Source organism: Paludibaculum fermentans (genome assembly GCF_015277775.1).
Taxonomy (GTDB): Bacteria; Acidobacteriota; Terriglobia; order Bryobacterales; family Bryobacteraceae; genus Paludibaculum; species Paludibaculum fermentans.
The window spans coordinates 5,210,286-5,325,628 of sequence record NZ_CP063849.1; the positions used below are offsets into that span (position 1 = coordinate 5,210,286).

Annotated in this window: 86 protein-coding genes (2 of these 86 cut by a window edge); 39 read left to right on the forward strand and 47 right to left on the reverse strand. The window is 63.0% G+C overall.

What is annotated here, in order from left to right:
* The 14 genes from nusG to IRI77_RS20500 form a co-directional block, all read left to right on the forward strand.
* Positions 1–159 carry the 3' portion of a transcription termination/antitermination protein NusG gene (gene nusG, locus IRI77_RS20435; RefSeq protein WP_194446876.1) on the forward strand. 360 nt of this gene lie to the left of the window's left edge, so only the last 159 of its 519 coding nucleotides appear in the window; its start codon lies beyond the left edge, outside the window; the stop codon is at positions 157–159.
* Positions 152–2,410 (forward strand): GumC family protein, encoded by a 2,259-nt coding sequence (locus tag IRI77_RS20440; protein ID WP_194446877.1) that lies wholly within the window; start codon positions 152–154, stop codon positions 2,408–2,410. The genes nusG and IRI77_RS20440 overlap by 8 nt, the downstream gene beginning before the upstream one ends.
* 182 nt (positions 2,411–2,592) lie before the next feature.
* Positions 2,593–3,885, forward strand: coding sequence for an oligosaccharide flippase family protein (locus IRI77_RS20445; protein WP_194446878.1), 1,293 nt, complete (start codon positions 2,593–2,595; stop codon positions 3,883–3,885).
* The gene (glf, locus tag IRI77_RS20450) at positions 3,882–5,015 is read left to right on the forward strand and encodes a UDP-galactopyranose mutase (protein WP_194446879.1); all 1,134 of its coding nucleotides are present in this window, start codon (positions 3,882–3,884) and stop codon (positions 5,013–5,015) included. The genes IRI77_RS20445 and glf overlap by 4 nt, the downstream gene beginning before the upstream one ends.
* On the forward strand, positions 5,008–6,054 hold the full coding sequence (locus IRI77_RS20455) for a glycosyltransferase family 2 protein (protein WP_194446880.1): 1,047 nt from the start codon (positions 5,008–5,010) through the stop codon (positions 6,052–6,054). Before glf ends, IRI77_RS20455 begins: the two co-directional genes overlap by 8 nt.
* A complete protein-coding gene (locus tag IRI77_RS20460; protein WP_194446881.1) occupies positions 5,997–7,451 on the forward strand; it encodes an O-antigen ligase family protein in 1,455 nt (484 codons plus the stop codon). The genes IRI77_RS20455 and IRI77_RS20460 overlap by 58 nt, the downstream gene beginning before the upstream one ends.
* 7 nt (positions 7,452–7,458) lie before the next feature.
* Positions 7,459–8,646, forward strand: a complete 1,188-nt coding sequence (locus IRI77_RS20465; RefSeq protein ID WP_194446882.1) for a glycosyltransferase — start codon at positions 7,459–7,461, stop codon at positions 8,644–8,646.
* A 286-nt stretch (positions 8,647–8,932) separates the two neighbouring features.
* Positions 8,933–9,838, forward strand: a complete 906-nt coding sequence (locus tag IRI77_RS20470; protein WP_194446883.1) for a glycosyltransferase family 4 protein — start codon at positions 8,933–8,935, stop codon at positions 9,836–9,838.
* On the forward strand, positions 9,835–10,872 hold the full coding sequence (locus IRI77_RS20475; protein ID WP_194446884.1) for an STELLO glycosyltransferase family protein: 1,038 nt from the start codon (positions 9,835–9,837) through the stop codon (positions 10,870–10,872). The genes IRI77_RS20470 and IRI77_RS20475 overlap by 4 nt, the downstream gene beginning before the upstream one ends.
* A 13-nt stretch (positions 10,873–10,885) precedes the next feature.
* The gene (locus IRI77_RS20480) at positions 10,886–12,148 is read left to right on the forward strand and encodes an acyltransferase family protein (protein WP_194446885.1); all 1,263 of its coding nucleotides are present in this window, start codon (positions 10,886–10,888) and stop codon (positions 12,146–12,148) included.
* A gap of 191 nt (positions 12,149–12,339) precedes the next feature.
* Complete coding sequence (locus tag IRI77_RS20485; RefSeq protein WP_194446886.1) at positions 12,340–13,623, forward strand: GDSL-type esterase/lipase family protein; 1,284 nt, start codon at positions 12,340–12,342, stop codon at positions 13,621–13,623.
* A gap of 62 nt (positions 13,624–13,685) precedes the next feature.
* Entirely contained in the window at positions 13,686–14,477 is a 792-nt protein-coding gene (locus IRI77_RS20490) for a WecB/TagA/CpsF family glycosyltransferase (RefSeq protein ID WP_194446887.1), read from the forward strand.
* Positions 14,478–14,509: 32 nt separating this feature from the next.
* Positions 14,510–16,036, forward strand: a complete 1,527-nt coding sequence (locus tag IRI77_RS20495; RefSeq protein WP_194453941.1) for an exopolysaccharide biosynthesis polyprenyl glycosylphosphotransferase — start codon at positions 14,510–14,512, stop codon at positions 16,034–16,036.
* Between the two features lie 613 nt (positions 16,037–16,649).
* A complete protein-coding gene (locus tag IRI77_RS20500; protein ID WP_194446888.1) occupies positions 16,650–17,015 on the forward strand; it encodes a VanZ family protein in 366 nt (121 codons plus the stop codon).
* 300 nt (positions 17,016–17,315) lie between these two features.
* Here IRI77_RS20500 and IRI77_RS20505 read toward each other — a convergent pair whose 3' ends face one another.
* Positions 17,316–18,497 (reverse strand): IS481 family transposase, encoded by a 1,182-nt coding sequence (locus IRI77_RS20505; RefSeq protein ID WP_228486229.1) that lies wholly within the window; start codon positions 18,495–18,497, stop codon positions 17,316–17,318.
* Between the two features lie 1,532 nt (positions 18,498–20,029).
* Here IRI77_RS20505 and IRI77_RS20510 point away from each other — a divergent pair.
* Together IRI77_RS20510 and IRI77_RS20515 are read left to right on the forward strand one after the other, a co-directional pair.
* Positions 20,030–20,824 (forward strand): TIGR03067 domain-containing protein, encoded by a 795-nt coding sequence (locus IRI77_RS20510; protein ID WP_194446890.1) that lies wholly within the window; start codon positions 20,030–20,032, stop codon positions 20,822–20,824.
* 560 nt (positions 20,825–21,384) lie between these two features.
* Positions 21,385–21,744: a VOC family protein gene (locus tag IRI77_RS20515; protein WP_228486230.1), complete on the forward strand. Its 360-nt coding sequence runs from the start codon at positions 21,385–21,387 to the stop codon at positions 21,742–21,744.
* Between the two features lie 870 nt (positions 21,745–22,614).
* Here IRI77_RS20515 and IRI77_RS20520 read toward each other — a convergent pair.
* From IRI77_RS20520 to IRI77_RS20530, 3 genes are all read right to left on the reverse strand, one after another.
* Complete coding sequence (locus IRI77_RS20520) at positions 22,615–23,559, reverse strand: polysaccharide biosynthesis/export family protein (protein ID WP_194446892.1); 945 nt, start codon at positions 23,557–23,559, stop codon at positions 22,615–22,617.
* A 460-nt stretch (positions 23,560–24,019) separates the two neighbouring features.
* Positions 24,020–25,213 carry an O-antigen ligase family protein gene (locus IRI77_RS20525; protein WP_194446893.1) on the reverse strand — a complete coding sequence of 398 codons (1,194 nt, stop codon included), beginning with the start codon at positions 25,211–25,213 and terminating at the stop codon, positions 24,020–24,022.
* Positions 25,210–26,319 carry a hypothetical protein gene (locus tag IRI77_RS20530; RefSeq protein ID WP_194446894.1) on the reverse strand — a complete coding sequence of 370 codons (1,110 nt, stop codon included), beginning with the start codon at positions 26,317–26,319 and terminating at the stop codon, positions 25,210–25,212. The genes IRI77_RS20525 and IRI77_RS20530 overlap by 4 nt, the downstream gene beginning before the upstream one ends.
* 306 nt (positions 26,320–26,625) lie before the next feature.
* On the opposite strand from IRI77_RS20530, the gene IRI77_RS20535 reads away from it, so the two are divergent.
* On the forward strand, positions 26,626–27,528 hold the full coding sequence (locus tag IRI77_RS20535; protein ID WP_194446895.1) for a FecR family protein: 903 nt from the start codon (positions 26,626–26,628) through the stop codon (positions 27,526–27,528).
* A gap of 99 nt (positions 27,529–27,627) precedes the next feature.
* Here the strand turns inward: IRI77_RS20535 and IRI77_RS20540 are convergent, their stop codons facing one another.
* A complete protein-coding gene (locus IRI77_RS20540; protein ID WP_194446896.1) occupies positions 27,628–29,034 on the reverse strand; it encodes a glutamate synthase subunit beta in 1,407 nt (468 codons plus the stop codon).
* 41 nt (positions 29,035–29,075) lie between these two features.
* Entirely contained in the window at positions 29,076–33,671 is a 4,596-nt protein-coding gene (gene gltB / locus IRI77_RS20545) for a glutamate synthase large subunit (protein WP_194446897.1), read from the reverse strand.
* A 118-nt stretch (positions 33,672–33,789) separates the two neighbouring features.
* Between gltB and IRI77_RS20550 the strand changes: the two genes are divergently transcribed.
* Positions 33,790–34,671: a LysR family transcriptional regulator gene (locus IRI77_RS20550; RefSeq protein WP_228486231.1), complete on the forward strand. Its 882-nt coding sequence runs from the start codon at positions 33,790–33,792 to the stop codon at positions 34,669–34,671.
* A gap of 76 nt (positions 34,672–34,747) precedes the next feature.
* Complete coding sequence (locus tag IRI77_RS20555; RefSeq protein ID WP_194446899.1) at positions 34,748–35,641, forward strand: VOC family protein; 894 nt, start codon at positions 34,748–34,750, stop codon at positions 35,639–35,641.
* Here the strand turns inward: IRI77_RS20555 and IRI77_RS20560 are convergent.
* The gene (locus IRI77_RS20560) at positions 35,626–36,207 is read right to left on the reverse strand and encodes a hypothetical protein (RefSeq protein WP_194446900.1); all 582 of its coding nucleotides are present in this window, start codon (positions 36,205–36,207) and stop codon (positions 35,626–35,628) included. The two genes, IRI77_RS20555 and IRI77_RS20560, sit on opposite strands and share 16 nt — an antisense overlap.
* A 7-nt stretch (positions 36,208–36,214) precedes the next feature.
* Positions 36,215–36,376 (reverse strand): hypothetical protein, encoded by a 162-nt coding sequence (locus IRI77_RS20565; RefSeq protein ID WP_194446901.1) that lies wholly within the window; start codon positions 36,374–36,376, stop codon positions 36,215–36,217.
* A 176-nt stretch (positions 36,377–36,552) separates the two neighbouring features.
* On the opposite strand from IRI77_RS20565, the gene IRI77_RS20570 reads away from it, so the two are divergent.
* A complete protein-coding gene (locus IRI77_RS20570) occupies positions 36,553–38,409 on the forward strand; it encodes a sulfatase family protein (RefSeq protein WP_194446902.1) in 1,857 nt (618 codons plus the stop codon).
* Between the two features lie 100 nt (positions 38,410–38,509).
* Here the strand turns inward: IRI77_RS20570 and IRI77_RS20575 are convergent, their stop codons facing one another.
* The 3 genes from IRI77_RS20575 to IRI77_RS20585 all read right to left on the reverse strand — a co-directional run bounded on the left by IRI77_RS20575 (position 38,510) and on the right by IRI77_RS20585 (position 42,083).
* The gene (locus IRI77_RS20575) at positions 38,510–40,768 is read right to left on the reverse strand and encodes a beta-galactosidase (RefSeq protein ID WP_194446903.1); all 2,259 of its coding nucleotides are present in this window, start codon (positions 40,766–40,768) and stop codon (positions 38,510–38,512) included.
* Positions 40,769–40,836: 68 nt separating this feature from the next.
* Complete coding sequence (locus tag IRI77_RS20580) at positions 40,837–41,676, reverse strand: tetratricopeptide repeat protein (protein ID WP_194446904.1); 840 nt, start codon at positions 41,674–41,676, stop codon at positions 40,837–40,839.
* A gap of 2 nt (positions 41,677–41,678) precedes the next feature.
* Entirely contained in the window at positions 41,679–42,083 is a 405-nt protein-coding gene (locus IRI77_RS20585) for a globin family protein (RefSeq protein WP_194446905.1), read from the reverse strand.
* Positions 42,084–42,302: 219 nt separating this feature from the next.
* Here IRI77_RS20585 and IRI77_RS20590 point away from each other — a divergent pair, with 219 nt between their 5' ends.
* The 4 genes from IRI77_RS20590 (at position 42,303) to IRI77_RS20605 (ending at position 48,041) form a co-directional block, all read left to right on the forward strand.
* Positions 42,303–42,890, forward strand: coding sequence for a sigma-70 family RNA polymerase sigma factor (locus IRI77_RS20590; RefSeq protein ID WP_194446906.1), 588 nt, complete (start codon positions 42,303–42,305; stop codon positions 42,888–42,890).
* Positions 42,891–42,904: 14 nt separating this feature from the next.
* Complete coding sequence (locus IRI77_RS20595; protein WP_194446907.1) at positions 42,905–45,628, forward strand: serine/threonine-protein kinase; 2,724 nt, start codon at positions 42,905–42,907, stop codon at positions 45,626–45,628.
* On the forward strand, positions 45,628–46,035 hold the full coding sequence (locus tag IRI77_RS20600; protein WP_194446908.1) for a globin domain-containing protein: 408 nt from the start codon (positions 45,628–45,630) through the stop codon (positions 46,033–46,035). Before IRI77_RS20595 ends, IRI77_RS20600 begins: the two co-directional genes overlap by 1 nt.
* 80 nt (positions 46,036–46,115) lie before the next feature.
* Positions 46,116–48,041 carry a DUF2961 domain-containing protein gene (locus IRI77_RS20605; RefSeq protein ID WP_194446909.1) on the forward strand — a complete coding sequence of 642 codons (1,926 nt, stop codon included), beginning with the start codon at positions 46,116–46,118 and terminating at the stop codon, positions 48,039–48,041.
* Positions 48,042–48,174: 133 nt separating this feature from the next.
* Here the strand turns inward: IRI77_RS20605 and gcvPB are convergent, their stop codons facing one another.
* The 7 genes from gcvPB to IRI77_RS20640 form a co-directional block, all read right to left on the reverse strand.
* Positions 48,175–49,659, reverse strand: a complete 1,485-nt coding sequence (gene gcvPB, locus IRI77_RS20610; RefSeq protein ID WP_194446910.1) for an aminomethyl-transferring glycine dehydrogenase subunit GcvPB — start codon at positions 49,657–49,659, stop codon at positions 48,175–48,177.
* Positions 49,659–50,972 (reverse strand): aminomethyl-transferring glycine dehydrogenase subunit GcvPA, encoded by a 1,314-nt coding sequence (gcvPA, locus tag IRI77_RS20615; protein ID WP_194446911.1) that lies wholly within the window; start codon positions 50,970–50,972, stop codon positions 49,659–49,661. Before gcvPA ends, gcvPB begins: the two co-directional genes overlap by 1 nt.
* A 139-nt stretch (positions 50,973–51,111) precedes the next feature.
* On the reverse strand, positions 51,112–51,492 hold the full coding sequence (gene gcvH / locus IRI77_RS20620) for a glycine cleavage system protein GcvH (RefSeq protein WP_194446912.1): 381 nt from the start codon (positions 51,490–51,492) through the stop codon (positions 51,112–51,114).
* A complete protein-coding gene (gcvT, locus tag IRI77_RS20625; RefSeq protein WP_194446913.1) occupies positions 51,489–52,595 on the reverse strand; it encodes a glycine cleavage system aminomethyltransferase GcvT in 1,107 nt (368 codons plus the stop codon). Before gcvT ends, gcvH begins: the two co-directional genes overlap by 4 nt.
* 73 nt (positions 52,596–52,668) lie before the next feature.
* Entirely contained in the window at positions 52,669–53,967 is a 1,299-nt protein-coding gene (locus IRI77_RS20630) for a glycerate kinase type-2 family protein (protein ID WP_194446914.1), read from the reverse strand.
* A gap of 6 nt (positions 53,968–53,973) precedes the next feature.
* On the reverse strand, positions 53,974–54,501 hold the full coding sequence (locus IRI77_RS20635; RefSeq protein WP_194446915.1) for a shikimate kinase: 528 nt from the start codon (positions 54,499–54,501) through the stop codon (positions 53,974–53,976).
* Complete coding sequence (locus IRI77_RS20640) at positions 54,498–55,283, reverse strand: SDR family NAD(P)-dependent oxidoreductase (protein ID WP_194446916.1); 786 nt, start codon at positions 55,281–55,283, stop codon at positions 54,498–54,500. The genes IRI77_RS20635 and IRI77_RS20640 overlap by 4 nt, the downstream gene beginning before the upstream one ends.
* 41 nt (positions 55,284–55,324) lie before the next feature.
* Between IRI77_RS20640 and IRI77_RS20645 the strand changes: the two genes are divergently transcribed.
* The 3 genes from IRI77_RS20645 (at position 55,325) to IRI77_RS20655 (ending at position 59,183) form a co-directional block, all read left to right on the forward strand.
* Entirely contained in the window at positions 55,325–55,981 is a 657-nt protein-coding gene (locus IRI77_RS20645) for an LON peptidase substrate-binding domain-containing protein (protein WP_194446917.1), read from the forward strand.
* Between the two features lie 10 nt (positions 55,982–55,991).
* On the forward strand, positions 55,992–56,678 hold the full coding sequence (locus IRI77_RS20650) for an HAD family hydrolase (protein ID WP_194446918.1): 687 nt from the start codon (positions 55,992–55,994) through the stop codon (positions 56,676–56,678).
* A gap of 111 nt (positions 56,679–56,789) precedes the next feature.
* The gene (locus IRI77_RS20655; RefSeq protein ID WP_194446919.1) at positions 56,790–59,183 is read left to right on the forward strand and encodes an ABC transporter permease; all 2,394 of its coding nucleotides are present in this window, start codon (positions 56,790–56,792) and stop codon (positions 59,181–59,183) included.
* A 6-nt stretch (positions 59,184–59,189) separates the two neighbouring features.
* On the opposite strand, the gene IRI77_RS20660 is transcribed toward IRI77_RS20655, so the two are convergent.
* From IRI77_RS20660 to IRI77_RS20740, 17 genes are all read right to left on the reverse strand, one after another.
* Positions 59,190–60,920, reverse strand: a complete 1,731-nt coding sequence (locus tag IRI77_RS20660; RefSeq protein ID WP_194446920.1) for a DUF885 domain-containing protein — start codon at positions 60,918–60,920, stop codon at positions 59,190–59,192.
* A 91-nt stretch (positions 60,921–61,011) separates the two neighbouring features.
* Positions 61,012–62,796: an SBBP repeat-containing protein gene (locus IRI77_RS20665; RefSeq protein ID WP_194446921.1), complete on the reverse strand. Its 1,785-nt coding sequence runs from the start codon at positions 62,794–62,796 to the stop codon at positions 61,012–61,014.
* Positions 62,797–62,894: 98 nt separating this feature from the next.
* Complete coding sequence (gene treY, locus IRI77_RS20670) at positions 62,895–65,750, reverse strand: malto-oligosyltrehalose synthase (RefSeq protein WP_194446922.1); 2,856 nt, start codon at positions 65,748–65,750, stop codon at positions 62,895–62,897.
* 1 nt (position 65,751) lies between these two features.
* The gene (gene treZ, locus IRI77_RS20675) at positions 65,752–67,587 is read right to left on the reverse strand and encodes a malto-oligosyltrehalose trehalohydrolase (protein WP_194446923.1); all 1,836 of its coding nucleotides are present in this window, start codon (positions 67,585–67,587) and stop codon (positions 65,752–65,754) included.
* Positions 67,584–69,437, reverse strand: a complete 1,854-nt coding sequence (locus IRI77_RS20680) for a glycoside hydrolase family 15 protein (RefSeq protein ID WP_194453736.1) — start codon at positions 69,435–69,437, stop codon at positions 67,584–67,586. The genes treZ and IRI77_RS20680 overlap by 4 nt, the downstream gene beginning before the upstream one ends.
* 172 nt (positions 69,438–69,609) lie before the next feature.
* The gene (locus IRI77_RS20685; protein WP_228486233.1) at positions 69,610–71,079 is read right to left on the reverse strand and encodes an NADH-quinone oxidoreductase subunit N; all 1,470 of its coding nucleotides are present in this window, start codon (positions 71,077–71,079) and stop codon (positions 69,610–69,612) included.
* Positions 71,069–72,583 carry a complex I subunit 4 family protein gene (locus IRI77_RS20690; RefSeq protein ID WP_194446925.1) on the reverse strand — a complete coding sequence of 505 codons (1,515 nt, stop codon included), beginning with the start codon at positions 72,581–72,583 and terminating at the stop codon, positions 71,069–71,071. Before IRI77_RS20690 ends, IRI77_RS20685 begins: the two co-directional genes overlap by 11 nt.
* On the reverse strand, positions 72,580–74,433 hold the full coding sequence (nuoL, locus tag IRI77_RS20695; RefSeq protein ID WP_194446926.1) for an NADH-quinone oxidoreductase subunit L: 1,854 nt from the start codon (positions 74,431–74,433) through the stop codon (positions 72,580–72,582). Before nuoL ends, IRI77_RS20690 begins: the two co-directional genes overlap by 4 nt.
* Before the next feature lie 4 nt (positions 74,434–74,437).
* Complete coding sequence (nuoK, locus tag IRI77_RS20700) at positions 74,438–74,770, reverse strand: NADH-quinone oxidoreductase subunit NuoK (RefSeq protein ID WP_194446927.1); 333 nt, start codon at positions 74,768–74,770, stop codon at positions 74,438–74,440.
* A 9-nt stretch (positions 74,771–74,779) separates the two neighbouring features.
* Positions 74,780–75,274 carry an NADH-quinone oxidoreductase subunit J family protein gene (locus IRI77_RS20705; protein ID WP_194446928.1) on the reverse strand — a complete coding sequence of 165 codons (495 nt, stop codon included), beginning with the start codon at positions 75,272–75,274 and terminating at the stop codon, positions 74,780–74,782.
* Between the two features lie 16 nt (positions 75,275–75,290).
* A complete protein-coding gene (locus IRI77_RS20710) occupies positions 75,291–76,487 on the reverse strand; it encodes a complex I subunit 1/NuoH family protein (protein WP_194446929.1) in 1,197 nt (398 codons plus the stop codon).
* A gap of 4 nt (positions 76,488–76,491) precedes the next feature.
* Positions 76,492–78,573 (reverse strand): NADH-quinone oxidoreductase subunit NuoG, encoded by a 2,082-nt coding sequence (gene nuoG, locus IRI77_RS20715; RefSeq protein ID WP_194446930.1) that lies wholly within the window; start codon positions 78,571–78,573, stop codon positions 76,492–76,494.
* 9 nt (positions 78,574–78,582) lie between these two features.
* Complete coding sequence (gene nuoF / locus IRI77_RS20720) at positions 78,583–79,905, reverse strand: NADH-quinone oxidoreductase subunit NuoF (RefSeq protein WP_194446931.1); 1,323 nt, start codon at positions 79,903–79,905, stop codon at positions 78,583–78,585.
* 24 nt (positions 79,906–79,929) lie between these two features.
* Entirely contained in the window at positions 79,930–80,412 is a 483-nt protein-coding gene (locus tag IRI77_RS20725; protein ID WP_194446932.1) for an NADH-quinone oxidoreductase subunit NuoE family protein, read from the reverse strand.
* Positions 80,413–80,429: 17 nt separating this feature from the next.
* Positions 80,430–81,665, reverse strand: coding sequence for an NADH dehydrogenase (quinone) subunit D (gene nuoD, locus IRI77_RS20730; RefSeq protein WP_194446933.1), 1,236 nt, complete (start codon positions 81,663–81,665; stop codon positions 80,430–80,432).
* Between the two features lie 40 nt (positions 81,666–81,705).
* A complete protein-coding gene (locus IRI77_RS20735) occupies positions 81,706–82,194 on the reverse strand; it encodes an NADH-quinone oxidoreductase subunit C (protein ID WP_194446934.1) in 489 nt (162 codons plus the stop codon).
* A 13-nt stretch (positions 82,195–82,207) separates the two neighbouring features.
* Positions 82,208–82,606: an NADH-quinone oxidoreductase subunit A gene (locus IRI77_RS20740; RefSeq protein WP_194446935.1), complete on the reverse strand. Its 399-nt coding sequence runs from the start codon at positions 82,604–82,606 to the stop codon at positions 82,208–82,210.
* A gap of 60 nt (positions 82,607–82,666) precedes the next feature.
* Between IRI77_RS20740 and thiS the strand changes: the two genes are divergently transcribed.
* From thiS to IRI77_RS38100, 5 genes are all read left to right on the forward strand, one after another.
* Entirely contained in the window at positions 82,667–82,900 is a 234-nt protein-coding gene (thiS, locus tag IRI77_RS20745; protein WP_228486234.1) for a sulfur carrier protein ThiS, read from the forward strand.
* A gap of 120 nt (positions 82,901–83,020) precedes the next feature.
* A complete protein-coding gene (locus IRI77_RS20750; RefSeq protein ID WP_194446936.1) occupies positions 83,021–83,521 on the forward strand; it encodes a MerR family transcriptional regulator in 501 nt (166 codons plus the stop codon).
* Positions 83,522–83,642: 121 nt separating this feature from the next.
* Positions 83,643–85,259: a S41 family peptidase gene (locus tag IRI77_RS20755; RefSeq protein ID WP_194446937.1), complete on the forward strand. Its 1,617-nt coding sequence runs from the start codon at positions 83,643–83,645 to the stop codon at positions 85,257–85,259.
* Positions 85,256–86,302, forward strand: coding sequence for a glutamine-hydrolyzing GMP synthase (guaA, locus tag IRI77_RS38095; RefSeq protein ID WP_228486235.1), 1,047 nt, complete (start codon positions 85,256–85,258; stop codon positions 86,300–86,302). The genes IRI77_RS20755 and guaA overlap by 4 nt, the downstream gene beginning before the upstream one ends.
* A complete protein-coding gene (locus IRI77_RS38100; RefSeq protein ID WP_228486236.1) occupies positions 86,233–87,039 on the forward strand; it encodes a GMP synthase (glutamine-hydrolyzing) in 807 nt (268 codons plus the stop codon). Before guaA ends, IRI77_RS38100 begins: the two co-directional genes overlap by 70 nt.
* Positions 87,040–87,042: 3 nt before the next feature.
* Here IRI77_RS38100 and IRI77_RS20765 read toward each other — a convergent pair whose 3' ends face one another.
* From IRI77_RS20765 to IRI77_RS20800, 8 genes are all read right to left on the reverse strand, one after another.
* The gene (locus IRI77_RS20765) at positions 87,043–87,867 is read right to left on the reverse strand and encodes an isocitrate lyase/PEP mutase family protein (protein ID WP_194446938.1); all 825 of its coding nucleotides are present in this window, start codon (positions 87,865–87,867) and stop codon (positions 87,043–87,045) included.
* The gene (locus IRI77_RS20770) at positions 87,864–88,427 is read right to left on the reverse strand and encodes a cysteine hydrolase family protein (protein ID WP_194446939.1); all 564 of its coding nucleotides are present in this window, start codon (positions 88,425–88,427) and stop codon (positions 87,864–87,866) included. Before IRI77_RS20770 ends, IRI77_RS20765 begins: the two co-directional genes overlap by 4 nt.
* A gap of 8 nt (positions 88,428–88,435) precedes the next feature.
* Entirely contained in the window at positions 88,436–90,370 is a 1,935-nt protein-coding gene (gene mutL / locus IRI77_RS20775) for a DNA mismatch repair endonuclease MutL (protein ID WP_194446940.1), read from the reverse strand.
* A 55-nt stretch (positions 90,371–90,425) separates the two neighbouring features.
* A complete protein-coding gene (locus IRI77_RS20780; protein WP_194446941.1) occupies positions 90,426–92,018 on the reverse strand; it encodes a TolC family protein in 1,593 nt (530 codons plus the stop codon).
* 169 nt (positions 92,019–92,187) lie between these two features.
* Positions 92,188–93,447, reverse strand: a complete 1,260-nt coding sequence (locus IRI77_RS20785; protein ID WP_194446942.1) for an ABC transporter permease — start codon at positions 93,445–93,447, stop codon at positions 92,188–92,190.
* 3 nt (positions 93,448–93,450) lie between these two features.
* Positions 93,451–95,517 (reverse strand): HlyD family efflux transporter periplasmic adaptor subunit, encoded by a 2,067-nt coding sequence (locus IRI77_RS20790; RefSeq protein ID WP_194446943.1) that lies wholly within the window; start codon positions 95,515–95,517, stop codon positions 93,451–93,453.
* A 51-nt stretch (positions 95,518–95,568) separates the two neighbouring features.
* Complete coding sequence (locus tag IRI77_RS20795; protein WP_194446944.1) at positions 95,569–96,876, reverse strand: efflux RND transporter periplasmic adaptor subunit; 1,308 nt, start codon at positions 96,874–96,876, stop codon at positions 95,569–95,571.
* Between the two features lie 33 nt (positions 96,877–96,909).
* Complete coding sequence (locus IRI77_RS20800) at positions 96,910–98,508, reverse strand: efflux RND transporter periplasmic adaptor subunit (RefSeq protein ID WP_194446945.1); 1,599 nt, start codon at positions 98,506–98,508, stop codon at positions 96,910–96,912.
* Positions 98,509–99,101: 593 nt separating this feature from the next.
* Between IRI77_RS20800 and recG the strand changes: the two genes are divergently transcribed.
* Together recG and rsmD are read left to right on the forward strand one after the other, a co-directional pair.
* A complete protein-coding gene (recG, locus tag IRI77_RS20805) occupies positions 99,102–101,207 on the forward strand; it encodes an ATP-dependent DNA helicase RecG (protein ID WP_228486237.1) in 2,106 nt (701 codons plus the stop codon).
* A gap of 18 nt (positions 101,208–101,225) precedes the next feature.
* Positions 101,226–101,759: a 16S rRNA (guanine(966)-N(2))-methyltransferase RsmD gene (gene rsmD, locus IRI77_RS20810; protein ID WP_194446946.1), complete on the forward strand. Its 534-nt coding sequence runs from the start codon at positions 101,226–101,228 to the stop codon at positions 101,757–101,759.
* A gap of 70 nt (positions 101,760–101,829) precedes the next feature.
* Here rsmD and IRI77_RS20815 read toward each other — a convergent pair whose 3' ends face one another.
* Both IRI77_RS20815 and IRI77_RS20820 read right to left on the reverse strand, forming a co-directional pair.
* Positions 101,830–105,792 carry an Ig domain-containing protein gene (locus IRI77_RS20815; protein ID WP_194446947.1) on the reverse strand — a complete coding sequence of 1,321 codons (3,963 nt, stop codon included), beginning with the start codon at positions 105,790–105,792 and terminating at the stop codon, positions 101,830–101,832.
* 23 nt (positions 105,793–105,815) lie between these two features.
* Positions 105,816–106,397, reverse strand: a complete 582-nt coding sequence (locus IRI77_RS20820; protein WP_194446948.1) for a hypothetical protein — start codon at positions 106,395–106,397, stop codon at positions 105,816–105,818.
* Between the two features lie 170 nt (positions 106,398–106,567).
* Here IRI77_RS20820 and IRI77_RS20825 point away from each other — a divergent pair, with 170 nt between their 5' ends.
* The 5 genes from IRI77_RS20825 to IRI77_RS20845 are packed head-to-tail and all read left to right on the forward strand — an operon-like array spanning position 106,568 to position 112,752.
* Positions 106,568–107,506 carry a DUF4384 domain-containing protein gene (locus IRI77_RS20825; RefSeq protein WP_194446949.1) on the forward strand — a complete coding sequence of 313 codons (939 nt, stop codon included), beginning with the start codon at positions 106,568–106,570 and terminating at the stop codon, positions 107,504–107,506.
* 31 nt (positions 107,507–107,537) lie between these two features.
* On the forward strand, positions 107,538–108,218 hold the full coding sequence (locus IRI77_RS20830; protein ID WP_194446950.1) for a DUF4384 domain-containing protein: 681 nt from the start codon (positions 107,538–107,540) through the stop codon (positions 108,216–108,218).
* On the forward strand, positions 108,215–110,296 hold the full coding sequence (locus tag IRI77_RS20835; RefSeq protein WP_194446951.1) for a tetratricopeptide repeat protein: 2,082 nt from the start codon (positions 108,215–108,217) through the stop codon (positions 110,294–110,296). Before IRI77_RS20830 ends, IRI77_RS20835 begins: the two co-directional genes overlap by 4 nt.
* Positions 110,297–110,326: 30 nt before the next feature.
* A complete protein-coding gene (locus IRI77_RS20840) occupies positions 110,327–111,403 on the forward strand; it encodes a Gfo/Idh/MocA family protein (RefSeq protein WP_194446952.1) in 1,077 nt (358 codons plus the stop codon).
* Positions 111,400–112,752: a glycoside hydrolase family 88 protein gene (locus tag IRI77_RS20845; protein ID WP_194446953.1), complete on the forward strand. Its 1,353-nt coding sequence runs from the start codon at positions 111,400–111,402 to the stop codon at positions 112,750–112,752. Before IRI77_RS20840 ends, IRI77_RS20845 begins: the two co-directional genes overlap by 4 nt.
* Before the next feature lie 67 nt (positions 112,753–112,819).
* Here the strand turns inward: IRI77_RS20845 and IRI77_RS38365 are convergent, their stop codons facing one another.
* Both IRI77_RS38365 and IRI77_RS20855 read right to left on the reverse strand, forming a co-directional pair.
* Positions 112,820–114,502 (reverse strand): bifunctional serine/threonine-protein kinase/formylglycine-generating enzyme family protein, encoded by a 1,683-nt coding sequence (locus IRI77_RS38365; protein WP_194446954.1) that lies wholly within the window; start codon positions 114,500–114,502, stop codon positions 112,820–112,822.
* 86 nt (positions 114,503–114,588) lie between these two features.
* Positions 114,589–115,343, reverse strand: the 3' portion of a protein-coding gene (locus IRI77_RS20855) for a TolB-like translocation protein (RefSeq protein ID WP_194446955.1). 259 nt of this gene lie beyond the right edge of the window; 755 of the gene's 1,014 nt are visible here — the last part of the coding sequence; the start codon falls outside the window, past its right edge; it ends in the stop codon at positions 114,589–114,591.

The following is a 115,343-nucleotide window of genomic DNA, read 5'->3' on the forward strand; positions in this document are numbered from 1 at the left end:
GAAGGCCAGCGCGTGGAAGTGCGCGACGGCCCGCTCGCCGGCCTCCAGGGCGTTCTCGCCCGCATTAAGAACGAGAATCATTTGGTCGTACACCTCCACCTGCTGCAACGCTCGGTAGCGGTGGAATTGGAAGGGGATGCGGTAATTCCTTATGCCTGAAGATAAATTCGACGCGCTGGATCTCACCGGACCCGTGCGGCGCATGACGCCCGCCATGGCCTACCAGCAGTCGCCGCTGGCGCCCGCCACCGTCATCTTGTCGGAAAGCGATGCGGATCAGGTCTCCCTGCCCCTCTCGCACTACCTCTGGATCCTCCGCCGCCACGTCTGGAAGATCGTGGCGTTCGTCGCCGTCATGCTCATTGCCACGGCCGTCGTCAGCCTCCGCCTCACCCCCGTCTACGAATCCACCTCCACCCTCTACGTCGACCGCCAGGAAGCCAAGGGCATCGTCGGCCAGGAATCCCAAAGCCAGGCCTACTCCACCCTCGACGCCGAGTCCTTCCTCGCCTCCCAGATCCGCCTCATCCAGAGCGACTCCGTCGTCCGCCCCGTCGCCCAGCGCTACAGCCTCCTCGAACGCGAAAAGCAGATCAAGCAGGAGTCCGACACCGCCCGCGCCAAGGACGCCCCCATCCTCCTCAAGCAGCTCAAGGTCACCCGCCCCCCCAACACCTACCTGCTCCAGATCAGCTACCGCTCCACTGACCCCCAACTCGCCGCCGACGTCGCCAACCAGATCGCCCAAAGCTACATCGAGCACACCTACAACATCCGCATCCGCAGCTCCGTCTCCCTCTCCAAATTCATGGAGCGCCAGATCGAGGAACTCCGCGCCAAAATGGAATCCTCCTCCGGCCGCCTCGCCCAGATGGAGCGCGAACTCAACGTCATCAACCCCGAGGAGAAGACCAACATCCTCTCCTCCCGCCTGCTCCAGCTCAACACCGAATACACCAAGGCCCAGTCCGACCGCGTCGCCATCGAAGCCGCCTTCAACTCCACCCGCGCCGGCTCCCTCGAGTCCGCCCAGGTCTCCACCCAGGGCGAGGCCATCCGCCGCCTCATGGAGCGCCTGAACGAGTCCTCAGAACGCTTCGCCGAGGTCAAGTCCCACTTCGGACCCAATCACCCCGAGTACCGTAAATCCCAGGCCCAGGTGAAGGAGATCCAGGAGCAGGTCGACGCCACCCGCCAGAACGCCATCAAGCGCGTCGAGGTCCAGTACAACGAGGCCAAGGCTCGTGAGCAGATGCTCCAGAAGAGCGTCGCCGAAACCAAGAGCGAGTACGACACCCTCAACCTCCGCAGCTTCGAATACCAGCGCGCCAAACGCGAGGCCGACGCCGACAAGAACCTCTACGACGAGCTCGTCCGCAAAATCCGCGAGGCAGGCATCAACGCCGGCTTCCAGAACAACATGGTGCGCATCGCCGATCTCGCCCGCCCAGCCTGGAAACCCGTCTTCCCCAAGCTCAGCCTGAACCTCCTGCTCGCCCTGCTCTTCTCCACCCTGCTCGCCATCGGCGTCGCCATCCTCACCGACACGATGGATAACACCATCCGCGACCCCGAGCAGGTCACCCGCACCCTCAAGACCCACATCATCGGCACCCTGCCCGCCGTCAAGAACACCAAGGAGCTCATCCTGCCCGCCGTCGTCGACGGAGCCGGAGTCCTCCAGGCCGACGGAGCCCTGGTCAAAGTCCCGGGCAAGGTCATGGACCGCCAGTTCTCCACCTACGAAGAGGCGATCCGCACCATCCGCAGCTCCGTCCTCCTCACCGACTTCGACCGCCGCCTCCGCACCCTGCTCTTCACCTCGGCTACCGCCAGCGAAGGCAAATCCACCACCGCCGGCCACCTCGCCTACGCCCACGCCGAGCAGCAGAAGAAGACCCTGCTCATCGATTGCGACCTGCGCCGCCCCTCGCAGCACAAGCTCTTCGGCATCCAGCTCCACACCGGCCTGTCCAACGTCCTGAACGGCGAAACCAGTTGGCGCGACGTCATCGTCCACCCGGCCAACAACCCCTACCTCGACATCATCTCCGCCGGTCCGCCCAGCCGCCGCGCCGCCGACATGATCGGCACTTTACTGGGACCCATGATGGAAGAGATGGCCCGCGACTACGACCTGGTGATCCTGGACGCCCCGCCCCTGCTCGGCTTCGCGGAGAGCCTGCAAATGGCCAGTTCCGCCGACGGCGTCATCGTCGTGACCCGCGCCGGGGAAACCAGTCGCAAAGCGGTAGCCGCCGCCCTCTCCACGCTCCAGCACCTGCGAGCCAACGTGATCGGCCTGGTCCTGAATCAGGTCAAGAAGCACCACTCGGATCACTATTACTACTACGGCTACTACGGCAAATACTACAAGAAGTACCAGGCCGCCTCCGAATCCGCGACCTAAGGCGAGCGGGGACGTTCATCCTCGCTGGGGACGTTCATCCCCTGTCCCGAAACGTAGTCGACTCCAATCAGAGGCGACAATCGCAGGTGGACAGGGCGTGAACGTCCCCCTCCGCCGCACCCTCGAACCAGCCTCCAGCCGCCACGAACCAACCCGGCAAAGCCCGTCCACCCTGTAAGCCCGTGCCCACCCCGTCCCCCAGCCCGTCCACCCCGTCCTCCCTCCTGGGCGACCTCCTGGCCCTCTACGGCGTCCAGGCCATGAACTTCGCCGTCCCGCTCCTCACCCTCCCCTATCTCACCCGCACGTTAGGCCCGGCCGCCTGGGGCGCCCTCGTCTTCGCCGAAGCCTTCGCCCGCTACACCGCCATGCTCGTCGAATACGGCTTCCAGCTCTCCGCCACCCGCGACATCGCCCGCAACCGCCACGACCCCGCCCAACGCGCCGCCCACATCGGCGGAGTCCTCGGCGGCCAACTCCTCCTCGCCGCCGCCGCCCTCTGCGCCATCCCCCCGCTCCTCCTCTGGGGCTCCCCCTTCCAGGGCCGCGGCCCCCTCCTCTGGACCGCCCTCGCCTGGGGCCTCGCCCTCGCCGCCAGCCCCCTCTGGTACTTCCAGGGCATGGGCCGCATGAAGGTCATGGCCGGCCTCGACATCACCGCCAAAATCATCGCCGCCGCCGGACTCTTCCTCCTCGTCCACCACCCCGGCGACGAAGGCCGCGCCGTCGCCCTCCAGGCCGGCATGGCGATCCTCTCCACCCTCTCCGGCTTCCTCCTCGTCGCCCGCGAAACCTCTCTCCCCCGCCCCTCCGCTGCCGCCGGCTGGGCCGCCCTCCGCGCCGGCTTCAGCATGTTCCTCTTCCGCAGCGCCGTCAGCCTCTACACCACCGCCAACGTCCTCATCCTCGGACTCTTCGCCGCCCCCGCCGCCGTCGGCATCTTCGGCGCCGCCGAACGCCTCATCCGCGCCGCCATGGCCACCTTCGCCCCCCTCAATCAGACCTTCTTCCCCCGCATCTCTTACCTCATGCAACACGACCCCGCCGCCGCCCGCCGCACCACCCGCGCCTCGGCCCTCCTCATGCTCGCCCTCGGCCTCTCCCTCGGCATCTTCCTCGCCGCCGCCGCCCCCTGGATCGTCGCCATCCTCCTCGGACCCCGCTACGAGGCCGCCATCCCCATCCTCCGCATCCTCGCCCTCCTCGCCCCCCTCGTCGCCGTCAGCAACGTCCTCGGCATTCAGTGGATGCTCCCCCTCGGCCTCGAACGCGACTTCAACGTCATCCTCCTCGCTGCCGGCCTCCTCAACATCGTCTGCGCCTGCGCCCTCGCCCCCCGCTTCGGCGGACTCGGCATGGCCTGCTCCGTCGTCGCCGCCGAAGCCGCCGTCACCCTCGGCATCCTCATCTGCCTCCGCCGCCGCGGACTCAACCCCCTCGCGCCTCCGCGCACCTGGGAGCAGGCCGCCGCATGACCTTCGACTGGCTCATCGTCGGCGCCGGATACGCCGGCTCCGTCATGGCGGAGCGCATCGCCTCCGTCCGCAATCAGTCCGTCCTCCTCATCGATCGCCGCGATCACATCGCCGGCAACGCCTTCGACACCCTCGACCCCCACGGTGTCCTCATCCACCGCTACGGCCCCCACGTCTTTCACACCAACTCCGTCCGCGTCTGGGACTACCTCTCCCAGTTCACCGAATGGCGCCCCTACCAGCACCGCGCCCTCGGCCTCGTCGACGGCCAACTCATCCCCGTCCCCTTCAACCTCCAGTCCCTCCGCCAGCTCTGGCCGCCGGACGCCGCCGCCGCCCTCCAGGCCCGCCTCATCGCCGAATACGGCATGGACGTCAAGGTGCCCATCCTGCGCATGCTCGAGCACCCAGACCCCGAGATCCAGCACCTCGCCCGCTTCATCTACGACAACGTCTTCGCCGGCTACACCCGCAAACAATGGGACCTCGAGCCCCGCCAGCTCGACCCCTCCGTCATGGCCCGCGTCCCCGTCCACGTCAGTGAGGATGACCGCTACTTCCAGGACCGCTTCCAGGCCCTGCCCCGCGACGGCTACACCGCCATGTTCCAGCGCATGCTCAGCCACCCCAACATCCAGCTGCGCCTCAACACGGACTACCGCGCCCTGCCCCCCGGACTCGAGTGGCGCCGCATGGTCTACACCGGACCCGTCGACGAGTTCTTCGAACACCGCCACGGCCGCCTGCCCTACCGCAGCCTCCGCTTCGAGTTCCCTCACGTCCCCGCCGCCCAACACCAGCCCTGCGGCCAGGTGAACTACCCCAATACCGAGCTCTTCACCCGCGTCTCCGAGTTCAAACACATGACCGGCCAGGAAATTGCCGGGACCACGCTGGCCGTCGAGTATCCGCAGCCCCACGAACCGGGCTGCAACGAGCCTTACTACCCCGTACCGCGCCCCGAAAGCGCCGTCATCCATGAGAAATATCAGGCCGAGGTAGCCGCCCTCTCCGGGACCACCATCTTCATCGGCCGCCTCGCCGACTACCGCTACTACAACATGGACCAGGTAGTCGCCCGGGCCCTGAAAGTCTTCGAGGATTCCGTGGAGCCGCTCGACCGTGACTAACTCCTCCGTCCAGCCCGATCTCCGGCCCCTCCCCCTGCCGCCGCTCGCCCGGGATCCGCTGGTGTCCATACTCGTCGCGAACTACAACTACGCGCGATACCTGCCCGACTGCCTCAACAGCGTATTGCAGCAATCGTACGGAAACTTTGAAGTCCTCATTTGTGACGACGGCTCCACGGACGACTCGCTTCGTGTTCTCGCGGAGTTTGCGGCGAGCGACCATCGAATCCGGTTCATTGCCCAGCCAAACGGGGGAATGGCCTCCGCCCTCAATCGCGCCTATGAGCAGGCCAAAGGCCAGCTGATCGCGCTGATTGATGCGGACGATACCTGGCATGACTCGAAACTCGATCGCATCGTGCAGGCCTTCCAGCAGAATCCCGCAGCGGGCATGGTGACGCACCAACTTCGCGCGGAAGACACCGATGGCCGAATCGTTCGCCGGATCCTTCCACCGAGGCTCGACAGTGGTTGGCTAGCACCCCGCTGCGTCAACGGCGAATGCCTGCGTCTCCCCCCTTGCTCCGCGCTCTCGGTGCGATCGGAGGTCGCAAAGTCGATCTTCCCGATCCCGCCTATCTTCCGGAGCTCGGCCGACAGGATCGTGCAGGAGCGGGCTCTCCTCTATTCAGAGGTCGCGGCAGTGCCCGAAGTCCTTGCAATGTACCGCGTGCACGGCAACAACCTCACGGGCCTTGCCGGCCCCCTGGATTCCCTGTCCATTCAGAAGACGGTCGCATTCCTCGAGAATGTCTGGAAGGCTAGAGCGGAGTTTGTTTGCGAGATCCACGGCATCTCGCTACAGCCGGATCGTTGGCGAGTAGCGGAAGGATCCGAGTACCAATTGGCGCTCTCCCTTCTCGCCAAGGACGGGAAGGCGCGCCCGGACGTCAGTCTCATCTCCGATCGGAAGCGCCGGATTGCCTGGTCGATCCTCACCAGGCTGCCTGACGCCATCGCCATCCAGGGACTCAGGTTCTGGTGGAGACCGAATCCGGTAAAGCGGTTCACCGACTCCCTCAGTCGCCTTTTCTCCTAGCTATCCACGCGGCTCCTGCTTTCGGCCCTAGCGGGCAGAAGATCTCATCACCGGGCACGCAGCAACCCTTACCTCACATGCAGGTGACATTCCTACCCACGGGCGAAACCGTTATCAAGCTTTCGGGAGCATCGGCGCGCCACGCACCTGCCGACCCCAAGCCCCTGCCGCGCTACCTTTCGATTGCGGCCATCGCACTCCAGACGATTGCGCTGTTTAAACTGACGACGAGAGACCCACTCGCTACGGACCTGGGTCTTCAGGCGACATTCGAAGTAGCATGCACTGGGCTTTCCTTGTTCCTCGCTGTCTGGGCACAGCTCCTCTCGAAGCGCCGAATTCCGATCAAGCCGCCGTACACCCTCCTGGCCCTCGTCTATTTGATCTGCCTGGCCGCCAGCATCAACTCCTTCTATCCCGTCTTGAGCGCGGCAAAGGCGGGGTTGTACCTCGCAAACCTCTGCACCATCGTTCTTGCAAGCAGGCAACTCGGAGCAGACAGGACTCTGAACGTTATCTATTGGACGTTGCTCTCCGCTGTCGCCGTGGGCCTCTGCGTTGGGTTGTACCTGCCGGACATGTACCCGCTCTTCATCGGTGAGTACGGCAATTGGCGAAGCCGTCTGGCCGTCCTGGCTCTTCATCCGGGCCTGTTGGCCGAAATGGCGGGCATTGCGCTCCTGGTGGGCGCCTCGCCGCGAACTTCGAAACACTGGGCTACTCAGCTGTTTTTTGCGACCGTGCTCGTCCTGACTGTCGCAAGGACGAGCATCGTCGTAGCCCTCATTATTTTTGGAATTGCGATCGTCAAGAATCACACAGCCGTGGCACGCCGGGCCATTGTCGGGCTTAGCTACTGCTTCCTGTTCGCGCTGGTAGCGGCCATTCTCATCGCACTCCAGGGAGATCTCATCCAGCCAATTCTTGGCTATATGGACTCCGTCTATCTTCGGACTATCAATGACAGCACTCTGAGCGGCCGGAGCTTCCTGTGGGCTCCGGCTATGGACATCCTCCTCAACTCATGGGCTTTTGGCTACGGCATTGGGGGTGCCCGGGGACAACTACTGGCCACGGTTGCGTGGGCCGGAGAGGCTCACAACAGCTATCTGGATATCGGCTTGGCATGCGGGTTTGTAGGCGCCTCACTCTTCCTGCTCTCCTGGTTCATCGTAGTGAGGCAAGGGCTGCGGGATTTTGGCCGGAACTACTTCTATCGCCTCCTGATCCATTTGTTCCTGTTCGCCGTCTCATGGGTCGGCGCGCTCATGTCTCTTGGTGGGACGATCGGGATCCTAACTCTCATCGTCCTCGCATCTGAAGAACCAGAGACGAATTACGCTCAAATCATCAGGCGGGCCGAGAGCGCGCTCCGAGCCGCTGGCATCAAGTCGTAGTTACTCCATGCGCATTCTCCTTGCTCACTCGTTCTACCGGGCACGCGGAGGCGAGGATGTCGTCTTCGAGGCGGAGACCCACCTCTTGCAGCATCACGGTCATCAGGTATTCTGCCTCGCCACCCAGAACAAGGACTTCGAGATTCTGGGCACGGCCGGACGGCTGTCGTCGATGATCTGGAATCGAGGCATCTATCAGCAGACGAGGCAATTGGTGGAGGCCAACCGCATCGAGGTGGTTCACGTTCACAACACCTTCCCTGCGATGTCTCCATCCATCATCCGGGCCGCAAAATCCAAGGGGGCCGCGGTAGTTCAGACCCTTCACAACTACCGGATCTTCTGCCCGGCCGCTACGTTTCTTCGAAACGGAATCAAGTGCGAAGAATGTCTCGACTCTCCGATGATGTGGCCCGCTATCCGTCACCGTTGCTACCAGCAAAGCACAGCCGCAACAGCGGCAATCGCGGCCGTGTATGCCTTGCACCGGGCCGCTGGCACATGGCAAAAGCAAGTCGACCGCTTCATTGCCCTTTCTGACTGGATGAAGACCAGAGTGGTGGCGGCAGGGCTGCCGGCGGCGAAGGTTGCCGTCAAACGCCACTTCGTTGAGAACGCAAGCCCGAATCTTGACCGACAGAGAGCCGGTGCCTTGTTCGTCGGGCGCTTGACTGAGGAGAAGGGTCTCCGCATCCTTCTGGATGCCTGGGACCGGCTACCATCGCCTCCGCCGCTCACAATTGTGGGCGAAGGGCCTATCGCCGCTGAACTGCAGTCCACATATTCAGGCCGGGCGGAGATCCGATGGACCGGCCAGCTCGGTCGTCATGAAATCCTTCGCCTTATGGAGGAGGCCGAGTGCCTCGTCGTCCCTTCTATCCTCGACGAACCATTTGGGCTGGTAGTGATCGAGGCATACTCGGCAGGACTTCCCGTCATCGCCTCTCGCGTAGGCACCTTGCCCGAACTCGTCCTGGAAAACCAGACCGGCTTTCTATGCTCACCGGGAGATCCGGTTCAGCTGGCTGCCTCCATCACTCGAATGTTCTCTGATTCGACACCTCGCAAGGATTTCCAGCAGAGCGCGCGCGCCGCGTACGAAGGCAGATATCAACCCGAAACGAATCACCAGTTGCTCATGGACATCTATCACGACGCTTTGGAGGGGCAGCGATCACGTCGCGTGGCAATCTAGCAGCGGCGTCCGCTATTACTTTCCATGAAGGCTCCGGTGACCTGAAATGATCTGCGTTTCCCATCCCCAAGGCGAACCAAGAAACCCACGCTGCTGGTCCGGAACACCCAGCAACATCGTCCGCGCCCTGGAATCGCTGGGACTTCCAGTGCAAACGGCCAACCTCGCCTCAACTAACCTCTGGAAAGGCCTCCACTTTGCCGCCGCGACACTCCAGGGCCTTGGACGGGACTTCCACCGCGCTCGGCTCTCCCGGTCTGCCGCCTTTCGCAAACTGGAAAGATCCATGGCCGGCACGGGGTGCAGCCGCGCCCTGCATATGACGACACTTTCGATGCCCGGCAGCAGCAGCAATTCCAGCTTCCAGCACTACGTCTACATCGACTCCACCTATGCGCTCCAGCGGGCCCAACGCCCCGCCGCCGACCCGCCGCACGCGCAAGACCTGTTTGACGCACTCGAAAGAGAAACATTCCAGCAGGCCCGGCACATCTTCACGGTAGGCGAGTACGTCCGCGACAACGTCATCGCTCACTACGGGATCGATCCGGCACGAGTCACCGCCGCGGGCACCGGTCGAGGCAAGATCGCCCCCTTCCATGGACCGAAGAACTTCGACCAGGCCCCAATCCTGTTTGTCGCCAAGGAACGCTTCGTGGAAAAGGGCGGGCTTCTACTCCTTGAGGCCTTCCGGACGGCTCACGCCAGGAACCCGCGCCTCCGCTTGGTCATGGTCGCCCCACCTGAGTTTCGCGGCCCCATCGAGGGCACGCCCGGAGTCCAGTTCCGTACCGCCTTGCCCTGGTCCGAACTGGAGTCCTTGTTTCAGCAGGCGGCCCTGTTCGCCATGCCCGCGCTCTACGAACCATGGGGCCTCGTCTACCTCGAAGCACTCGCGTGCCGCTGCCCCGTACTGGGGATGCGCCGCAATGCCATGCCGGAACTCACCGGAAATGGGAAATTCGGATTTTTGATCCAGGAACCCACCGCCCAGGCTGTCTCTGAGGGCTTAGTGGATGCCTTCAGCAACGCCGATCGGCTGCGGCGCATGGGAGAGGCGGGCCAGACGGAATGTCTTCGCCGTTACACCTGGGAGAGAACAGCGGAGCGGATTGCACGCGTCATGGGTCTGCCTGGGGCCCCCGCCCAGCCCGCGTTCACGAATCATCGATCGAAGGAATTTACTGCATGAATAACGCCCGGTGGATTGTCGTGACCACCATCAATCCGCCCACCGAAACGGTGCGGCGTCTCGCGGAGCTGTGCCCTGAATGGCAGATCCTCGTAGTCGGCGACCGGAAGACGCCGCCCGATTGGCACTACCCTGGTGTTCGTTTCCTCAGCGTCGACGAGCAAAAGACCTTGCCCTTCGCCCTGGCCGAGCGCTCACCCTTCAATCACTACGCCCGCAAAAATCTGGGGTACCTCTACGCCATCGCGCACGGGGCGGAAGTTCTGCTCGAAACGGACGACGACAATATCCCCTACGACTGGTATCCGGGCGCTGTCAGCCCGGCAATCGTCGCCCGGAGTGTCGAGTCGGCCGGCTGGCAGAACGTCTATCGTCACTTCTCTTCGGCGCGAATTTGGCCTCGTGGATTTCCGCTGGAGTTCGTCAACGAGAGCCTTCGCACGGACTGCGCGCTCTCTCCCCCTTTTGAACAGACCTGCGCGATCCAACAGTTCCTCGCCGACGAGAACCCCGACGTGGACGCAGTCTACCGGCTCACAACCGAAGGCGACATCTTCTTCCGCGGCGAAGACGTAGTGCTCGGCTCCGGCTCCTGGTGCCCCTTCAACTCGCAGAACACACTCTGGTGGCCGCAGGCATTCACCTACCTCTATCTACCCTGCAGCGCCACATTCCGCATGACCGACATCTGGCGCTCGTTTGTCGCCCAGGCCTGCCTCTTCGCGTCCGGAGGGCGGCTGGCCTTCCGCGGCGCCAATATGTTCCAGCGCCGCAACGATCACAGCCTCATCCGGGACTTTGCGGATGAAGTAAGTGGCTACCTGAACAACGTTGCGATTATGGATAAGCTCAGCCGCCTGCCCCTCGCCGGCATCGACCCGGCAGCTCAGCTCGACGCCTGCTATGAGCAGATGACGGCCTCCGGCTACCTCCGCCCCGAAGAACTGGACCTGGCCCGGCTTTGGCTCGCCGATTTGCAGTCCGCGCGGATCCAGGCGCAGTCTGCCAAACCGTCATTACCTCTCATCGCATGACTGTTTGTCTCCAATGAACACCGAACCGACACGCTATTCGCAGGCGCTCAATGCCCTGCGATTCTTCGCCGCAATGTGGATTGTCTTTGCACATTTCGGCATTCGGCCGCTCGGCGCACTCGGCCTGCCCGCCGCGTTCCTGGACCTCCTGCAAACGAGGTCGATTGCGACATCTTTCTTTTTCCTTCTCTCCGGCTTCCTGCTGACACAGTCCCTCTACGGGAAAAGGGTCCGCATCCGCTCCTTCCTGACCCGGCGCATCACGAAGCTCTACCCCGTACATGCGCTCTGTTTCCTGGCCATGGTCCCCACCGCCTTCATCGGGCTGGATAGGATTCGCGGGGAGGACGTCGCGGTGCACAGCCTCCTGTGGCTCACAATGGTCCATGGCTTCTTCCCGAAGGTCCAGCTCCTCTACAACTCTCCCGCTTGGGCGGTCACGAGCTTTGCTTTGGGCTACGGCGCAATCCTGTGGACGCGCCGCTGGACCCGCTGGAGCACCGCCGCCCTGCTCGCTGCAATGGGGCTCTTCTGGATCATCGACCTGGCTCCGAATCTGTGGCTGGTGACGCACTTCAGGCAATCGTTCCAATACTCTTTTCCCGGTGACCCGGCGGTCCATGTCGCCCCCGAGCTCGACCAGGCGACTTCGTTCATTCACGCGTTCCCGCCCCTTCGAATCCTGGAGGTGATGTTCGGCTCAGTTTTGGCTCTTCTCGCGAATCGAGTGCAGCCGGCGGACAAGCCACACTGGTGGGCTGGCGACTCGTTTCTGGCTGCGTCGGGACTGGCGACAGCGATCTTTCTCTCTGTCATGGGCAGCAGTTTCACCACACGGTTTCTGGCCGGCCATGCCCTGTTCCTGCCACTGTTGGCCGTGCTCGTTCTCGGCGTCTGGTTCAACCGCGGCAACCTGGAACGCCTGCTTTCGAACCCCCTGCTGCAGTTGGGCGGCAGCAGTTCCATGTTGATCTACTTCGGCCATTGGCCCGCATGTTGGGGCATCATCTGGTTCGCACAGAAGTTCGGAGGGCTGTCCGCCAGGCAGACCATGGAGAGCCCAATGGTCTTCCTCATCATGCTGGCCGGCTCCATCCTGCCTGCATTGCTTCTCCAGCGCCCCTATGATAAGTTCTGCGGCGATATTGCCAGACGGCTGGGCGCCTACTGGATCCCGGCCTCGATGGTGACCCCGCTGCCGGCGGAATCGTCCGCGGCCCGGCGCTCGACCTCGGAATCGGCGTCCGCGGCAAGACTGACAGGAGAGATCGTCTAGGAGGAGTGCAGGCATTGTCCCGTGAGAGCTTCGCCGCTGTATATCGGCAGCTAAGGCTGTTCTGTCTGGTCCTGTCGGCCGCCGGCCTTGCCCGGGGAACCTCACCTGTTCCCGTTTCCGCGGAACCCGCCCAGCAGCCCTCGTGTTCACTCTCTTCCTTCGCCTCAAACTGGATCGCCCAGGCCCCACCAGTGGCTGGCACCCGGAAAGTAGTCGTACTCGGCTCTTCGAGTGCGGCCGGAGTCGGCGCCACCCGCTACGAGCTCTCCTGGGTGGGCTTGCTCACCTCGGAACTTCGCAACCGCGGCTTCGAGGTCGTCAACAGTTCCATCAGCGGCAGCGGCACCAGCACCTCGCTGGCTCGCTTCGACTCCGACGTGACGCCCCAGCAACCAGACTTCGTGGTCCTCGCCACCTCCATCTTCAACGAAGGGTTCGTGAATGCACCGCAAGCCGCCTGGTCCCGCTACATCGCCAACACCCGGGAACTCATCCGCAGGACGCGGGAACTCGGCGCCATCCCCATCGTCGTTGGCATGTACCCGAGCGATTTCTATACCGCAACCAACATCGCCTTGATCTCTCAGCTATACCGGACGGAGGAAACTCTGGGCGTCCCCATGTGGGATTTCTGGAGTATCGTTTCGGACCCCACGGGCAATTGGCTGCCCGGCCTGACTCGGGATGGCCTGCATCCCACCGATGCCGGACACAGCTACTTCTTCAACTCGATCCCTCTTTCCTTGTTCGATATCGCCTACCGCCCATCCCAGGAAGACATGGAAAGCACCCCCGGCTCCTGGCAGACGCCAACCGCGGGTGAGGGCTTGGAGTTGGGGCGAATCGACATCGCGCTCGACCGCGCCAGCGACTCCTGGACCTCGGCCGCCTGGATCCAGGACGCGGGAGAGAACGAATGGCGTGTCTATCTGCGCTTCGGTTCTGACCAGGGCGAACGCTATCGGCTCGAACGCCACGCCACGAACCTGGTTCTGAGGGAAGGCGAATCGGAAACGCTCCTGGTGCCCGTCACGGTTGGACCAGGCCGGACTTGGCGCCATGTCGCCGTCTCTTACCAGTTCGCGACTCGGAGCCTGCGTGTCTACCTGGATGGTCTCCTCGTTGGGCAGTACCAAACGGCCCAGCCCGAACCGATGTCCCGTTTCGAATTCGGCAGCGGTTGCCTGAATTGCTCCTTCAGCGATCTGGCCGTGTACAGATCGAACCTCGACTCGGATCAGCTCGCGCAAATCATGACGGGTCTGATCCCCCGGCGATCGCTTGAGTTCTGGGCGCCGCTTCGGGAACTCAACCTGCTGCCCCGCAATTTGGCCCGTACGAATCCCTCTTTGAGCGTGTCAGGCGCCTGGCAATATCAATCGGGCGAGGCCCCGGCTCTCTGCGGGCGCGACAATACACAGCAGCAGTCGCCAGCTCGGGGTTCGGAACCGTCTGGCGCGGGATTCAACCGCTAACTTATTTTTGGCCATACCGTGGCGCTCTCCTTCGACAGAGCAAAAGTTTGAACGCAACAGCCATGCGCAACGTCGCTCCAATCACCGTAGGCCCGGCGAGCCGGCTCATCCTGGGCATGCGCGTCGACGCTACCTCCTATGCCAGCGCCGCCGGCCAGGTGGTCGCCTGGGCGAACGCAGCCGAGTCCAGGTACGTCGTCTTCTCCACCGTCAATAACGTGATGGAGGCATTCGACTGCCCCGATTATCGTGCCATCGTAAATGGCGCGGACCTCGTTACGCCCGACGGCATGCCGCTGGTCTGGGGCCTCAAATGGCTAGGCCTTCGCGCGGCGACCCGAGTCTATGGACCCGACTTCACGGCTCTGGCCCTCGGCCTGGCCGCTGGTGGGAAAATCCCCGTTGGATTCTATGGAGCAAGCCAACAGGTCCTGGATGCTCTGCTTCGCTCCGTCCGGAGCCGGCACCCTGACCTCGACATCGCCTACTCCTACGCTCCGCCGTTCCGCCCGCTCACTCCGCAGGAAGACGAGGCCGTCGTTCAGGCAATTTCCACCTCCGGTTGCCGGATCCTATTCGTGGGACTCAGCTCGCCCAAGCAGGACGTCTGGATGGCCCAGCACCGCGGCCGTATCCCCGCTGTCATGCTCGGCGTCGGCGCCGCCTTCGACTTCCTCTCCGGCACGAAACCCCAGGCCCCCCGCTGGATGATGCGCCTCGGGCTCGAATGGCTCTTCCGCCTCGCCTCCGAACCGCGCCGCCTCTGGAAACGCTATCTGAAGTACAATCCGCGCTTCGTCGCCCTTTTCGCTTTACAATTGCTTGGTTGGCAGCGGGGCGAACAAAGCAGCTGAGATTCCTGGCTGCGCTCCGACACAAACTTGTTGTGCATACAGCCCGCCCCAGTCATGCCGGCCTCCCCGCCGGTCCGCCCGCGGACTCCGATCTGCCCCTCGGAGGCGCCCTGCCACGGCTCGACGCGGATTCCTCGTCCTCTCGCCCCCAGGTCCGCGCCTCCGGCCGCGTGCGCGCCACCTGGGCCATCCTCCTCGCCGACCTCGCGGCCCTCGAGCTCTCCCTCTTCCTCGGCTACTCCCTCCGCATCTTCCTCCTCCCCTGGTTCCCCCAGGAGTTCCAGCCCCAGCACTACAAAGGCCTCGCCCTCGGCGTCCTCGTCATCCCCCTGGTCTACTTCCTCCTCGATCTCTACCCCGGCTATGGCATGAATCCGGCCGAGCGCCTCCGCAAACGCGTCCAGGCCACCTTCGTCGTCTTCAGCCTCCTCCTCGCCTGGGACTACCTCGTCCAGGGCCACCAGTGGTCCCGCGGCATCGTCCTCTGCACCGGCCTCTTCGCCTTCATCCTGCCCGCCCTCTTCGACGAAATCGCCCGCCACTTCCTCTCCAACGCCGGCGTCATGGGCATCCCCGTCCTCGTCCTGGGAGGAGGCAAGACCGGCCGCCACATCATCCGCCACCTCCTCGAAAACCCCGGCCTCGGCCTCCGCCCCGCCGCCATCCTCGACGATGATCCGGCCCTGGAGGAAACCCGCATCTTTGGCGTGCCTGTCGCCGGAACACTCGACGAAGCGCCCCGCTTCAGCAGCACCATCGAGACAATCATCGTCGCGCTGCCCGGCATGGACGAAGGCCGTCAGTCGAAGCTCATCCAGAAACTGCCCTTCTCCCACGTCATCGTCGTCCCCAACCTCCAGGGCATTCAGAGCCTGTGGGTCACCCCGCGCGATCTGGGCGGCATCCTCGGGCTCGAGGTCAACAAGAACCTCCTCATGCGGTCCAACCACACCATGAAGCGGTGTATGGACCTCGTCATCGCCTGGCCGCTTCTCCTCTTCGCCATCCCGCTCATCGCTCTTTCCGCGCTGCTCCTCAAGCTGCTCAGCCCCGGCCCCGTCTTCTTCCGCCAGCCGCGCGCCGGCAAGAGCGGCCGCCTGTTCAGCATGCTCAAGCTCCGCACCATGCACCCCAACTCCGAGCAGCTCCTGCGGGAACATCTCGCCCGCAACCCCGATGAGCAAACCAGTTGGGCCAGGTACTTCAAACTCAAGTCGGACCCGCGCATCATCCCCTGGCTGGGCTCCCTGCTCCGCCGCTTCAGCCTCGATGAACTCCCGCAGCTCTGGCACGTCATCCGGGGCGAGATGAGTCTCGTCGGCCCGCGCCCCTTCCCCGCCTACCATCTAGACGCCTTCCCCCCGGAATTCCGGGGTCTCCGGGCCAGTGTGACACCCGGCCTCACCGGCCTCTGGCAAGTCTCGGCCAGAAGCGATGGCGACATCGACGTCCAGGAAATCCTGGACTCCTACTACATCCGCAACTGGTCCCCCTGGCTCGACCTCCACATCCTGATCCGCACCTTCCGGGTAGTAGTCCTAGGCCGAGGCGCCTACTAACCCCACCTGCAAGCAACCAGACCCACCAGAGTCAACCCGAACCGCCCGCATCAACCCCAGCCGCGAAGGTCCATCCGAACCGCAAGTGCGAACAGCGCTGCGAGTGTGAACAGCGCGGCGAGTGTGAACAGAGCCGCGAGTGTCAACGAGCGGGGGAGTCACCGTAAGGCCCCAACCAACCCCAAAGAGGAATCCGGGAGCCCCACCCCGCAATCCCGCCGCAAACTGCCAACCAGCCCGCCGCCACTCAGAGCCGCCAGCGTCCGTCCGAGCCGCCAGTCCGAACAGAGCCGCGAGTGTCAACGAGCGGGGGAGTCACCGTAAGGCCCCAACCAACCAACTCCCAAAGGGGATCTCCGCCCCCCACCTCGTAATCTCACCGCAAACGCCACTCAGAGCCGCCAGCGTCCGTCCGAGCCGCCAGTGCGAACAGAGCCGCGAGTGTCAACGAGCGGGGGAATCACCGTAAGGCCCCAACCCCAAATAGGAATCCGGAAGCCCCCCAGCACACCAGCCCGGAAATCATCCAAACTGGAATCAGCCCCATGCTCACCTCGCGCCGCAAAAGAGCAAGTGCCCATCCCTCCGGGCACGTCCAGCTGAAACGCCCAGCATGACCTCGAAGCAACGACGTCTCCTCTGGGCCCTTTGGATCTTCCTCGGCCTGCTAGGCACCGCCTACTCCCTCCTCCCCGGCCCCCTAGCCTCGCAAATCCGTGAGGGGGGCTCCGCCGACCACGCCATCGCCTTCACAGCCTGGGGCCTCCTGGGAGGCATCGTCGCCCGCAGGCATCAAGTCCTACCGACGGCGATCGCGATGCTGGCAGTAGGCATCTTCATAGAGTTGGCCCAGAGGGCCATCCCCGGCCGCGCCAGCGAGTGGATCGACCTCTTCGAGGACTGTTCCGGCATCCTCCTGGGCATGGGGGCAGTGCTCCTCTACCACCGGTTCCGTCCGGCAAGGCCCACGCCCGAATAACCCGCCGCAGGCCCTGCCCAAACCCACCGGGGCCCATCCAGCCCCAAGCCCGAATCTGCCCGAGCCCCAACCAGCCCAACGCCACCCCCTGTACGGCCGCGGACATGGGTGACAATCTGGTCTACCGACATGGGTAACAGTCGTCGCGGGGGCTTGTCTGATCGCCTTTCGCGATTCTAGCCGGATTCGTACGCCTGTGGAAATGTGGGAATCGCGTAGCGATTTCCAAGCGCGGTGGGAAGCGAGGGAATCCTGTTTTTGGATTTCCTCGCTTTCCACGGTGCGTCATTTCCATGGGCCTTACTCAGCGGCCGGCACCGCCGCGGATTCGTCGTCCTGTTGCTCCAGCGCCTTCGGCTTCTTCCTCATAAACCGATTACGCTCTATGTCCAGCCAGCCGAGCAACAGCATGCCGTAGAACACTTCGAAATAGCGATCGTCAACCTGCCGCAGTCCAAGCAACTGACGCGCAAAGATCTCGCTGATGAAAATCCTCTGATCCTTGTAGTAGAGATCTCCGTGATTCTGGATCCGTCGTAGCACGAGCCCTGCCGGGTACTCCACCTCCGGGATCCGACGTGGCATCGGGCGCAACGACGGCTGATAGTGTTTTGCCGGCGTATCGTAGTCCAGGGCTTCATGGGGCCGCTGCTCGTTGTAGATCCTTTGAAAGTCGTGAAATCGCTTCTGCTGCTGGCGCGGGTTGGCCGCCGGCGGATTCAGCGTGTCCTGTTTCAACGTCCGATGCATGCGCTCGTGGCGGCCGTTTTCCTGCGGTGAGGCCGGTGCTGTGCGCTCCGGCAGAATGCCCAGCCGAACCCAGCGCATCGACAACCGACTGAGTCCGCCAGGCGCCCGCGTCGAAAACGGCGTGCCATTGTCCGTACGAATCACCTCCGGCAGACCGTACTCTCGAAACGCCGCCTCGAAGATCGCAGCCGCATGCTTTCCATCCGTCTTCGGCGTAATTTGGCAGCGCAGCAAGTACCTGCTGTGGGCGTCCGTGATGGTCAATGGATCGCAACGCACGCCATCACCTGTACGGAACCAACCCTTGAAGTCCGCGCACCACGTCCGATTGGGTCCATCCACGGACGCAAAGGGCTGCCCGAAGGGCGGCGTCCGCAAGCGTCGCTTTCGTGTGACACTCAGACCCGCTCTTTTCAGGATCATGGCGATGGTGCTGGGCGCCGGCCAGTGCTTCCTCTCCGGCTCCGCCTCGGCCAACTTCCTCAATAGCTTGCGCGGGCCCCAGTTCCACTTCCGCCGCTCAGCCAGGATGCGCTCTATGACTTCCTGACTGACTTCCTGCGGGCTGGTATGAGGCGCCCGGCTGCGGTCCTGCAAACCGGCCACGCCTTCCTCCTCTCGACGCTTGATCCACTTGTGGACCGTCTTTCTCGATACGCCATAGGCTTCCGCCAGTGCGGTCACGGTCTCGCCTTCGTCGTACTCCTGCAATAGTTGAACCCGTTGGTCCATTGCTCTGGTCTCCTTCCACGGCATCGACACTCATCGTGCCGTACCGATAAGGCGGATCAGATCTCTTGCGCCGCTGATCTGTGTTACCGATGTCGCCGGTCCACCACCAGTCCCGGAGCGCAGCGACGGGCTACCCGCGCGTCATTGATTGAGCAAGCCGCGCCCTCGCGCCTCCTCTCCCGGTCCGTCCCCTGGGTTGACCACCCAACATCACAAACCCGCATCAACCCGAACCGCCACCCCCAGCATTACCCCCGTCGGAGCCGCAGGCGAAGGCGGGGGCCCGCCCCAACCCAGCAACCACCCGAAGACCAACCCAAACCATCCCAGCAACGTGCGGCCAGGCACCAAGTCCAATCTCGGAAGCGCAACACACGCGTCCACCCACCCCGCACCGCAGCGACGGGCTACCCGCGAGTCATCGATAGCGCGGGCCGCGCCCCCGCGCCTCCTCGCCTGGTCCGTCCCCTGGGTCGACCACCCAGCATCACAAACCCGCATCAACCCGAACCGCCACCCCCAGCATTACCCCCGTCGGAGCCGCAGGCGAAGGCGGGGGCCCGCCCCAACCCAGCAACCGCCCGAAGACCAACCCAAACCATCCCAGCAGCGTGCGGCCAGGCGCCAAGTCCAATCTCGGAAGCGCAACACACTCGTCCACCCGCCCCGTACCGCAGCGACGGCGGGGGCCCGCCCCAACCCAGCAACCACCCGAAGACCAACCCAAACCATCCCAGCAACGTGCGGCCAGGCACCAAGTCCAATCTCGGAAGCGCAACACACGCGTCCACCCACCCCGCACCGCAGCGACGGGCTACCCGCGAGTCATCGATAGCGCGGGCCGCGCCCCCGCGCCTCCTCGCCTGGTCCGTCCCCTGGGTCGACCACCCAGCATCACAAACCCGCATCAACCCGAACCGCCACCCCCAGCATTACCCCCGTCGGAGCCGCAGGCGAAGGCGGGGGCCCGCCCCAACCCAGCAACCGCCCGAAGACCAACCCAAACCATCCCAGCAGCGTGCGGCCAGGCGCCAAGTCCAATCTCGGAAGCGCAACACACTCGTCCACCCGCCCCGTACCGCAGCGACGGGCTACACACGCGTCCTCAACCCAAACGATCCCAACAGCCTCCCCCACCCAGCCCCATCAACCCGAAAAGCCTCCCCCCAGCCTTACCCCCGTCGGAGCCGCAGGCGAAGGCGGGGGCCCGCCCCAACCCAGCGACAATCCGAACCCCAACCCAAACCATCCCAACAGCCTCCGCCCACCCAGCCCCAACCACCACAACGGCTCCCCCAGCCTTACCCCCGTCAGAGCCGCAGGCGAAGGCGGGGGCCCGCCCCAACCCAGCGGCAATCCGAACCTCAACCCAAACCATCCCAACAACCTCCCCTCACCCAACCGCCACAACCACCACAGCCGCCCCCTCGAACCGAGCCTCCGCCCACCTCCATCCGCCCACCTCCACCTTGAAAAACCGCCCGGACCCTGGCATAGTAATCCAGCCCCACCCAATCACTGGAAATCACCCAATGCCGCAGGACCTCGACCACCTCCAGGGCACCTGGCTCGTCACCTCCCTCGAACTCGACGGCCAGAGCCTGCCCGAAAGCCTCCACGCCGAGGCGCGCATCACCGTCACCGGCCCTCGCTTCCAAAGCACCGGCATGGGAGCCGTCTACGAAGGCACCCTCCGTCTCGACGAAACCCAGACGCCCGCCCATCTCGACATGCACTTCGAGGCCGGTCCGGAAACTGGCAACACGAACCTCGCCATCTACGAACTCGCTGGAGCCACCTGGCGTCTCTGCCTCGCCACCCGAGGCAACACCCGACCCACGTCCTTCGCGACAACCCCAGGCAGCGGCATCGCCCTGGAAACCCTCACGAGAGACACACCAGGCGCATCCGCCAGACAACCAGCCGAAGCCACCCCCGTCCCCGAACCGAGCCCCTCCGCCGGAGAGCCCGTCACGGAGCTCGGCGGCAAATGGACCATGGTCTCCGGCATCGTCGACGGCAAGCAGTTGGACCCCTCCACGGCCGGCTTCGTCAAACGCGTCACGCAAGGCAGCAAAACGACGATCTCCGCCGGCCCCCAGACCATGCTGCAGTTTGAGTTCACAGCCGATCCCTCCGCCAGTCCGAAGGCCATCGACTACCGCCACACAGCCGGCCCCATCAAGGGCAAAACCCAGCTCGGAATCTACGAATTCGAGGGCGCTCTCCTCCGGATCCACATGGCCGCGGCAGGAGAAGCAAGACCCACGGAATTCACCCCGCCGCCAGGCAGCAAATCCTCATTTACAATCTGGAAAAAGGCCTGACAGCCCGAGTCCGAGCCCCAGCCCCGACCCAGGCGCGAATTCCGGGCCACACAAGCGTTCCGAGCCGCGCCCAAGCACAGAGCCACCCACGAGCATTGAGCCGCCCACTCGCATTGAGCCGCGCACGTAAGTAAGCGGATAGCCAACCAAAAAAACCCCACCCATCTGAGAGGCGCCCCACAACCTGCCCGTCTTCAACCCAGCCCCCCCGTCCCAGGGCAGCACTGATCCGGCAAGGGGCTTCACCCCCACTGCCCCGCAAAACCGAACAACCCGTACAGAGCCGCGACGGCAAGGAGCGGGGGAGCAACGCCAAGCCCCCAGCAAACCAGCAACCCAGCAACCCAACAAACCAACCAACAAGGCGCCACCCAACCCCGACAACCACCCGCTATCCTGTGACAATAGGGGACCACGGCCACGACCACGAGCCCACCACCCCCAACCCCGACCCACAACCTCCGCCAAACACGCCAGTCGTCAACAGGGAAACCCAGGGAGAAACGCCAATGCACCCGGAATCTCAATCGGGGAACCAACCGAAAACCTCAATCGCTCCCATGCTCTCGGTCCGCCGCGGAGCCCAGGCCGTCGACTTCTACAAAGCCGCCTTCGGAGCCGTCGAGCTCTTCCGCATCGACGCCGAATCCGGAGCCGTAGTCGCTCAACTCGCGGTGGAAGGCGCCGAATTCTGGGTAGCTGACGAATCGCCGGAACACCTCAACTACAGTCCGGAGACCCTGGGCGGAGGCACGGTCCGCATGGTGCTGGTGGTGGAAAACCCGGATGCGGCCTTTGACCAGGCGGTAGCCGCCGGAGCCGCAATCATCGGGCCCGTAGCCAACCAGCACGGCTGGCGCCTGGGCCGCATAGTAGACCCCTACGGCCATCACTGGGAAATCGGCAAACCCCTCCGGTAAGCCCAAGGAAAACCCGCAACAGCCCCAAACCGCCGCAGCACCAACCGAATCGGCAGGGAACGTCCATCCCCTGTCCGACAACGCCGACAGGTCAGAATCCCACCCCAGGGGACGTTCATCCCCTGTCCTGCAACGCAAACAGGCCATAATCCCAACGCAACCCGAAGGTGGACAGGGCGGGAACGTCCCCCACCCCGCAAGGCCCCAGCCCCACACAACCCGGAGCCACCCCGTCGCCGCCCCGCAATTGAGCCGCGACCGTCAGTGAGTCCCCATGGCCCTGCGGTCCGCCAAAACGGAGGAAGTCGCACTTTGAGCCGCGAATGTAAATGAGCGGATAGCCACCGAGAAGCCCCACACCGGCAGTCTCGCGACCCTTTGCCAGGGCGTCTTCAAGGAGCAGGCCACGGACACCGCCCCCTCAACACCGCACGCACCAACCGCGACATCACCCCCGTCACGGCGCCGGAGCCCTCGTCAGAAACTGGAAAAACACCAGCACCGCCGCCAGCACAAACAGGGCAACCACCACCAACCGCCCAACCCGCTCGCCCTGCTTCCGCCGCCAGCGCGCAAATCCGCCGTTCCGTCGCGGACTACTCTTTCCGCTCGAGGACGGTCCGCCTTGATAAAACCGGTGCCGGCACTCATGGCAACGGTACGGAGTCTGGAACATCACAACACCAAACCAGTCCCGCAGTTTTCGAATGTGCGCCAAACGCACCTGGGTCCCACCGCAGGATGGGCATTGGATCGGAGGGCCTGAGTCTTCAATCAAAGTCTGTCATCCCCAACCGGGTTGTATTTGAATCCATGCAGGGATCAAGCCGCGCTACGCCGCAAAGGCTCGAACTCCTGGGTACTGCCCTGTTACCGCTTCCAAATCAGGACGCCGGACGCCGTAGCCATGCCGAACGCGACCACCTTTTCGGTCGTGCCCACCCATCGCTTACGGCCTACGTCTTCCGGGATATACAGCGTGTCTTCGGGCTCCAGCGCAAAATCCACGGCCTTGCGCTGCATGATCTTCGAGAGCTCTACCTGGATCTCGGCCTTGCCGCCCTCGTTGTCCGCCTTCCGGTACACATAGGCGAACTTCTGGGGAAACGGCGAAAGTCCTTCCGAAAGCGCCAGCGCCTTCAGCACCGTCATCTGGTTGTCCTCCTTGACAGGGAAGGCCCCCGGCTTCTTCACATTGCCGGTGACAAAGATCTTCCGTGCCTCCGGCACCCGGATCTCCTCGCCGCCATGCAGCACCAGGTTCATCTCCGGCTTCGCATTGTCGATCAGGTCTCGGACAAGAAATCTCTGCGTCAACTGCTTCTCTTCGCCCGGTTCGCCGGTCGACGACGATACCAGGATCTCGGGTCCGGCCAGTTCCGAAAGCCCCTCCGCCCGGGAAATCGCGTCGAGCAAAGTCACACGCCCCACGGACTGGAACGTAGTCGGCTTCTTGACCGCGCCCACCACCGAAACGGGACGGCTCGAATACTCGGCCACCGTCACCATCACCACCGGCTTCACCAACAATCCTTCCTTTACGAGGATTTCCGCAATCGCATTCTCCAAGGCCGAGGGCATCAGGCCCTGCGCCTGAATCCGGTCAGACACCATCGGGAGCCGGATGTAGCCTTCGGCCCCGACACGCACCGTGCGGGTCAGCTCCGGAGCGTCATACACGGAAATCGCCAGCAGGTCGTTAGGCCCGATCTTTTGTCCGGGTAGGTTGGCCAGGCCCGCATCGGTCATCGGACTCTGCGACGAACCGGGACGCGGCTGCTGCGCGCTCACAACGGAGCCAGCCGAAAGAATCACAGCCAGACATGCAACGAGCGGGATCCGCTTCATACCTATAGAGTGCGCGCGCGGCGCATTTATCGTCAAGAAAGTACGCATGACCTCAAAAAAAGAGAAGGCGAATCAATTCCGGAACGATCTCCGGCGGGTCTCCCCGCCTTTCGCGATTTATTTACTCCGTAGAATCAAGTATTTAGGAGAATCAGAACCGATAGGCGGCAAATCGTGGTGTATCGTGTCGGCGAAGACTGGCCATCATCCGGCATCAACTCGGGTGCCGCGCCGGCGGCCGCGAATGGGATCGTGTGCCGTTTTTTGAGGGAACAAACCCATTGCGGCGGTGGAGCGAGTCAATCCTCTCTCTACGAGGGATCAAAGCCATTGGGGGAGGGGATGAGGGCAATTCTCTCTGTAGGAGGGATCAAAGCCATTGAGGGGAACAAGGGCAATTCTCTCTCTGTGAGGGATCAAAGCCACCTCAGGGCAGCGGGTCCTTTCCATCCCGGACGCCGGCCGCCGCCAGCACGGCGCAACACCACAAAAAAGTATGAAATGCGGGTAACTGATGGAAGGGATAGTCCAGGGCCGCATGCACGCCCACCACCAGGAACCCGATCCCCCACACCGAGACCACGAGCCGCCGGGCGAGCACAACGAAAGCGGCCGCCACCGCCAGCAGGAACGGGAGCCCCCCTTCCGCCGCCCACTGCAGCCAGTCACAGTGCGCCTGGTTCACCACCACCCCGATATCGAAGGTGGCGAACTGCGGGTACACCATCGGCCAGGTGCCCAGGCCGAAGCCGGTCCAGGGCCGCTGCTGGATCATCTCCAGGGTCGAACGCATGATCTGCCACCGGAAGTCCTGCACCGGGTCCAGCCCGGTCAGCCGCTGCCAGAAGAAGTCCCAGCCGGCCAGGAACCCCCAAACCACCACCAGGACACCCGCCTGCCCGGCTACCAGCAGCGCACCTCGCCCCGAGATCGCCTTCCGCAGCCACCCCGCCAGCAGCACCAGTGCAATCTCCGCCAGTAAGAAGGACGCGCCGGACCGCGACGCCCCCGCCACCACCCCCGCCGCCATCACCGCCCCCAAGGTCAGGTACAACGGCGCCCGCCGCCGGTCCACCAAGGCCCGCCACAGCGCCAGCGGGAACACCACCTCGACAAACTGTGCGTACTTGTTTCGATAGACAAACGGCCCCAGGACATCGGAGTCATACCCCGTGTCGAACACCCAGAAAGCCTTGCCCTGGCTGGTGAAGACCTGCATCACGGCCACCACGGCAATCAGGGTCGCGAAGCCCAGCAGTGCGGTCCTCAACCGCGATTGGAACTCGGGATCCGGCAGGGCCTGCACCAGGAGGAACACCGCAAAGAAGACCACCGTCCACTCGACCGTGGACTCCACCGTGAACCACGGCAGCACGGTCAGCCCGGCCGACAGTTGCACAGCCCCGAAGACCGGAGGCAACGCCAGCGGGATCAGCACCTTGTCCCACCGCAGCGGGCTCTTCAGCCAGGCGTTCATCCAGAACCAGGCCAGCGACAGCAGCAGCACCCCGCCCTGGAACAGCGCCACCGCCCAGCGCTCGCGCACCCAAAGCGTCAGGATTCCAAACGCCAACAGCGCGGCCAACAGCCAGCCGGTCATCCGGGTCGTCTTCGTGATCACCAGGCGCCCCCGGCTCGCAGCCGCAAACCGCGCAGCCGCAACTCGCCTTCCACCCGCGGTTGCCCGTTCACCCGCACAATCTCCAGCGACAGCCGGCACAGCCCCGGCGGCACAGCGAAGACGGCTGTCGCCGCCCGCCACTCCTCGCTCAGCGGCAGCTCCTGCACGGCATCGGCCAGCCGCCACTGGACCCCGGCCTTCGGCTGCGAGAAGCCGCGTGTCTCATACTCAAACGTCAGGGTCCACTCATCAGCGCCCCGCAGGTAGAGATCCTGCGCCAGCAGCTCCGCCGTCTCCGGCTGGGTCCCCGAGAAGGTGAACTTGATCCCGTGCTCCGGCACACCACGCAGCGTCTCCACGCCCGTCACCGCCGGAATCTGCCAGTCGAACCCCGCCGGACGCACTGGCAACTGCAGTTCCGGGTTGACCAGCGGTTCCGCCGCGTTCGGCAGCAATTGCGCGGCCTCCAGCGACTTCCACAAGCGCCAGGCCGGTTCCGGCCGGCCGGAACCAATCAGCGCCGTCACCGCCGCCGCCACCGTCTCCACCTGCTCTATCGGCCGCGTCCCGGAGGCCTGCGCCGACCGCAGGTAAGCCGCCGCCGCCAGTTCCAGGGAATCCGGCTCCATCTGGCGCACCAGAAAGTACACAAACGCGCCCAAGGCTTTAGGGGTACCGGGAATGATCGACTTCAGCAGCTCCTCATCTGTAGCGCCGGCATGACGGCAAAGCAGGAACAGCGCGCCCGGATCCGCATACGACCGCAGCATCGCTGCCTGCGCCCACCGGAATGTCTCGCCCTGCCGGTTGTGCCGCGCATAGAAGTTGGCGAGCGACCACCGCGGCAGCCAAAGGTGATTAAATTGTTCGGCTTGCAGCAGCAGCCGCTCCGCCTCCTGGACCGATCCGCTCAGCTCCGCCGAAATCGCCGCCTGCGTGAGCGAAAGGTCCCGCCGCGGGTTGACGGCGATAGCCTGGCGCCAGGCGTCGAGCGACGGCTGCCCGTCTTCTTCCAGCTTCTGTGCCAACCGGATCCGGTACAGGTCGTTGCCCGGATCAGCCGCCGCGGCGGCGTGCATTTCTGCCGGAGTTCGCGCCTTATTCATGAGATATTCGGCCCACCCTCGCCACCAAATTGGCAGCAGGCAGAGGCTGATGCAAACTGTCGCTAAGACAGCAGCCAGTATGTGCCGAAGAGCAGAAACGGGACTTGAAGTTGAGTCGACCATGGCAACCGGCGGAAGACGCAGTGCGCTGAGCTCATCGCGATTCTATCACTTCAAGTGCACCTAACTAGTTGAGACGGAAGATATTTATGCGGCAGTTTCTCCTTGCAAGCCCCGCGTGTTTTCAGTAGTCTGGTGTGGGGGATTCGGTCGCGGTTGAATCTAGCAACGAAGGGCTGGAGTGAAGTGACGAGATACAACAAGAAGTTCATCCTATTCGCCGTGCTTTCAATGACTTTCCTGCTTACGGCGCAGGCTGGCAGCAATGTCATCGGCATGGCTGTGTCGAATGGACAGATGCAGGTCGACCGCTCCGCGGTGACCGGCAATGCCAATTTGGTGGAGGGATCGAGCCTGAAAACGAATGCGGACCCCAGCCGCATTCAGTTGAGCAATGGCAGCCGCGCCACGTTAGCCGCGAACAGCGAAGCTCAGGTCTTCGCCGACCATCTGGTACTGCAGAGGGGCTCAAGCCTCGTTGCTTCCCCGTCATACCGCCTGCAAACCAATGGCTTGATCGTCACCGGAGCCCAGGCGCAAGTGGCATTGAAGGGCGGAGTGGTGAATGTGACCGCCGTGAACGGAACCGTGAGTGTTCGTTCGATGGAGGGCGTGATGCTCGCCAGCGTCAAACCCGGCACCGCGCTGGAACTCACCCCCGGCAGCGGCAGCAACTCTACGTCAACCATGACCGGCACGTTGCGCCAGGAGAGCGGAAAGTTCCTCCTGAAGGATCAGGTCACCAACCTCGACGTCGAACTGCGAGGCAGTAATCTAAAGAACGAAATCGGCCACGCGATCGAAGTCACAGGAAAAGCAACGTCCACGCCGAATCGCGACAGCCAGATCCTGGAAGTCGCCAGCCTGAACCGGCTGGAAGAACCCGGCCAGAGCGGGGGCGCCCGGCCCACCTCCGGCAGCGACGGCAAACCCGAGAAGAAGCCCGCCGGCGGCACAGGCGGCAGCGGGAGCGGGAGCGGAAGCGGCTCCGGAACCGGCATGAGCCATGGAGCCAAGGTCGCCCTGATCGTGGCGGTCGTGGGCGGCGGAGCCGGCGCAGGCATCGCCTTCGCGACCATGTCGCGCTAATAACCCCAATACCTTCAACAGAAAAGCCCCTGGCCTCGCGGCTCAGGGGCTTTTCCTTTAGTGGCGATCTTCCTCTACTCTTGTAGTGGCGATCTTGCTCTACTCTTGCAGGTACTGACTGATGCCTTCGGCCGCTTTGCGGCCCTCGGCCATGGCCCAAACCACCAGCGACTGGCCGCGGCGCATATCGCCGGCGGTGAAGACGCCCGGCACGGAGGTCATGTAGTTTTCGTCGGCCTTCACGTTGCCCCGGTTGTCCAGTTCGACGCCCAGTTGCTCGATCAGGCCATTCTTGACCGGTCCGACAAACCCCATGGCCAGCAGGACGAGTTCGGCCGCGAACTCCTCTTCGGAGCCGGGGATCGGTTCGAACTTCGGGGCCGGCCCGACCTTCACGGCTTTGAGCGCCCGCACGTTGCCGTTCTCGTCGCCCAGGAACTCGGTGGTCAGGATGGCCCAGTGGCGCTGTCCACCCTCTTCGTGGGACGACTCTTCGCGCAGCATGAGCGGCCACAACGGCCAGGGTGTCGAACCGGAGCGTTCGGCGGGCGGCATGGGCATGATCTCGAACTGGCGGATGGACTTGGCCTTGTGACGGTGGGAGGTGCCCAGGCAGTCGGCGCCGGTGTCGCCGCCGCCGATGATGATGACATTCTTGCCTTCGGCCGAGATCCACTGCTCGTCCGGCACGCTGTCACCGGCGTTCCGCTTGTTGTTGAGGGGCAGGTACTCCATGGCGAAGTGGACGCCCTTCAACTGGCGGCCGGGCACTTTCAGGTCGCGTGGGGCTTCCGCGCCGCCGGCGAGCAGGACGGCATGGAACTCCTTGCGGAGATCCTTGACGCTGATGTCCACTCCAATGTGGGCGTTGGTCTTGAACGTCACACCCTCCGCCTTCATCTGCTCCATCCGGCGGTCGATGTGGTGCTTCTCCATCTTGAAATCGGGGATTCCATAACGGAGCAGGCCGCCGATGCGGTCGGCCTTTTCAAAGACGGTGACCAGGTGGCCGGCACGCGCCAGTTGCTGCGCGGCGGCTAGTCCGGCGGGACCGGAACCGACGACGGCGACGCGTTTGCCTGTGCGCTCGGTCGGGGTTTCGGGCTTGATCCAACCTTCGTTCCAAGCGTGATCGATGATCGCCCGCTCGATGGTCTTGATGGCCACCGGCGGCTCATTGATGCCAAGCACGCAGGCGGATTCACAAGGCGCAGGGCAGATGCGGGAGGTGAATTCGGGGAAGTTGTTCGTGGAATGCAGCGCACGAATGGCTTCCTTCCAGCGGCCCCGGTAGGCGAGATCGTTCCAATCGGGGATCAGGTTGGTGAGCGGGCAGCCGGTGTGGCAAAACGGCACGCCGCAGTCCATGCAGCGGGCGCCCTGGAGCTTCGTCTTATCTTCCGGCAGAGGCTGATAGACCTCGAACCAGTCGTTCAGGCGCTCAGCGACGGGCCGGCGGCCGATCGTCTCGCGCTGGAATTCCAAAAATCCGGTCACTTTACCCATGGGACGCCTCCAGGCAGTAGTTTCGATCGGGGAACACTGTCTTACGCACGGGCCACCTCCGAGGGGTTGGCGTCGACGGGACGCCGGAGCGTGACCTTCGGCATATCCGCGGTGCGCGGCGCGCCCATGACGCGCTTGTATTCGTGGGGGAAGACCTTGACGAACTTGGGCAGCATGGCATACCAGTTCTCGAGGATCCACTTGGCCCGCGGGGAGCCGGTGAGCTGGTGGTGCTTTTCGACGAGATGGCGCACCATGTCGACATCGTGCGACTCGGTCATGGGATCGAGGTCGACGCTCGTCGTGTTGCAGAGGCGCGAGCGGAACTCGCCATTCATATCCAGCACGTAAGCGATGCCGCCCGACATGCCCGCCGCGAAGTTTTTGCCCGTTTTGCCGAGCACGACGACGAGCCCCTTGGTCATGTATTCGCAACCGTGGTCGCCGACACCTTCGACAACGGCGGTGGCGCCGGAGTTGCGGACCGCGAAGCGTTCGCCGGCCATGCCGTTGAAGAAGGCCTCGCCGGTGGTGGCGCCGTAGAGCACCACGTTGCCGATGAGGATGTTGTCCTCGGGAATGAAGGTGGAATTGCGCGGTGGGTAGACCACGATGCGGCCGCCGGACAGGCCTTTGCCGACATAGTCGTTGGCGTCGCCTTCCAGGGTGAGGGTCACGCCGTTCGCAAGGAAGGCGCCGAAACTCTGACCGGCCGAGCCGGTGAAGTTGAACTTGATGGTGTCGTCAGGAAGTCCGGCGGAGCCGTACTTCTTGGCGATGGCTCCGGAGAGCATGGCGCCGACGGTGCGATGGACATTCTTGACCGGCAGCTTGAACTCGACGGGGGTGCCGTGGTCGATAGCGTCGACGGCATGCTCAATGAGCTTGTAGTCGAGAGCCTCCTCGATGCCGTGGTCCTGCTTGGTGGTGCAGCGGCGGGCCACACGGCTGGGGGCCGGCGGGTTATAGAAGATCGAGGAAAGGTCGATGCCCTTGGCCTTCCAGTGGTCGAGCGCCTGGCGCATTTCCAGACGGTCGACGCGGCCGACCATCTCGTCGACGGTGCGGAAGCCGAGGCGGGCCATGATCTGGCGCATCTCTTCAGCGATGAAGAAGAAGAAGTTGATGACCGCCTCGGGCGTGCCGGTGAACTTCGCACGCAGTTTGGGGTCCTGGGTGGCGATGCCCACGGGGCAGGTGTTGAGGTGGCACTTGCGCATCATGATGCAGCCCATGGCGATGAGCGGCATGGTGGAGAAGCCGAACTCCTCGGCGCCCAGAAGGGCGGCGATGGCGACATCGCGGCCCGTCTGGAGCTTGCCGTCGGTCTGCACGCGGATGCGGGAGCGCAGGTCGTTCATGACCAGCACCTGCTGGGTTTCGGCGAGGCCGAGTTCCCAGGGGGCGCCGGCGTGTTTGATGGACGTCAGCGGGCTGGCGCCGGTGCCGCCCGTGTCGCCGGAGATGAGGACAACGTCGGCGTGCGCCTTGGAGACGCCGGCGGCGACGGTGCCGACCCCGACTTCGGCGACGAGTTTCACCGAGATGCGGGCTTCCGGATTGACGTTCTTGAGGTCGTAGATGAGCTGCGCCAGATCCTCAATGGAGTAGATGTCGTGGTGCGGCGGCGGCGAGATGAGGCCGACACCGGGGGTGGAGTGGCGGACTCGGGCGATGACCTCGTCCACCTTGTGGCCGGGCAACTGGCCGCCTTCGCCGGGCTTAGCGCCCTGGGCGATCTTGATCTGGAGCTCGTCGGCGTTGACCAAGTAGTTGGCCGTGACGCCGAAGCGGCCGGAGGCCACCTGTTTGATGGCGGAGCGGCGCCAGTCGCCGTTGGCATCGTGCTCGAAGCGGGCTTCGTCTTCGCCGCCTTCGCCGGTGTTGGACTTGCCGCCCATGCGGTTCATGGCGATGGCGAGTGTTTCGTGGGCCTCGCGGGAGATGGAGCCATAGCTCATGGCGCCGGAGGCGAAGCGTTTGACGATCTCCTTGGCCGGCTCGACGGCATCGATGGGGAGGGGCTGGGCCGCCCACTTGAACTCCATCAAGCCGCGCAGGGTGGCCAGTTGCTTGTTCTGGCCGTTGATGTGCTCAGCGTACTCCTGGTAGTTGGCGTAGCTGTTGTTGTTGACGGCGTGCTGGAGCTTGGAAACCGTGAGTGAGTTGATGAGGTGGTACTCGCCCCGGGTGCGCACGTGATAGGCGCCGCCGACATCCAGTTCCGTCTCCGAGTCGGAGAGCGGGGTGAACGCAAACTTGTGCTTGCGGCTCGCCTCTTCCGAAATGACGTCGAGGCCGATGCCTTCAATGCGGGAAGAGGTCCCGGTGAAGTACTTGTCGATGAGCGACTTGCTGAGACCCACAGCTTCAAAGACCTGGGCGCCGCGGTAGCTCTGCAAGGTGGAGATGCCCATCTTGGAGAAGATCTTGAGCAATCCCTTATTGATGGCCTTCTTGTAGTTCTTGAGGGCCTTCTCGAAGGTGACGCCGGGCGGCAGGTAGCCGCGCTTGTCGAGGTTCTCGAGGGTCTCGATGGCGAGGTAAGGGTTGATGGCCGAAGCACCGTAGCCGATGAGCAGGGCGAAGTGCATGGTCTCGCGCGGCTCGCCGGACTCGATGATGAGGCAGACCTGGGTGCGGGTGCCTTCGCGGACGAGGTGGTTGTGGACGGCGCTGAGCGCGAGCAGCGAGGGGATGGGCGCGAGTTCCTCATCCACACCGCGGTCCGACAGGATCAGCACGGTGTAGCCGTTCTTGATCGCGAGGGAGGCGCGGCGGCAGAGGCCGCTGAGGGCGCGCTCGAGTTCCTTGCCGCCGCCTTCCACGCGGTAGAGCATGGGCAACGTGGTGGCCAGGAATTCGCCCCAGCTCACACGGCGGAGCTTCTCGAGGTCGTAGTTCGTGAGAATGGGGTGGTCGAGGCGCAGGGTGTGGGCATGCTGCGCCGTCTCGGCCAGGATGTTGCGCTCCGTGCCGATGTAGGACGTGAGCGACATGACCAGTTCTTCGCGAATAGGGTCGATGGGCGGATTGGTGACCTGGGCGAAGAGCTGTTTGAAGTAGTGGAACAGGGGCTGCGGCTTGTCGGAAAGACAGGCGAGCGGCGTATCGGTGCCCATGGAGCCCACGGGCTCCTGGCCCTGTTCGGCCATGGGGATGAGGATCTTGCTGAGGTCCTCTTCGGTGTAGCCGAAGGCGCGCTGGCGCATGAGGACAGTGTCGTGGTCGGACTCATGCACGCGAGCCGGGGCGGGCAGGCTGTCGAGGCGGATCTGCTGATCCTCGATCCACTTGCCGTAGGGCTGGCGTTCCCACAGGGTGCGTTTGATCTCTTCGTCGGGGACGATGCGGCCCTGGGTGGTGTCGACGAACAGCATCCTGCCAGGCTGCAGGCGGCCCTTATACTCGACGTCTTCCGGCTTGACCGGCAGGACGCCGGTCTCGGAGGACATGATGAGCAGGCCGTCCTTGGTGACCATGTAGCGGGCGGGGCGGAGGCCGTTGCGGTCGAGGGTGGCGCCGATGACGCGGCCATCGGTGAACGCAACCGCGGCGGGGCCGTCCCAAGGCTCCATGAGCGACGCGTGGTATTCGTAGAACGCGCGCTTCTCGGGGTTCATGGTCTTGTCGGCGTCCCAGGCTTCCGGGATGAGCATGGCCATGACGTGCGGCAGAGAGCGGCCGGCCAGGGTGAGCAGCTCAATGACATTGTCGAGCGTGGCGGAATCCGATCCGCCGGGCTGAACCACGGGCAGCAGTTTCTTGATGTCGGGCCCGAAGAGCGGCGATTCGAGAATCGGCTGGCGGGCGGCCATCCAGGCGGCGTTGCCGCGCACGGTGTTGATCTCACCGTTGTGGCAGATGTAGCGGAACGGGTGGGCGAGCTGCCAGGTGGGGAACGTGTTGGTGGAGAAGCGCTGGTGCACCATGCAGAGCGCGCTCATGCAGGTGGGGTCGGAGAGATCGCTGTAGAAGCGGGAGATCTGCGGCGCGAGCAGCAGTCCCTTGTAGACGATCGTGCGGGACGAGAGCGACGGGATGCTGAAGAAGCCCTTGTCGCGGACGTCCTCTGACTCGGCGATCTCCTTCTCAATGCGCTTGCGGACGACGTACAGTTTGCGTTCGAGTTCGTCCTGATCCATGCCGACGGCGCGGCGGATGAAGATCTGTTCGATGTAGGGCTGAGAGGCGCGCGCGACGCGGCCGATGGCTTCGATATCGATGGGCGTATCACGCCAGCCGAGGAATTCGAGGCCCTCTTCTCGGACAATGCGTTCGATGATTCCTTCGACGAGGAGACGCTGTTGCGGCTCGACAGGCAGGAAGACGAGACCTGCGCCATACTCCCCCGGCGCGGGCAGAGTGAAGCCGAGGCCGGCGCACTCCTTGAGGAAGAATTCATGCGGGATCTGAATGATGAGGCCCGCGCCGTCGCCGGTATCCGGATCGCAACCACATGCGCCACGGTGGGTCAGATTCAATAAGATCTGAATACCTTTGAGGATGATGTCGTGGGACTTAACACCTTTAATATTGACTACGAAGCCGATACCGCAGGCGTCGTGCTCGTTCCTGGGATCATAGAGGCCGGCGGGCGCCGGTAATCCGGTGGGTTGATAGTCTTCGGGCTGCATGGTGGCGTGATCCTGCTTCTTCGGGGAAGTTTTCTCAGTATAAGCCTTACCGCTGTATCAGTCAAAATTAAAATATGACTATTGCGTTATCAGGACTACTTATGGTAGGATGACGCGAGTGGATCTGACGCAACTCCAACTTTTCAAAGACATAGTGCAGACGCGGAGCATCAGCCGCGGAGCGCTGCAGAATGGCGTGACGCAGTCGGCTGCGAGCCAAACGGTGCAGGAATTGGAGCGGTGTCTGGGCACGATGCTGCTGGACCGGTCGAGGCGTCCTCTAGAGGTTTTGCCGCCGGGCCGATTGCTGTACGACTTCGCGAGGGACGTATTGCGGCGCAACCAGGACTTCCTGGTGACACTGGAAGAGTTGAAGGGCGGAGCAGGCGGCACGGTGCGGGTGGCGGCGATCTACTCGGTGGGGATCAGCGACATGTCGCGGCTGGAAGAGGAGTTCTACCGGCGTCTGCCGGCGGCGCAGCTGGAGGTCAGCTACCTGCGGCCGGAGAAGGTGTATCAAGCCGTGCTGGACGAGCGGGTGGACCTGGGGCTGTTGAGTTACCCCGAGGCGACGCGCGACGTGATTGCGCTGCCGTGGCGGGAAGAGCCGATGGTGGTGACGTGCGCTCCGGATCATCCGCTGGCGCAGGCGAGCAAAGTCCATCCGAGCGACCTGGAGAACACCGAGTTCATTGGCTTCGACGAGGACCTGCCGATCAGCAAGGACATTGACCGGTTCCTGCGGGAGCGCGGGGTGCGAGTGCATGTGGTCATGCGGTTCGACAACATCCAGAGCATGAAAGAAGCGTTGCGCCTGGGCCATGCGGTGTCGATCCTGCCGTCGCCGATGTTGCGGGAAGAAGTGGCGGAGGGGCGGCTGAGCACGGTGCCGCTGGACTGTACGCTGAACCGGCCGTTGGGGATCATTCACCGGCGGCGGAAGACGTTTCCGCGGGCGGCGCAGGTGTTTCTGGATTTGCTGCGGGACCCGGCGGCCTGACCCCACTCTAAGTTCAATCCCAAAGCCCGCTGCCCGGACTGTCGCCGCGCCAACTGGCGGATCGTAGAATTTGAGAGTGCGCAAGCTCGCCCTCTCCCTGCTGATTGTGTGGTTGGCGACCCCAGGAATGCCGGGCCTGCCGCAGCCAGCCGACGGCGAGCCGTCCAAGCCCCTGATCACCGGGCTCGATCACATCCCTTTGGCGGTCCAGGACCTCGCCAGGGCTGCCGAGCGGTTCCGTTCGCTGGGCTTCGTGTGGAAAGAGGGGCGAGCCCATTCCAACGGGATCCTGAACCAACACGCGAAATTCCCGGATGGAACGGAGATCGAGCTGATCACGGCGCCGGATGCTCGCGACGCGCTGACGTCGGAATACCGGGCATTTCTCGCGCATGGGGATGGGCCGGCCTACATTGGATTTTTCGCGACTGACCAGGACCAGGTTGTGGCGGCTCTCGAGAAGGGGAAGAGGAGCTTCGAACGGGATGGCGGGCTGCTCGGGTTCCCGGTTGGCGACGGGCTGCACCATGTGTTCTTTGCGCGCCGCAACGCCTCTCCGACGGACCGCCCCGAGCATTTCCTGCACCCGAACACGGCGGAATCGTTGATTGGGGTGTGGTTGGCCGCGGACGATCTTTCGCCGGAACGCGGGCTGCTCCGCAGGCTTGGGATCCCCATCGAGAAGCGAGTGGCTTGTACTCCGGAGTGCGCGATGGCGGAGGTGGCGCGACTGGGGGAGGGGGAAGTCGTGCTGCTGCCGGGGAAGCGGCAAGTGGTGCCGGGCCGGCGGATTGCCGGGGCCACGGTGCGGGTGCGGAGCCTGGCGGCGGCGCAGGCTGTGCTGGAACGCGGCGGATGGAAGACACGAGTGCTGCGTTGGGAGAAAGGCCAGAGCGTCTTTCTCGGACCTGAGGTGGGTTGCGGACTTTGGCTGGAATTACGGCAAGACGGCGATCAGCGACGGAATTGATCGTCTGGCACCCGGAAGACGCCCTTGATGCAGTCAGGATTGCAGACAGCGATCTGGATGTGGGTCTTCTCCAGGAAACCGGCGCCGGGGTAGGCTGGGGCTCCCTCGGTGAAGACGCCTTTGATCGTGTCCGGTGCCGAGAGTCGGCGGTCTGCAAGAATCGAGTGCAGCATTCTGACGACAGCGCAGTCGAGGTTGCGGCGCAGTTGGTCGGAACTGTTTGTGGACAGCGGCACTCCAGCGGCCAAGCTAACCTCCGCGAGACTTTCGTATGCGATGCGCATCCAACCCACCCCACTCGAGGTGGTGAGGTCCAGACATAGGCCTAACTCGATAACGGCACCCACCACGAAAGGCTCCCTTATGGAAGATGGCGTTCGCTTCGAGGCTTCTCGAGCAAACTCAAGACCGCGCCGTGGGTTGGCCTCCCAGAAATAGACGCCGGGGCCGAGCCAGTCGTACTCGTTGTTGCTTGGCTTGAACGGAGCACCCTTCAGGAGACGCTCTCCAACCTGGCGGTCACAGCCGTGGTAACCCAGGACGAAAGAGGAGGCGAGGCGGTGCACTCGAGGACTACCGGTAGCGCTTGGTCAGTTTCCCCGACTTGGTGGCGATGCCTTCCTTGACGAGAACCGCAAGAGCAGCCTCCCGGGAGACAGTGGCTGATTGTGTGAAGGCTCGTGCCGCTTTGCGGAAGTGCTCGACGGCCTCCGGCGTGTTCAGATCCGCCGGCATTCCGTTCTTTGCAGCGCGTGATGTTGCACTGATCGTCTTCACCCTTTGAATATAGCACCGGGCACTCAGAGGGCCTGCAAAAGGCGCAGCGCCGAACTGGACCTGAGGCCCCGCGCGCGTTGTTTCCGCCTCGTCGAAGCGATAGGTTTGTAGGCATCGCCATGACGCATATGCCTTTGACTCGACGCGCTTTCGCTGCTACGGCCGGCTCTTTGCTGACTGGCCGGGCCGCGGATACGCCCCGGCCTAACATCCTTTGGGTGACCTGCGAAGACATGGGTCCGCACCTGCATGCGTGCGGGGACTCATATTCGGTCACGCCGAATCTCGACAAGCTGGCGGCTCGCGGATCGATTTACATGAATGCGTGGTCGAATGCTCCGGTGTGCGCTCCGGCGCGGACGACCATTATTTCGGGTGTGTATCCGCCGTCGACGGGGTCGGAGCATATGCGGTCGATGACGAAGATGCCCGCGGGCTGGAAGATGCTTCCGGGGTATCTGCGGGACGCAGGTTACTACTGTTCGAACAATGTGAAGGAAGACTACAACCTCGAGAAGCCTCCGGGCACGTGGGACGATTCGAGCAAGCAGGGCCACTGGCGGAACCGGGCTTCGGGGCAGCCGTTCTTTTCGGTCTTCAATCTCGAGATTACGCACGAGAGCCAGATCCGGAAACGGCCGCATACGCTGGTACACGATCCGGCGAAGGCGAGGGTTCCGGCGTATCATCCCGACACGCCGGAGGTGCGGCACGATTGGGCGCAGTATTACGACAACATCACGACGATGGATGGGCAGGCGGGCCAGATCCTGGCGGATCTGCAGAGCGACGGGCTGGCCGATGACACGATCGTGTTCTTCTTCGGGGATCACGGTTCGGGCATGCCGCGCAGCAAGCGGTGGCCCTACAACTCGGGGCTGAACGTATCGATTGTGGCTGCGATTCCGGAGAAGTGGAGGGCCCTGGCTCCGAAGGATTACGTGGCCGGCGGCAAGAACAGCAGGCTGGTGAGCTTTGTGGACCTGGCTCCAACGATGCTGAGCCTGGCGGGCCTGCCGGCGCAGCCGTTCCACCAGGGGCAGGCGTTCCTGGGACGGCATGAGAAGGCTCCGCGGGCGTATAGCTTCGGGTTTCGGGGCCGGATGGACGAGCGGTATGACTGCGTGCGGTCGGTGCGGAACGACCGGTATGTGTATGTGCGGAACTACATGCCGCACAAAATCTACGGGCAACACCTGGCTTACATGTGGGAGACGCCGACGACTCCGGTGTGGGCGCGGTTGTACCAGGAAGGGCGGCTGAACGCGGCGCAGAAGAAGTTCTGGGAGAGGAAGCCGGCTGAGGAGTTGTTCGATCTGAAGTCGGATCCGGATGAGGTGAAGAATCTGGCGGACTCGGCAGAGCACAGGCCCGTGCTGGAGAAGTTGCGGGCGGAGCATCTGGCGCACGAGCGATCGCTGCGGGATGTTGGGTTGCTGCCGGAGGACGAGATTCACGGGCGGGCTCGGGGCGGGGCTCCGTTTGAGATGGGGCATGACGAGAAGCGGTATCCGGCGGAGAAGGTGCTGGCGGCGGCTCAACTGGCTTCGTCGCTGAAGACGGGGGTGACGGGGCAGTTGCTCGCCTTGATGAAAGATGGGGATTCGGCGGTGCGGTACTGGGGGGCCTTGGGCGTGCTGATGCGCGGGGCGGCGGAGGTGAAGGCGGCTCGGGCTGAATTGCTGGAGTTGCGGGCTGGGGCGGCTCCGGCGGCTGCGATTGTGGCGGCAGAGGCGCTGGGCGAGTACGGGACGGATGAAGATTTGAAGGCTTCGCTGGCGCTGTTGATCCTGTTGTCGGATTACGAGAAGAAAGGGGTCTATGTGGCCATGCAGGCTTTGAATGCCATCACGGCCCTGGGGCGGAAGGCGAGTCCGTTGAAGGAGCAGATTCGCGCGCTGCCGGCGGCGGCTGTGAATCCGGCGGATCGCGGGCGGGCGGATAACTTCCAGAAGTTGAAGGGGTATTTGCTGGAGGAAGTGCTGGGGTAGACGGGGGGGACGGGGTTGTGGGTTGATTGCGGATTGACGGTGGCTCCTCCGCTCCCTCACGGTCGCGGCTCAATTTGGCGGCGGTCGTTACGGATTCGGGTTAGGGCCGGGGCGAGAGCTTGAGGACTCGGACGGCGTTGGGGTCGAGGCGGACCGGGAATTCGACCGACTGCTCGGCGGATTGCAGGGCCACCGGGGTTGAGTTCAGCAGGTCCACGGCTTGGAAAGATCCTGACGGCATGGTTAGGCGGACTGTCGACTCCACGGGCTTGGCGTTGTGGTTGAAGACGAAGACAAGACGGTCCATGCCGGATTCGAGAGTGTGGGCTTCCAGGTTGGGCGCCTGGATGGGACGGGCGACTCCACTCCAGGTGAGCAGGCTTTCGAAGAAGCTCGCAGCGGCGGCCGTTGGGGTGCCCTGGTAGGCCGCGCTGAGGTAAGTGCCAAGCATCAGCGTCTTGCCACGGCCGAAGGTGGAGGCGATGGCGGCGGGGTCGCCGTTGGGGAAGCGGGCCACGATGCGGGCGGACGGGTTCAGCGGCTCCAAGGACTCTTCATACCAGGTACCGGGGAGTTCGTCTCCGGGCTTGAGTCCGGGGAAGGTGGTGTCGGCCCAACGGATTGTGGTGCGGCCTTTGGCTCCGGTTTGAACGGCCACTTCGCGGCAGCCCATCAGCTCCCAGAGCCCCATGCCGGGAATGCGATCGGAGGCTTTGCCCGATTCGCTCATCCAACCCAGGCGGGCTTCGGCGACCAGGGTCCCTCCGGCGGAGACGTAGTCGCGGAGGAGTTTCGCGGGCGCCTCGGGCATCATGAGCGGATAAGGGAAGAAGACCAGCTTGTACTGGCGGAGCTTTTCGGGCGTCAGGTGGGCAATGTGGATGTAGTCGATGGGGACGTTGGTGGGGAACAGGGCGCGGTGGATGCCGAGGAGGGAGTCGCGCTCGATGCCGGCGACTTCGCCCTGGGGTCCGCCATAGACGGCGGCGCGCTGGCGGCCTCCGACGAAGTGCGAAAGCGGGTTGTAGATGATGGCCACCTGGGACTGGGGCGGACGGGCGTCGAGGAAGAGCTTCTGGTTGCGGTCGATCACTCGGGCGATGGCCCCGGCTTCGCGGGTTCGATCGGTAATGGTGCCGTCGAGTTGATTCAGGCCGAAGCCGCCGGACTCATAACCGGAGCTCATGGGATACCAGGCGTAGTAGTTGATGGCTTTGGCTCCGCGGGCGAGAGCGGACCAGGTCCAGATGCGGAGGTCGGCGGGAGTGACGGTGGAGCTGACGTTGAGGGCGATGGTGCCGAAGCCGCCCTGGAGTTCGCCGATCCAGAAGCCTTTGCGGCCGGCGTCGAAACCGAAGGAGCGGGTGAAGTCGAGGAGGGCGGCGCGCCAGGGGACGTCGCGGTCGATGAAGGCGGAGTGTTTGGGGTAGAAGGACGTGCCGTAGTAGTCGACCTGGGACGCCATGGTCCAGTCATCGGATTGGCCTTCCCAATGGTGGGGCGAGGCGAAGAGGCCGACGCCGGCGGCGTGGCTGGTGGCGAGGCGATCGGGGGCGGCCTGTTTCACGGCATCGGCGCGGTCGTGGAGATCCTCGCCGAGTTTGTCGACGATGAAGGCCTTCCAGTCGATGTAGTCGGTGAACGAGAGGATGGTGCTCATGCGGCCGGGTTCGACCTGGTCCCAGGAGCGATAGCCGCGATACCAGGCGGCATTGAGAGCGTCGAGCGAGCCGTACTTGTGCTGGAGCCAGGCGCGGAAGCGGGCGAGGGTATTGGGGCAGTAGCAGAACTCGGGTTTGTCGATGAAGACGGGGGTGGCCCAATTGATGACGTGGGGCTCGCTCCAGAGATCGAACCCAAGGAAGGCGGGGCTGCGTTTGAGGTGGTTGGCGAGGGCGGAGTAGAAGGCGCGGTCGGCTGCGCGGACGCCGGCGTGGTCGCGGCAGTAGCCGGGGGCGGTTTCGGGCTGAATGACCTGGCCGCCGGCGGAGACGAAACGGGATCCGGGATACTTGTCGCCGAGCCACTGCGGGGCGGAGTCCATATAGACCTGGACGAGCAGGTGGAGGCCTTCCTCCTGGGCGAGTTCGACGAGGACGTCGAGGGTCTCGAAGTTATATTGTTTTTCCTGGGGCTCGCCGGTGGCCCAATCGATCCAGGCGCGGAGGGTGTTGAAGCCCTGGGCCCTGATCTGGCGGACGTCCTGGCGCCAGAGCTCCTTTTTGGCTCGGGCTCCCGATTCGAGCATGGGTGCGCGCGCTTTGCCGCCGCCGTACCAGACGGAGACCGGGAAGACGGGCTGGGCGTGGGCGGCCAGCGTGGCGAGAAGAAAGGCGAGCGTTGGGATGATCCGGCTCATGGGGACCTCTGGGCGCCACGGAGGGCGAGGCGGCCCAGATCCAAGTTAGCGTGAGCCGGCGGCGGTTGTCAGATGGCGGCGCCGCAGAAGCCGGCCAGGGTGATGGTGCTGGGCAGGGTGGCGGATCCCGACTTGGCGGTTGGCGTCTTGAGCTGAACGGAGATAGCAGCGGCCCGCAGGACAGTGCGCAGGGGCCGGGCCTTGGCTTCGGACTCGATGGCGGACTGGAGCTGAAGCAGGACGGCCTCGGCCGCAGCGGTGTCGGGGTGGACGTCGCCAAGGAGCGTATGGCGCATCTCCCAGGACTGGCGGGCGGGCGTGAGTCCTTCCTGAAAATGGCCGCGCGACCATTGCAGGGCGGCGAGGTGGTAGCACATGGTGGCCGTCAGGGCGTTGACTTCGCCGAAGGCGCGGGAGGCAAAGAGGATGGCGAGGCTGTAGAAGCAGGCGGCCTGTTCGAGGTTGGCGGCGAGCTTGTAGTTCAGGGCCAGGTTGTTACAGGCGGTGACGAGCTGGTCAGGGACGTCGCGGTTGGCTTCGGCGAGGGTAAAGGCACGCCGAAAGAAGGTCTCCGCCTGACGGTAACGGCCGAGTTGGCGGAGGGCCACGCCGAGCAGGGTAAGGACTTCGAACAGCAGGCTGTCGCGCTCGGGGCGCGGGACGGAATCACCGAGCTCGTCCAGGATTTCTTCCGCGCGTTCGGCGCATTGCAGGGCCTCGGCCCACTCCTGACGGCGGTCGAGGATCCAGCCCAGACGGCAGAGGGCGGTGACGACGTCGGTGTGGATGGGGCAGAGTTCTTCGAGGATGAGGAGCGATTCGCGGCAGAGCTCCTCGGCCTCCTCCAACTGGCCTTCGATCAGGTGTTCGCGAACGGACCGGCGGACGGCGTTGTGAATGCCGGACATACTCAGCACCTTCCGGCGACCAGGGACGCCATGGCACCGCGCTGCAGGGTGGACGAAACGAGGCCGCACAATGAGAGCCAGGCTTCGCGAACTTCGGAGGTGAACTTCTCGCCAAGAGCTTGCTGCAAGGTCCACAAAAGACAGGCGCCGACAGCATCGGGGATCTGCTCGCCGGCGCCTGGGGTGGAGGTGTTCGCCGAGTTGTCCATGAAGTCGAGGCTGCGAACAGCGACGGCAATCACACGCATCAGCTTCTGCGCCTGCTCCTCCACAGGAGCGCAGAAGACGTAGCGGAGGGACGGCTCCACGGCGAACAACCGGTGGAAAAAGATGACCCCGGCTTCGATTGAGATCGGCTTCAGGGCCGCGTAACTTGCCTGCACCAGAGATTTCTGACGAGACGTCATGGTCATAGCTCCGAGTAGTCTAGGTCCCGGCGGAATGGGTGCCAGCCGAATCCTGCGTTAGCTGCCTCCGTGCGCCGAGTGGTACGAATCCCACCGATGGAGAGCAATGGACGCAACTTCAAGTCCGGGGCAGCATATTTTCGCTCTCATATTGATCTGCGCAAACGAGCGGCGAAACGTACCAATGGATGAAAATATTTTTCACGTTTAGAATGGGCTATGGTCAATTTGCCCGGTGGATCGGCCCGGGAACAGGTGACGAAGCTTCTTGTGGACTGGGGCCAAGGGAACAAGGAAGCGCTGGACCTGCTTACCCCCATTGTTTATAGGGAATTACATAATCTGGCGGAGCGGTATCTGCGCCTGGAGCGGAATGCGGCTACGCTGCAGCCGACGGCGCTGGTGCATGAGGCGTACCTGAAACTGGTGGCGCAGGATGCGCCGGACTGGCAGAGCCGGTCGCATTTCTTCGGCGTGGCGGCCCATCTGATGCGGCAAATCCTGGTGGACAACGCCCGGAAGCACAGGAGCGAGAAGCGTGGCGGCGGAATGGCCAATGTTCCGCTGGATGAGGCGTTGTCGATGTCACCGGAGCGTAGCGCCGGGGTGATTGCGCTGGATGACGCGTTGAATCAGCTGGCCATTGTGGACGAGCGCAAGGCCAAGGTGATTGAGCTCCGGTTCTTCGGCGGTATGACAGTGGACGAGACCGCGAACGCGCTGGGGATTTCGGTGGCGACGGTGGGCCGGGAGCAAAGGCTGGCCGAGGCGTGGCTGCATCGCGAAATGAGCCGGACGACCGCGTAGGTCACAGCTGAATAATGTCACCGGAGAACTGGAAACGAGTCGAGGAACTGTTCAACGAAGCCGTCGAGCTGCCGAAGGCGGAGCGCGGGCAGTGGCTGGACGCGCAGTGTGCGGGTGACGCGGAGCTGCGTCTGGAAGTGCTGGCTCTGCTGGCCAGCGACGAATCGGGCCGGGGCTTTGTGGAGCAGGAAGTAGCGGGGGCAGTCCTGGAACTGCACTCGCGCCAGACGGCGTCGGAACCGCGGCGGATTGGGCCCTATCGGCTGGTGCGGGAACTGGGCCGGGGCGGGATGGGCACGGTCTACCTGGCGGAGCGCGCGGACGACCAGTATCAGGGCGAGGTAGCGATCAAGCTGGTGCGGCAGGGGATGGACACGGAGTTCTTCCTGGCGCGATTCCGGCGCGAACGGCAGACTCTGGCGCGGCTCCAACATCCCAATATTGCGCGGCTGCTGGACAGCGGCACGACGGACGAGGGGCTGCCGTTCATCGTGATGGAGCGGGTGGACGGGGTCCCGATCAACACCTACTGCGAGGAACACAAGCTGGGCGTGGATCCGCTGCTGCGGCTGTTCCTGCAGGTGTGCGCCGCGGTGGCGCATGCGCACCAGAACCTGGTGGTGCACCGGGACCTGAAGCCGGGCAACATCCTGGTGGACTCGACAGGCACGCCCAAGCTGCTGGATTTCGGGATCTGCAAGCTGCTGTTGCACGAGCCGGCGGAAGGGGAGACAGTGACGGGCGCGGCGATGATGACGCCGGATTATGCGAGTCCGGAGCAGGTGCGCGGCGAACCGATCACGGTGGCCAGCGACATCTACTCGCTGGGCGCGGTGCTGTTTGAGCTACTGACCGGAGCACGTCCGCACCTGATCGAAAAGTACTCGCCCCAGATGCTGGAGCGAGCGATCTGCGAGCAGGAGATCCGGCGGCCGAGTACGCTGGTCAGCGACCGGACACGGGCGCGGCAACTGGCCGGAGACCTGGACACGATTATCGGCCAGGCGATGCAGAAGGAGCCGGCCCGGCGCTACCAGTCGGTGGAGCAGTTCGCGAACGACATCCGGCGCCACCTGGACAACCGGCCGATCACGGCGCGGCCCGATACGATGACCTACCGAGCCCGAAAGTTCGTGTTGCGGAATCGGGGCATGCTGGCGGCGGGACTGGCGGTAGCGGCGGCCCTGACGGTGGGGATCGTGGTCTCGGCGCACGAGGCGAGGGTGGCGCAGCAGAGGTTCGGGCAGACGCGGAAGCTGGCCAATGCGCTGATTTTCGACGTGTACGACCGGGTAAAGCCGCTGCCTGGTTCCCTGCCCGCCCGCGAAGCCATTATCCGCACCGGCCTGGAGTATCTGGACAACCTGTCGGCGTCGGCGCGCGGGGATGGCGATCTGCGGGTGGAACTGGCGGGCGCGTATGAGCGCATGGGCGAGGTGCAGGGCAACATCCTGGGTTCGCACAAAGGGGACACGGCCGGCGCGCAGACGAGCTTCAAGAAGGCGCTGGCGACGCTGGAGGGACTGCCGAACAGCGGCCAGGCGGGTCAGGCACGGCTGCGGATCTACCAGAGACTGGGCAATCTGGAAAGCTATACGGGGCACAAGGCCGAGGCACTGCGGGTCTACCAGGAGGCAGTAAAGATCGGCGATGAACTGGCGAAGACCGGACTAAACAACGAGGCGCGGCGGAGCCTGGCGGGCGTTCACGACTCGATCAGCCGGGTGTATCGCGAAAACGGCAGGTCGCAGGAATCCCTCGAAAGTGAGAAGCAGGCACTGGGCTTACTGGAGGATGCGCTGAAGGCGAATCCGGAGGACCGGGCGCTGCAGGCCTCTGTGGCGGCCTCGAATGCCGGCTATGGCATGGCGTTGGCGGGGGTGAACCAGTTGGAGGCGGCGCTGAAGAAGTTCCAGGTGTCGGCGGACGCGTGGGAGAAGATCTGCCAGGCGGAGCCAACCAATATCGACTTCCAGCGGCAGCGCATGCTGGCGTACAGCCACTTGGGGGATGTGAAGGGCAATCCAAACTACCCGAACCTGGGCGACAAGGCGGGCGCCCTGGCGGCTTTCCGCAAGATGATGGAGATCGCCGGAAGCCTGCACGACGGCAATCCTTCGGACCAGGGCAGTTTGTTCGATTACGGGATGGCGACGATGCGGACGGCGGCGCTGCCGGCGCAGAGCGCGGAGGAGCAGGTCGTGTTGTTCCGGCAGGCTTCGGAACTGCTGGAGCAGGCGTCGAAGAACAGTCCGGCCAACATCAACATCGTGGTGAATATGGCAGCCCTCCACGAGCAACTGGGCGATGTGTTGTTGGGTGCGGGCCGGGCACGAGAAGCCGACCACGAATTTCTGGTGAGCCACCAACTGGCGGGCAAGCACCTGGCGGAGATGCTGCCGTTTTACCGGATTTACATCACGACGGGCCGGAAACTGGCGGAGTCCGCGGCGGGACGCGGTGAGAGCGAAACGGCACTGCAGTACGCCAACCAGGCGGTGGCCATGGCGGAAAAGCTGAGCACGGCCAAGGGGGCCGGCGTGCCACAACGGGCGCTGGCGCCGCGGGCATACTCGGGGTTGGCTTCGACATACGAACGGCTGCACCGCGCGGCGGATGCGCGGCGCTGGCGGGAGAAGGCGCTGGCATTGTTTCAAGAGTTGCAGGACAAGCCCGGATTCACCCGCTACCACAAGGAAGAGATGCAGAGGGTGGAGAAAGCGTTGAAAGGGAAGTGATGCGGCAGGACGCACAACTGGTCCGCGATAGCTTTGAGGCGATCCGGGAGATGTCGACCCCGACAGCGATGCTGTTTTATGGGCGTCTCTTCGACCTGGATCCGTCGCTGCGCGGATTATTCCACGTCGATTTCAAGGTGCAATCCGGCAAGCTGATGGACACCCTGTCACTGGTTGTCGAGAGCGCCGAGCGGTTGGAGAAACTACGGCCCACGCTGAGGGAGCTGGGACGGAGACACGTCGACTATGGCGTGCGGCCGGAGCACTACCAGACGGTGAGTACCGCCCTGATCTGGGCGCTGGCCCAGGCGATGCAGCCCGACTTTCACGATGACGTGCGGGCGGCCTGGACACGAATCCTGGACGAGGTCTGCCAGGAGATGATGAGGGGCGCGGAGCAGGGCTGAGACCGCGCCGGCGGAGCGTGATAGCATTCTCGGTCAGCGAAGGCCGGGTGCGGCCTGACTTGTAGGCGGCAGGAGGCTCCATGCGAGTGCTGGCGGTGTTGTGTGCCTGGGGCGCGGTCTTATGCGCGCAGGACTCCCTGGATCTGGCCCGGATCCACGATGGGCGGGCGCTGCGGTCTTCCAGCAACAATACAGACCTCACGAGCAACGACGACAGCAAGCGGCCGATCCCCGGTGAGACTGTGGTGCTGGCGGACCTGGAAGGTCCGGGAGTAGTGCAGCATATCTGGCTGACCATCGCGGCGAACGAGTACGCCTGGCCGAGGCTGTTGCGGCTGCGGGTCTACTACGACCACAGCCCAACCCCGAGCGTGGATGTGCCGGTGGGCGACTTCTTTGGAGTCGGGCTGGGGCACGAGCGGCAACTGCGATCGCTGATGGTGGTGAACGGGTCAGAGGGCCGGTCGCGCAACTCCTACTGGGCCATGCCCTTCCGCAAGGCCTGCAGAATCACGATCACGAATGAGGGGCGGCGGCGGGTTTCCAACCTCTACTACCACGTGGATTGGGAGAAGCGGACGCTGCCCGCGGATATCGGCTATTTCCACGCCTGGTACCGGCAGGAGCTGCCGGCGAAGGCCGGGCAACCGTACGAGGTGTTGTCCGTGACGGGGCGTGGGCAGTATGTAGGGACGCTGTTGAATGTCATCCAGGTGGCACCCGGGTGGTTCGGCGAGGGCGACGAACACCTGTTTATCGACGGCGAGAAGACCGCCTCGATTCAGGGCACCGGCACGGAAGATTACTTCAATGATGCGTGGAGCCTGCGGGTGGGCGATAGCCCGTATTGGGGTGTGACTACGGCCGAGGGGACGGGCCGCGGGTCGCGCATGTCGGCGTACCGGTGGCACGTGCGGGATCCGATTCCGTTCCAGAAGAGCCTGCGGTTTGTGTTCGAGCATGGCGGCTGGACGTATAACGAGAACGGCACCGTGCGGTCGGCGTTTGAAGAGCGGGCGGATCTGTTCTCCTCCGTAGCTTTCTGGTATCAGCAGGGCGTGGCACAGGGGCTGCCCGAGCCGCCGTATGGTTCGGCGCGCCTGCCGCACGGGAATGCAAAGCAGATTGAGGCGGAATCGCTGGCCTCAGAGGTGCGGGCGGAGAAGGGCCGGACGGAGGTCCAGAAGGAGGTCTTCTGGTCGCGGGATTTGTTGTACTTCCAGGCGGAGGGGCCGGGCTCGCGCATGGAGATCCCCCTGGATGTCGCCGAGGACGGCTATTACGAGATTGTGGCGCAGGTGGCGCACGCGCCGGACTACGGCGACTACAGCACGCTGCTGGATGGGAAGCCTGTCATGGACGAGGGCGACCTGGAGCACGAGCCTGGGGCGAACATGGGCTCCCGGGTGGCCTTCAGCGGGTGGGGGCCAGAGTTGTACGTAGCGGAGGACCGGATGCTGGGTTGGCGCAAGCTCACGAAGGGGCGGCACTGGCTGGCGTTTGTCTGCGCAGGCAAGGACATGCGAGCGACGGGGTACCATCTGGGGCTGGATGGCCTGATTCTGGCGAAGGTGGGCCAGGTGCAGACGGTGCAGGCTCCGGTTGCGCCACGGGGTGTCCGGAACCTGATCAGCGCATTGAAGGACCCGGATGCGGTCCAGCGAGGGGTCGCGGCGCTGGCGTTGCGCGACTTGGGGGCCGGCGCGAAAGAGGCGCTGCCGGCGCTGGCCGAGGCTTTGAAAGACCGGGATACGGGGGTCCGGATGACTGCCGCCGACGCGATTGCGAGGCAAGGACATGGTGCTATCGCGGTGATGGACGCGTTGATTGCAGCGGGTGAAGTAAAAGGCGAAGACGCGCACGTACAGCGCAGTGTGGCGATTGCGCTGGGCGGGATTGGGGCGGATGCGGCGAGGGCTTTGCCTGTGCTGGCGGAGTTGGAGAAGATCCCGCGTGTGCAAGCCACGGCGGCGACGGCGAGGCGGCAGATTCAAGGAAGACGTTGAACGGCGGGCCGCGCTATCAAAAGCACGGCTCCGTCGTCCAAAGAGGTGTGAGACCGGAGCGGACACGCCGGGTTCGTTGCCGCCCTGCCAGGGGAGACAAAGGACTTCCGCTCCGGCCGCCATGCAGGAAGCGCTAGGGCTTCCAACGGACAATCGGCTTGCGCGCCGCGGTGACTTCATCCACACGTGAAGTGCGGGTCATGTAGGGCGCGTGCTTCACCATTTCGGGATCGGTGTCGATCTCGTTGGAGATGGCGATGAGCGATTCGCAGAAGGCGTCGAGTTCCTGCTTCGATTCCGTTTCCGTGGGTTCGATCATGAGCGCGCCGTGCACGATCATGGGGAAGCTGACGGTATAGGGATGGAAGCCGTAGTCGATGAGGCGCTTGGCGATATCGCCGGTGCGCACGCCTTTGGCTTCCTGACGGGTGTCTTCAAACACGCACTCGTGCATGGAGGGCGCGTCGTAGGCGATCTGGAAGTAGGGGGCGAGCTTGGCGCGCAGATAGTTGGCGTTCAATAGCGCATCGAGCGTGGCCTTGCGGAGGCCGGGACCGCCGTGGGCCATGATGTAGGCGAGGGCGCGAACCAAGACCCCGAAGTTGCCGTAGTAGGCGCGAACGCGGCCGATGGATTGGGGGCAGTTGTAATCCCAGGTCCACTGGCCATTGGCCTGCCGGAGGCGCGGGGTGGGCAGGAACGGCTCCAGGTGCGACTTGACGCCGACGGCACCGGCTCCAGGACCACCGCCGCCGTGTGGGGTGGAGAAGGTCTTGTGCAGGTTGGAGTGCAGGACGTCGATGCCGAAATCGCCGGGCCGGGCGACGCCGACCAGCGCATTCAGGTTGGCGCCATCCATGTAGACTTGCGCGCCCTTGGCGTGAAGGATGGCGGCAATCTTGACAATGTTCTCTTCGAAGACACCGACCGTGTTGGGGTTGGTGATCATCATGGCCGCCACGGAGTCGTCGACGGCGGCTTCTAGCACCGCGGGATCGATCATGCCCTGCTCGTTGGACTTGAGGGTGGCGACTTCGTAGCCGGCGATGATGGCCGTGGCGGGGTTGGTGCCGTGGGCGGAATCGGGGACCAGAACCTTCCTGCGCGGATTGCCCTGGGACTCGAGATAGGCCCGGATGAGCATGATGCCGGTGTACTCGCCATGCGCGCCGGCGGCCGGCTGGAGGGTGACGGCGTCCATGCCGAAGATTTCGCCGAGGTACTGCTCGAGGACAGCGGCGATTTCCATGGCGCCCTGGGAGAGGGATTCCGGCTGGTAGGGGTGCGCCCAGGCGAGGCCTTCGATGCGGGCCACGGCCTCGTTGATGCGCGGGTTGTACTTCATCGTGCACGAACCCAGCGGGAAGAGGCCGAGGTCGATGCCGTAGTTCCAGGTGGAGAGGCGCGTGAAGTGGCGAATGACTTCGACTTCGCTGACTTCCGGGAAGTTTTCGATCTCGGTACGGACGTTTTCGCCGCCCAGGGCTTCAGCGGCGTCGACGGCGGGCACATCCAACTCGGGGAGCTGATAGCCGGTTTTGCCGGGATGAGAGAGCTCGAAGAGCAGGGATTCGTTCTGCGTGAGATGGGGGCGGATTTTGCCGAGAGTCTTGGGCATTAGAGCAGAACCTCCTTGACGGCGTCGATGTCGGCGCGCTTCGACATTTCAGTGGCGCAGAGCAGCATGGAATCCTTCAACTCGGGGAAGAAGCGTCCCAGCGGCAGGCCGCCAATGATCTTCTTCTCGAGGAGGGCCGCATTGGCCTCTTCGGGAGTCCTGCCCTTGGGTTGGACGACGAACTCATTGAAGAACGGGCCGCTGAAGGGGAGCTCGAGCCCCTTGGCGAGGTAGTGGGCCTTGGCCAGGTTTTGCTCGGCCAGTTCGCGGAGACCCTGCTTGCCGTAGACGCTCATGAAGACCGTGGCCATCAGGGCGATAAGGGCCTGGTTGGTGCAGATGTTGGAAGTGGCCTTCTCGCGGCGGATGTGTTGTTCGCGGGTGGAGAGAGTGAGGCAGAAGGCGCGGTTGCCGTCGGCGTCCTTGGTCTCACCGACCAGGCGGCCGGGGATCTGGCGCATGTACTTTTCCTTCGTGGCGATGATGCCGGCGAAGGGTCCGCCGTAGCTGGGCGAGATGGCGAAGCTCTGGAGTTCGCCGACGACGATGTCGGCATCGCGCGGCGGCTCGACGAGGCCGAGGGAAACGGCTTCAGAGAAGACGACCACCAGGAGGGCGCCGTGCTTGTGGGCGAGTTCAGAGGCCTGTTTGATGTTCTCGACAATGCCGAAGAAGTTCGGCGACTGGAGAATGACGCAGGCGATGTCCTTGTCGAGCTTCGACTCCAGGCCGGCCACGTCGATGGAGCCGGTTTTGGGGTCGTAGCCGAAAGGCTCCACGTGAAGCTGGGCGTTGCGGGCGGCGGTGTCGAGCACTTCGCGGTACTCGGGGTGGAGATTGGCGGCGACCAGGAACTTATGGCGGCCCGTGACGCGGGCGGCCATCATGGCAGCCTCAGGCACGGCGGTTGAGCCGTCATACATGGAGGCGTTGGCGACTTCCATGCCAGTGAGCTGGCAGACCATGGTCTGGAATTCAAAGATCGTCGTCAGAGTGCCCTGGGCGATCTCGGCCTGATAGGGCGTGTAGGAGGTGAGGAACTCTCCGCGACTCACAACCACGTCGCAGAGGACGGGCCGGTAGTGGGCATAGACGCCCGCGCCGAGGAAGCTGGCGTACCCGTTGGCGTTCTTTGCAGCCTGCTGCTTGAAGTAGTCGGAGATTTCATACTCCGACTTGCCGGCGGGAATGTCGAGGTTCCGAGGGAAGAGGGCTTCCGCGGGGAGGTGAGCGTAGAGATCATCGAGGGACTTGAGTCCGCAAGCGTCGAGCATGGCACGCCGCTCGGCGTCAGAGTGGGGCAGGTATCGCAATTGTGATGGCTCCCGGAAATGGAGCAGCCGGGGAGGCCACCCCAATACCCTATTGTAGCGTTGCGGCCCGGCTTTCGAGATTACCGGGCCGCTTTAGATCACTTAGGGAGAGAGGTTGGGGAGCGGGGAGGAGTTGGGGTTAGCCGCCAATGAATGCCTGATACTCCTCGGCGGAGAGGAGGCCGGAGACTGCGCCGGGGTTGGACAGGCGGATCTTCACGAGCCAGGCGTCGCCATGGGGGTCTTCATTGAGCTTCTCGGGCGCCTCGGCGAGGTGGGTATTGATCTCGAGAACTTCGCCGGAAACGGGCGCGTAGATGTCGCTGACGGCCTTCACCGACTCCACCGAACCCAGGCTCTTGCCTGTTTCGATCACGGCGCCGACTTTCGGCAGGTCCACATAGACGATATCGCCGAGTTCATTCTGGGCATGATCGGTGATGCCGATGGTGCCGGTGTCGCCGTCGACAGACACCCATTCATGTTCTTTCGTGTAGCGGAAGGTTTCTGGGTAGTTCATTTCGCTCGCTTGTAGAAAGGGATGGGGATGGTGACCGCTTCGACAGGGGCATTCCGTACCATGACTTCGATGGAGGTGCCGGGTACAGCCTTGTCGAGGGGCAGGTAACACATTCCGATGTTCTTGTTGAGCGTCGGGGAAGGACCGCCGGAGGTGACCCAGCCGGCGGGAGCGCCCGCGACGCGGACTTCGTAGCCGTCGCGGCCGATGCCGCGACCACACATTTCAAAGCCAATCAGTTTACGGGTGAGACCGGCGGCCTTCTGCTCTTCCAGCCTGGCGCGGCCGAGGAAATCACCCTTGTCGAACTTGACGATCCACTGCAGGCCGGCTTCGAGGGGCGAAATGGAAGCATCGATCTCGTGGCCGTACAAGGCCATGCCGGATTCCATGCGGAGGGTGTTGCGGGCACCCAAACCGGCGGGTTTGATCCCAAACTCCTCGCCGGCGGCCATGAGTTCGTTCCAGCGTTTCTCGGCGAGGCTGGGGTCGACGTAGATTTCAAAGCCATCCTCGCCCGTGTAGCCGGTGCGGGCGATGCGGGCCCAGTCTCCGGAGACTTCGCCATCGGTGAACCAGTAGTACTTGATGGGCGAGAGTTCGGTCTTGGTGAGCTTCTGGAGAGTGGCTAGCGCCTTAGGTCCCTGGACCGCGATTTGGGCGTAACGCGGGCCGGCGTTCTCGACGGTGCAATCCCAGCGGTTCTGGGCGGCGATGTGCTCGAAGTCCTTGTCCTGGTTGGAGGCGTTGACGCACAGGAAGTAGGAATCGTCAGCGACCTTGTGCACCAGGATGTCGTCGACAAAGCCGCCGTGGTCGTAGAGCAGGCCGGCGTAGTGGACCTGGCCGATGGCCAGCTTGGCGGCGTTGTTCGTGGAGACGTAGTTGACGAGAGAGAGGGCTTCCGGCCCTTTGATCTCGATCTCGCCCATGTGGCTGACATCAAAAAGGCCGGCGGCGGTGCGGACCGTGTTGTGCTCGTCGATGATGCCGGAATACTGTACGGGCATGTCCCAACCGCCGAAGTCCACCATGCGGGCCTTGAGGGCGCGGTGGGCTGCGTTGAGAGGCGTTTTCAGCAGGTCGACGGAAGGATCACTCATAGGATTTGGCTTACGGTCAACTCAATCTAACATAGGGCACCCCCAGGTGGCGTAGCAGCGCGGAGCGGGCCTGTCATCTGAGGAGCATGAGCCGGACATCCATCACGTTGGTGCCGGTCGGCCCGGTCTTCACGAGGTCACCCAGGGCATCGAAGAAGTGGTAAGAATCGTTGCGGCCCAGGGACAAGGCGGCATTCAGCCCCAGTTTGGCGGCGCGTTGGACCGATTCGCCGTCCGCCATGGCGCCTGCCGCGTCGGTGGGTCCGTCGGTGCCGTCAGTACCGCCGCTAAAAGCCAGCACTCCGGGTTGGCCGTCAAGGACGATGGCGGCGGCGAGCGCGAACTCCTGATTGCGGCCCCCGAGGCCGTCGCCGCGGATGGTGACCGTGGTTTCGCCGCCGGAAATGAAGCAGACCGGTGGTTTGGCCGGACGTCCGGTGGCGATGGCCTCGCGGGCGATGGCGGCGTGCATGAAGGCGACATCCTTGGTCTCGCCCTCGATGGTGGTGGAAAGGACGACGGGCTTGTAGCCGAGGTCCTTAGCCTTGGCCGCGGCGGCTTTCACGGCGAGCAGATTGCTGCCGATGACGAGATTGCGGGTGCGGGCGAAACAGGCGTCCCCCTCTTTGGGTGTATCTTCCACGGTGCCGCGGAGGCCGGACTGGAGGCGGGTGCGGACGGACGCGGGCAACTGGGCGGCGAGGCCGTATTTTTCGATGACGGTCCAGGCGGTTTGGAAGGTGGAGGGGTCGGGGGCGGTGGGGCCGGACCCGATGACGTCCAGCGGGTCGCCGACCACGTCGGAGAGCATCAGCGAAACCACGGTGGCGGGTGCGGCCAAGCGAGCCAGTTGGCCTCCCTTTATGAGGGAGAGGTGTTTGCGGACCGCGTTGAGCTCGTGGATGGTGGCTCCGCAGCCGAGGAGGAGCCGGGTGGTGTCCTGCTTCTCCGCGAGAGTGATTGGAGCGGCCGGCAAGGGCAGGAGGGCCGAGCCTCCGCCGGAGATGAGGCAGATGACCAGATCGTCCGCTTTCGCATCACTGGCGAGCAGGGCGATCTGCCGGGCGCCGTCAACACCGCGTTGATCGGGCACGGGATGACTGCACTCGTTCAGCCGGATGCGCTTGAGGTCCGCGAGATGACCGTCCTTGGTATTCACGAGCCCAGCGGTGACATGGCCGCCGAGGGCGGCTTCCACGGCATGGGCCATGGCTGCGGAGGCCTTGCCTGCGCCAAGGACAAAGATATGGCGAAAACGATGAGTGGGGATCCTCTTGAGAGCGGCCAGCACGGCGGTTTCCGGTTGGGCAGCATCGACCGCGGCCTGGAAGATGGCCTTGGCGTCGCGGCGGAGAATCCGGGCAATAGGCATTGGTAATTAGAAGATGGGCAGTTTCAGAATGGTATCGACCGCGCCCTGGGAACCTTCCGAGCCGACCGGGATTCGATAATCCGACTTGTCGTAGAACTCGCGCCGCGCCCAATAGAGGGCTTCGAACTTCTCGGGGTCCCGGGCGAGGGGCCGGTGGGTGGAGTGGGCGATGCGGGAGCGAATGAGTTCCAGAGGCGCATCCAGCCAGATGGAGAGCCCGTGGTTCTGGATGAGCTCGAAGTTTCGGGGTTGGGCAAAACACCCGCCACCGACGGAGATGACCCAAGGGACGCCGCGGGCGACATCAGAGACGCGGCGCTTGAGGGCCTCGCTCTCGATGCGGCGGAATTCATCCTCGCCATGCGTATCGAAGATCTGGCCGATGGGCTGTTGCTCGCGCGCCTCGATATCCTCGTCCAGGTCGGCAAACCGCCACCCGAGGTATTTGGCGAGTGCGCGGCCCACCGTCGTTTTTCCGCTACCCATGAAGCCCACCAGGTAGATGCCCGGTGTGCGCTTCAGCTTAAGAATCATGCTTGCTGCTCCAATTGGCGGTGGAACCGCGCCAAGAACCTTTCAGTCTGCCACGGAAAGAGCCGCGCCGCGAGAAGCAGCAACCTGGCGCTGCCGGGGGTCACGACGGTAGCGGCTCCTTTTTCGATACCTCGAACGATAGCATTGGCGCATTCCGCGGCGGTGATGGCGAAGTGCGAAGGGTTGCGGAGGGAGGGGGGCATGGCGGCTCCGCGAACGTTCTCAGGGAAGGCCGTTTTCACGTAGCCGGGGCAAACGGTCATGACCTGGATCCCTGCACCGGAGAGTTCGGAACGCAGGCCTTCCGACAGCGCGCACAAGGCGAACTTGGAAGCGGAGTATATGGAAAGCCACGGCAAGGTCAATCTCCCAGCGACGGAACTGATATTGACGATGATGCCGCTTCCTCGCTCTTTCATCAAGGGCGCAGCGAGTTGGATGAGATGGAGGGGCGCAAAAAGGTTGAGCTCGAACATGTCGCGCACGTCGTCGAGAGGCGAGCGGGTGGGCGGCGCATACATCCCGTAGCCAGCATTATTGACGAGGATGTCAATGTGGCCGAATCGATCGAGGGAGCGTTGGATGAGGGTGTCGCGGAAGGCGGAGTCGCAAAGGTCGCCGGGGAGGACAAGGTCCTCGGGTTGGGCGATGCGTGCGAGCCGTTCCGTAGAGCGGCCCGTGAGCACGAGACGCGCACCGCGGCGGCGGAGTTCCGCGGCGAGGGCAGCACCGATGCCGGAGCTGGCTCCCGTGATGAGTGTGACACTGCCGGAGATCTTCATGAGTAAGGGCGGTTCCCGGCGCGGGCTGGGCTTATCTCCGCATGAGCCATAATACAAAGATGCCGGAGGGCCTGCTGCCGCTGTTTCCACTGGAAGTGGTGCTGTTTCCGAACACGAGTTTGCCGTTGCACATCTTCGAGGACCGGTACAAGGAGATGATCAACGAATGCATTACCGAGGATCGCGCTTTCGGCATCGTGCTCTCGCGCGGGAACGGGGTGCTGCGGACCGGCACTACTGCCGCCGTGGAACAGGTGCTGCAGCGGTTTGAAGACGGCCGTTTGGACATCCTTACGCTGGGGCGCCGGCGGTTTGAGATCCTTTCGATCCAAACTGACAGGAACTTTTTCCAGGCGGAAGTCCAGTATTTCGACGATGACGATCAGGCGCCGGCCAGTCTGCAGACGATTCTGCGGGCGCTTGAGCAGTTCGAAGAACTCGTCAAGCTCACCGGAGACGAGACCGAGACGCCGGAAGCGGACCACCCCGAGTTGAGCTTTCAACTGGCCCAGATCTCGACAGATCTAAGTTTCCGCCAAACGTTGCTGCAGATGCGCTCGGAGGCGGACCGGATGGAGCAGGTACGCGAGCATCTGGCGGTGCTGCTGGAGCGGCACAAACTCGGCAAAGAGATCAGGAAAGTGGCACGGCTGAACGGGCATGGCAAGCATACGCCGGACCTTTCCAGCCTCGAATAGACCGTTACTCATGCGCCTCAACCTGCTGATCGACGCCGACGATACGCTGTGGGAGAACAACGTCTACTTCGAGGCGGCTTTCGAGCAGTTTGTCTCGTTCCTGGAGCATTCGACGCTGACGGCGGATGAGGTTCGGGCCATCCTGGATGAGATCGAACTGGCCAACAGCAAGGTGCACGGGTACGGTTCGTTGAACTTCGGCCGGAACCTGCAGGAGTGCTACCGGCGGCTGGCCGGACGGGCGATCCGGAACGAGGATCTGGAAACGGTGAAGGGGTTTGCGCTTCGGATTCTGGAACAACCGGTGGAGTTGATGGAGGGAGTGGCGGAGACGCTGGAGTACCTCGCATCGCGGCATGCCCTGACCATTTGCACGAAGGGCCACGAGGAAGAGCAGAAGCTCAAGATCGACCGTTCCGGGGTGGGGGTGTGGTTCGAGCACACGGCCATTGTGAAGGAGAAAGACCGGGGCGCTTACCAGCGGCTGGTGGCCGAACGGGGGTTGGATCCGGCTGTTACCTGGATGATCGGGAACTCTCCGAAATCCGATATCAACCCGTCGCTGGAGGCCGGATTGAATGCGGTGTTCGTGCCGCATGAACGGACCTGGACGCTGGAGCGGCAGGCGTTGCGCGAGCCTGGACCGGGGCGGCTGGAGATCGTGGAGAGATTCTCAGACCTTCAGCGGCTGTTTTAAGGGCGAACAGGACGTCCCATGAGCGGACAGCGCCTGGCGCCGCACCTGGCGGCAAGGCACTGATGCGGCAAGAGTTGACTTTGGCTCTGTGGGTGCCGCTACACTCCCGCGATGCTTCCGGATTTCATATTCGCCTTTCGTTCCCTTCACAAGAGTCTCGGCTTCACGCTGGTGTCGGTGCTGACACTGGGCTTAGGGATCGGGGCCTCCACGGCGATGTTCAGCGTGGTGCACTCGGCACTACTGCGCCCGCTGCCTTACCCGGAGGCCGATCGAATCGTCCATGTGTGGGAAGAGACCGCGGCGATGGGGTTCCCGGAGAATACTCCGGCGCCGGCCAATTACTATGACTGGAAAGCGCAGTCGAAGACGCTGGAGGACATGACGGCCTTCCGGCGCTGGGCCTTCACGTTGACGGGAGAAGGGGAAGCTGTCCGCATCGAAGGCGTGAAGACGACCCCCGAGTTGTTCCCGCTGCTAGGCGTGAAGCCGCGGTTGGGGCGGGTGTTCACCGCGGCGGAAGACGAGGCTGGAGCGCCCGGCGTAGCGATCGTGAGCTACGCATTGTGGAGGGACCGGTTCGGCAGCGACTCCTCGCTGATTGGAAAGACGCTATCGCTGGACGGTGCTGCGATGACGGTGATCGGGGTCATGCCGGCCGAGTTTCGCGTGGCCGGGTATGAGGCGGACATCTGGACTCCGATGGCGTTCAGTCCGGAAGACCGGACCCGGCGAGGCTCCCACTTTCTGCAGGTGATGGCGAAGCTGAAGCCCGGGGTGACGCTGGAGCAGGCTCGAGCGGAGATGAAGGGGATCGCGAAGCGGCTGGAACTCCAGTATCCGGATTCGAATTCGGAAGTGGGCGCCGTGGTGACCAGCCTGCGGCAAACGCTAAGCGGGCGGCAGAAGCCGATGCTGCTGGCGCTGCTGGGGATTGTCGGGTTCCTGCTGCTGATCGCCTGTGCCAATGTGGCCGGGCTGCTGGTGGCACGGGCCTCGGCGCGGCAACGGGAATTCGCGGTGCGGGCGGCTTTGGGCGCCGGGCGGATGAAGCTGCTGCGGCTGCAACTGGTGGAGAGTTCGGTACTGGCGGCCCTTGCCTGCCTGCTGGGTTTGGCGTTGGCCGCCTGGACCAAGGAGGGCGTGTCGCGGCTGCTGCCGGAGGCGCTGTACGGGGCCAAGGAGATCGAGCTGAATCCGGTGGTGCTGGGTTTCTCGATGGTTGCCGCGGCTCTGACCGCGCTTCTTTCCGGGATGGCGCCCGCCCTTTTGGCCTGGCGCACGGCCGAAGCGGACTCGCTGCGGCAGGGCAGCCGGAACCAAGTGGGTGGGCGGGCAGGCCTGCGCCAGTTGCTGGTCGGCGCGGAGGTTACGCTCTCCGTGCTGATGCTGACAGGCGCCGGATTGTTTCTGCATAGCTTCCTCAAGCTGCAACGGCAGGAGTTGGGTTTCGACCCCGAGGGCCTCGTTACGATGCGGCTGGTGCTGCCGGACCGATCGTACGCGAAGGATGAACAGCGCGTCGCCTTCTACCAGGCGTCGCTGGAGAAGATCAAGGCGATTCCTGGAGTGGCCGACGCCGGTTGGACCTACCGCGTACCGACCAGCATGGCCGGCGGAGCAAGCATGGTGACGTTCGATGGGCGTCCGGCGCCGCCGCGCGGGCAGGAGATCGTCGTGCCGCACCGCTATGTGACTCCGTCGTATTTCCCTACGATGCGGATGCGGCTGGTGGAGGGGCGGCTGATGGAGGCGCGCGATACGAAAGGCCCGGTTTACGGCGTGATGGTGAACGAGACCTTTGCCAGGCGCTTCTTCCAGGGACGGTCCGCGCTGGACAGTACGTTCGTCGACAGCAACCAGGAGGCGAAGTGCCGGATCATCGGCGTGGTGGCGGATGTGCGCGAATACAACATCGACGAGCCGGCCCGGCCGGTGATGTACAACCCGCTGCAGGCCGCCCCAATGGTCCGGGACCTGGTGGTGCGGACAGCGATGGAGCCAGGGGCGGTCGCGACGCTGGTGCGTGCCGAGATCCGGTCGATTGATGCCAGCCTGGCTGTGTCCCATGTGCAGCCGATGGAGGAGGTGCTTTCGAAGGCGGTGGCGGGCCCAAGGCTCCAGATGGTGCTGGCCGGCATATTTGCGGTGTTGGCGCTGCTGCTGACGGGCGTGGGTTTGGCGGGCGTGGTGGCACAGAGCGTGGTTGAGCGGACGCCCGAGATTGGGCTTCGCATGGCGCTGGGCGCACAGCGCGGTCATGTGCTGGCGCTGGTGTTCCGGGAGGGCATTCTGCCGACCGGGGCCGGGCTGGCGGCGGGCCTCGCACTGAGCCTGGCGATGGCTCGTACGGTGCAGAGCCTGCTGTATGGGGTGCAGGCGCATGACACCCAGACGTTTGTCACGGTGCCACTGGTGCTGGCGGGGGTCTCGTTGCTGGCCATGCTGCTGCCGGCGCTGCGCGCCCTGCGGATTGAACCGATGAGCGCGCTGCGCGGCGATTGAAGAACGCTAGAGAAGCGGCGCGGTGTTGCCCGGCAGCAGGATCTGCCGCATGAGTTTGAGCGGCAGCGGACCCTGCTTCACGAACTCGTCGTGGAAGCCCTGCAGACTGTAGGCGGACCCCTTGGCCTGCTGGTAGTCGGCTCGCAGTTTGTAGATCATCAGCTTGCCGAGCGTGTAGTAAAGGTAGGTCGGATTGTAGGCGCCGCGGCGCGATTCCTCAAACGCGTTGGCCGGTTGCTGAAAGCCCTTTTCCACGAAGAGCTTCTGCCCTTGCTCGACGGTCCAGCCCTGGGTGTGCAGCTTGATGCCCGTGATGTAGCGGCAGTCGCGCAGCAGCGCCTCGGAAAGCTGCGCGAGGTGGATCTTGGGGTCGCCTTCGCCGTAGCCCTGTTCCAGCATCATCTGTTCGGTGTAGTGCGCCCAGCCTTCGGCGTTGGAGGCCGCTCCACCCAGCTTGCGGGTCTTGGTGGGGAACTGCTTGCCGTAGAGGAACTGGAGGTAATGGCCGGGGAATGCCTCGTGGATGGTGATCATCTGCATCACGTACTTGTTGTAGAGCCGCAGATGCTCTTCCTTGTGCTTCGTGTCCCACTCTTTCTCGGGCGGCGTGACGTAGTAGAAAGCCTCAGTGGCCTTTTCCTCATAGGGGCCGGGCGTGTCCATGGAAGCGAAGCTGCCCACGCGGGCGTAGACCGGGGTCTCCTCGATGCGCGGGCGGACTTCCGAGGGCACGGTGACAATCTTGTGGTCGATGAGGAACGAACGGGTTCCTTCGATGGTGCGGCGGGCGGCGGGCAGGAGATCGGCTTCGGTGGGATGCTCGGTCTCCAGCGACTTCATGACGTCAGCGGGCGAGAGCTTGGGGTTGATCTTCCTGGCGGTCTCGACGAAGTCGTTGTAGTCCTTGTCGAGATTCGCCTGTCCAACAGCGAGAACGCGGTCGAGCGGCAGATCCACCATCTCCTCGTAGAGGAGCTTCTTCGAGAAGTTCCCGGCGCCGATGGAGTAGGAGCCTTTCGATCTCGGCAGCAGGTCTGACTTGAGCCACGCGGCGGCGTCCTTCATGGCGGCCACGACTGCCTCATCGGCCTTCTGGAAATCGCTCAAGGCCTGGGCGTCACCGCCGGCCGCGTCCTTCGCCCAGACGGCGACTTCCTTCTCGAGGAAGCCGATGGAGCCTCCGGCCACGCGAATGGCAAGGTCAGTGAATTCCTTGGGAGGATTGTCCACATTCGCCTTCATCGCGGCGATCAGCGCGGGCGCGGCGGCCAACCTGGCCGTGACGCCGGCCAGGCGCTCTTTCGCCGGTGCGAAGTTGCGCTTCATGAGCAGATCGACGGCGCCGCCCGGTGAGGCAACGTAATCGATGGGATTGTGCCGCCAGGTCTGAATGGTCTCGAGGTCGAGCAGTTCGGCCTGCAGAGCATTGTGGATCATCGTGAGGTCGATCTGATCCTGCTCCGCCGGCTTGGCGGCCTGCAGCGCCTCGGCCTGCTTCAACTGTTCCTTCACCGTAGCGATGCGCCGCTCGTAAGCGGCGGCAGAGCGATCTTCCAACTGCTTGTCATATTGATGGAAGCCGACGCTGGTTCCAAAAGAGGGGCTCCAGGTGAAGAGCGCGTCGTAGTAGGTGTCGACGAAGGCGCTGACCTTGGGCGGTTCCGGCTTGGAGGCGCACGCGCTGAGGAGGAGGGTGAGGGTGAGGCCGGAGACCGCACCCGCGGAGGCGAATCGCATAATTTCAGGGTAGCAACAGGCGTGAGGAGGAGATCGCCGCCACGCCTGCCGCCAAGGGAAGGCGCCGGCGCGCCACCCCGCCCGCAGCCGGCTAGTTCGCCGGTGACGGATCTTCGATCACAACCGGCGGTTCCTGAACCACGAGGGTGACCGGGATCTCGAGCACCGGGTGGAACGCGTCGTTAACGGTGACCTTGATGATCGTTTTGTACTCGCCCGGGGCCAGCCCATCCGGGTTGACGCTGAGCTTGAGCTTCATCGGAACCGTGCCGCCGTCCTTCTCGAGGATCAGCCAGGGCTCGGTGCTCTCGGGACCTTCGGCGGGGAAGGCCTGTGGACAACCGGCGTAGACCACGGAATTGATGGGTGCGGGCACTTCGCCGCCCAGGACATAGGTGAATCGCGCTTCGGAGAGATCGCCAAACCAGATGCCCAGCCAGGGGTCACAGATCTGGCAGACGAAAGCGTCGTTTCCGCTGCCGAGCTTGGTCTGCAGGGCGTTGGCCGACAGAGGCAGGTCAGACGAGTAAGTGATGCCCGCGATGGTGGCGGACTCGCCGGGTCCCAGCGTCAGTGCCAGCGATTCGTCATTCTCGACACCGCCCCAGAAGGTGGAGGAGATCAGTTGCTTCTGGTCCACATCGAGCCGCAGCAGGAACGCATCGAACTTGCCGCCGTGGTTCGACTGCAGGGCGCGGAAGCCGGGGAAATCCGGCGAGTTCGTGTAGCCGGTGATATAGACATAGCCGCGGGCATCGATCTTCACGGCGGTGGCGGTTTCGTCCGGATCCGTCGGCCCGGAGGAACTGCCGCCTAGGTAGGTGAGGTATTCGGCGGCGGTCCCGTCGACGCTTAGGCGTAGGAGAAATGCGTCGCGGAAACCACCGCCGAAGGCTGTTTGCAGTGCATTTTCGGAGGTAGGCAATTGCTTGGAGGAGGTATGGCCGACTACGTAGGCGCGTCCATCGCGGTCCACGGTCAGGCCCCGAATCGAGGTGTAGCCGCCCTTCCAGCCGACGTAGGTGAAGTAAATCAAGCCGTCGCCTTCGGGCTTTACGCGAGCCACAAAGCTGGAGTAGCTCTGGGGCAAGGTGATGTAGGCACCCTCGGTGGCCATGCCGGTGGACATGGTCTCGCCGGCCACGTAGAGCGAGTCGTCTGGACCGACTGCGATGGCGTAGATGTTGTCGGTGCCGCTGTTCCCACCCAGGTAGGTGGCGTAGGCGAGTTGGAAGTCGGGCGTGATCTTGGCGATGAAGGCATCCTGGCCGCCGCCGGAGATCTGCGGCTGCATCGCGTTCTTCACGGGCAACTGCGCGGAGGAGGCGCGGCCGGCGAGGTAGATGTTGCCGACGGAATCGAGCGCAAGGGCGAGACCTTCCTCATTGCGCTCGCCGCCGAAGTAGGTGGAGAAGAGGAGCGTCCCCTCCGGATCGAACTTCATGACGAAGCAGATGTTGAGGCCGCCCTGCTTGTCCTGGATGGGGTGGAGCAGCGGAAGATCGCGGGCTCCGGTGGTGCCGGCCACATAGATGTTGCCGTCTTTGTCGAGCGCGACGGCGTGGGCCACGGTATTGGAGGAACCGCCGATCTGCGCGCGCCAGAGCACTTCCTTGCCTTCTGAGCTGTACTTGGTGAGGTAGGCCTTGAAAACGGCCGAATTCAGGGGCTTGCCGCCGACGGGCTTCACTGGGATGTCGCGCGATTCGCTTTCGCCGGCGACATAGATAAAGCCGCCGGGATCGACTGCGACCGCTGTCGCGTCGTCGTACCGGTCGCCGCCATTAAAGGTGGAAAAGACGAGACGCTTGTCTTCCGAAGGGGATTGCGCAGCCAGCACAGCCGCGAAGGCAAAGAGTGAGATGATCTTCCGCATACACACAGAACGCGCGGTGACCGCGGAGAAGGGATCACGGTGTGAAGTGGATTCGCGAAACAATTTTTCGGAGTCCTGGAGTGCCAGGCCTCCCGGAATCAGGCGAGGGTAATGAGCGCGCCGGGCAGGCGTCCAAATAAGGCCCGCAATGGAATGGATCCGGCGCACGTCCAGCGCTCATTTGTCAGGACATTCACAATGTTCCTGCCTGCCAACTCTTCGGGCACCGGCAGCACGGTTTCGTGCCAGCCCGCGGCTGCCGAAGCATAGGGTGCACCGGCCAGGAGCCCCGCCATCCAGCGCAAGCCCGCGGCCAGCAGCACACGCCCGCTCTGCACGCGCGCGAAGGCCACAAGGTGGTCGGCGATGGGGCCGGTGGCATACAGCGGAATGTACTCGCCCTCTATCACCAGGTCCGGGTTGTCCCGGCGCAGGTTGAGACCGATGGCCGTGATCGCCGCCTTCAACTCGCCGGTATCGACCTGGGGGGCGATCTGGGCGAAGTCGAACACGCGATTCCCAGCGCGTGAGCGCTCGTACTCCGGTTGCCAGCGGCCGAGCCAGTTCTGCCTGGAATCAAAGTCGATCGATTGGCGGTTGTCGGGGTCAACAAGGGTCAAGTCCCAAAACTCGGTGCCTTGATAGAAATCCGTGACGCCCGGCGAACCCAGCTTGAGCGTGAGCTGCGACAGTGAGTTCAAAGAACCAAAGAATGCGATGCGATCCGCAAAGGCGGCAAAGGACTCCCGGAACGCCGATGTGTGCTGCTCAGTGAAGAGACTGCGGATGAAGTGCGCCAATGCCGCGTCATACTCATTCGACGGATTGATCCAACTGGAGTGGGTCTTGGCCTCTTTCACGGCCTTGGCCATGTAAGCAAGGATGCGGTCGTGCAACCGGTCATCCTCCCAGCCCGTCGAGGTGGGCCAGATGGCCAGCAGGCTCTGGTAGAAAAGGTACTCATCGTTGCGGTCCGGCGCCACCTGCCCACCGGTGCGTGTGCGCGCGGGCGAAACGTATCGGGACCAGCTTCGCAGTTGTTTGCGCCACTCATCGGGTAGTTCAGAAAGCACGCTGATCCGCACGCGGGCATCCTCCCCACGCTTGGTGTCGTGAGTGGAGGTAGTGATCATGGAGCGAGGGCTGCGCGTCTGGCGATAGGCATTGGCGGCATGGAAGTCATCGAGCGGTGCGCCTAGTGACGCCGGCTCGCCGCCCACTTCGTTGAGGGAGGCCAGAGGGCAGTACCGGTAAAAGGCCGTGTCTTCGATCCCCTTGGCCTGCACAGGGCTCGTGTACTGCTGAAACTTCTGCGCAAAGCGCAACCGGCGGGCGCGGGTACTGTCATCCGGCTCAGCAGGGTCGGGACACACGCACTCGCGGATGAAAGCGAAGATCGAAGACTCCATGGCCGGATTGCGGCGGATCGCTTCCCGGATCGCCTGATCGATCGCTACTTTGTCGGAGTAGGCCACGCCGCGCGGACTGATATACGTCCGGTAGACGGGGAAGCAGGCGACCACCTCGCGGAGCGCCTCCTGCAGGCTGTCCAGGGTGAAGTCGCGATAGCGGCGGTCCTGCTCGGACATGCGGTTGAGCTCATGGGCCAGCACGTTCAGTTCGCTGACCATCGAGGTCGAGATGATCTGCTGCTTGGAGGTATACCGGATCTCTTCAAAGTCGGTACTGCGCCGGGAAAAGCTGTGATAGATGCGGCGAATGGACTCGAGGTTCTCCGGCCGGATGAACAACCGGTTGAGCTGGTTCAGATACTCGTAGCCGGTGGTGCCATCGACGGGCCACTCCGAAGTGAGGCGCTCGGTCGAGGCCAGAATCTTCTCGACCACGATATAAGAGGTGACCTGGTCCGTGTCGACGGTTTTACGCAGTTCGTGCAGATAGCCCGAGGGGTCGTAGAGTCCGTCTATGTGATCGAGACGCAGACCGTGAGCGCGGCCCGTGCTGAAGAGGTCCAAGACCTTCTTGTGTGCGGACTCAAATACCTGCGGCGCCTCCATGCGAAGACCAGCCAGTTCGTTGATGTCGAAGAAGCGGCGATAGTTGATCTCGTGCAGGGCTGTGCGCCAATAGCAGAGCCGGTATGGCTGCAGTTCGAGCAGTTCGTGGAGAAGATTGAAGCTGGCCGGATCGCCAGGGCGGCCATTGAACTCCTCAACATTCCGGTCGACGTGGCTCCGCAGAGCATCCGACTGGGACAGCAATCGGGACAGACGCTGGCTGGCGATGGTCAGCTCGCGAGCCCTGTCATTGCGTGCTGCCAGCGAAGTATCGGTGTAAGGGGGCAAATGGTCCAACTGAAACAGAATGCTGAGGTATTCCTGCTGGGCTTCCGGCTGATCCTGCAGCAACTCGGGTAGCGCCTCGGCGCGATGCCGCAGAATGAGGCGGCACTGGCGCGGATTGAGAGGCAGGTTGTTATCCCAGTAACGCAGGTGGAAGTCCCCGCACTGATGGACGACCTGCAACTCTCCTGCCTCCAGCACTGAACCGTATTGGTGTCCCAGGATGGGCAGGAGCACTTTGTTCTCGAGTTCCGCTTTGACGGGCTGCCAGTCGATGTCGAAATACTCAGCGAAGGAAGAGGATGGACCGTTGCGGAGGACATCGCGCCAGGCCTCGTTGTACAGGGGATCGGTGCACATGTGGTTGGCCACGTAGTCGAGGATCAGCCCCATGGAACTGCGTGCCGCGGCCTCGCACAGCCTGTTGTAGCCGTGTTCTCCGCCCAGTTCCGGATTGATTTCGGCCAGGTCGCAGATGTCGTAGCCGTGCTGGCTGTGCGGCCGGGCCTTCCAGATGGGTGAGAGGTACAGGTGGGTCACTCCGAGCCCGGCGAAGTACGGCACCAGCCGCGTTACGTCATCGAACACAAGCCCGTCGTTTAGCTGCAGCCGGTAAGTGCTCACGGGATAGGACGGAATGCCGGGTGTCACTTCAGTCTTCTCCTTTGCCATCGAAGAACAATGCGCAGCCCGCGCGCCCAAACTGGAGCGGTCGACCCACCTCTTCACCAGGTCGCGGCATTGGATCAGGCACAAACTCGGGATCCTCGCTGGTCAGGAGAAGGACACCGGACGGGCACGCGCCGGGCAATTCTCCTCCACCCTGCAATGCCACGACCAGCGTGAACGCCTGATGATCGTCACGCCATTCCAGCGTGATGAGCCCGGCCTGTTCACCTACTGTGCAGTGCAGGGACCGGCAGCGGATCCGGCGCCGCAGTTGAATGAGCCGCGTGTACCAGCGGAGCATGGCTTGATGCTCTGGCTGCTCCCGTTCGCGCCATCGCAACTTACTGCGAAGAAAGGTATCGTCCGCCTGGGGATCAGGAATCGAGGTCCGGCTCGCTTCGTCGGAGAACTCAGGGAAATGGGCGAACTCTCGCCGCCGGCCGTCGCTCACCAGGGGGCCCAGTTGTTCGTTGTGGTCAGTAAAAAACTGAAACGGGGTAGTCGCCGCCCATTCCTGTCCCATGAAGAGCAGCGGGGTCTCGGGCGCCAGGAGCAGCAGAGCGCTCGCGGCCCGATGGGCGTGATTGGGGATCTGGTGATGGAGCCGCTCGCCTCGGGCGCGATTCCCAATCTGGTCGTGGTTCTGGATGCAGATGATGAACCGGCTGCGGTCCAGATCTCCTGTGGGCGTGCCGCGCGGCGCGTCGTGGTGAACGGAGTGCTGTCCCTCATAGAACCAGCCGTTCCGCAGAGTGCGGGCGATGCTGGCAGGCTCGCCGTCATAGTCCGCGTAGTAGCCTGCGGTATCACCGGCCAGGGCTCGCCGAACATGGTGATGGAAATCGTCGGCCCATACGGCGTCAATTCCGTAGCCGCCCTGCTGCGGCGGCTGCAGGATTGTATTGAGATTGCGGGCATCTTCCGCGATCACCTGGACGCTCCGCCCCAGCTCGGCCGCACGGTGGTGCAGCGCCTCAGCAAACTCCGCCAGGAAATGCAAGGCGCTACGGTCCTGGATGGCGTGAGTGGCATCCAGGCGGAAACCGTCAATGTGGTATTCCTCCAGCCAGTGCAGTGCATTGCAGACGAAGAAGGCGCGTGTATTGGCGGAGTGTTCTTCATCGAAGTTGAGACTGTCGCCCCACGGCGTCTTCACACGTGTGGAGTAGAAGCCGGTGTGAAAGAGCCGGTGATAGGCGCCGTCCGGGCCGAAGTGGTTGTAGACGACATCAAGATAAACGGCGAGGCCCAGCGAGTGGGCGTGATTCACGAATGCGCGCAGGTCCTCAGGCCGGCCGTAGTTTCGATTGGGTGCATAAAGAGAGACTCCATCGTAGCCCCAGTTCCGGCGGCCCGGGCTATCGGCGAGGGGCATGAACTCGGCGGCCGTTATGCCGAGATCACTCAATTGTCCAAGCCGATCCTTCGCGGCGGCGAAGGTCCCTTGCGGCGTAAACGCTCCGCAGTGCAGTTCGTAGAGCACGGCTTCGTTCCACGCGCGAGGCGAGAAGCCCGCGTCGGTCCAGGGGAATGCCGGGTCGACTACTTCCGACAGTCCGTGTACGCCATCCGGCTGAAATCGGGCAGCGGGATCAGGGAATGGACCTTGCCCGTCGATGCGGTAGCCATACCTCGCGCCGGCAGCCAGCCCCGGAACGAACACCGTCTTCAGGCCATCGGAGCGCAACTGGAGTTGGTGGGTAGACGGCGCCGGCCCATCCACTACGAGTTCAATCTGGCTCGCCGCACTCCATACCTGGAACAGGACCCCGTCGGCTTTCAGGATGGCCCCAAAGCGGCGTCCATCCAAGCCGCTCAACTGGCGTACTCCCGCCCATCGAGCCGGGCGTTGAGATTCAAAGCCGCGCTCACGAGGCCCAGGTGAGTGAACGCCTGCGGGATGTTGCCCAGTGATTCCCCAGTGGGCCCGATCTCTTCCGAATACAAGCCAAGGTGATTGCAGTAAGTGAGCATCTTTTCAAAGATCAGACGGGCTTCCTCCAGGCGCCCGGCGCGCGTAAGCGCCTCGACAAGCCAGAAAGTACACATGCTGAAAGTGCCTTCTCCTCCGGAGATCCCGTCATCGGTGAACACCTCGCCGTGCAACTGATAGCGATAGACCAGACTGTCGGAGACGAGCGCTTCAATGGTGCGGTCGATGGTGCTCAACATGCGTGGGTCTGTCGGGGCTATGAAATGGACGAGCGGCATGAGCAGATTGGCGGCGTCGAGGGCCTTGGTGCCCGCGGCCTGCACGAAAGACTGCTGGTCAGCGTCCCAACCATGCGTCATGATCCACTCGAAGACCTTGTCCCGCTCCTGTTCCAGATGGGCCCGGTTGAGCGGCAGGCTACGGCGCGCGGCCAGGCGCAGTCCGCGATCCAGCGCGACCCAGCATTGCAGCTTGGAATAGATGAAGTGCTGGCGCTGGCTGCGCACCTCCCACAGCCCTTCATCGGGCTGCTGCCAGTTCGCCGCGACCCATTCCAGCATGACCCGCACCTGCTTCCAGAAGCTGTACGAGATGGGCGTGACGTGCTTGTCGTAGAGATCGATTGAATCGACCACCTCGCCGTAGATATCGAGCTGCAGTTGGTTGTATGCGCCGTTGCCTACGCGCACCGGACGCGAACCGCGGTAGCCCTCAAAATGATCGAGGGTGAACTCCGTCAGGTCGTGGCGGCCATCGATAGCGTACATGACGTTCAACGGCCCATTGACGCGCTCCTGCTCGTGGATGCGGCTCTCGAGCCAGCCCATGAAGGCGGTAGCCTCCTCAGTGAATCCCAATCGAAGGAAGGCGTAGACGGTGAAGGCGGCGTCGCGAATCCACGTGTAGCGGTAGTCCCAGTTGCGGGTCCCGCCCACCTCTTCAGGCAGGCTACACGTGGGCGCTGCCACGATCGCGCCCGTGGGGCGAAAGGTGAGCAACTTCAGGACGAGCGCCGAACGGATGATGCGCTCACGCCACCGTCCCGTGTAGGTGCAGCGGCTGAGCCACCCGCGCCAGTATTTCACGGCCTGATCCATGAGGATCTCGCCATCGACCGTGTCGTGCCCGCCCGGCGTGGGCTCTCCGTGCTCCAGAAAGCGGAGGGAGAAGGTGAAGCTCTCCTTGGGATGGATCGTGAACTCGGCGATGGCGTGGCCGTTTTCCTCCGCAATCGGCACAGGGCTGCTCAGTGCAAGGCTGCCTTGCTCGCTCCGGAAGAGGCAGCCCCAGGGGCGAACTTCCGTGTCGTGCGGAGCCAGGGCGTAGCCGAAGGCCGGTGAGCAATCGAGCCGGATCCGCGTGACACCGCGCACCCCGCGGACAATGCGGATGATCTCACTGGGCGCCTGGGCGCCAGCCCATACGACATCGTCCCGCACGGGCATGAAGTCGAGGACTTCCGCCACGCCATCGGGCCGCAGGAACCGTGTCATGAGGACGTTTGTCTCGGGCAGATACATCTGCCGGTTGACGCCCTCCGTTACGGGTGCGATTCGAAAGTAACCGCCCTTACCCTGATCTAAAATCGCTCCGAAAATGCTTGGCGAATCAAAGCTCGGCAAGCAGCACCAATCGATCTCGCCCTCCGTAGAGACCAATGCAACCGACTGCAAATTGCCGATGATCCCGCAGGATTCAATCGGCCGGTACATCCTTGGCTTCGAGTCTGAGCCCATTCCCAAGTCGAAGGTACCTCCAGATGCTTGCATCTTCGCATAGGAGGCGCGTCCGGTTCTTTTTCGTAGTTAAGGACCTGTAAGACGGTTGACGCGATCGAGCCGAAAAAGGCAATGGCCGGCGTGGACCGGCCATCCTGATTGCGAACTGGATTTGAGACAAATCGCGCGGCTATCGAATCAACGAAGCCGACCGCCCGGCGAAGTCGAGGACGAACGACGGGAAGATCCCCAGGAACAGCGTCACGATGGCCGTGCAAAGAATGGCCACGCGAATGCCGGCGCTGGGTGCGAGCAATTCCTCGGCACTCTCGGCAGGCGGCTGCATGTACATCACGACGATGATCCGCAGGTAGTAGTACGCAGCCACAGCGCTGTTCAACATGCCCAACACCGCCAGCCAGATCAGATTGGCATCCAGCGCGGCCTTGAAGATGTAGAACTTGCCGAAGAAGCCGGCGGTCAGCGGGATACCGGTCAAGGAGAGCAGGAAGATGGTGAGCATGGCGGCCACCAGCGGCTGCGTTTGGCTGAGTCCTGACAGATCCTGCGTCGCCACGTGCTTCTCACCGCGCCGCGCGACGTAAGTGACCACGGCAAATGCGCCGATGTTCATGAAGGCGTATGACGCCAGGTAGAACATGGCAGCCGCGGTGCCGATCTCACTGTGCGTGGTGAGGGCCACCATCACATAACCGGCGTGCGCGATGGAACTGTAAGCCAGCAGGCGCTTGATGTTCGTCTGGCGCAGCGCGGCAAAGTTGCCGATGATCATCGTCGCCAGCGCGGAGACCCACAGGATGGGTTCCCAGCGATCCTTCAAGGGTTCGAAAGCGGTCATCAGGATCCGCAGGAACATCGCAAAGGCGGCCGCTTTCGGGCCTACGGACATGAACGCTGTGACTGGGGCAGGCGCGCCCTGGTACACGTCGGGCGCCCACATCTGGAACGGTGCGGCGGAAACCTTGAAGGCGAGGCCGACAAAGAGCAGTGCCGTCGCGGCGCCGAGCATCACCAGGTTGGGATGATTCGTGGGATCCAGCAGCGTGGTGCGGATCGCGCTGAGGTTCGTGGTCCCCGTGAGGCCGTAGATCCAGGCCACTCCGTAGAGCAGGAAGGCAGTAGCGAACGAGCCCAGCAGGAAGTACTTCAACGCCGACTCGTTGTTCCGCTTGTCGTCGCGGAGGTAACCGGCCAGGACGTAACTGGCGATAGACGAGCATTCCAGCCCGATGAACAGCATGATGAGTTCGTTGGCGGAAACCATCAGGCACTGGCCGATGATGGAGAACAGCATCACCGCGTAGTATTCGCCGGATTCGTGCTGCTCCAGCTTCAGGTAGTTCGTGGAGATCAGCACAATGAGCAGCCCCACGACCATGACAAGGATCCGGAAGAATGCCGCGAAGCCGTCCAATACCAGCATTTTCGAGAAGGCGGTACCCGGATCGTTGGTGCCCATCACGGTCAGCACGATCCCGGCAATGAGCGCGAGGAAGGTCATCACGGCAAACTTGCGCTTGCCTTCCGGCGCACTCAGGGGCTCCATCACCATGATGAGCGTGGCGACCACGGTCATCAGCATTTCGGGCGCGAACCGGAACAACTCCTGCGGGGAGGGTGGCACGAAACTAGCGGGCATTGGCAAGCTCCTTCCCTGCTACAGGGGCTTTCGATTGGACCACGGAGAGAATCTTCGAATCGCTGGCGCTGATGGCTGGCAGGAAGCTGCTCGAGCCGATGCCCATCCAGACCATCATGGCGATGAGCGGCAGAATCACGCCCCACTCGCGCAGCGAGAGGTCGCTGAAGTGGTTCTTCACCGCGTCCGGTGTTTCGCCGTAGAAGGTGCGCTGCACCATCCAGAGCATGTAGACCGCGGAGAGGATGACGCCGACGGCCGCAAACACGGCGTAGAGGAAATTACGCTCCGCCGCACCCTGCAGCACCAGGAATTCGCCGACGAAGTTGTTCAGCAGCGGCAGTCCCACACTGGCCAGAGTGGTGATCACGAACATTGTGGACAGCCAGGGCGCCACTGTACCGACTCCGCCGTAGTCGGCGATCTCCAGCGAGTGGCGGCGCTCATAGAGCATGCCCACGAGGATGAAGAGTGCGCCGGTGGAGATGCCATGGTTCAGCATCTGGTAGACCGCGCCGTCGAGCCCCACCTGCGTAAAGGTGAAAACGCCGAGGATCACGAAGCCCAGGTGGCTGACTGACGAGTAAGCGACCAACCGCTTCATGTTCGGCTGGACCATCGCGACCAGTGCGCCGTAGATAATGCCGCCGATGGCCAGGCCGATGATCCACCGCGCGTTCTGATGTGACGCCTCAGGAAACAGCGGCAGGCAGATGCGGACGATACCGTACGTGCCGAGTTTCAACAATACGGAAGCCAGCATTACGGAACCAGCGGTGGGTGCCTCGCCGTGGGCATCCGGCAACCAGGTATGCAGCGGGAACAACGGAACCTTGATGGCAAAGGCGACGAAGAAGGCCATGAACAGCCAGAAGCCTTCGGTCCCTGTCAGCACCAGCCGGCCCTTGGCCATCATGTCCATCAGCAGCGGGATGTCGAACGTGCCGCTCTTGTTGTACAGGTACACCATCGCGATCAGCATTAAAGCCGAACCGGCCATCGTGTAGAGGAAGAACTTAACCGCAGCGTAGATCCGCTTGTCGTGGCCCCAGATTCCAACCAGAAAGTACATCGGCACCAGCGACACTTCCCAGAACACAAAGAACAGGAAGAGGTCGAGGGAAACAAAGACGCCTAGCACCCCGAACAGCAGGAAGAGTAGGAACGCGTAGTATTCCTTGACGCGCTTCTGAATGTACTTCCAACTCACCAGGATCACGATGGGCGTGAGGAACGTCGAGAGGATCACCAGCCACAGGCTGAGCCCGTCCAGGCCGACGTGGTAGCGGATGGAGGGATACTCGATCCACGGCGAGTTGCTTTCAAACGAGAGTTGCTGAGGATTGGCCAGCACCGGCCCGATGAGCCCCAGCGACAGCAGGAAGGCGATCAGCGAAACAAACAGTGTGAAATTCCGGACAAGGCCCGGATTGTCCTTCGGCAACAACAGCGTCAGCAGAAAGCCAGCCGCCGGCACAATCAGGAGTATGTTCAAAAGGTTCACCGAACGCCTCCCCAAAAGCTGACGACAGCCACGATGACGATGCTGCCGAGCACGACCCACGCGGCGTACCTTCGTATGTAGCCGGATTGCAAGTGCCGCAAGATGCCGCCGATCCCCTGCGACAGCGACCCCACGCCATTGACCGCGGCGTCAATCACGCCAGCGTCGATACCCTTCCAGAGGATGCTGGTAGAGCCGTCCCGGATCGGGTGGACGATCATGGCGTCGTAGGCTTCATCCACGTAGTACTTGTTGTAGAGCACCTTGTACGGCCACGAGAACGTGCGGGCGATGCCGTCGGCCAGGCCGGGCTTCGCCACATAGAAGAGGTAAGCCAGCAGGATGCCAATGACACCCGCGGCCACAGAAATGAAGACCAGCGTTTCGTCGTGCGCGGCATGCTCTCCGCCGAAGATCGGTTCGAGGAAGTGCGGCACATCCAGGTATCCGCCGCCGAGGCTGAGCAGGGCGAGAACACCAAGCGGCAAGGTCATAATCAGCGGGGACTCATGCGGATGCGCATGCCCGCGATAACTCCCAAAGAAAGCCATGAACCAGGCACGGAACACGTAGAACGCGGTCATGCCCGCGGTCACAACGCCCACCCAGTACATCCAGGGAGCCTTGGCGTGGGCTGCCAGGAGGATCGCGTCCTTGCTATGGAAGCCCGAAAACGGTGGCACACCGGCGATGGCCACCGAGGCGCAAAACAGCAGCGCACAGGTCACCGGGATCTTCGACCTCAACCCGCCCATCATGCGCAGATCCTGTTCGCCGTGCACCGCGTGAATCACCGATCCGGCGCCCAGGAAGAGCAGCGCCTTGAAGAACGCATGCGTCATGACATGGAAGATGCCGGCCGAGTAAGCACCGCAGCCCAGTGCCAGGAACATGTAGCCCAACTGCGAAACCGTCGAATAAGCAAAGACCTTCTTGATGTCGTACTGCGTGAGGCCGATGGTCGCGGCCATCACAGCCGTGGCCAGCCCGATGTAGGCGACCACATCCAAGGCGGCCGGAGAGTGGTTAAACAGAACGGCCGACCGCGCAATCATGTACACGCCGGCAGTCACCATCGTGGCCGCATGGATCAGGGCGCTGACCGGGGTTGGGCCTTCCATCGCGTCCGGCAGCCAAACATACAAAGGAAGCTGGGCGCTCTTGCCGGCCGCGCCCACCAACAGGAGCAGGCAGATCAGAGTGAACGTCGAGGTGGTGACGCCGCCCGCATCCATGGCGCCCGCCTTGGCAAAGACCGTCAGGAAGTCCAGAGACTTGAAGTGGACCAGGATCAGGAACATCGCCAGCGAGAAACCGAAGTCGCCGATGCGGTTGACGATGAACGCCTTCTTACCCGCATCGCCCGCACTCTTTTTCACGAAGTAGAAACCGATCAGCAGGTAGCTGCACAGGCCCACGCCTTCCCACCCGACGAACAGCAACAGGTAGTTGGCGGCCAGCACCAGCACGAGCATGAAGAACATGAAGAGGTTCAGGTAGGCGAAGAAGCGGTAGTACCCGCCCTCGTGCTCCATGTAGCCTGCCGCGTAGATGTGGATGAGTGTGCCGATGCCGGTGACAATCAGCAGCATGACGGCGCTGAGGCGATCGACCGAGAAGTCGAAACCGATGTTCACGTAGCCGCTTTGGATCCAGGTGAAGTAGTGCTCGACGTGGGGCGTCTCCATGGCGCCCAGTGCCAGCACGGTCTTCACGACCCACAGGAAGGCGAGTAAAACGCTGCCGATTGCCGCTGCGTTGACGGCCGCTTTGGGCAGCTTGCGGCCGAACAGACCGTTTACCAGGAATCCGGCAAACGGCAATGCGGGAATGAGCCAGAGTTGATGCATCGGATCAGAGCTTCATCGAGGAGACTTCGTCGACTTCCAGCGTCGAACGATTCTTGAACACAGTGAGGATGATGGCGAGCCCCACGGCGGCTTCGGCCGCGGCTACAACCATCACGAAGAAACTGAAGATGTGGCCGTCCACCTGCTTCAACTGGTGGCTGAAGGCAATGAACGTGAGGTTCACCGCGTTGAGCATCAGCTCGATGCACATAAAGACGGTGATGATGTTGCGCCGCAGCAGGAAGCCGGCGGCGCCGACCACGAACAGGATCACGCTGAGGATCAGGTACCACGAGAGCGGTACATGGGCGGGTAGTGCGATGGGCAGCTCAGGCATGGGGTTTCGTTAGATCTCCTTCCGGGCCAGCACAATCGCCCCGAGGATGGCGATGAGGATCAGGATGGAAGTGGCCTCGAAGGGCAGCAGGTACGTGGTGAACAACGCGCTTCCGATCTCGCGGCCGCCCACGATGAAGCTGCCGAACTTCACCACGTCGGTGGAAGGCGTTTGCGAAGCAACCAGGAATGCGCCGATGGCCAGCAGCGTAAACAGCAGGGGCAGCGCGACGGCGGCCCGCAGGATGTTTCGCGTTGGCTTCTGCTCTGCGCCCGCATTCAGCAGCATGATCACGAAGATGAACAGCACCATGATGGCGCCGGCGTAGACGATCAACTGCACCGCGGCGATGAATTCGCCACCCAGCAGCAGGTACAAAACAGCCAGCGAACCCATCACGCCGACCAGTGACAAAGCGCTCGAAATCGGGTGCGTCTGCAACACCAGATTGATGGCGCAGCCCACGGCGATCGCGGCGAACAGGAGAAACAACAAAGCGTCCATTTCGCGTGCTACCTCATTAGCTCTGCAAGGCCACCAGCAGACCCGTGATCAACAGGTTGACGATGGCTACCGGGAATAGGAAGGTCCAGGCAAACCGCATGAGTTGGTCATAGCGGAAGCGCGGCAGCGTACCGCGGATCCAGATAAAGATGAACAGCAGGATGCCGACTTTGCCCACGAACCAGAACAGGGGGATCAGGATCGGCTTCAACACCGGCACCAGGAACAGCGCGCCCACCACCAGGAATATGACACCGAAGGCCGGGAACGAGAAGCGGTCCCAAGTGCGGCTCTTCACCGTCTGTCCACCGTGATAGAACAGCATGCCGGCGGCCGCAAAGTGGATCAGCGGTGCCACAAAGTCAGAGCCCAGCGATGACGGCCACAACGGCTGCCAGCCGCCAAGATAAAGCAGCGTGGCGACCGAGCAAACCGTGATCATGTTCGCGTACTCCGCCATGAAGAAGGCGGCGAAACCCAGCGAGCTGTACTCGGTGTGGAAACCCGACACCAGTTCACTCTCCGCTTCCGGCAGGTCGAACGGCACGCGGTTGGTTTCCGCGAACGCCGCGATGAGGAAGATCAGGAAGCTGAAGAACTGCGGGAAGGGGCCGGCGAAGATGTTCCACTTGGGAATGACGCCCAGCCAGTAGCCCGACTGCGCGTTCACCATGTCGCGAAAGTTCAGCGTATTCACGATCAGCAGCGGCGCGGCGATCGCCAGCGACATCGGCAACTCATAGCTGATCATCTGGGCCGAACTGCGCAGGCCGCCCATCAGCGAGTACTTCGAGTTCGAGGCCCAGCCGCCGATGGCGATGCCGTACACACCCAGCGAAGACAGCGCCAGGATGAACAGGACACCAATGTTCACGCCCGTCAGCTCCATGTTCGTCTTCACGCCGAACACTTCGATCTCCGGCCCAAATGGAATGACGGAGATCGACGTTAAGGCCAGTGTGACGGCTAAGAACGGTGCGAACAGGAAGAAGAAGACGTTGGCATTACCGGGAATGACGCCTTCCTTTGTAGCCAGCTTCACGACGTCGGCCAGCGGTTGCAGCAAGCCGTGCGGTCCAACGCGATAGGGACCGGGGCGGAGTTGGATATGGGCGAGCACTTTGCGCTCGATCCATTGCAGGTAAGCCAGCGTGGTGAGCAGAACAAACGCCACCAGGCCGGTCTTGATCAGGCTAAGGAGGAAGAAGTTCATTGCCTTACGGTTTGTACAACTGTCCCGGTGCTTCCATGACTCGATTGAGCATCTTGGAGTAGCGCCCCAAGGTGCCCGATGTGAAGAGCGTATCGCCAGCTGAGCGAATATACTCCGGCTTGCCCGTCTGAGGCACGCCGCCGTTCACCGCGGCGGTCTGCGCCGCGCCGCCGGTGGCGATCACCGGCAACGGCACATTGTAGCCCTGGACCGTCCGCCGGATCTCCTCGAAAACCTTGTCCGACGTCCAGATGCCCAGGTTCAGGCCAAGCTCCTTGGCGAGCAGCCCGAAGATCTCCAGGTCCGACTTCGTGCCCATCACCTTCGGCCCCTGCTTCAGGCGCTGCACTTCGCCGCAGACATTCGTGACCGTGCCGTTCTTCTCATAGGCGCTGGCCGCGGGCAGCACCACATCGGCGCGCTGCGCGGTCTCAGTGAGGAACAGGTCCTGAACAACCGTGAAGGTGCTGGTACCGGCCGGCGCCGTGGTCTTGAATGGATTCGACCCCACCACCCAGAGCACGTCGAGATCGGCCGCGGCCAGCATCTCGTCGCGCGACAGGCCAACCGCCGGAGCGGCATGATAGCCGGGTCCAAGATTGGGCAGCAGCCCCATGTCCATGGCTCCGCGCGAATTCGCGTAGTCCACCAGGCACACATACTTCACGGGAATTCCGAGCGACTCGCCGAACTCCACAAGCTGGCGGACCGCCTGCCCGCGGATCGCATCGCCGAACAGGATCACCAGATCGCCGTGCTTCTTCAGATCCTCGGCCAGCGACTGCGCCGTCCCCAACTCCTGCCCGGCCTCGCAGTGCAGGCTCTTCGCCGCATACTGCTCTTCCCTCACCACGCCGCTGGTCACCGTATAGACGGCAGCCTGGTGATGCCGGAAATTCGCGCGCAACTGGAAGGCCAGGAACGGATGCTGCTGCGCCAGATCGCTGCCGATCACCAATGCGGCCTTCGCATTGTACAGATCAGCCGACGTCGCCAGCTTTCCGGTCTTCCCGCTCAGCGCATCCAGCAGCGCCGGCACGTCGCCCGACCGGTGATGGTCAATGTTCGCCGTACCCAATCCCTGCCGTGCGAACTTCTGCAGGTAGTAATTCTCTTCGTTGCTCGTGTGGGTGGATCCGATGATGCCGAACTTGCCGTTGCGCGCCTTCACCTCTCCGAAGCGGGCGGCCACCGCCGCCAGCGCCTCACTCCAGCTCACCGGCTCCAGATTGCCGTCCTTGCGCAGCAGCGGCGATTGCAGCCGCTCTTCGCTGTGGACGAAGTCAAAACCGAAGCGGCCCTTCACGCACAGGAACTCGCCGTTCACTCCACTGCGATCGCGGTTATTGGCGCGGATCACTTCCCCATTGCGCACGCTCAACGTGGTCTTGCAGCCATCGGAGCAGTGCGTACAGATCGTACCCGCGTAGTTCATCTCCCACGGACGCGACTTATACCGGTAAGTGCCGGAGGTCAGCGCGCCCACAGGGCAGACATCGATACACCAGCCGCACTCATCGCACTCGAGGTGGTCGCCGTGGCTCGGCGTGATCTCGGCGGCCACGCCGCGATAAGTCAACCCCAGGGCGCCGACGCCGATGCCCTCGTCGCACACGCGAATGCAGCGATAGCAGAGAATGCAGCGCGCGGCATCGTAATAGACCGCCGGGCTCCACTGCTTTTCGTCGACGTGGTGTTTGATCTCGACGAAGCGGCTCTCACCCGCCCCGTAGCGGAACGTCATGTCCTGCAGTTCGCACTCACCACCCTTATCGCACACGGGACAATCCAGCGGATGGTTGGACAACAGAAACTCGAGCGTACCCTTGCGCGCCTCGACAACCTTCGGCGACTCGGTGTAGACCACCATGCCTTCCGCCGCGGGCAGCGTACAGCCCGGCTGCAGCTTGGGCATTTTTTCCACTTCCACCAGGCACATGCGGCAGGCGGCCTGCAGCGAGAAGCCTTCGTAGTAGCAGAACGCGGGCACTTCAATACCGACCGTCTTGGCAGCTTCGATGACCAAAGTGCCGGCCGGCACCTTCACCTGTCTACCGTCGATTGTCAGCGTAATGGGATCGGCCATGTCTTCTCCCTACAACACAACCAGGGGTTGCGTCTGAGGCGCTGGCATAAAGACCTGCGCCGACTGAATCTTCGCCTCGAACTCTTCGCGGAACTTCCGCACATAACTCATGGCCGGCATGGCCGCCGCATCACCCAGGGCACAGAAGGTCCGGCCCATCATACCCTGTGCGAGCTGATCCACCATGTCGATGTCCCGCTTCGTACCCACGCCTTCATCCAGGCGCGCCATGATCTTCTTCAGCCAGGTCGTGCCCTCGCGGCAGGGAATGCACCAGCCGCAGCTTTCGTGCGCATAGAAGGCCATCAGCCGCGCCAGTACTTTCACGATGTCGGCCGTCTCGTCCAGCACCACCGTGGCGCCGGAACCCAGCATCGAACCCGCCTTGGCCAGCGAATCATAATCGGCCGGAATGTCGCACTCATCGGCGCGCAGAATCGGGCTGGAACTGCCGCCCGGGATCACCGCTTTCAGCTTGCGGCCCTTCCACACCCCGCCACCCACCTCGTTGATGAGCGTCATCATGTTCATGCCCAGCGGCACTTCATAGACACCCGGCCTGTTGAGATGGCCCGACAGGCAGACCAGGCGCGTACCGCCATTGCGCGGCGTACCCAGGCCCGCAAACCACTCGCCGCCCTTGAGGATGATCTCCGGCACGGCGCTATAGGTCTCGACGTTGTTCACGATCGTCGGAGCCTGGAACGCACCGGACGTAGCCGGAAATGGAGGCTTCAGCCGCGGATTGCCGCGCTTGCCTTCCAGCGACTCCAGCAGCGCCGACTCTTCGCCGCACTCATACGAACCCGCGCCGGTATGCGTGGAGAGGTGGAACGCCCAGCCGCTGCCCAGCACGTTGTCGCCCAGGTAGCCCTTGTCATAGGCCTCCTGAATGGCGCGATCCATGATGTCGATGTACTCGCGATACTCTCCCCGGATGTACACCCAGCCGCGGTTGGAACCGATGGCGCGGCCGGCGACGAGACACCCTTCGATCAGGCGGTGCGGCTCGTGCCCCATGATGATGCGGTCTTTGCAGGTGCCCGGCTCGCCTTCGTCACCATTGACGACGATGTACTTCGGCTTTGGCGACTTGCGGTCGACGAAACTCCACTTGAGGCCCGTGGGAAAGCCCGCTCCGCCGCGGCCGCGCAGCGAAGACTTCTTCACTTCGTCAATGATCTCTTCCGGCTGCATCGTCAGCGCCTTGCGGATGGCGTCGTAGCCTTCGTCCGCGACGTACTGCTCAAGCCAGATCGGATCCTGCTGCGGATACTTGTAGCGCCGTGTAAGGACCTTGACTTCCAGTGGATGCGGTTCGTTCAGAAGCATTTCGTATTCCCCAGAATGGATCCCCTACTGCGTCTTCTTCAGGCTCTCGATGAGCCCGTCCAGCTTCTCCGGCGTCACATTGAAATGGAAGTCGTAGTCGATCAGCATCGCCGGCGCCCACGAACAGGCCCCCAGGCATTCCACTTCTTCCAGCGAAAACTGGCCGTCCGCCGTCTTCTGCTTATTGCCGATCCCCAGCTTCTTGCAGGCGTGCTGGTACAGTTCCTCGCCACCCGTCAGCATGCAGCTCACGTTCGTGCAAATCTGCACGTGATGCTGGCCGCGCGGCTCGCGGGTCAGCATCGTGTAATACCCGATGACTTCCTCGATCTCCACCCGCTTCACCTTGAGCCGTTTGGAAACTTCTTCGAGCAGTTCCGGGGTCATCGAGCCCACTTCATCCTGGGCGAACAACAGCATCGGGATCAGCGCGCCCTTCTGGCGGCCCGCCGGGTAGTTCTGTATCATCTTCGCGAACTTGGCTTCGAGTTCGGGTGAAAAGGTCATGACAGTCTCTCTGTTCCTTAGCGGTCCACGTCGCCGAGGACGAAGTCCATGCTGCCGAGCGCGGCGATGGAGTCGGAGATCAACTTGCCTTCGAACAGCGCGGACAGGCACTGCAGGTTGCCAAAGCTCGGGGTCCGCATGAACACACGGTAAGGCTTGGAGGTGCCGTCGCTCACCGCATAGAATCCGATCTCGCCGCGGGGTGATTCCACCGGCACATACGCCTCGCCGGCGGGCACGCGGAATCCTTCCGTGACGATCTTGAAGTGGTAGATGAGCGCTTCCATCTGCGTCTTCATCTTTTCGCGGTCGGGCAGCACCACCTTCGGGGCATCGGCCTTCCACGCGCCGTCAGGCATGCCGTCCATGGCTTGCTTACAGATCCGCGCGCTCTGCCTCATCTCTTCCAGGCGGACCCGGAAGCGCGAATACACGTCGCTCTCGTTGTACACCGGCACATCGAAGTCGAACTTCTCGTAGCTCGAATAGGGCTCCGACTTGCGAATGTCCCAGTTCAAACCCGCGGCCCGGATCATCGGCCCGGTCACGCCGATGTCGAGCAGCTTCTCCAGGCTCAGGTACCCGACTTTCTGGGTTCTCTGCAGGAAGATCGGATTGGTGTTGAGCAGGTTCTCGTACTCGTCGATCTTCTCGGATAAACCATCTAGGAAACGCCCGACGGCCTTCTCCCAGCCGCGCGGCGGTTCCAGCGCCACGCCGCCGATGCGGATATAGCTCGTCATCAGGCGCTGGCCGCTGAACATCTCGAACAGCCGGAGAATGTCCTCGCGCTCGCGGAAACAGTAGAAGAAGACGGTCATCGCGCCCAGGTCGAGCGCGTGGGTGCCCAACCAGACCGCGTGGCTGTTGATGCGCGAAAGCTCAGTCAGCAGTACACGCAGCCATTGTGCCTTGGCCGGAATTTCGATGCCCAGCAGCTTTTCCACCGGCAGCACATAGGCGAGATTGTTCGCCATGTTGGACAGGTAGTCCATGCGGTCGGTCAGCGTGACAACCTGCTGCCAGGTGAGGGTTTCGGCCTGCTTTTCAATGCCGGTGTGGAGGAAGCCGATATCGGGCTCGGCCTTCTGAATGATTTCGCCGTCGAGTTCCAGCAGGATGCGCAGAACACCATGGGTGGACGGGTGCTGGGGGCCCATGTTCAGGACCATCCTGCGGCCACCGCCCGGCAGCTTTTCCGTCACCTGAGTGTCGAAGCCGGCCGGCACTGTCGTTTCATCGATTTCGTTCATGGTTCCCCTCTTCAGAACCGGACGCCCACTGCGGATCCGCTTAGTCGTTCTGGTAGCTGTACTTGTGACCGTGAACAGGGAAGTCTTTCCGCAAGGGATGACCTTCCCAGTCTTCGGGCATCATCAGCCGCTTCAGGTTCGGATGATTGTGGAACTTCACGCCGAACAGATCGAACACTTCGCGCTCATACCAGTCAGCGCCGGCCCAGACAGCGGTCACACTCTCCACCTGCGGAGCGTCGCTTCCCAGGGCGACTTTCAGCTTCAACCGCTCATTCCTCGCAATGGAATGAAGCAGGTACAGCACCTCAAATCGTGGCTCGGCAGGGAACCTGTCGATGCAGGTGACGCCCGACAGGCGCTCGAACTTCAACTGAGTCTTCAGGTACTGGCAGACCGCCACAATGCGCTCCGGCTGCACAAACAGCAGCGTCTCGCCAAACTCGTGGCTTCCGCCTGTCACCACCGCTGAGTCCCACGCCTCAATCGCGGCAGGCACGGCCATATCCTTCAAATTGTCCGGCAACATTCTAGCGCCCCCTCTAGCGCTGGCTATCCTGCGGGCTCTCCTCAGCGGCCCAATTCAATACCCCCTTCTTCCATATGTAGAAGAAGCCGGCCAGCACAAGGCCGATGAAGAGAAGCATCTCGAAGAACCCAAACAGCTTGAGGTCGCGATAGACCACGGCCCAGGGATACAGGAAGATCGCTTCAATATCGAACAGGATGAAGAGCATCCCCACCAGGTAGAACTTGACGCTAAAGCGCTCCTTCGCGGAGCCCGTCGGTGTGATGCCGCATTCGTAGGGTGTGTCTTTAACTTTATTCTTGACGCGTTTACCCAGTAAAACGCCCGCGCCAAGCAATCCCGCGGCCACTGCGGCAGCCAAGATCACCTGGACCAGGACCGGGAAGTATGCTTCTAAGACAGATGTGGGCATGAGTGCGGTTGTCGAGTCCCCGGGGCGTTAACTTTTAACTATAATGACCCTCAGAAGAGCGTGTCAAACCAACTTGGTGGTCTCGATATCCCTATCAAAGTCAACGGCGAAGACCGAATCGTACCTGCTGGTCTGAATATCCGGCAGCTTCTGGCCCACCTGGGTCTCGATTCAGGCCGCGTCGCGGTCGAACTCAACCGCGAGATCGTCCGCAAACCGGACTGGGAATCCACTGCCGTCGAATCCGGCGCCTCCCTCGAAATCGTCACCTTCGTGGGTGGCGGCTCGCGCTGAAACTGCCCCCCATTCCCTAGTGGCTCGAATCGGCATTGGGCCAGATCTTGCGAATTGACTTCCCTACCCCCTCCTATAGACTCGTGTATGAGTTTTGGCCCCAAACAGAAAGGGAGTGAGATGTTCAAAACAAAATCGCGACAGGGTGCACCCGCCCCCGGAGAGCGGACGTTTTCGAGCGCTGACGTGTCGCGTTTGTCCGGAGTCAGCCTCCGGCAACTGCAGTGGTGGGATGAACAGAGGGTGGTATCTCCCCGTCACGAGGGCCACAAACGAATCTACCTGACTGAGGAAGTTGTCGAGGTCAGCGTTATCGCCGAACTCCGCCGCAAAGGCTTCAGCTTGCAGAAAATCCGCCGCGTGCTGCGCTTCCTGCAGCGCGAGATGGGCAAGCGCCTTTCCGATATCCTGAACGCCGGCAGCGATTTGCACCTGCTCACTGACGGCAAGTCCATCTATCTCGAGGAGAGCCAGGAGCGGATCATCGATCTGCTCAAAGCCGCCAAGCAGCCGATGTTCCTGGTCTGTGTAACGGACCAGGTCCGTCGGCTGACGGTCACCCCTCGCAAGCCGCCGAAGAGCGAGACCCCGGCCGTCGCGCGCAAGTCCAAGGCTGTCTAGCGGCTCCCTTGCGGGAATTTAGACCTTACTTTTACATTTCTCAAACCTACAGGGCCTCTGCGTCGTCTAACGGCTCAGAGGCCCTGCGTTATACTTGGGTCAGGTCTGGGGAGGCCACTACATGCGCCAATTCCGCGCTTTTGTCTTTTCTTTGCTGGTAATCGCGTCGTGCGCGATTGTCGCCGGAAACTTCGGCCCCGGCGCTTCGGCGCTGGCCGAATCCTCTGCTGCCCCAGCCTCGGCCGACGACGAACTCAGTGCCGGTCTCAAGACCTTTACCTCCATCTACCGGCTGGTCGAAGAAAACGCCGCGGACAAAGTAAACCCGGACAAGGCCATCTATAAAGGTGCCGTCCCCGGCATGCTTCGGACCTTGGATCCCCACTCCAGCTTCTTCGATCCCCGCGACTTCCAGCAGCTCCGCGAAGACCAGCGCGGCTCTTACTACGGCGTTGGCATGACCATCCAGCCGAAGGATAGCCGCATCGTCGTCGTGGCCCCGTTCACCGGCTCCCCCGCCTACAAGGCCGGCATCCGCCCGGGCGACGTGATCATCGAAGTCAACGACAAGCGTACCGACGGCATGAACACCTCCGAAGTGGCCGACCTGTTGAAGGGCCCGAAGGGCACCAAGGTCCAGGTCCTGATCGCTCGCGAGGGTGTCGACAAGCCTATTACTTTCAATCTGATCCGCGGCGAGATCCCACGCTTCAGCGTCCAGAACGCCTTCTGGCTCAAGCCAGGCATCGCCTACATCGACGTCGAGAGCTTCAACGAGAACACCTCCAAGGAACTCGAAGACGCCATGCACAAGCTGGGCGAAGCCAACGTCAAGGGCCTCGTCTTCGACCTGCGCGACAACCCCGGTGGGCTTCTGAATGAAGGCGTCGCCGTCGCCGGTCACTTCCTCCGCAAGGGCCAGACCGTTGTCAGCCACCGTGGCCGTTCCTCCCCAGAGCGCCCCTACACCGCCAGCAACGGCAGCTCCGCCCGCGACTATCCCATCGTTGTGATGGTGAACCGCTACTCCGCCTCGGCCGCTGAAATCGTGGCCGGCGCCCTGCAGGATCATGACCGCGCCTGGATCTTCGGTGACAACACCTTCGGCAAGGGTCTCGTCCAGACGGTCTTCCCGCTCTCCGAGAACACAGGCCTCGCCCTGACGACCGCCAAGTACTACACTCCGTCCGGCCGCCTGATCCAGCGCGACTACACCAGCGGATCCTTCTACGAGTACTACTTCAACCGGAAAGATGGAGCACAGAAAGACACCACAGACGTCAAGATGACCGACGCCGGCCGGGCCGTCTACGGCGGCAACGGTATCACTCCAGACGAGAAGTTTGTCGTTAAGTACAACAAATTCCAGATCGAACTGGCTCGCCGCAGCGCCTTCCGCGACTTCCTGCCGAAGTATTTCTCCTCGCACAGCACGACGCTGGCGAAGGACTGGACTCCGGATAACGCGATGCTGAACGAGTTCCATGAATATGCGCTGAAGAACAACGCACAGTTCACGGAAGCCGAGTGGGCCGAGAACAACGACTGGATCAAGACCCAACTGAAGCGCGAAGCGCTCATCACGGCTGTATCGCTCGATGAGTCCCTTCGCTATGCCATCGAAACCGACCCGGCGGTGTTGAAAGCAATGGAGTCCCTGCCCAAAGCCAAGGCCCTGCTGCTCGACAATTCCAAGAAGCAGATGGTTCAATTGGATAAGAGGGCCCGTCGCGATTGAACCAGTCTCCTGACCAAGGTACACGGCCGCAAATCATCGTACTTGATACGGGTGGTCAGTATTGCCACCTGATCACACGCAAAATCCGTGAACTCGGCGTTTACTCCGAGATCCGCCCAAGCGAGACCCCTGCCTCTGAACTGGCAGGGGTTTTGGGCATTGTGATCTCCGGTGGACCCGCGAGCGTTTATGAAGCCGGCTCCCCCCAAGTCGATCCTGCCATCTTCGACTTGCCCTGTGCCGTACTTGGCATCTGCTACGGCCAGCAACTCATCGCCTGGCACTTGGGCGGCACCGTAAGTCCCGGGAAAAAGGGCGAGTACGGCATGGCCCACCTCGACCTCGAGTCGAGCGCAGCGCTGTTCCAGGGCGCTACCGGCCGCCAGCAGGTCTGGATGAGCCACCGGGACACCGTCACCGCCGCACCCGCCGGCTTTGACATTTACGGCGCCACCGAAACCTGCGCGATTGCCTCCATGGGCAGTGCCGCCCGGCGCATCTACGGAGTCCAGTTCCACCCCGAGGTCGTCCACACCGAGCGCGGCCGGCAGATCCTTTCCAACTTCCTCTTCGGTGTCTGCGGCTGCGAATCCGACTGGAGCCCGCGCGAGCAGACCAGCCGCATCGAGGAAGAGATCCGGCTACGCGTCAGCGACCGGAATGTCTTCTTCTTCGTCTCCGGCGGCGTCGACTCCACGGTTGCCTTTACCCTTTGCCTGCGAGCACTTGGCCCGGAACGCGTGCGCGCCCTCTACGTCGACACCGGTCTGATGAGGGATAGCGAAACCCCGTTCGTCCAGGGCGTCTTTGAATCCCTGGGCAAGGGCATCTTCGCCGTCGAACACGCCGAGGAGCGGTTCCTCAGCGCCTTAGCTGGCGTCCGCGAGCCCGAAAAGAAGCGCCACATCATCGGCGAGAAGTTCGTCGAGGTCCAGGAACAGATCCTGGCCTCCGGCCAGTTCATGGAAGGCAATTGGATTCTCGGTCAAGGCACATCTACCCCGACACCATCGAAAGTGGTGGCACGGCCAAGGCTGACCTGATCAAGACCCACCACAACCGCGTCTCCGGCATCCAGAAACTGCTGGCTGAGGGCCGCATCGTGGAACCGCTCCACCTGCTCTATAAGGACGAAGTCCGTGAAGTCGGCCGCGAGCTGAACCTGCCCGAGGAACTCCTTTCGCGTCATCCATTTCCAGGCCCGGGCCTGGCGATCCGCTGCCTCTGCGAGGACGAAGTGCAACCCGTCGAGCGGCTCGACGCCGGCTGGCTCGCCCCGCTGCACTCCGTGGGAGTCCAGGGCGATTCGCGCACCTACCGGCCCGTACTTTTACTGGAAGAATCGCCAGCCACCCCCGGCGTGCACGCCCAGGCAACGGATTTGATCAACCGGCTGGCAGGCATCAACCGCGTAGTCGCGGTCACGGGCACCCATTCCCCTGTGGCTGACCTGAAGACCTCGGTGGCCTACATCACGGCCGAGAGGCTCGACCGGCTTCGCGCGGCCGACTCTATCGTCCGGTCCCTGTGTCTATCTTCCGGCTTCGAGCACAAGGTCTGGCAATTTCCGGTGATTATCGTTCCGCTCGGAGCGGGCGACCGGCCGGATTCCATCGTCCTGCGGCCCATCGATTCAGTGGACGGCATGACGGCGCAGTCCGTCGCCATGCCCCAGGAACTGCTCGACGAGATGACCAGCGAGCTGCTCGCGCTGCCGGGAATCTGTGCGGTCCTGTACGACCTGACGCACAAGCCGCCGGGCACCATCGAGTGGGAGTAACTCCTACTCCGCAAACAGCTTGTTAGCCGCCGGGTAGCTCAGTGAGCATTCCGTAAAAACGCTGTATGCCCCGGTGGCCAGCAATTCCGCCGCGACAGCTTGGGCCACACTCAGGGCCGCACGCGACGGCCCGGATCCTGTACTGACCCGTCTCACCCCTAACTCCTGCAGCCGGCCCGTAGCCGGTACGCCAGCGTTCGCCAGGATGTTGATCGGCTTGGCCACGGACTGCACCAGGGCGCGGATCACGGTTTCATCTTTGACCGCCGGGACAAACAGCGAATCCGCCCCGGCTTCCGCATACGCCCGTATCCGCTCAATCGCCAGGGCAAGCCGGCTCGCCGGATCCCCGATCCCCGCCAGAAAGACATCCGTCCGGGCATTCAGGACGATATGGACACCCGCGGCGTCAGCCGCCGCCCGAACAGCCTTCACGCGTTGGACCTGTTCGGCCAGGGGGATCAGGCCGGTCGCGCCATCGCTCTCCATATCCTCCAGATTCATCCCGACCGCCCCGGCCTCCAGCACCCCGCGCACGGTGCCTGCAATGTCGCCATAACCGGCCTCGACGTCCGCCGTCACCGGCACCTTCACCGCCTCGGCGATGCGCTGCACCACCGCCAGCATCTCCGCCGCCTGGATGCGCTGCCCGTCCGGCTTCCCATAGGTGAACGCAACGCCCGCGCTGGTTGTAGCAATGGCCGGGAAGCCTGCCTTCTCGAAGATGCGGGCGCTGCCGGCATCCCAGGCGTTAGGCAGCACGAGAATTTTCTCTCCGTGGTGCAGATTCAACAGAATCTTGGCTTTAGCCTGCAAATCAGAACTCATGACAGGGCCCCCATTATCTCCGCGGCTGTCGCCACCGTACAGTACTCACCGTGCAGGTTTGCCAGGGACATGGCATGAACTTCGTCAGCGCTCCGCAGAACGCCATTCCAGTCCACCTTGGCAAAGGTGAAACAGGCATCGGCGACCAGGAATACCTGATAACCCAGGCAGGCTGCGTGCCGCACGGTGGACTCGACGGAATTGTTGGTGATCACACCAAAGACGACCAGAACCTCGTGGCAGCCGGTGGCCATGCGTTCGCCCAGCTCCGTCCCCTCAAATGCACTGCCGGTGTGCTTGCCGGTCACCGGCTCGTCGGCATGCGGGACGAACTCGGATTTGAAATCGTGGCCAGGTTGCCCCGGCCGGTAGGTGGAGTGGGGCTCGACGGAGTCGTGGCGGACATGGTACACCGCCCGGCCGCTGTCTCGCCAAGCGGCCAGCAGCGATGCGCCCACCTGTTCAGCGTTCGGATTGTTGCGGACACCCCAGGACGGGTGGTCGATGGCGTGCTGCAGATCGATCAGGATCAGTGCCGCAGTGGCGGGGATACTCTCCATACCCCATTCTAGATGCGGTGGAAACTCCGCAGGATCTCGCGCGTGGAGTACCGCAGCGCCACCGGCCGCCCGTGCGGGCAGCTCATCGGATATTGCGTCCGGGCTAGCTCCCGCAGCAGGTAGTCCATGCGCGTCTGGTCCAGCCGCATGTTGATCTTGATCGCGGCGCGGCACGCCACCGACGCCGCAATTCCGCGCCGGAAATCGTCCACACTCACCCGGCGCAGCTCCGTCTCGGCGATCTCGAGGATCTCAAAGATAGCCCGTTCCAGATCACCCGTGGACAGATCCGAAGGCGCCGCCTTCACCGCGATGGTCCGTTGGCCGAATGGCTCCGTTTCGAAACCGGCTCGCGCCAGGTCGTCGGCGATCCGCTCATATTCCACCTGCTGCGACGGCGTCAGTTGCAGCACGATCGGCAAAAGCAGCCGCTGCTGCTCCACCCGGCCCGCCGCCTGCTGCGCCAGCACCTTTTCGAACAGAATCCGCTCGTGCGCCACGTGCTGGTCGATGATCCACAAGCCATCCCTGCCGGCGGCAATGATGAAACTATCGTGCAGTTGCCCCATCACGCGCAGGTCATCGAGCGAGACCATCCCCTGCGGCGCATCCAGGTCGTAGCCCGCAGGAAATCCACCGTGTGTATCCGGGATCTTTAGTCGCAGCGGTTCGGCGCCAGCCGGCTGCGGATCCATGGTGATGGGTTCGCCGCCGCTGAAATCGAACCGCGCTGGAGGCGGCGCCACGGGCCGCAAAGTGTACTCCGGAATCTGCATCGACTGGGACGGTTGGCCCTCTTCCGGAGGCGGCAACACCGGCCGGGCTTCGTCGTAGCGGAAGTTCTCGATGGTCTGCGTGAACTCGGAGTACGGCAGCCGGGTCGCGGATTGCCCCGACGGTCCCTCCAGGAAGGGCGTACCCGGCGGCGGCGCGCTCGGCACCGGCCTCTGCTCGATCAGCGTGGCCCGCAGCGAATCCCGAACATGGTCATGGACATAGCTGCTGTTCCGGAAGCGTACTTCGGTTTTCGAGGGGTGGACATTGACGTCCACCTCCGCCGGATCGCAGTCCACAAATAACAGGGCAAACGGGTAGCAGGCCGGCGGCATCAGGTTGTAGTAGGCCGCAGTGATGGCGTGCATCAGCAGCCGGTCGCGGATCAGCCGCCGGTTTACAAACAGGAAGATCGAGTTCCGATTCGTCTTCTGTACCTGGGGCCTGGAGATGAACCCGGACAGGCGGAAACGCCCCTCCCCAACATCGCGTTGCGGCAGTTCGACGAGATCCTCCAGCGCCTCGGCTCCGAAGACCTGGAACACGCGTTCCCGGTCAGTAAGCACCGGAGTCACGCGCAGCAGTTCCTTCCCGGCGTGGGTCAGCTCGAACGATTTCTCGGGATGGGCCAGCGAGTAATGGGTGACGAGCGAGGCGATATGGGCCAGTTCCGTCTGGTCGCTCCGCAGGAACTTCTTGCGCGCCGGAACATTGAAGAACAAGTCGCGCACGCTGATGGCGGTGCCCGCCGGCAGGGCGCTCTCTTCGCAGCTCAGCAGCTTTCCGCCGGAGATCTCGACCCGTGTACCCGTCGGCTCGTCGGGCGACCGGGTCTCCAGGACGAGCCGCGAAACCGAGGCAATGGACGGCAACGCCTCGCCGCGAAACCCTAGCGTAGCAATCGCTTCCAGTTCGTCAACATTCGAGAGTTTGGAGGTGGCGTGCCGCTCAAACGCCAGCATGGCGTCGTCGCGCAGCATGCCGCAGCCGTTGTCGACGATGCGCAGCAACCGGCGGCCGCCACTTTCGACTTCGACCCGGATGTCAGTCGACCCGGCGTCCAGGGAGTTTTCGAGCAGCTCCTTGATGACCGAGGCAGGCCGTTCCACCACCTCACCGGCGGCGATCTTGTTTGCGACGTTGTCGGAGAGAATGCGAATGCGGCCCATAAAAAAGAAGAGGGCAGGCCGCAGCCCGCCCTCTCTTCCATGATAGGGGTTTCCGCTACTGCATCACGATGCCTTTGACTTCCAGCAGGTTCCCCACCCGCTGTTGCAGGTTCAGGACGTTGCGGCGGTAGTTCACCGTGCTGTTGACCAATGTCGACTGCGCCTGCGTCAGGTCGTTCTGGGACGCGAGCAGGAAGAAGATCGTGATCACACCCAGGTCGTACCGCTTCTGGTCGGCGTCGGCCCGCTTCTGGGCGAAATCGAGGGCGACTTGCGCCAGCTTCACTGAGGCCCTGCTGCTCTCCAACTGATTGACGGCCGTAAGTACATCCTGCCGTACGGATTGCTCGAGGGAACGCTGGCGGAGGGCAGTGAGTTTCTTGCTGACGACCGTATCCGCCAGGTTGGCTGAGGCGGCGCGGTCGCGCAGCGGGAAGTTGAACGTCAGGCTGAAAGCGAACGTGTTGTAGTCGAAATACTGGCCAAAAGCGTCCGTAATGCCGCCGGGGATGGGGATTCGACCTCCGGTCACCGGGTCGGTGGCGAAGGCTGTGCCGCCTCGGCCTGTCGTGCTGTAGCGGCCACCCAGGCTCAAATTGGGCTTCAGCAGATTGAGCGCGCTCTGGATCTGCAGATCGTTGACGTCCAGTGTCTGGCGCAACGAGATCAGGTCCGGCCGCTTCTGCAGGGCCATGCCCACCAGCGCATCTGAATCCAGCGGCGCCTCGTCGGCCGCAGCCATGGACTGTTCGGTCAGCACGATGGGCAGCTTCCGGACATCTGGATCGAGGTCGACGCTGATCTGGCGGCGCAGGGCATCTTCAGCGATTTGGAGCTGAAACTTCACCTGGGTCAGGTTGATTTCGGCGGTAGCGTAGTTCTGCTGCGGCTGGAAGATTTCCAACGGTGAGGTGGCGCCCAGTTCCACTTCCTTCTGCGAGCGCTTCAACGCCTGGTCGGCGAGGAACAAGGCCTGCTCCTGAACTTTCAAACGCTCGCGGGCGCTGATTACGTCCCAATAGGCGTTTTCAGCGTTAACCAGCAGCGTTTGCAGCGTGCTCTCCAGCGAAAGTTCCTGCGTCTTGCGTTGTGCCCGGGCGATTGTAATGGGCAACCGGTTGATGTAGATGCCGCGATTGCGCAACAAGGGTTGGGTGAAGCTGGAACTCCAGGAGGTCGTCAACGCCGGGTTGTACTGGTTGAACGAGCTGTTCGTGGACGTCTTCGACATGTTGATCGTGCTGTTGACCTGGGTGCCAGGCGCGAACAACTGCTGGTAAGAAGCCTGGAACGGCTGATCCAATTGGTTGAGAATGTTAGCGCCCTGCAACGTACTGGTGGAGGGCGTCTTGGCGCGCGTGGCCGAGAACGAACTATTGATGATGGGGTCGAAGACGCCGAACGCGCGCTGGATGGCGTTCTTGGGAGTTTCCAGCGTCAGCCGCTGCACGGCAATGTCGGTGTTGTTGGCGACCACCAGGTCGAGGTAATTCTTCAACGACAGCGTCAGCTTGCCGTCGACTACGAAATCCTTCAACCGCACCGGACCATCCACGATGACTGACGTGTCGTTCGCCGCGAAGGTCTTCCGCCACCAGTTGCCGGTTCCAATCCAAGGCGCGGTCGGTTCGGAAATGGCTGCGTTCATACGAGCCACGGCCCCGGAACTCACTGGCGGAGGGGCGGAACTCGTCTGAGGAGCTGGCGCGGGCGCCGGCGCCTGGCCGGCGGGCGGTTGCTGCGCGGGCGCAATGAGTGTGGAGCAAAGTAGGACAACAAGGAAACGCATGGGTTGGACCTGATGATATTTATGAAGACTACTCATACCGGATGGCCTCAATCGGATCGAGTTTGGCAGCTTGCACGGCCGGGTAAATGCCGAAAAGCAGCCCGATGCCGACTGAGACGCCGAATGCCACGGCGATGGAAGTGAACGTCACCACGGTGGACCAGCCGGCCGCGGCCGCAATGATCTGCGCCAACGTCACTCCGAACACAATTCCGAGGAACCCGCCTATGATCGAGATCATGACCGCTTCTGTGAGGAACTGACGCACGATGTCGGATTGGCGTGCACCAATTGCGCGCCGGATTCCGATTTCGCGGGTTCGTTCCAACACCGTCGCCAGCATGATGTTCATGATGCCAATTCCACCTACCAATAGACTGATGCCGGCGATACAAATCATGACAATTTTAAAGATGTCACTGGTCCGCTTCTTCTGCTCCAGCAGGCCGGCCGGCACGGTGACCGTGTAGTCGCCCGCGTCCTTGTGGACTGCCGCCAGGATGGCGTTGATGACCGCCGCGGTCTCGATGGAGTTCGTGCCCGGCTTGACGCGCAGGTAGATGCCATCGATCTCGTCTTTCAGATAGCTATTACCGTCTTCGAAGCGGAACATTACCGTACGCAGGGGGCTCACCACCAGATTATTTCTGGAGAGGATTTCCACACCTTCCACGTCCGTGTCGCCGCCCGACTGGGAGGCCATTACGCCCACCACCTGCAGCCAGGTGTCGTTGATCTTGACGTATTTGCCCACCGCGGGCTCATAGCCCAGCAGGTTGACCTTTGTCGTCTCACCCAACACGCACACGGGTGCGGCGGTCGCGTTCTCGTCGTCGTTGAAGAACCGGCCTTCCACCAGCTTTAGGCTTTGGATATCCCGGTAATCCGGTTCCACACCGATGAGCATCGGAGGTTCAGCCGCGGTCTTGGGCAGAACCTTCAGGGGCTTAAAGCGCTTCCGGGGCGTCGCCTTTTCAAGACCCTGCGTGTTCTCCATGATCGCCCGGTAGTCCCGGAAGGTCATGCCCGGGCTGACGGCCCGGCGCTGCTGCAACTCGTTGCGGTCCACGGCCTCCTTGGCTTCGATAATGATGTTATTCACGCCAAGCAGATCGATGTAAGAGAGCATCTCCTTTTCGACACCGGCGGTGATGGCCAGCATGGCCACCACGGCGCCCACGCCGAAGATCATGCCCAACATGGTGAGCATGGTCCGGAGTTTATGAACCAGGAGGCTCGAAAGCCCCATGTAGATTTCAGGCAGGACTGCCTGCAGGAACGACGTCATAACTTACTGCCCACCCTTTGAACCGCCAACCGGGAGTGCGCCCGCGGCTCCGCCGGAGGATTTCTTCTCATCCGCTTTCTTTTTGTCGCCAGGCTTCGCATTCGGATCCGCCAGCGAGATAGTGTCGCCCGGATTCACGCCCGATGTGACCACAGTGACAGACTCCGACCGCTTGTCGATCTTGATATTGCGCGCCACCCAGTTCTCGCCGGACTTCACGTAGACAACGGGCTTTCCGTCCTTCTCGAAGATGCTCTGATTCGGCACATAGATAGCGTTCGGCACCTTCTCCACCAGGATCTCCACATCGGCGAGAAGACCCGGCCGGAGCAGAACTTCCATGGTGTCGCCCTCTTCCGGAGGAGGAGGCAATGTCGCGTTCTCGAGATCCTTGGCCGAGAAACCGCCTGCGCCACCCGAACCCATACCCATCATGCCGCCGCGATTCCCGCCGCCGGCCGCGCCCGGCGCCTGCGGACCGAAGGAAGGGGCACCCGCTGCCGCGCCGCGCGCGCCGGTTCCACCAGCAGCGCCAGGGGCTCCGGGAGCGCCCGCCCCACCGGCCGTCTCCGGGCCGCCGCCGCGGTTTCCGCCGCGTTGCGGCATCTCAATACCGGCCTTCTTGGCTTCCTCCCGCACCTTCGCGAACATCGCCTGGCGTTCTTCCGGCGAGAGGTCGATCATCGTCTTGCCGTTGAGCGCCTTCTTGAGGATCTCCTGCATCTTCTTCTGCTGCTCGGGGGTCATGTTGGAGTTGGCGCCCATGCCAAAACCGCCGGCCCTGCGCTGTCCGCCCTGCCCGCCGGCCTGATCTCCACCAGCCTGCGCTCCGGGCATCCCGCCCTGCATGCCGGCCATTCCGCCCGACTGCATTCCCCCACCAGCGGCGCCAGCCGGCATACCACCAGCCTGCATTCCGCCCGCCTGGGCTCCGCCGCCCATCAGGCCGGCCATTCCAGGCATACCGCCAAACATCGAGCCGGTGGTCACGCTGAGCGGTTTCTTGCGATTCTCCTCCGCCAGGGCCAGAATCCGCGCGATGGCGTCAGGCTTTGCGCCCAGCGTCGTCAGCAACTGCTTCATGTCGATGGAGAAGACTACGTCAAATTTCTTGCCGGGGTCCGAACTGAACACGTTGGCACTAGCCGTGCCACTCATGCTCTTGATCTTGCCGTCGAAGACCTTTTCCGCCAGCGCATCCAGGCGGATGACCACTTCCTGGCCTTCGCGCAGATTGGCGCGGTCCAACTCACCGACGCGGGCGATGACTTCCAACTCAGAGAGATCGAGCACGTCCGCCACCGGAGTCCCGGGCGGCACCTGATCGCCTTCGCGGATGTCGGGGACCTGCGTCCCGAACATGCCCGAGAAACCGCTGCGGTTTTGCCGCACGGCTACGAGCCCGCCGATGGGTGAAAGCAGCTTCACCTGCGACAGGCGCATCTTCTCGCGGTTGATGTCCAGCAGGCTGCGGTTGCGCTTTTCGCGCAGCACGTTGATCTCGGCCAGCGCCTGTTCCTGCTTCGACTTAATGTCGCTCTCCAACTGCTTCAGCCGGCGGCGCGCTTCGTCCAGGTTCAGGATGTTCTTCTTCTGGTCGATGGCGGCCAGAATCTCGTTGCGCTTCACTTCGAGTTCCGCGCGGCGGACCGCGTAACGGGCCCGCAGCAAATCCACCTGATCCTGATTGTTGCGGATCGCCAGGTCGGCTTGCGCCTTCTTGATCTGCTCATCCACCTGATCGAGTTCCAGTTGGCGGGATTCCAGGCGGGACAGCACTTCGGAATCGTCAAACTCGACGATCAGGTTCTTCTCGCGGGCCAGCGCGCCGAGCGGAGCGAGTTTCGTAACCTGTACCGTACCAAACAGATTGGGGGCAGCCAGACTCGCCGTGCGCACTGCGCGCAATTCTCCTCGCGTGAAACTGCGAACCACAACATCGCCGCGCCGGACTTTGGTGGTGGGCAAGCTCTGCTGACGCGCAGACATGCCCTGGAAAAAGTGATACACGCCATAGCCGGCCCCGAGGACCACTGCGATCAGGATTAGACGGAAAACGACTTTCTTCATGGATTGCGATCTCGTTACTGCCGTGTCTTTCTGGGTGCGACGATCTGCCCGCTATAATTTCTTTGCTCGTTTGGCTACTTCAGCCGGGTCTTCCAGCGCGACACGGTCCCCGGCCTGGAGGCCCTTCAGGACGATGATGTCGTTGTCATTGCGCTTTCCGACTTCGATTTCACGCGACTGGAAACCGGCGCCCTTCTGGATCCAGACGTGCGGTTTTCCGGCTTGCAGGAAACTCGCCTTGTTCGGGATCAGCAGGCTCTCCGGCTTGCTCTCGATCAGAACGATGCCCGTTGCGCTCATGCCGGGCCGCAGCCGCGGGTCAACCGACTTCAGCGTGGCCCGGGCCGGGAACGTCTTCTCGTTCGCCGAACCGTACCCGCGGAAGTTGAGCGAGGCGATGGGGCTGATCCAGTCCAGAGTGGCTTCAAATTCCTTGTCCTGGATCGCGTCAATCTTGACCTTGACGCTCTGGCCGAGTTGGATCTTGCCGCGATCCACTTCTTCCACCTTGAGTTCCAGCCGCATCTCCGAAAGATCGGGGATCTCGGCAATGGCGGCACCGGTCCAGGCGCGGTCGCCTTCCTTGAAGGCCGGCGGTGTCTGGCCCCAGTTACCCTGGGCGCGGAAGTTGGGCAGGATGTTGAGAATGCCGTCCTGCGGAGCGCGGATCGTCATCTTGCCCAGGTAGTCCTTCACTCGGGCCATGTCGCGCAAGGTCTTATTCTTGCGAGTATCCAGCCGTTCCAGGTCAGCCTGCTGGCTGACATCGTGAGCTTTCACGGAAGTCTTGACCTGACCGAGGGCACCCTCGGACAAACCGACGTTGATGCGATTCTTCGCGCCTTCGATCTCGGAGAGAATTTCCGCCTTCGAGGCTTCGAGGCCGGCGCGCTGCACGTCATACTCCGACGTCATCAGGCTCATTGCATCCTGCTCGTCCGTGATCTTGTGCGTGGCCTTGGTCTGGACGATTTCGCTGTCCACCGTGCGGGCGTTCGTCACGAAGTTCAGGTAGAAGTTCTCATACTGGGCGGTATCGAATTCGACGATGACCTGCCCTGCCTTGACCATCTTGCCCGATTCGGCCAGAGTCGTGATCGTCGGATTCGGCACCTGCGGGGCAGAAAGCGTGACCGACCGGGTGGAACGGATTTCGCCGCGTGCGCTGATGGTGATGGTGAACTCGCCCTTGCGAACGCTGACCGTGGGCACCTCTACCGGCTTGGCGGTGGAGTACCGGTAGGCTGCAAAGCTCCCCCCGGCGAGAGCCAGGAGGATGACGACCCAGAGAACGATCCGGCCCTTACCGCTGCCGGTTTGCCCAAGTTTCTTGCCGGGCTTCAGATCCTTAGAAGACATTCAATACTCCAAGATAAAAATTCGGATCGGGCCTCAAACGCGTTGCCACCTGTCGTTCAGGCGGCGGTAAGCCCGGAGCAGCCGGCCGCGGAGCCCGAGAGCGGGTACGGCAAGGGCCAGCACCCAAGGGCGGCTCGAATTCGCCGGCGGCGGAACCTGGCCGGGCCGCAGCGCGGCCGATGCCGTGGCTTGCGCTTCCGGCTTGCGGGGCGGATCCAACGCGAGGACCTCGCCGGCTTTCAGGCCGGAGACCACGCTCGTCTTAATGTTGTTGCGATCGCCAAGCTCGACCGTCCGCTTCTCGAACGTCTCGCCTGTCTTCACGAACACGTAGGGTTTTCCCGTGGGCGCATCGCGGAAGATGGACTCAATCGGAGCGAGCACCTGGTTCTCGTTCGTCTGGATCACCACATCCGCACTGACGGTCAAATCGGGGATCACGCGCGGATCCAACCGGTCGATTTTCAGGTAGATCGGGATTTCCTTCACATAGGACGCCCGCGACCCACCCGGCTTCGTGATGGCCGCGATGGAAGTGACATGCGCCGGAAGCGTCATCTCCGGGTACGCATCGAAGTGCAGCGTCGCCTTGGAACCTACGCGGACATACTCCACGTCGGCCTGATTAATGGTCGCCGAAACCAGGAAGGAACTGGGGTCCACGATGCGCGCAAACAACTGGCCCGGAAAGAGTTGATCACCCTGCTGAACCTGGGAAAACTCGCTGCCGCGCATCATGTTTTCCATGGCGATCATGCCATCCATGCTCGCGGTGATCTGCATCAGGCTCACATTTCGTTCCGCTCGCTTCAGCTCCACTCGAGACTGCTCGACGTCGATCTCGGAGATGCGGCGCTGGCTCTTGAGACTCGTCTCCTGATAAGGGATCTGGAACTGCAGCTGCTTCAGATTCGCCTGCGCTTCTTCGAGCGCCAACTGGAGCTGCTCGGCTTCGATGGCGGATCGCACCGGGGTGGTCTTGATGTCGAGCTTTGCCTTCTCGACGGCGCCTTTCGCCTGTTCGATGTTCTGCGTGTAGGACTTGCGCTGAACTTCCAGGGTGGAATCGAGGGAGCGAAGGGTCCTGTCCGCCTGCTCAACGGTCGACTTGTAGTCATCCAAACGGAGCAGTTGGAACTGTTGGTCGAACTCAGCGACAATCTGGCCCTTTGTGACATGGCTGCCAGCGGAGGCCACTTTCTGCAAAACCTGCATGAAGTCGTCGTTGCCGCCACTCAACGCGTTTCCACCGCCACCACCGCCACCACCGCCACCGCCGGTGTTGCCACTCGAGGTGGAACCGGACGAGGTTGAGGAGGAAGTAGAAGACCCGGTGGACCCGGTGGAACCGGAGCCGGAAGTTGTGCCCGACGTGGAAGTGGTTGAGCTGGAACCGAAGCGGTTGGTGGACGCCCGGAAGGTCGACGTGGAACTGGTGGAACTGGAGGCCGTGCCCGACGAGGACGACGACGAACTAGTCGTGGTCGAGGAGGTTGTCGAGGAAGAGGTGGTGCCCCCGCCGCCACCTGTGCCGCCGCCACCGCCGCCGCGCATGCCGCGCAACTGCGGAGCCGCGAGCGAAGCGAACTTGTCTGCGGAGGTGACGCCTGTCAGGCGGATAGAGCGTTCCAATGTTCCGGCCGCCACTACCGCAGTCCGAACACCCGTGAAGCCCGAGCCTGAACGAGCGGGGTCATTCGCCTGTTTCCAGGCAAACCAACCGGCGCCTGCGAGCAGGGCTACGACAAGAAACGCGATACCGCTTTTGGACCTGGGCCGTCTCGGTTCCTGAGAAACCGGAACGACGCCGGGTACGCCCTGCGGAGTGGATTGCGGAGATGGATTCATCTGCGGCTGCATACGGTCTAACTCTGGATCCTAAACACGTGGAATGCGTTGGGCCGATTCGGCAGGCCTGTCCCGCATGTTAAGACGACAAGCCTATCGAAAAGGTTATCCCAAGCGCTGGAAAGATGAAGGACGAACTATCAAAGATATGGATTCCATTGCAGTTAGCTACGCAAGCCGCTCCGAATCCCACAAAGAACCTATCGAACGAAACGGAAACGAACAGAATGAAGTCGGGTTCATAATTTTTATCCCTTCCAGAGGCAACGGCTTACAGACGGCGCTCCGATTCCGGCCCCGCCTGTCCAAAGCCCTGGGTGCGCCTTGCAGCGGGCGGCGGCCTGAAACTCGTAAACTAGGGTTTCACCCTCGAAGCCGTGCCGCTGGACCTCTCCACCCCGATTAAGTTTGTTAAAGGCGTCGGACCGCGTCGTGCCGCCGACCTCGAAGGGCGTGGCTTGACGACCGCGGCCGACCTGCTCACCTACGCGCCCTTTCGCTACGAGGACCGCTCGAACATCAAGCCGCTGGGGCAACTGGCGCCGGGCGAGATGGCCACCGTGCTGGCTGAGGTGCACAGCTTGCACGCTCCGCAGTTCCATCGCCGTGACCTCGGGATGATCGAGGTGATCTTTCAGGATTCCAGCAGCCAGCGGCTGACTGGTAAGTGGTTCCATGCACAGTACTTAAAGAACGTCTTCCTGCCGGGAATCAGAGTCTCCCTGTTCGGCAAGGTGGAGTTCGACGGGTACAAGGGCGAGTTGACCATGCTCCACCCGGACTACGAGATCCTGCGGGACGACGACGAAGAGGATGAAGCGGGCCTCCATACGGGTCGAATCGTTCCTGTCTATGAGGCAGCCGGGAAAACGAGCACTCGTGTCCTGCGCGGGGTGGTGAAGCGGATCATCGACAATCTGCCCGAGATGCCCGATGCCCTGCCCGAGTTCATCCGCCGCCGGCTGGCACTCCCCGACTTGACCACCGCATTGAAAGGGCTGCACTTCCCGAGCGTCGACACAGACCTGCGGCTGCTGAACAACTTCCGTTCACCGGCCCAGATCCGCATGATTTTCGAGGAGTTCTTTTGGCTGGAAACCGGCATCTCGCTGAAGCGGCGGCAGGCGCGGACGGAGCCGGGCATCCGGTTTGAGCTGAACGAGCGTGTGCGGGAGCAGATCAAAAAGATCCTGCCGTTCAAGCCGACAGGCGCGCAAAAGAGGGTATTGGGCGAGATTGCCAGGGACATGTCCACCGAGACCCCGATGTCCCGCCTCCTACAGGGTGACGTAGGCAGCGGCAAGACGATTGTCGCGGCGCAAGCGGCCGTGATTGCAGTCGAGAACGGGTACCAGGCCGCCTTGCTTGCCCCGACGGAGATCCTGGCCGCGCAGCATCAGGTAAACCTGGAGCGGGTGCTGGCTCCGCTGGGTTACCGCATCGCGCCTTTGATGGGCTCCATGACGAAGAAAGAAAAGGCGGTTGCGAAACGAGCCCTCGCTACCGGATTTGCGCAGATCGCCATCGGGACCCACGCGTTGCTGGAAGAAGACGTAGAGTTTGACAAGCTGGGCCTGGCGATTATCGACGAGCAGCACCGGTTCGGCGTAATGCAGCGCAAGTCGTTGCAGCAGAAGGGCGTCTACCCGGATGTCCTGGTGATGACGGCAACGCCGATTCCGCGCACCCTGGCCCTGACGATCTATGGCGACCTGGACGTCAGCATCATCGACGAACTGCCGCCGGGCCGGCAGCCGATCAAAACCTTTCACAAGACCAAGTTGGAACTGGAACAGGTGTACAGTTTCATCCTGCGCCAGGTCCAGGCGGGCCGGCAGGCATACATCGTGTACGCGGCGATTGAAGAAAGCGAGACGCAGGCCGTGAAGGCGGCCCAGGCTGCATACCAGGAACTGTCGACCGTCGTGTTTCCGCAATTGAAGGTCGGCCTGCTGCACGGCAAGCTACCCAGCGCGGAGAAAGACGCCGTCATGGACGGTTTCAAGCGCGGTGAAGTGCAGGTGCTGGTGTCCACAACAGTGATCGAAGTAGGCGTCGACGTGCCCAACGCCACGGTCATGGTTGTCGAGAATGCCGAGCGGTTCGGGTTGGCGCAGATCCACCAGTTGCGGGGCCGTGTGGGCCGGGGCGCGGACCAGAGCTATTGCGTTCTGGTGACTGATAAGTTGAGTGATACGGGGCGGGAGCGGATCCGTACTCTGGTGGAATCCACCGACGGTTTCCATATCGCGGAGATGGATTTACGGCTGCGCGGTCCCGGGGAATTCCTGGGCACGAAGCAGAGCGGGCTGCCGGTGTTCCGTATCGGCAACCTGTTGAGGGACCAGGAGATCCTGGAACTGGCCCGAGAGGAGGCGCGCACGTTTGTCGAGCAGCCTCCATCCGAGGAGTTATTGGAGGCGGCGCTGCGGTTCGTACGCGAGCACTGGCAGCGGCGCTACGGTTTGGCTTTGATTGGATAGAGGAAAGGCAAAGTTGTCATGCGAGTGATTGGTGGTGAGTTCCGAAGCCGCCGGTTGAAGTCACCGGCGGGGGACAGCGTTCGTCCGACTCCGGACAGGTTGAGGGAAGCGCTATTCAGTGTCCTGTCTCCACGCATCGAGGGCTGTGTATTCCTGGATGCTTACGCGGGGGGCGGCAGCGTCGGGATTGAAGCTCTCAGCCGCGGGGCCGGCCGGGCCATCTTCCTGGAGAAGAGCAGGCCGGCGCTACGCGCCTTGCAGGAGAACATTTCCATCCTGGACATCTCCCAGCGCTGCGAAGTGCACGCCGGAAATGCCGCGGCCATGATCACAAAGTATGAGGCGGAGATCGTCTTCCTGGATCCGCCCTACCCCCGCGAGCAGGAATATGGCCTTTGCCTGGACGCCCTGGGCGAAGCCCCGCGGCCGCTAGTGATCGTCCAGCATGCGTCCAAGTTCACACACCACCTGAAGGAAACCTACGGCCAACTGCAGCGGGTAAGAATTCTGAGCCAGGGAGATAACTCGCTTAGTTTCTTTGAACCAAGGTAGTTCGCCGCGTGGAATAGCGAAGCGGGCCAGGGATCCTGGCCCGCTTCGCCAACTTGGAAAGTACCGCGAACTAGAACGTGACGGATCCTGGGGCCGACGTCCCAATGCTATTGGTGAGGGTGACAGCGGCGCTGCCGATCGCTGTCAAGTCGCTGACGGTAAAGGGCAGGACCAGCCGGAACTGGCTGCCGAACGGAGCCGACGCCGAATCTGTGAAGTACGTCGTGAAGATCTGGCCGACGGTGAAGGGGAAGTCCGTCGCAGTGAGCGACTTCCCGGCAGCCGCGGTGAGCTTCACGTTGGCGGCGGTGACCTGGCGCGGGGTTGAGAACCCGTAAACGATCAGTTCAAACCCGGTCGTGGTCTTGTTGAGATCGACGCGGGTGATCACCGGCGCCGACGGGGGCACACGAACCTGCTGGGTGGGTACGGGCGTGGGAGTGACGTCCGCCCCCTGTACATTCAACGAAGCAGTGATCGTGATCAGGCCGGCCACCGTGCCGGTCTGGAAGGCGGAGTTCGGCACCTGGAAGTTGGCGCCCGTGGAGCCGGCCGGGATGGTGAACGGGAGGGTGCGGCCGCCGGACGCGAACACCACCGCCGGATCATCGAACCCGGAATCCGGAGTGAACTGGAGGGCCAGGACTCCGTTCAATGCAACCGGGTACGGATTCGTCAGCGTGAGGCCGACGTTGATCTGGGAGCCCGGACTGGCGCTGGTCGGGATCGGGGTGAAGATCACCGGGCCGATGGGCGCCAGCGTGACCGTGATACTGAAGCCGCCGGTGGAGGACAGGTTGTCAGCATCATCAATCCGCACAGTAAAGGTATAGATGCCCGGGGCACCGGGAATGCCGGTGATGGCTCCAGTTGCGGCATCCATGGACAGGCCCGGCGGCAGATTCCCGGTGTAGGACCAGCGGAAGGGCTGGCGTCCGCCTTTGGTCGAGAACTCGGCCTGGTAAGGGACACCGACCACCGCGGCCGGAGGAACACCCTGGATGTTGATCGTGGGGCCACCGCCGACGGTGATGCTGAAGTGTTTGGTTGTGGTGCGCTGGCGGGAGTCGGTCACCTTGATGTCGAATTCAAAGCTGCCGGCCTTGGTCGGAGCGCCGTAGAAGCTGCCGGCATTGAAGAGGATCCCGTCCGGCAGGCTACCGGAAACCACCTGGAAGAGGTAGCTGGGGGCGCCACCGGCGACACTGAGCTGAGCGGTGTAGTCCTGCAGGACCAGCCCGTCCGGCAGAGTGTTCGGCGAGACCGTAAGAACGGCGAAGACGCGGATGCTGTAAGTGCCTACGGAACTCACGCCGTTGCCGTCGGTTACCTGGACATCAAAGCTGAAGTCGCCGGAAGTTAGCGGTGTACCGGCGATGCTTCCGTCCGTGGCGAGGTTCAAACCGTTGGGCAAGGCACCCTTGGCAACACCGAACGTGAAAGGCGCCACGCCCCCCGATGTCGTGATCTGCGCACCGGGATAGGTTTCATTCTGGGTTCCATCGGGCAGGACTGTGCCGGGCAGAGTCACCGTATTCAGGACGGTGAGGCTGTAGCTGCGCAGGATCTGCTTGTGGTTCGCGTCCGTCAGCAGGATGCCGAAGGTGTAGAGACCGACGGAGGTGGGCTTGCCGGCGATGGTTCCGGTGGCGGTGTCGAGGCTAACGCTCGGCGGAAGGGCTCCGCTGATCACCTGGAAGGTGAAGGGGGCGGTGCCGCCGCTGGGCGTCAGGCCTTGGCTATAATCCTGCCCCAGGTACGCGTCAGGCAAGGTGGAAGGAGACAGGTCGAGGACCGTGGGGTCCACGTAGAGCGAAACCAGACGTTCGATGACCAGATTGGACGAGGTCAGACGAACGACGAACTTGAAGGTCCCGCTGGTGGTGGGCGTGCCGGAGACGGCTCCGTCAACGCTCAGGCCGAGACCAGGCGGAATGGTACCGCTGGTCAGGCTGAAGACATAGCCGCCCGTTCCGCCGCTGGGGGAGAAGATCTGGCTGTAGGGTACCCCGATGGTGCCGCCCGGCAGGATGTCGGGGGTGAAATCGAGACCGGGGACGCCGATGATGATACTCAGGGCTTTTGGCCCGGCGATCTGGTTACCGGCGGTCGCGCTGACCTGGAAGGGATAGGAGCCTTCCTGGGTGGGGGTGCCGGTGATGTCGCCGGTGGCCGGATTCAGCACCAGGCCGGCCGGCAGGGCTCCCTGCACGATCGACCAGGTTGGGGCAGAGCCGAACCCGGAGGTCGCCAGCGTCGCCTGATAGGCCTTGGAGAGGAACCCGCCGGGCAGCGCTGTGGTGGTGATGCTCGCCGCCGGAGCCACGGTGAGGCTGAAGGTGCGCGTGGCGAACCCGTTGGCGCTGTCATTCAGCAGGACATCGAAAGAGTAGGTTCCGGCCGTGGTCGGGGTGCCGTCGATATTCCCGTTTGCGCCGCTATTGAACCTGAGTCCGGGGACGCTGAAGGTCTGGGTCGTGAAACTGTAGGCCGGGACTCCGCCGGTGGCCTGAAAATCGACGTGGTAGGGGAAGCCGACCTGGGCGCCGGGAAGCGTTGCGCCCGTGACGAACGATACGGGGCTCACCACCTGGATCTGGTAATCGCGACTGGCGGCCTGGCTGGCGCCGGCCACTATCGCGCGGGCCGTGAACGAGAAGAGGCCAGCCTGGGTCGGTGTGCCCTGAAAAACGCCATTGGTCCCGAGGGTGATGCCCGGGGGCAATGAGCCCGCACTCACGTTGTAAATGAATGATGCGGTGAAGCCCGAGACGGAGAGGCTAGCGGAGTAAGCACTTCCCAAGTAACCCGTGGGCAGGGTGGGCGGATTGAGCGTCAGGACGGGAGCCGGCGCGACGACAATGGCAAAAGACTGGGTCACTACCGCGCCGTTGGCGTCCGTGGCGCGAAGCATGAAATTGAAGGTGCCGGCCGTGGTGGGCGTACCGGTGAATGCGCCGCCGGTGCCGATGTTGACCCCGGGCGGCAGATTGCCGGACTCGAAGGCGTAGGTGAAGGGATTTGTGCCGCCCGACGCCGCGACGCCCGCACTGTAGGGCGAACCAACGGTGCCGCCCGGCAAGGTGCTGGTGGGGAATGTCGGGAACGGGTTGACGACGATGGGGATCACGCGGCTGGCGCCGAAGCTCGAGTACAAATCAGACACGTTGAAGGCGGCGTTGAAGGTGCCGGCGGTCGTAGTGGTGCCGGAAATCACCCCGGGCTGGCTCACTTGCAGGGTAGGCGCAAGATTGGTGCCCCCAAATTGGACGCTGCCGAGGTTACCGGCCACCGCCAACTGCGTGGAGGGGTAGGGCCGGCCGGCGGTCCCTTGAGGCAGGCTGGACGTAGAAATGCCCAGGATGTGCATCGTATAAGAACGGGCAAACGACCGTTTGGGCGTGAACGCCTGCGCGCAGTTTCCTTCGTTCCCCGTAATGGTGAAGGTGAAAACGCCCTCCTGCGTAGGCGTCCCGGAAACAAAGCCGTAGTAACTCTGGGAGGAGAGAGTTAGCCCAGGCGGCAGGATTCCACTAGTGACGCTGTAGGTAAAACAGGTCTGAGCGGGGCCAGGAATGAGAGTGGTGCCTTCGTAGAGGCTGCCCACTGCTCCGTCACCCAACGAATCCGGCAGGAGCGCCAGGGAATCGATGGTCAGAGTATACGATTTGATCACCGGCGGCACGGGGGGCGGACTGCCGCAGGGCAGGCCGGCCGCGGCAGTGAGGGTAAATGAGAAGGTCCCTGTCTGGCTGGGTTTGCCGGAAAGAATCGCCGAGAGGTTGCCAGGCTGGGGTTGCGATAGGGTCACACCGGGCGGCAAAGCTCCGGCGGAGACAGACCAGTTACGCGTGGTGCAGGTTTCCGGAGACACCTGCATCACGAAGCCCGATCCGTTCAACGGCTCTCCGATCGTGCCGTTGGGCAGACTGCTGGGCAGCATGGACTGCGCGCTGAGACCGGCAGCGGCCAGTATCAGGAGGGCAGGCAGGCGGGGGGTGAGAACTTTTTGGGATAAAGGAGACCGTGCCATGTGAATTCAGCTTCCTCTCTGAATTAGCGCGGAGGTGTAACGGAGGGGGTGCCAGGTGTGACGGTAACCGGGGAACCCGTTTGGTTCGAGCCGCCGCCACCCGAGTTCACTCCCAATGCGATGCCGGCCGCGGCAGCGGCTCCGGCGATCAGAACAATCGCCCAGATCGCAGTGCTGCTGAGGGCAGCCGCGGCGGCGACGTTGCTCATGCCGATTACGGCGGATGCGGCAAGGCCGCCCGCTGAGGCGGTGACTCGCATCTGATACTGGCCTTTGTGATTATTGGCCTGCAAGCCACGAGCGGTGGCGCGGCCATCCGGACCTGTGACGGCAGTGAGTGTATTAACGCCATTCGCGAATGTGGCACCCGGGCCGTTGCCGGGCAGCAGGAATGTCACCACCGCGCCTGCCACAGGTTTGTGGTTCTCGTCCTCGACTTGGACAATCGGCTCGCGGGCGACGCGCTGGCGGACATTGTTGATGACGCCGTCGCCTTCGACGATCACGATATTGAGTTGTGTCGGGGCCGTCGTCCCCTGGCCGCACAGCAGTGCGGAGAGGAACAACGACAAGTAGATTCGAAGTATCGAATTCTGTTTCAACATCCCATCACCCGTTCGGCCAAGCTAATCGGTTAGCCCGTAGTATAGCTAAAAGTTAATGCGTGCTGAATCGATTTGATGGTCCCTTAGCAAGAGATTCCGAGGCGGCTTGCGGGTGGGGGTACAATGGCCTCAAGTTTGCAGAGGGCTCATTGAAGAATCTGGAGAGCGACATGACAGAGTCAAGATTTCTCGGCATTGGCGCAACGCTTCTGACCGTTCTTGTGTCCACGACGTGGGCGCAAGCGCCCAATGGATTGACAGCGCGGGAGCTATTCTACACTGCTCCAGCGGTGGCGAAAGCGCCGGCGCCGCCCAGAAAGCCGGTGCAGACGCCCACAAAGCCGGCCGTCGAAAAGCAGGTGCAGAAGGAGCAGACGATAGCCAAGTCGGCATCCGAGCCCAAAAAGGCGGTGGAACAGATTCCCGAGCGGAAGCGGCCCGCAGATATGGAGATGAAGCTGCCCGGAGGCGGCTCGCTGGTGATGGCATCGACGAGTTCGGTCCCGCTGGGCCTGCGCTACAGCATTCTGCGGTACACCGGGGACGACGACTATGTCGAGGTAGACCCGGAGTACACGTTCCATTCCGGCGACAAGATCCGGTTGAGGGTGCAGGTCAACGACGCTGGCTATCTTTATGTCGTGATGCAGGGGACGAGCGGTGCGTGGCGCGTGATGTTCCCGGCTCCGGAGATCGACGCCGGCTCTAACCGCGTCGTGCCGAACCGGCAATACGACGTGCCCGGCCGGACGCGGGTCTTCTTCGACGAGCAAGCCGGCACGGAGAAATTGTTTGTCGTGCTTTCCCGCCAACCGCTGAAGGAGATGGACCAACTGATCTACGAGTTGGACAACCAGAAGAAGGACGACCCGGCTCCGGCTTCGGCAACGCCGAAATCCATGATGGCGAGTGCCGCGATCGGGAATTCGATGGTGGCTCAATTGCGGAACGGAGTGATGGCGCGCGACCTGGTGTTCGAGAAGGTGGACGAGAGCAAGCCCGCACCAACCGCGGCCGGCAACCGGAAAGAGACCGCCACCTATGTGGTGAACGCGTCACTGACTTCCGATTCCCGTCTGGTGGCGGATATCAGCTTAAAGCACAAGTAAGTTCGGCTAGGGGAGAGAGGGGAGGTCCGCAGTGCGACTGGGACTCGTGTGTTTGCTAGGCGCGGCTTTGTATGGCCAACAGGCCCCGAACCGCATGGAAATCAAAGTGGAACTGCGCAAGGAGGGTGCCTGGAAGATTGTGGATCCGTCCACGGTCTTCGACAAGGACGCACAGGTGCGATTCCGCGTGCGAACCAACTTCGCCGGTTGGCTGTACGTCATGAATCAGGGCACCACGGGCAGCTACAGCCTGCTCTTCCCGCGTGAAGACACTGGCAGCCAGAACCGGCTGGAACCGGATCGCGACTACATCGTCCCGGCAGCCGCGGGCGCCTTCAAGGTGACCGGTCCGGCGGGTCACGATATTGTGTACTGGATGGTGACGCCGGTGGAGATTACCAGCAGCGAGTCGAGGCCGCCGGCCTCGTCGTACGTACCGCTGCCGCCGCCACCGCCGCCAGGCACCAAGCTGAATACCCTGATGCCGCGCTGCGATGATTCCATTTTCAAGGCCCGGGGTGAGTGCATCGACTCGACGGCCGGTCCGCGCAAGGTGACCAACGTGGAATCGCTGCCGGACAACCTGAAGGACGTCCAGGGCTTGAAGTCGCGCGAGCTCGTGTTTATCAAGGAAAAAGGGGGCGCCGTGGTTTCGACGCCCGGAAATCTGAAGGGGCCGGTGATCTACGAATTCCGGTTGTCGCACAAATGAGAAGCCTTGTTTTCCTCCTGGGACTAGCGCTTGCCGCCGGCGCACAACAGCAACCGCCCGCCAAAGAAGGCCAGAAACAGCGCGACCTGAAGTTCGAGACAGAAGCCAACAAGCCGCCGGTGAAGCAGGCGGCCGCGCCTCCGCAGATCCCGCGCAGTTATGCGCTGGTGGTGGGCATCGCGGGCTATAAGAACCTGCCGGAGAATGCGCAGCTCTCGTTTCCCGAGAGGGATGCGGAATCGGTGTATTCGATCCTGATCAGTCCGGAGGGCGGCAACTTCCGCGCCGAGAACGTCCACCGGCTGATTGGCCCGAAGGCCACGCTATCCAACCTGCGCAAGGAACTGGAAGAGTGGCTGCCCAGCGTGACAAAGGATGACGACCGGGTGTTGATCTACTTCGCGGGCCATGGGTTCGTTTTCCAGAACCGGGCCTATCTGGCGCCCTACGACATCACGCAGGACAATATCGCGGCCACCGGCTACCCCATGGACCGCCTGGGCGAGGTGTTCGGCACCAAGATCAAAGGCAAGTGGAAGGTGATGCTAACCGACTCGTGCCATAGCGGAGCGATCACCCCGGCGGCCGACGCCGCCTTTATCAACGGCAAGCTGCTGGACCTGAACAAGAACGTGTTCTCGCTGACCGCCAGCCGCGATCGCGAGCGCAGCTATGAAAGCAAGGAGTGGGGCGGCGGTCACGGCATTTTCACCTACTACGTGGTGAAAGGGCTGGAGGGGCTGGCTGACGAGTCGCAGGACGGCATCGTGACGGCCGACGAACTGGCGGAGTATGTCCGCCGCAACGTGCGCGAAGCCAGCGGCGGCCAGCAGAATCCGACCTCCGACCGCGGCAGTTTCGATAGCGACATGCTGCTGTCGTACCTCCCATCGGGCGTGACGCCGGGCACGCCGCCTCCGCCCAAGGACGGCACCCTCGTGCTGGAAGCGAACATGGACGGGGTGGAAGTCTTCGTCAACGGCCGAAGCGTGGGTGTGGTGGACAAAGGCAAGTCCCTGAGGCTGCCGGGCCTGCCTCCGGGCACCATCACGGTGAAGGGCGTCAAGATGGGCTACGAGCCGGACGGACCGCGGGAAGAGATCATCTACCCGGGCACGGAATCCACCGTGTCGATCAAGATCGTCATTCCCAGGCGGAGACCCAAGGCGGCTGTCGAAAAGTTCGATGACGGCCTGAACCACTACAACAAGGGCAACCAGGAAGAGTACAAGAAGGCGGCCGCGCTGTTTGAACAGGCGCTGGCCGCCGACGCCACCTACAGTCAGGCGGCGCTCTATCTGGGCCGAACGTACGACGCGCTCTTCCAGCAGGAGACGGCGGCCACTTACTACAAGAAGGCGATCGAGATTGATCCGGACTACCTGGAAGCGCGCGCCAGCTATGGCGGCATGCTGCTGGGCCTGGGCAGCGTCGATGAGGCCATCCGCCAGTTTAATGTCGTCACGCTGCGCGACAAGAAGAACCAGCTCGCGTTCTACCTGCAGGCCCAGGCGTACCGCATGAAAGACATGTACGCGGAGTCGATCGAGTCCGCGCGCCGGGCCATCCAATTGACGCCGTCGAACGCCGAAGCCCACTTCTGGCTGGCGGAGAGCCTGCGCATGAGCAAGAAGCCGGCGGAGTCGACCGCGGAGTATGAGTCCTACCTGCGGCTGAGCGATTACGATTCCAAGATCGGCGGGAAGCTGAATTACTACGTGGCCGGCTTCGTGTTCGGCATGGGCAAGAAGAAGCGGGCGGCGCAGCGCGACATCTGGAAGGACCTGCGCAGCATGGCCTACTTCGGGCTGTGTGAGAACTCGAAGAACTCCAAGCAGTATGCGGTGGCGATCGGCTACTGCCAGAAGGCGATCACCTACGATCCGGGCGATGCGTTCAACTACTACCTGCTGGCCCTGAACTACAGCTACGAAGCGCAGAAGACCGGCTCGTTGGAGATGCTGGCTGCGGCTCGCAAAAGCTTCGTGCGCATGCTGGACCTGAACGCCGAACTGGACGAAGCCAAATTCGCGCGGCAGAACATTGCCGCCATCGACAAAGCCCTCCAAGCCCAATAATCCCCCGCCGGAACCTGACAAAATATCTGCATGTCAGTCCGCAGTGTGTCCCCCCGTCTGAGCCGCCGCCTGATGCTGGCCGGCGCCGCCGCCACCGCACTTTCCTCCGCCGCTCCAGTAGTTCTTGGCCGCAAGGTCCGCCTGGCCATGTGGGGCCTGGACGGGCATCCCGGCGACATCACCAAGCCGCTGGCGCAGTACCCGGATGTGGAACTGGTGGGCGTGCAGGACTGGAACCAGACAGCGGCGCGCAAGACCGCGGGCAGCAAGGCGCAAGTGTTCACGGACGCGCGCAGGATGCTCGACGAAGTGAAGCCGGACTTGGTCGCCATCAACAACAACAATGGCGAGCGTGCCGCCGCTATCGTCGAATGCGCGAACCGCAAGCTGCACGTGATGGCGGAGAAGCCGCTGGCGCTGGCGCGGGCGGACCTGGATCGCGTCAAGAAAGCCGTGGCGGCCAACGGAATCAAGCTCGGCATGCTGCTGCCGATGCGGCTCGACTCTGAGTTCCTGGCCCTGAAGCAGATCGTCGAGTCGGGTGAGATCGGCGAGGTGATCCAGATCTCGTCACAGAAGTCGTATCAACTGGGCGAGCGGCCGGAGTGGATGAAGAAGAGAGCCACTTATGGCAGCACGATCCTGTGGATCGGCATCCACATGTTCGACCTGATGCGCTGGACCAGCGGCCGTGAGATGAAGGCCGTGAGCTCGTTCATGGGGATTGCGGGCGACCTGCGGCAAGGCGAGATGGAGAACTCCACGGCCTCGAGTTTCCGGCTCGACAACGGCGGGACTGCCACGCTCCACATGGACTATTGCCGCCCGGCCATGGCCGGATCGCATGGAGACGACCGCGTCCGCCTGGCCGGCACCAAGGGCATCGCCGAGTATATGGCGGCCACCGGCGTGACGGTGATGTCGAAGACCCGCAAGCCGGAGAAGCTCACGCAACTGCCGCCGGCCGGTGCGGTGTTCGGCGAGTTTCTGGAACACGTCTACCTGGGCAAGCCCACTGCCCTGCCCCTTTCCGAGATCTATCGCCTGTGCGAGATCACGCTGGGCGCCCACGAAGCCGCCCTGAGCGGCAAAGTTATTCCGCTATGAAGATCAACAGCACTCTTACCGCTCATTCGCTGGAGAAGAAGATCCAGCATCTGTTTGAACTCTCCGCGCAGAAGCTTCATTCGCTCGAAGCCGAATGGAGCCCAGCCCAGGGCTCTCCGGTCTTCACCGTGGAGGGCCGCTACACCAGCCGTGGCTGGACCGAGTGGACCCAGGGCTTCCAGTTTGGCGCCGCCATCCTGCAATTCGACGCGACGGGCGATGCCGCGGCTTTGGAATCCGGCCGGAAGGCGACCGTGGCCTACATGGCTCCGCATGTTTCGCATGTGGGCGTCCACGACCACGGCTTCAACAATGTCAGCACCTACGGCAATCTGCTGCGGCTGATGAATGAGGGCCGCATTCCGGCCGACGGGTGGGAGAAGAACTTCTACGAACTGGCGCTGAAGTGCTCCGGCGCAGTGCAGGCGGCCCGCTGGTCGCGGACGGCCAGCGGCGGCGGGTATATCTACTCGTTCAACGGACCGCACTCGCTGTTTGTCGACACCATCCGGTCGCTGCGCGCGCTGGCGGTGGGCCACCGGTTGGGGCACGCGTTGATGGGCGAGAACGATCACAGGATCTCGCTGCTGGGCCGCCTGGTGGACCACGCGCGCGCCACCGCGCAGTACTCGGTCTACTACGGAGAAGGACGGGATCATTACGATCTGCGCGGCCGTACGGCGCACGAGAGCGTATTCAATGTGAACGACGGCAACTACCGCTGCTCGAATTCGCAGCAGGGGTATGCGCCGTTCAGCACCTGGACCCGGGGCTTGGCCTGGGCCATGTGCGGCTTCGCGGAACAACTGGAGTTCCTGCAGACCTTGAGCGACGAGGATTTGGCTCCCTTTGGCGGGCGGACCGCGATCGAGGCCATGATGCGCAAAGCAGCCGAGGCCACCTGTGACTTCTACATCGCCTACACACCCACGGACGGCATCCCGTACTGGGACACCGGCGCGCCAGGGTTGTCGAAGATGGAAGGCTGGACGGAACGAGCCTCGGATCCCTTCAATCCGCACGAGCCGGTGGATAGCTCCGCCGCGGCGATCGGTGCGCAGGGCCTGCTGCGCGTGGGCCGCTACCTGGGCAACAGCAGTTATTGGCAGGCGGGCCTCACGGTCTGCGACAGTCTCTTCGACGAGCCGTACCTGAGCTCCGATTCAGGCCATCAGGGCTTGATCCTGCACTCGGTGTATCACCGGCCGAATGGCTGGGACCGCATGCCCGGCAGCGACGGCGTGCCCCGTGGCGAATCTTCAATGTGGGGCGACTATCACGCGCGCGAAGCGGCGTTGTACCTGCTGCGGGAGATCAGCGCAAAGCCGTATCTCACGTTCTGGAGCTGACAGGCAAAGCGGTCAGCAATCAGGCTTCTTGGGAAGCTGATTGCTGACCGCTGGCCGTTAAGCCTGTTTATTCCTTCGGCTGGCTCACGACGCAGCGGAAACCAACGTTGGGTGCCGTGAAGCGCGCCGGCAGGGTGATGAACTCCGCCGACACGGCATCCTGCACCGGACGGTCGAAGGCGCCGCCTTTCGCGGCATACCAGGGCTCGTTCGCGGTGGGTGGCGGATTCAGGATGGTGGAGAACGCCTGGACGGCGCCGGCGCTGGGCGTGCGCTGTTCGTCCACCCACTCCCACACATTGCCGGCCATGTTCAGGGCTCCGAACGGGCTGGCGCCCATCGCCATCGAGTCGGCCGGAGCCAGGGGTTTGTTCTCGACGGCCGCCTTGGAGGGATCGGGGTCGTTGCCCCAGGGATAGATGCGGCCATCCTTGCCGCGCGCAGCCTTCTCCCATTCCAGCGGCGTGGGCAGGCGTTTCTCGACTGAGGAGCAGTAATCCTTGGCCTGCAGGACGCTGACGTAGGTGACCGGATAGTTGGCACGGGTGTCGTCCAGATCCTTCGGCATCGGGATATTCTTGGTCCGGCAGAACTTGACGAAGTCGCCGCGCGTCACCTCGGTGCGATCCACGAAGAAGGTCGGGAGCTCGTGCGACTGCTTGTCGTTGCCGGCCAGGAACGCTCCGCCTTCGACCAGCGCCATGCCCGGCGGCGGGCCCATGCGCCGGTTGCGGTCCACCGCCTTATAAATCAGATCCTTCTTGAAGAGCACGATCCCAATGAATCCGACGCTGATCAGGGCGGCGACCAGCAGCACAACCAGGGTCACCTTTTTGCCCGAGACGCCGGAGGGCTCCGGAGAAGGCAGGGGCGCGGGCGCTGGCTGGGGCACAGGCGCCGGCGGAGGAGCAGGCGGCGGCACCGGTTGGGGCGTGGAGGTGGGGTGCAGCACCTGATTCAGAACGGCGATGACGTCGGTGAAACTCGCCGGCCGCTCAATGGGATTCTTGGCCGTCATGCGGCCGACAAGCGCGATCACCGGCTCGGGCACGCCCTTTTCCCGCAGTGTGTCGAGCTTCAGCGGTTCGTTCAGAATCTGGTAGAACAACCGTTCGATGGTGTCTCCGCTCACGGGGCGGACGCCGGTGAAGAGTTCGTACATCAGCACGCCATAGGCGTAGATGTCGACGCGCTCGGTGGCCGGGTCGCCCATGATCTGCTCGGGCGACATGTAGTAGGGGGTGCCGACCTGGAAGCCCGTCTTGGTGAGGTGCAGGTCCTGCGATTTGGCGATGCCGAAGTCCATCAGCCGGACGCGCCCCTGCGGGTCGATGTGCAGGTTGTCGGGCTTGATGTCGCGATGGATCAGCTTCTGCTGGTGGACGTACTCCAGTGCCTTGGCGCCCTGCAGCGCGATGCCGATCTGGGTCCGCACGTCGCCGGAGGAGCCGTCCTTGATGGCGGTGCGCAGGTCGGCTCCGGTCAGGAACTCCATCACGATGTACGGCTTGCCCTGCTCCTCGCCGTAGTCGAAGATGCGGATGACGTTATCGTGCATCAGCGAGGCCGACATCTTGGCCTCCGCCAGAAACCGGGCGCGGGTTTCCGCATCCGCGGCGCCTTCCGGGGTAAGAATCTTCACGCAGACCACACGGTTCAGCACAGTGTCGCGAGCCTTGAAGACGTGCGACATGCCGCCGCCGAGGAACTGGTCGAGCTGGTATTTGCCAAACTGCGCGGGGAGTTGCATGGGCCTTGTAGAACGATAGCGCGGAGTGGGCCGCCGTGCCAAAAACAAAAAGGGAAAGATCAGGCCCCAGCGGGCCCCTTCTACTGCTACTTCTTGAAGTGCATCAGGAGGATTCCGTAGCCCACCCCGGCCTCGTCGGAGCTCTTGGCCACCTGAAACGCCATCATCCTGCCATCGGTTGAGACAACAGGGTTGGACGACTTCCAGCCTTCGTAGTCATTGAAATGGGTGAGCCGCTCAAAGCTGCTACCGGTGCCATCCAGCTTCAGCTTCCAGATGTCGACATCGCGGAACAGCTTGGTGGAACCCATCTGGACGGCCTGCCGGTCGGATTCGACGCAAGTGTGCGTCCCGCCTGGGAAGATGCCTTCTACTTCGTTGTAGCTGCCGATCGATTTCGTGTGATTGACGAGTTGCTTCGTCGCCAGGTCGATGGTCCAGACCGATCCCAGCCCCTTGGGCTCGTAGCAGGTGAAGGTCATTTTGCGGTCGTTGTCGAAGAAGTCCTGCGCCTCGAGCGTGCAGGAGTTGTCGGGACTGGAGTGGACGACATGCTGGTTCTTCAGCGCCGGCTGGGGTCCCGAAAGATCTACTTCGGCCACGATCAGGTTCGACGCGCCGCGGGGCAGAGCCGGGTTCTGGCCGCTGGTCTCGGAGAACGAAATCAGCATCGACTGCTTCGACAAGGCCGCGCCCTCGCTCATCTTCTGGCCCAGCTTCACTGGCTTCGAGCCCGGCTTCTTCGACAGGAACCAGAGCTCGTTGTCACGCCCACGGCTGGTGTGAATGTCGGTGAACTTCTCGGCGCCGATCAGAATATAGTCGCCGGAAGACAGGTGCA

Excerpts from the sequence above, each read along its gene's own strand:
- IRI77_RS38365 (WP_194446954.1), bottom strand. The coding sequence starts at position 114,502 with ATGCAACTCCCCGCGCAGTTTGGCAAATACCAGCTCGACCAGTTCCTC.
- IRI77_RS20710 (WP_194446929.1), bottom strand. The coding sequence starts at position 76,487 with ATGAACTTCTTCCTCCTTAGCCTGATCAAGACCGGCCTGGTGGCGTTT.
- IRI77_RS20605 (WP_194446909.1), top strand. The coding sequence starts at position 46,116 with ATGCGAGTGCTGGCGGTGTTGTGTGCCTGGGGCGCGGTCTTATGCGCG.
- IRI77_RS20665 (WP_194446921.1), bottom strand. The coding sequence starts at position 62,796 with ATGCGGAAGATCATCTCACTCTTTGCCTTCGCGGCTGTGCTGGCTGCG.
- nuoD (WP_194446933.1), bottom strand. The coding sequence starts at position 81,665 with ATGAACGAAATCGATGAAACGACAGTGCCGGCCGGCTTCGACACTCAG.
- IRI77_RS20820 (WP_194446948.1), bottom strand. The coding sequence starts at position 106,397 with ATGTTGAAACAGAATTCGATACTTCGAATCTACTTGTCGTTGTTCCTC.
- IRI77_RS20755 (WP_194446937.1), top strand. The coding sequence starts at position 83,643 with ATGCGCCAATTCCGCGCTTTTGTCTTTTCTTTGCTGGTAATCGCGTCG.
- nuoL (WP_194446926.1), bottom strand. The coding sequence starts at position 74,433 with ATGCATCAACTCTGGCTCATTCCCGCATTGCCGTTTGCCGGATTCCTG.
- nuoF (WP_194446931.1), bottom strand. The coding sequence starts at position 79,905 with ATGCTTCTGAACGAACCGCATCCACTGGAAGTCAAGGTCCTTACACGG.
- IRI77_RS20565 (WP_194446901.1), bottom strand. The coding sequence starts at position 36,376 with ATGCCGGCGGATCTGAACACGCCGGAGGCCGTCGAGCACTTCCGCAAA.
- IRI77_RS20815 (WP_194446947.1), bottom strand. The coding sequence starts at position 105,792 with ATGGCACGGTCTCCTTTATCCCAAAAAGTTCTCACCCCCCGCCTGCCT.
- IRI77_RS20480 (WP_194446885.1), top strand. The coding sequence starts at position 10,886 with ATGAACACCGAACCGACACGCTATTCGCAGGCGCTCAATGCCCTGCGA.
- IRI77_RS20505 (WP_228486229.1), bottom strand. The coding sequence starts at position 18,497 with ATGGACCAACGGGTTCAACTATTGCAGGAGTACGACGAAGGCGAGACC.
- gcvH (WP_194446912.1), bottom strand. The coding sequence starts at position 51,492 with ATGAACTACCCAGAAACCTTCCGCTACACGAAAGAACATGAATGGGTG.
- IRI77_RS20660 (WP_194446920.1), bottom strand. The coding sequence starts at position 60,920 with ATGCGATTCGCCTCCGCGGGTGCGGTCTCCGGCCTCACCCTCACCCTC.
- mutL (WP_194446940.1), bottom strand. The coding sequence starts at position 90,370 with ATGGGCCGCATTCGCATTCTCTCCGACAACGTCGCAAACAAGATCGCC.
- nuoG (WP_194446930.1), bottom strand. The coding sequence starts at position 78,573 with ATGGCCGATCCCATTACGCTGACAATCGACGGTAGACAGGTGAAGGTG.
- gcvPB (WP_194446910.1), bottom strand. The coding sequence starts at position 49,659 with ATGCCCAAGACTCTCGGCAAAATCCGCCCCCATCTCACGCAGAACGAA.
- IRI77_RS20515 (WP_228486230.1), top strand. The coding sequence starts at position 21,385 with ATGCTCTCGGTCCGCCGCGGAGCCCAGGCCGTCGACTTCTACAAAGCC.
- IRI77_RS20470 (WP_194446883.1), top strand. The coding sequence starts at position 8,933 with ATGGCCGGCACGGGGTGCAGCCGCGCCCTGCATATGACGACACTTTCG.
- IRI77_RS20595 (WP_194446907.1), top strand. The coding sequence starts at position 42,905 with ATGTCACCGGAGAACTGGAAACGAGTCGAGGAACTGTTCAACGAAGCC.
- IRI77_RS20825 (WP_194446949.1), top strand. The coding sequence starts at position 106,568 with ATGACAGAGTCAAGATTTCTCGGCATTGGCGCAACGCTTCTGACCGTT.
- IRI77_RS20490 (WP_194446887.1), top strand. The coding sequence starts at position 13,686 with ATGCGCAACGTCGCTCCAATCACCGTAGGCCCGGCGAGCCGGCTCATC.
- IRI77_RS20835 (WP_194446951.1), top strand. The coding sequence starts at position 108,215 with ATGAGAAGCCTTGTTTTCCTCCTGGGACTAGCGCTTGCCGCCGGCGCA.
- IRI77_RS20465 (WP_194446882.1), top strand. The coding sequence starts at position 7,459 with ATGCGCATTCTCCTTGCTCACTCGTTCTACCGGGCACGCGGAGGCGAG.
- IRI77_RS20795 (WP_194446944.1), bottom strand. The coding sequence starts at position 96,876 with ATGTCTTCTAAGGATCTGAAGCCCGGCAAGAAACTTGGGCAAACCGGC.
- IRI77_RS20725 (WP_194446932.1), bottom strand. The coding sequence starts at position 80,412 with ATGACCTTTTCACCCGAACTCGAAGCCAAGTTCGCGAAGATGATACAG.
- IRI77_RS20680 (WP_194453736.1), bottom strand. The coding sequence starts at position 69,437 with ATGGGCTCAGACTCGAAGCCAAGGATGTACCGGCCGATTGAATCCTGC.
- IRI77_RS20650 (WP_194446918.1), top strand. The coding sequence starts at position 55,992 with ATGCGCCTCAACCTGCTGATCGACGCCGACGATACGCTGTGGGAGAAC.
- IRI77_RS20740 (WP_194446935.1), bottom strand. The coding sequence starts at position 82,606 with ATGCCCACATCTGTCTTAGAAGCATACTTCCCGGTCCTGGTCCAGGTG.
- IRI77_RS20785 (WP_194446942.1), bottom strand. The coding sequence starts at position 93,447 with ATGACGTCGTTCCTGCAGGCAGTCCTGCCTGAAATCTACATGGGGCTT.
- IRI77_RS20440 (WP_194446877.1), top strand. The coding sequence starts at position 152 with ATGCCTGAAGATAAATTCGACGCGCTGGATCTCACCGGACCCGTGCGG.
- IRI77_RS20645 (WP_194446917.1), top strand. The coding sequence starts at position 55,325 with ATGAGCCATAATACAAAGATGCCGGAGGGCCTGCTGCCGCTGTTTCCA.
- rsmD (WP_194446946.1), top strand. The coding sequence starts at position 101,226 with ATGCGAGTGATTGGTGGTGAGTTCCGAAGCCGCCGGTTGAAGTCACCG.
- IRI77_RS20685 (WP_228486233.1), bottom strand. The coding sequence starts at position 71,079 with ATGCCCGCTAGTTTCGTGCCACCCTCCCCGCAGGAGTTGTTCCGGTTC.
- IRI77_RS20840 (WP_194446952.1), top strand. The coding sequence starts at position 110,327 with ATGTCAGTCCGCAGTGTGTCCCCCCGTCTGAGCCGCCGCCTGATGCTG.
- IRI77_RS20735 (WP_194446934.1), bottom strand. The coding sequence starts at position 82,194 with ATGTTGCCGGACAATTTGAAGGATATGGCCGTGCCTGCCGCGATTGAG.
- IRI77_RS20780 (WP_194446941.1), bottom strand. The coding sequence starts at position 92,018 with ATGAACGCAGCCATTTCCGAACCGACCGCGCCTTGGATTGGAACCGGC.
- IRI77_RS20575 (WP_194446903.1), bottom strand. The coding sequence starts at position 40,768 with ATGAGCCGGATCATCCCAACGCTCGCCTTTCTTCTCGCCACGCTGGCC.
- glf (WP_194446879.1), top strand. The coding sequence starts at position 3,882 with ATGACCTTCGACTGGCTCATCGTCGGCGCCGGATACGCCGGCTCCGTC.
- IRI77_RS20630 (WP_194446914.1), bottom strand. The coding sequence starts at position 53,967 with ATGCCTATTGCCCGGATTCTCCGCCGCGACGCCAAGGCCATCTTCCAG.
- gcvT (WP_194446913.1), bottom strand. The coding sequence starts at position 52,595 with ATGAGTGATCCTTCCGTCGACCTGCTGAAAACGCCTCTCAACGCAGCC.
- IRI77_RS20510 (WP_194446890.1), top strand. The coding sequence starts at position 20,030 with ATGCCGCAGGACCTCGACCACCTCCAGGGCACCTGGCTCGTCACCTCC.
- IRI77_RS20750 (WP_194446936.1), top strand. The coding sequence starts at position 83,021 with ATGTTCAAAACAAAATCGCGACAGGGTGCACCCGCCCCCGGAGAGCGG.
- IRI77_RS20585 (WP_194446905.1), bottom strand. The coding sequence starts at position 42,083 with ATGACGTCTCGTCAGAAATCTCTGGTGCAGGCAAGTTACGCGGCCCTG.
- IRI77_RS20475 (WP_194446884.1), top strand. The coding sequence starts at position 9,835 with ATGAATAACGCCCGGTGGATTGTCGTGACCACCATCAATCCGCCCACC.
- IRI77_RS20790 (WP_194446943.1), bottom strand. The coding sequence starts at position 95,517 with ATGAAGAAAGTCGTTTTCCGTCTAATCCTGATCGCAGTGGTCCTCGGG.
- IRI77_RS20635 (WP_194446915.1), bottom strand. The coding sequence starts at position 54,501 with ATGATTCTTAAGCTGAAGCGCACACCGGGCATCTACCTGGTGGGCTTC.
- IRI77_RS20765 (WP_194446938.1), bottom strand. The coding sequence starts at position 87,867 with ATGAGTTCTGATTTGCAGGCTAAAGCCAAGATTCTGTTGAATCTGCAC.
- IRI77_RS20540 (WP_194446896.1), bottom strand. The coding sequence starts at position 29,034 with ATGGGTAAAGTGACCGGATTTTTGGAATTCCAGCGCGAGACGATCGGC.
- IRI77_RS20580 (WP_194446904.1), bottom strand. The coding sequence starts at position 41,676 with ATGTCCGGCATTCACAACGCCGTCCGCCGGTCCGTTCGCGAACACCTG.
- IRI77_RS20600 (WP_194446908.1), top strand. The coding sequence starts at position 45,628 with ATGCGGCAGGACGCACAACTGGTCCGCGATAGCTTTGAGGCGATCCGG.
- IRI77_RS20640 (WP_194446916.1), bottom strand. The coding sequence starts at position 55,283 with ATGAAGATCTCCGGCAGTGTCACACTCATCACGGGAGCCAGCTCCGGC.
- IRI77_RS20500 (WP_194446888.1), top strand. The coding sequence starts at position 16,650 with ATGACCTCGAAGCAACGACGTCTCCTCTGGGCCCTTTGGATCTTCCTC.
- IRI77_RS20845 (WP_194446953.1), top strand. The coding sequence starts at position 111,400 with ATGAAGATCAACAGCACTCTTACCGCTCATTCGCTGGAGAAGAAGATC.
- IRI77_RS20655 (WP_194446919.1), top strand. The coding sequence starts at position 56,790 with ATGCTTCCGGATTTCATATTCGCCTTTCGTTCCCTTCACAAGAGTCTC.
- nuoK (WP_194446927.1), bottom strand. The coding sequence starts at position 74,770 with ATGCCTGAGCTGCCCATCGCACTACCCGCCCATGTACCGCTCTCGTGG.
- IRI77_RS20770 (WP_194446939.1), bottom strand. The coding sequence starts at position 88,427 with ATGGAGAGTATCCCCGCCACTGCGGCACTGATCCTGATCGATCTGCAG.
- IRI77_RS20590 (WP_194446906.1), top strand. The coding sequence starts at position 42,303 with ATGGTCAATTTGCCCGGTGGATCGGCCCGGGAACAGGTGACGAAGCTT.
- gltB (WP_194446897.1), bottom strand. The coding sequence starts at position 33,671 with ATGCAGCCCGAAGACTATCAACCCACCGGATTACCGGCGCCCGCCGGC.
- IRI77_RS20530 (WP_194446894.1), bottom strand. The coding sequence starts at position 26,319 with ATGAATAAGGCGCGAACTCCGGCAGAAATGCACGCCGCCGCGGCGGCT.
- IRI77_RS20705 (WP_194446928.1), bottom strand. The coding sequence starts at position 75,274 with ATGGACGCTTTGTTGTTTCTCCTGTTCGCCGCGATCGCCGTGGGCTGC.